A 113,056-nucleotide genomic window follows, 5' to 3' on the forward strand; every position below is an offset into this window, starting at 1 on the left:
GCCGGTGACGATGCGGCCGTCCGGCAGGACGATGCTCGCCACCGCCGGAACGGCGTTCGGCTGCACCGGCGCGACCGGCGCCGACACCGGCACGACGGGCGGGTACGGGGTGGGCTGGTGGACCTCTACGGCCCGCTGTGCGGGCACGTGCGGGGTGTGCTCGGGGTACATGCGGAATCCCTTCCGGCCGAGGGCCAGGGAGGCAGAGACACCCCCTTCGCGGTGCCTTGCGGAGGGGGTGTTCGTGGGTGTGACCTGCGGGCCTCCCTGACTCCCTGAGCGATCATTCGCGCAGGTCAGAGCCAGGGAGGAGGGGCAGGGAGGCGGTCAGGGAGTTCTCCCTGACTCCCTGCCCCGCAGGCGGTTGGCTCCCTGCCGTCAGTCGGCGGAAGCGGAACCGTCTCCGTCGCGGTTGGCGAGGGCGCGGGCGACGCGGTCGCGGGCCACGCACATGACGCCGTCGGACTTGTACGGCCCGGCGTCGGCGTCGTCGAGGACGCGCTTGAGGTCTAGGAACGACCAGCCGCCGTAGGCGTCCATGTTCCGCGCGGCGAGCCGCGCGAGCACGTCCTTGGTCCGCACCCGCGGGGCGTCGCCGATGACGGCGGCGATGTCGGCGAGGGGGTCGTGCTCCGGGCTGTGGTCGATGGCGTGCAGGGTGGTGACGCCGTCGCGCAGGGCCTTGGCCCGGTCGGTGATCGCCGTGGCGGCGTCGTCGTCGATGTAGTGCGTGCGGACCGTGATGGACGACTGTCCCGCCGGGATGCTGATGCCGTCGGAGGCGACGACCAGGGTTCCCCGGTCCAGCCCCGGACGCAGCAGGTTCGGGGCGGCGCCGCCGTCGACGGCTTTGTCCCCCAGGGCCATGCGGGCCTGGGACTCGGTGCCGAGGGCGAGGGAGGCGCGGGTGTGGGCGCCCTCGCGCACGAGCTTGGGCAGGTTCTCGTTGGTCGGGTCCTGCGTGCCCTGCCACATCAGGACGTTGACCGCGCGGCCCTGGTTGTGAATCTTGCGGACGGCCATGAAGTACCGGGAGTCGGCCTTGGCGCCGCCGTAGGGCCGCTTGTCCTTGCCCGTGCCCTTGGCCGGGCACATGAACGCGACCTGCGCTTCGTCAACCAGCACGATCAGCGGCGGGAACACCGTGCCGGGCGGCGCCTGGAGACGCCGGTTCATCTCGTCCACGGCGCCCTCGACCATCTCGGTCACCTGGATGACGTGCTCATCCGTCGGCCCCTGGATCAGCGTCGTGGCCAGGCCGTCGAACATGGCCCAGTCGCCCGCGCCCTTGAGGTCGCCCATGAGGAACTGCACGGACTTGTCCAGGGACAGCCACAGCGCGAGGGAGCGCAGGGCCACGGTCTTGCCCTGGTTCGACAGGCCCGTGATGAGGAGGTGGCGCTGGTAGAGGGAGAGGGCGGCGGCGTCGCCGCGCAGGTCCTGGCCCCAGGGGGCCTTGCCCTTGGTGTAGTCGGCGGTCATCGTGTCGTCGGTGACCAGCGGGGACGGGCCGATCGGCTCGTCCAGGGCGCCGGAGTCGGCGACCCACAGGCGCACCGTGCGGGCGGCCTGGGGGATGGTGATGAACACCTCGTGTTCGTGCCGGGTCAGGTTCTCGGCGAGCTTGCGCCGCTTGGCCTGCACCTCGTTCGTGGCCACCCCAGAGGGCAGGGTCACGTCGACCTCGACACCGCATCCGGCGATGCGGATCGGGCCGAGCATCGAGGCGCCGGCGTCGCCCATCTCCTTGATGGCACGCGCCAGGGCCGGGACTCCGAGGTCGCGCAGGGCCTTGACCACGATGGACGGAGTGATCGGCTCCCCCTCGCTGTTGCGGACGTTGGCGGGAAGCGCCCACGCGGGCGCGGCGTGCTGCTTGCGGCCGACCGACCACAGGGCGAGCAGGGCGAGGAACGGGCCGATCGACAGGGCCGGACCCCACACCACCTGGACGATGCGGATCATCAGGGCGATGAAGTCGACCGTTGCCGACAGTGGGGTGATCACGTCGCGGACGTGGCCGGTGCTGATGGCCATGACGACGCCGAGGGCGACCAGGACACCGATGCTCATCCCCGCGCCGACGGCCACGCCCTTGGCGGCGTCGACCGGGGAGTGCAGGAGGTCCATGCGGCGGTGGTGGCGGGCGGCGCGGAAGCGCTGCAACCGTTCCTCCCACTCCTCGGCCGCCTCCAGGTTCCCGGCGGCTTCCGCCGCCCGGATCATCCGCTCGTACCGCGAGCCGGTACGGCCGTCCCACGCCCGGCGGGCCACGATCCTGCCGCCGTTGAAGGTGTAGAGGCCGTGCCGGGCCGCCGCCCGGACCGTGGCCCTGGTCGACTCGTGCGTGGCGGCCGACTTTACCGCGCGGCCGGAGCGCACCCACAACGGCACCGGACGCGCGGGCGGCGTGTCGGGCACGACGGTGAGCACGGTCGGGGCGGTGGTGTCGGTCGGTGGGTCGGTGGCCTTGTGGAGGTGAACGACGTTCTCAGACATGCTGGAACTGCTCCTGACTGCCCCCAGCGGGGGCGGGAGTAAGGGAGAGCGCCGGGGTGGCCGTGTCCGTGGAAAGTCCCGGTCACCCCGGCGCGGGAAACGGGCTGGTCAGAACCAGCCGGACGACTTCTTGGCGGCCTTGTCGCGGGCGGCCTCGGTGAGGAGGCGCTGACGCTCGCCGTGCAGGGCGGTCAGTTCCGCGTTCAGCCGGATCTCGGCGCTGTTGCCGGTGGCGTCCATGCGCTGTTCCTCGCGGCCCGCGCTGCGGCCCCGGGCGACCTTGTAGCCGCCGGCGGCCAGCGAGCGGGCCATGGCCCGGCGCTCACTGCCGTTCAGCGGCCACCACTCGCCCCGGCGGACCGCTTCGAGCTTCTTCTGTGTCACCTGGATCGCGCGGTCCAGGCGGCGGATGTCGGCGTTGCGCATCGGTTGGCTACTCCTCTGGGTTCGGGACGGTCAGGCGGCCGTGCGGGAGGGGAGGGCGGCGGGGACCAGGAAGCGCAGCGCGGCCGTGGCCTGTTGCGGGACCACGCCGTTGCCCAGCGCCTTGAGCTGCGCGGAACGGGACAGGCCAGGGACGGCGGTGACATGCCCGGCGGGCAGACCCATGAGCCACTCGACGAAGGCAGGACTCAGCCGTCCCACAGCGTCAACTGGCCCGGGGGCGGAGCGCTGGAGGACCGCCTCCCACCGCGCGACCGCTTCGCCGTACTCACCCCACCCGACGGCACCGTCGGGAACGCGCTCACCGCCACCTCCGGCAGATTCGCCGTTCCGGACTGCACCCGCCGGTCCGTCGCATCCGTGCGCGAGACCGCCCCCTTCGCGCCGTCCGTGGCCCGCGGGGTCGGCAATAGCGAGCCCATCTCGGCGGCCAGGCTCTTGCCATGCGTGCCCGCTTCCTGCGAGGGGCTGCGCCGGGTCTGCCGGTTCTCGCTCGCCGACGCGCGCGGGGTCGGCAGCAGCGAGACGACGTGACGCAGGTTCATCCCGCCCTGCGCCGCGTGCCCGGCTCCGGTGTTCTCCGAGGTCGACGGGGTCGGCAAGAGCGAGCCGACGGCGGTCGGAAGCTGCCCGCGCTGGCCGCCGCCCCTCCAGTCCCGTGCTGCCGGAGTCGGCAGGCCAGGCGAGGACGAAGAGTCGTTTGCGCTGGTGAGCCGCTCCCACGTCAGATGCGCGAAGAGTGCACCACCGCGCATCGAACCCGAGGGCGGCAAGGTCACAGAGGACGGAGTCGAATCCGAGAGAAAGGTGCCCTGCGACGTTCTCAAACACCGCGAGTCGGGGTCGTAGAACCCCAAGGGCACGGGCGATGTCGGGCCAGATGTGCCGCTCATCAGCGACTCCCTTCCTCTTGCCGGCGGAACTGAACGGCTGGCACGGGTAGCCGCCCGTCACGATGTCGACCGGCTCCACCTCGGCCCAGCAGGCGGCGGTGATGTCGCCGAGGTTCGGCACGTGCGGGTGGTGGTGGGCGAGGATGCGGCAGGCTCCGGCGTCGTTGTCCGCGACCCACGCCAGCGAGCCGCCGAAGACAGCCTGGACGGCCATGTCCAGGCCGCCGTACCCCGAGCAGAGCGAACCGATCCGCAGCCCGCTCACGCCGCCGCCCCGGCGCGCTCCGCCCGCAGGGTGTCCCGCAGCGCCCGCGCGTTGACCGGCGACGTGCGCACGGCCCGCCGGATGCCCTCCGCGGTCACCTTGGCGTCCGGCCAGTCGGCCGTCGCCTCGCGTGCTTCGGCGAGCAACTGTTCCGGTGTGCGCTTCGGGCGACTCGACTTCGCCACCGCCGGGACACGGCCCGTGGCACGACGCGGGCGGGTCGACTCAGCGGCCACCGCACGCCGCTCGATCGAGGCGACCGGGGCGGGGTCGGCCTGCGGGAGTGGCTTGGCCGGGAGGGTCGACTTGAGGAAGCCGACGGCCACCGGACGGGGCAGTACGGTCGTGTTCAGGGTGATCGGCGCGGGGGTCGATACGGGCAGGTCAGCCGTAGACCGTTTCATGTCGGTCTCGGTAGATTCCTCCGCATTCGTGCTCTCGGACGGAATCGGGGCGGGCCGGTGATGCAGAACCTTGGCGACAAGGTCGGAACCGAAGTAGATCGACCCGACCGGCAGCGACGTAGCAAGCAGGACCAGGGCCCAGTTCGCCGGGTCCCAGTCCGCGAGCCGTCCCCAGTCGACCGTGCGGCCGTGCAGCTCGGGCACGAGGCCGTGCACGTAGTTGAGGACCAGTGACGCGACCGTGTACGCCCCCAGCACCCGCAGCGCGAATGTCCGGTCGCGGTCGACGAGTACCAGGGTAGCGATCAGGGCGAGCGCCATGAGGCCGTCGACCACGAACGGGTACAGCATCGCCGCCGTGTCGTCCGCGCCGACCGCGCCGGCGATGTCCCGCAGCGCGTTCCACGACACCCGAAACGCCATACCGACCACGGCGACCAGGGCGAGCACGAGGGCGGTGCGGCCCTTGCGATGAAGCTTCATGCCGCACCGCCGGGCAGGCGCGTGCTCGCCGTGCGGTTGACCAGGGCGGCGCGGGCGGCGAGCGCGCGACGGCGGGCCCGGCGGGTCCGCCGCTCGTCCAGCTCGGTCGGCGTGCGGTCGAGGGTGACGATGTAAGCGTCCAGCAGGTCGATGTCCGCGAGGATGATGGGCATCTCCTGCTCGATCGCGTCCAGCTCCGCGTCCGTCGGCTCCATGAAGTCGGCGAACGCGGTAACAGCGTCCTGAACAGTGACGATGTGGTTCATGGGTCGTGGTTCCTTTCAGGGAGGAACGGCCCGAACGCGGCTCCCGGGTGGCACCCCGGGGGCCGCTCGCCGTTGAAGTCGATTCCGACTCCCCACGCCCTCGCCCGTACGTTCAGCACGCGGTGCTCGGAACGGACGGGCGAGAGAGGCAGTCGACGCAGCAACCGTGCTGCGAGCTGTGATGGACCGAGCTGTTCAGGCGCCGCCGACCGGGTCCTTAACGGGAGGCGTTGAGGGTCTTCGTCGTCGCACTGGGAGTCCTTTCGGCGAGGGCAACAGAGGGTTGAAGCACTGCAAGGGGGACCACGTCCCCACTCTCCGGCCGTTGCTCGCGGTCGCCGGGCCACCTCGCCAGTACGGGCCGAAACCCTGTTTCACCTGGCCTTTAGCGGGATTGCAGCGTCCCCGCCCTGCACATCAGCGCAGGCGATAGCAACTCAAGGGAATTGCTCCGCTTGCTCAGCTTGTTGGTACAAGCTGATGCAGTGATGCTGCACCCACGGACAGTGAGTCGTCAAGGGATTGGAGCCCACATGTACCAACAAGTTGAGCGAGTGAGTCATGATGGGGGCATGAGCAAGCAGCCGAAGTACCGGCAGGTGGCCGATGCCCTGCGCCGAGAGATCGACAGCGGCAAGTACGCGTCGGACCCTCGGCTGCCGTCGGAGAGCGAACTGATGAAGCGCTTTGACGCTTCGAGGAACACCGTGCGGAACGGGCTAAGTCTCCTGGTCAGCCAGGGTCTAGTGTCCTCCAGCCAGGGGCTGGGCTACGAGGTTCGATCGCACGAGGTGTTCAAGCTCAACGCATCTCGGTTCGAGAACCTGGACTTCCCACAGAACGGCGACGCGTACCGCACTGACGTGACCAACGCCGGCCGCCGACCGCATCAGACGTTCCGAGTCGAGATGACTCCGGCGTCGGCGGATATCGCGGAACGGTTGAAGGTCGATGTGGGGTCCACCACGGTTCTGCGGTTCTGCCACCGGTACGTCGATGATGTGCCGTGGTCGACTCAAGCCACCTGGTACCCGGGCTGGCTCACAGAGCGGTCACCACGGCTCGCAGAGCCAGGCGACATCGAAGAGGGGACCACGCGGTATCTCGCGTCGCACGGCATCGAGCAGGTGGGCTACTTCGACGAGATCGCGGCCCGCATGCCGACCCCCGAAGAGGCGCGCCTCTTGGAGATCGGCGCCGGGGTACCCGTGCTGCTCTGGACGCGCACCGGCTACTCGAAGGATCGGCCGATCCGCTGCACGGTCACCACGTTCCGGGGCGACCTCAACCAGATGAACTACGAGATCGGCACTCTGTCCGGCCGGGAAGAGAACGAGCCTCAGTGAGAATCTGCTCAGCGCAACCGCACGACCTGGCCAAGCTGCTCGCCTTCCGGCAGGAGGCAGCAGCTTGGCTGTCTCGTCTCGGCACTGATCAATGGCAGCGTCCGTACCCGGCCGACAAGCTACTCGCCACCATTGAGGCAGGGGACGTGTTCATGGTGCGCGACGGTGATGTCACGGCGGCCACGATCACGTTGACCCCGGAAGCGGAAGAGGGGCTGTGGACCGCAGAGGAGCTAGAGGAACCCTGCCTGTTCATCAATAAGCTGACCGTGGCGCGGACACATAGTGGCCAGGACCTTGGCGGCCGGCTGCTGGATTGGGCCGGGGACCGCGGCCATCGCGCGGGCGCCAAGTGGCTTCGCCTTGACGCATGGACGACGAACGCAGGCTTGCAGGCGTACTACCTGAACCATGGCTTCCAGCACGTTCGGACCGTTCGTCAGGGTCTAGCCGTGAATGGTGGCCCTCGGGTGTCCGGGTGGCTTGCGCAACGGGCAACCGGTCCGGCCACTCACGGGTTCATAGATGAAACTGCATCGCCGAACCGTGTGAGCTGACGCCTCGCGGCGGCTAACAGGCAGGTCACGGGCAGACCTAACCGCCAAGGCGACTGGCCTGGCGTGGCCTCATGCAAGTTTCTTCAATCATCATGGGTACGTCATGGGAGTGAGGACTACCAAGACGCTACTCTGAGGCTCCCCAGACAGGGAGGAGGCAGGCAAGTGACGGAAGCTGACTTGCAAGACTTGCTTGCGAAGCTGCGCCGGTTCGGCGGGGATCACTTCACGTGTGAGGTAAAGCGTTCACAGGGTGGTCTGCCGGCAAGCATGTGGGAGACAATTAGCGCCTTCGCGAACGCTCAAGGTGGACTTATCATTCTCGGCGTCAACGAGAAGACCGACTTCTCCGTTGTTGGGGTACATGAACCTGCAAAAATCGAAGCAAATCTCGCAGTGGTGTGCAGCGAGATGGAACCACCGGTGCGCGCTGAGATGCAGGCTTTCGAGGTAGATGGAAAACATGTGCTCACGTGCTACATTCCACCCACGCCAAAGGACCAAAGGCCATGCCACAAGAAGAGCCTAGGGCCCTGGGCTGGATCAAGGGTGCGAGTAAGCGATGGCGACCGAAAGCTCACCGACTACGAAGTCTCACTTCTTCTGGCAAACAGGAATGAGCAGAAGCAGGATCTGAAGCCGATCCTCGAAGCTTCCCTAGAAGACCTCGATAGCGAACTGATCCGCGCGTTCCTCCGTCGCGTCCGCGAAACCAAATCGCCGATCTTTAGCAGAATCAGTGATGCTGAAGCGCTGCGAATGCTCAATGTCCTCGTAAACCATGACGAGAGATTGGTCCCCTCACTTGCTGGCTTGCTCGTGTTCGGGGTCTATCCGCAGCAGTTCGAACCGCAACTGGACATCACGTTCGTTGGATACCCCACGCCTGAGGCTGGTGTACTAGGACCTTCAGGTGAGCGTTTCACCGAGAACAGATCCATTGACGGGTCAATTCCCGAGATGGTGAGCGAATGCATCCGCATTCTCAAGCGCAATATGCGGCGCCGCAGCATTGTGACAGGCCTCTTCAGGACAGACGAGTGGGAGTATCCCGAAGAAGTACTGCGCGAGGCGCTAGTGAATGCGCTGGTGCATCGAGACTACTCTGAGCTCGCCAGAGGTATGCAGGTCCAGGTGGAGATGTACCCAGACCGACTGGTCATCCGTAATCCGGGAGGGCTGTACGGTCCGGTAGAGGTGGGTTCACTTGGCACTGAAACCATCTCCTCCTCACGAAATAAGGCGCTCCTGAAAATCCTTGAAGACACTCCTTATAGCGATAATCGCATGGTTTGCGAGAATCGCGGCAGCGGGATTGCACGGATGCGCATTGCCCTCGTCGATGCAGGCATGGAGCCTCCACGATTCACCGACGACATCTCGTCCTTTACTGCCGAGTTCCCCAATCACACACTGATCGATGAGGATGCCCTAAATTGGCTTAGCAGCCTTTCTTCGGATCCGCTTTCGAGGCCACAAATGACAGCGCTAGTCATGATGCGGAATGGTGAGGTCATGACCAATAGTTCCTATCGCGCTGCTACAGGGGTGCAAGACAGCCGAGCTGCCAGCAGGGATCTGAAGGACCTAGTCGATCGAGGAATTGTTGAGCAAGTAGGGACCCGCGGGTCAACCGTTTACACGCTTGCGGGGCAGGTAGACGAGCATGCCGAGGAAGCCTTGGAGGAGTTCGTCGAGGAAGCCTTCCCGCTGTTGGGCACATCAGACGGACCCGAACCCGTTAGTGATCTGCAGAATAAGGTGCTGTCTGCTCTAGGGTCTGAATCCCTCCTCAGGCATGAAATCGAGGAGCGGACGGGGCTGGATTCCGGTCAGGTGAGAGGGGCTTTGAAAGCCCTGCGTGAAAAAGGCCGCGTTGAGCTCGTTGGAAAGGCTCGCTCGAAGAACGCTCGGTGGCGAGCTACCTGAGCCGTCATGCACCCCCGAGGGCAGGCGCCCACCCGAGTTGCTTCGGGACGAAGAGGTCGTAGCCCCAGCTGATCGGATGCTGGCGGGGTTGGCCACGTTGTCTCATTGCGGCGCGGCCAACCTCTGGCCAACTTGGATTAGGCCGCACTCGCTGATGGGGAGCTCGCGCAGGTCAAGCCGCATTCGGTCGATCGGATCCAGGTGGGCTTGAGGCTCCGCTCCATAACCCCGCCTCCCTCCCTGCTCGGCACCGCTACAGTCACCCCATGCCGTCGCACCCTGTGAACCACCACTTCGTCCCACAGTTCCTGCTTAAGTACTTCGCGGAACAAGGTGGGCAACTTTACGTGCACCAATGGGTCAGCGGACGTGCCTTTCATAGGAATGTAAAAGAGATAGGCCAGCGCAAGTACGGGCATTCGATCTACCGGCCTGGACAAGAACCGGACCACTCATCGATGGAAGCCGCCATGGGTGACATCGAAGGGCAGGCCGCCACAGTGGTCAAGGAGCTCGTGCAACGCCGTGAACGGGCAGTGCCTGAGCATGCCCGGGAGGCTTTGGCGTGGCTACTCGCTCTGCAATGGCAGCGCAGCCGCTTCCTACGACACGTAGTCAGTCAGTCCGTAGGCGCCAACAACCACGGACTGACTGAGAAAGAAGTTCAGTCCAGCATGATGAGGCTCATTGCTCGGTCAGTGATCTGGCCGTGGAAGGCGCGCAACGACGAGGACGCCCACTACAAGGACCAGTGGAACCCTCTCGTGTCGGTTCTGCTGTCCAGAGACATGCACTGGGCCTGCTACCGGCCGCGTGGGGGCGGCCTGATCGTCAGCGACAACCCTCTGTGCATGTCAGGAGTCGTGGGCACCCCACCGACGGGCGTACCTGCTGGCTTCTTCGATCACGGCGTCGGCATCGGCTTCACTAATTTCCGGCGAATCACTGTGCCGCTCGGCCGCAGCCTCGCCCTCGTCATTTCCCGTGAGGCGAATGAGGTATCCCGCATGGATGTGGCCGCCATCAACCGCTTCACCGTGTTCAACAGCCGGGAGTTTGTAGCGCACTCCCGGCAGTGGAAGCAAAGCCACCCTAAGCTCGCACGAGAGCTCCCTTACCTGCTGAAGCGGCAACAACTGGTAGCGCCAGCGTTCCTTCATGGGTACAAGCCCGGAATCACCGCATAAGCCTAGTCAGCCCCGCCCATGTGCGCGGCCTGGCGCACATCAGGCGAGGCCGTGTCGTCGGCTTGCCGACGACACGGTGCGGCTCGATGCGTCAGATCATGGAGAAGCGGGTGTCGTACTCGTGGGCCATGCGCTGCACCATCGAGTCGTAATGCAGGACATCGTCCTCCGCAGGAGCCGGAGGGGCCGTAACCAGCGTGCATGGACTAACGCCGTCGTTGACCATGTCCACCACCACGATCCCCAACCCGTCAAAGCCCTGGGAGCTGTGATGGCTACGGCGAGGGAGATCAGTGACCTGTGCGACTGCTCTCCTCAGCGCGTGGGGCTGCCTGTGCTTGTTTGGTCCCGGTTTCGCAGTGTTCGTCGGGCTATGGAACTCTTCGGCCGCATTGACCATGAAGAAGCCGATCGAGAGGGCCTGACTTGAGTGGCCATGCACGATCTGATGGCTTGAGTTCAGCTCGTCGTAGAGTCGCGGGAGCGCCTTGATGTGCTCGGTCATGCACGCCTTCGCCTCAAGCGCCACAAGGACGCTGCCGACCGGCCCCTCTGTGATCACAGGCAAGTCCTGCAGCAGCCCCCACTGTCTGGGAGTGAGCTCGATGCCGTGCTTGTCCACGAGCGTGTGGAGGGTTTGGGGCCTCCTCGGGACAGGGGCGCCGGCCTTCGGACGGCACAGCACCAAGTCGAGGCGCTTCTTCTTCTCCGGTGAGAAGCTCCTCAGCGTGTGATTGATGCCGAAGACCACCTTGCCTGACTCCACGTGCCAGCGCAGCAAGTCACTCGTCAGCATCAGGTCGAAGAGGATTCCCCAGCAGATGAGCTGGCCGTGCCGGTCGCTGCGACCGTGGTACTGGAGCATCTGGCCATTGATGGGAACGGCCTTACTGAGGCTCCTTGTGAGAATGTCGACGGCTTCCAAGACCCACCCCTTTCGGGGGCACCCTATCGCTCCGCCGGCCTGCCACTGACGCCTCATCAGGGGACACACGGCTCGTCCTCCAGTGCTCATCCCACCGCTCAGACGAAGAACGGCGGGATGAGCCCTGAGCCCTCGTTTGGGCTGCTCTGCTAGGCAGGCACAGGGCTGGACATCTGCTCTGCATGCAGCTTGAGCGCATCCGAGAAGGCTTGTGGGTAGCGGAGTCGACTCCTGAGGAGTCGGCCGTGAAAGCCTGTTGTGGCACGAAGGCTCAGTGGAGCAGCCTCGTCCACGTCGATCACGTCCAAGAGGTGCTGATACCTGTGGGTCTCAGGCCACAAGCTCATGGGGACGGACCATCGCTGGCTCGCGCTGCCCCAGGCAGCCGTGGGCCAGCGCATCCCCTTCACCAGCAGTTCCTGGCTTGAGTCGTCGTACGTGCCGGGGTCGACTAGGCGGCGCCCCAGCCACTCGGAGACGCCGACGGTGACGGCGTTACCTACCAGCTTCCACCTGACGCCTGGCTTCGCTTTGCTAAGCGCAGGCTCAGTCCAGCCTCGAGGAAAGCCTTGCAACGCTTCAGCGTCCTCAATTCTCGGCGTCAGGATGGCCCGCCCCGGTTCGGCCTCGCGTACCCACATGGCCGGCGCCGACGGGATGCCGAGGCCCGACCCCCCCTTGAGGGTGGGGAGCGCGTCCTGCGCCCAACCCAGGCCGGTGTTGCCTTCGGTCCAGTAGAACCCGAAAGCGTCCTCGCGGTAGTCGCTCTCAGCGCGTTCGCCTGCGTCATCCGCGAAGAGCACCGAGCAGGGATTTTCCGTACGGGAAGCGACGAAGATCACACGCTGACGTCGCTGCGGTACGCCTGTGAAGCGGGAGTCAACGAGTCGGTACGCCCATGTGTAGCCGAGCCGCTCGAACTCGCCAACCAGGTACTCCATGGCTGTGCCGCGGTCCAGCGCCAGCATGTTTCGTACGTTCTCGATGACCACCCACTGCGGTGAGGCGTCGCCTAGGAGCTTGATGAGGTGTTTGACCATCCCAGACGCTTCCCCATGGATGCCAGCCGTCCGTCCGGCCTGTGACAGGTCCGTGCAAGGGAAACCGGCCGTCACCACATCCACATCGGGAAGCGCTGGCAGGGTCTGGATGTCGTCGTGCAGTGGGATGCCCGGAAACTGCCGCTGCAAGACGGCCTGGGCGGGCTCCCACCACTCGCAGAGCAGCTTGGTCTGCATGCCTGCCGCCTTGAGCCCGAGCTCGACTCCGCCAATGCCGGCGAAGAGCCCAGCAACGGTCAGTGTTCGAGTGGCGACATCCGGGTTTGGCATGGTGACGATGATCCCACGTCCCTTCTTGTGCGAGCACAGTTTCCCCTGTGCACCAAGTGCCGAGCCGTGGAGGTGGGTGCACGACACCGGTTCTTGTCCTCGTCTTTGTCCAGTGCGCTTACGGCCGCCCCAGTTCACCGCCGTCCGAGCACCTGCTCTGACCTGCCGCGCGGACCCCGGCGAACACCGCCGGACGGCCATGCGGACAGTTGGAAAGCGTGTTGGGGGCAACCCCTCACGAGTTCGAATCTCGTATCCTCCGCCAGTGCCTCACCGGGCACGAAGTCGAAGGGCCCCCTGGAAACAGGGGGCCCTTCGACGTTGCCGGTACGGGGACGCGGAATGCGTACCGCTACCGCTCGATCCGTATCCGCCTCGACTCGGTCACCTGGTCGATCTCCGACACCCGGACCGTCGTCCTCATCGTCCAGGTGCCGGGCAGGGGCACGGTGAGGGAGTTGGCGCTCCAGTAGCCGCCCCGGTCGACGAGTTCCGCGTGGATCGGACCGACCCCGCGGTCGGGCAGCGTGAAGGACAGACGCAGTTCGGGTACGGCGGCCAGGCTGCCGTCGGGGCCGAAGACGACGGCCTGCACGGCGTTGTCGCCGCTGCGGCCGGGGTCCAGGGTGATCTGGACGGTGCCCCGGCCGGAGGGGCCCACGTCGAAGGGGATCGTGGTGACGGACGCGGGCAGCACGCCTCCCGCCGGTACGGACCGCGCGGCCTCGTCCGCCGCCCGGCCCGGCAGGGTGGCGGTGAGCACGGTCGTGACCATCAGGACGACGCCCGCGACGACGGCCTCGGCCAACACCGACCGGCGCAGCCCCCGGGCATGGGCGGCATCCCGGGCGGGCAGCGGATCGGCCTCCGACGGCATCGACTCCCGCGGCATCGGTTTGGACGGCATCGGCTCCGAGGGCATCGGCTCCGGCGGCCCCGGCAGCCGCGACGGCGGCCCGCCCACCGGCACCGGCACCGGTTCCGGCGCCACGGTCCGTGCGGGCAGGGGCTCGCGCTCCCGTCCGCGTGCGTCCGCCTCCGCGTCTGCCACCGTCCCCCCTGTGACCAGGGCGGAGGTCCACCGCCGGGAGACCGCCGCCGCGGCCAGCAGCACGGCCACCAGGGTCAGCTTGGCGAGCAGCAGCCTGCCGTACGGCGTCCCGGTCAGCGCCGTCCAGGAACCGAGGCCGCGCCAGGACTGGTAGACGCCGGTGACGACCAGGACGGTCACGGAAGTGAGGGCGACCCGGGAGAAACGGGCGACCGTGGCGCCGTCCGGGTGGCCGCGCAGGGTCGCGAGCAGGGCCACCAGGCCGCCGAGCCACACCGCGGTCGCCAGCAGGTGCAGCACGGACGACGTCATCGCCAGCGGCACCTGGATGCCGGCGGACGCGTGCTCCGCGCCGGCCCAGGTCAGGGCGAGGCCGACGGCCGTCACGCCGCCCAGGGCGGCGGACAGCGGGGCGCGTTCCGAGCGCTCCTGCGCCCGGCCCGCGCGCAGGAGGAGCAGCGCGACCGGCACGAGCAGCACCAGCCTGACCAGGAGCAGCGCTCCGGGCCGCGACGTGAGGGTGTCGCCGAGGGCACCGGCGTCGAGGGCCGCCGAGGGCCCCAGCCCCGCCTCGTACGGCGCCCGCAGCACCAGCAGGGCGAGGGTGGCCCCCAGCAGCGTCCACCAGCCCGCCAGCAGCGGCCGGCGCAGCGGGGCGCGGTCCGGCGGGCGGCACAGGGCGACGAAGGCGGCCGTGCCGATGAGCAGGGTGGCGGCCAGGTAGGAGAGGAAGCGGGCGATCTTGTGGAGGGTGGCGGTCAGCGGGTCCTCGGTGGGTCCGGTGTCCACCGGCGCCGTCGTCGCGGAGGGCTTGCCGACCGAGAAGGTGAAGGCGCCGGAGACGGGGTGGCTGTCCGCCGACACCACACGCCAGGCCACGGTGTACGTGCCGTCGCCGAGCTCGCCGGAGAGCGTGACGCGGGCCGTGTCGGCACGGCCGTCCGCGCGTCCGGCCTCCGCCGTGCGCACCCGGTGGCCGCCGGGGTCGAGGACGCGGAAGGAGTCGTCGCGCAGGCCGACGGACTCGGTGAAGGTCAGGGTGACGTGGCGCGGCGCCCGCGGGAGGACGGTGCCGTCCTCGGGGTCGGTGGAGCGCAGGGCGGCGTGCGCGGACGCCGGTCCCGCGCCGCCGAGGACGAGCAGGACCAGTACGGTGCCCAGCAGCAGGGACGCCCGGATCCGTCGCCGGCCCGGTCGTTCCCGGGCTCCGGTGCGCACTCCGCCACCACGCCTCACGTCGCATCTCCGTCGTCGGGGACCCACTGCCTCGGCGATACGTACGGACGCGGCGGGCACCGCGCTCACCGGACGCGGCGCGGTTTCTCACCAGGACGGGCGGGCCGTCACCCCGCCGTCCACCACGAGGTCGTGTCCGGTGATCCAGGAGGCCAGCCGCGACGCGAGGAACACGCACGCGTCACCGACGTCCTCCGGGCGCCCCAGCCGCCGCGCGGGCGCCGCCTCCCGCCACCGCCGTACGCCCTCCGGCCAGCTCTCGGCGAGCCCCTCCCGGTCGACGAGGCCCGGCGAGACCGTGTTGACGCGGACACCCCACGGCCCGTACTCCAGGGCCGCCGAACGGGCGTGCATCACCACCGCGGCCTTGGAGGCGCCGTAGTGCGCGTGGGCGGGAGCGGGAGCGCGCGCCTCGATGGAGGCGATGTGGGTGACCGAGCCGCCGCCGTCCTGGGCGCGCATGATGCCGGCGGCGGCCTGGGTGCAGGCGAAGACGCTGGTGAGGTTGGTGTCCACCACCGTGCGCCACTCGTCCGCCGTCAGGGCGGCCAGATCCCGCGAGGGCTGCACGCCCGCGTTGTTGACCAGCGCCGTCAACCGTCCGCCGCCCCAGTCGGCGGCCTCCTCCAGCAGGCGCCGGCAGGCGACCTCGTCGGTGAGGTCGGCCCGCAGCACCACCGCACGGCCGCCGCGCTCCCGGATCAGCCCGGCCACCTCCCGGGCCGCCGCCACGGCCGTACGGCAGTGCACCGCGACCGCCGCGCCCTCCTCGGCGAACCGCAGCGCGATGCCCCGGCCGATGCCGCCCCCCGCGCCCGTGACGAGCGCCGTCTGACCGTCGAGCAGGTTCATGGGCGGCACAGTTCCACGATCCGCGCGGCCTCGGCGGGGTAGCGCGCCGTGAGGGCGGCCGCGTCACCGTGCACGTAGTCCCCGTAGGTGAAGCCGGGCGCCATCGTGCAGCCGAAGAGCGACCACGCGCCGCCCGCCGCCACCCGGCCGCCCATCCAGGTCCCGGCCGGGACGGTGAACTGCACGTGCTGCCCGCCGAGGACGTCCGCTCCGAGCACGGCCGTACGCGCGCCGCCGCCCGGGTCGAGGAGCAGCAGCTCCAGCGGATCGCCGAGGTAGAAGTGCCAGACCTCGTCGGCGGGCAGGCGGTGCAGGGCGGAGAAGTCGTCCGGGCGGGCGGTCAGCAGGGCGACGATGGCCGAGCCCTCGGGGCGTCCGTCCGGGCGTTCGGGCCCGGCCCAGGTGCGTCGGAACAGGCCGCCCTCGCGGGGGATGGGCTCCAGCCCGAAGTGCGCGATCAGGTCCTCGGCGGTCGGCGGGGGCGGCGTCACGCCGGGAAGGCTACCTCCCGGCGGAGGAAGGCGAGTTGCGCCTTCTTCTCCGGCAGGTACACGTCCGGCAGGTCGATCTCGGGCAGGACGACCGCCGGTCCCGCGGTGAAGCCCTGCTTGAGGAAGCGGGCGATCGCCTTGTCGTTGGCCACGTCCGGGTCGACCACGATCCGTCGCCGGTCCAGGCCCAGCAGGACGTACGCCATGAGGGCCGCCGCCAGCGCGGCCGTCCAGCCGGGCCGGGCGCCCTTGGTCCCGGCGGGGGCGAGCAGCAGGTGGACGCCGATGTCGCCGGGCTCGACGTCGTAGCACTCGCTCACCCGGTCGGCCTCGGGGTCGTAGGTCTGGAGCAGCGCGGCCGGTTCGCCGTCCTTCACCACCAGGAAGGCGTGGTGCGTGTCGAGCGTGTCCATGTGGGCGTAGACGTCGGCGACCTGGCTGCGCGTCAGGCCGTTCATGCCCCAGAACGCGGCGCGCTCCTCGCTCACCCAGCGGTGGATCACGGCGGCGTCCGCGGCGGCGTCGAGGGGGAGGAGGCGGACGGTACCGAAGCCGTCCAGGTCCTGCTCGTGGACGGCGGTGCGGGAGGCGTACGGATCAGACATCGGTTTCCTTCGTGAGCCGGTCGAAGTCGGTGATCACCGGGGCGAGTCCGCCTTCGAGCCACAGGGGCTGCTGGTCGCGGTGGTGGGGCGAGCCGGGGACGCCGCAGGCACCGTGCGGCACCACCCAGCTGCTGTCCTGCCGGTCGGCCAGGTCCCAGACGTACCGGGCGGCGGGGCCGCGTGCGGCGCGGTCGGTGAGGCCGGGCACGGCGGAGGTGCACAGCACGCAGTCGTGGTCCCCGGACAGGCCCGGCTCCTCGGCCGGGCCGGCGTCTTGGGACGGGACGGCGTCTTGGGACGGGACGGCCTCTTCGGCCGGGCCCGGTTCTCCGGACGGGCCGGACGGGCCCGGTTCCCCCGTCCGGGGGGTGGCCGGCAGCGCGCGCCAGGGGGCGAGGCGGTGGGTGTCGCCCCAGGTGCCGGCGGGCGGCCGTGCGGCCACCTCCTCCAGCGCGTCGCGGACCGCCGCGGCGCGGTCGATGCCGTACAGGTCCTCGGCGCGCAGCAGGTGTTCGAGGGCGTGTCCCACGCGCGGCAGCAGCGCGAGCCACGGCTGGAGCACCTCGGGATAGGCGGGCGGCACGGCGGCGGGGGCGAGGGACGGGTGGGCCGCCAGCCGCCGTACGACCGCTCCGCGTACGGCGGCGTAGACCGCGGCGTCGGTGCTGTCGGCGTCCATGCGCCGGTCCCAGGCGAGGAGGCGCCCGCGGAGGGCGGCGGCCTCGGGGGACAGGTCCTCCAGGGCGGCCAGGTGGTGCAGGAGGGGGCCGGCCGAGCCGAGGTGGGTGTCGGTGTGGATGGCGGACATGTCGGCGGCCGACCAGTGCTCCTTCCCGGCGAGCAGGGCGGCGATGCGGTCGGCGCGGTGCGGCGGGGCGAACTCGACGCCGAGCGGGGCGGCCGGCCCGCGCTGGTTGGCCATCACGGCGACGCCGTCGGCGAGTCCGGCGCGGGGCGGGGTGTGCCAGCCGTCCCACGCGTGGCCGGGCTCCCACGCGGGCACCGGGCGCAGGCGGTTGGACTCGGCCCGTACCGGCACGCGCCCCGCGACCCGGTGCAGCAGCCCGCCCTCGGTGTCGGCGGCCTGCACGACGTTGACCGGTTCCGCCCACGCGTCCAGGGCGCGGTCCACGTCGGCGACCCGGCGGGCCCGCAACAGCGGCAGCAGAGCGCCGAAACCGAGGTCGCCGGTGACGCGGGGCGGGTAACGCAGGCTGAGGGCGGCCGGGGTGCCGTCGTCGAGACCCTCGGGGCCGCCGGCGATCACCGGGCCGCGGTCGGTCTCGATGACCTCGACCTCGGCGGTCCCCTCCCCGGCGACGTCGATCGTCTCGGTGTGCCGGGCGGCGCGGTGCCAGGCTCCGTCGGGGCCGAGTGCCTCGACACCGGCGCCGGTGCGGCGCAGTCGCTCGCGGTAGAGGTCCTGGTAGTCGGCCATGGCGTTGGTGATGGCCCAGGCGACCGTGCCGGTGTGGCCGAAGTGGGCGATGCCGGGGACGCCGGGCACGGCGAGGCCGACGACGTCGAACTCCGGGCAGGACAGGTGGATCTGCTGGTAGACGCCGGGGTCCTCGATCCAGCGGTGCGGGTCGCCGGCGATGACCGCGTGCCCGGTGACGGTCCGCTCGCCGCTCACCAGCCACCCGTTGCTGCCGGCGGTGCCGGGGCCGTCGGTGGCGAAGAGCGCGACGGCCTCCGGACCGAGGTGCGCGGTGATGTGCTCGCGCCAGAGCTTGGCGGGGAAGCCGGCGAAGAGGACGTGCGTGGCGAGCCAGACGCCGAGCGGCGTCCAGGGCTCCCAGCGGCCGGGGGCGAGGCCGGTGCGCGCGAACTCGGGGGAGGGTTCCTTTTCGGCCAGCCCCTCGTTGACACCGTCCACGTACGACCGCACCCAGGCGGCCGTCTCCGGGTCGTTCTCCGCCAGGGCGGTGAAGCAGCGGCGGGCGGTGTCGGCGAGCCGGGCCCGCCGGGCGAACCGGTCCCACGACAGGGCCTCGGGTCCGAGGAAGGACGCGGAGGTGCCCTGGGCGCGGTGCCGCTCGACCTCCAGCTGCCAGGCCCGGTCGCGGGCGGTCACCCGGCCCTGGGCGCGGGCGAGTTCGCCCACGCTGCCCGCGCGCAGGTGCGGGATTCCCCAGGCGTCGCGGTAGGTCTCGGCGCTCACCCCTGTGCCTCTACTTTCCTTTAGGTTAGGCTCACCTAAGTCTTGAGTCGTGGCCGAATAGTACGTGAAGGGTGAAGAAAAGATGAGGCAGGGGCGGGGTTGGGAGGGCGCGGTCCTCAAGCTGATGCGGGGCAAGGACTTCGAGTTCACGGTGACGGACGTGGAGGACGTGACTCCGGACTTCCGGCGGCTGCGTCTGGCCGACGGCGGCATGCTGGCGGCGACCGGCGTCCACCCCACGATGTGGGTGCGGCTGTGGTTCGACGACGCGGGCAAGCCGCACCAGCGGGCCTACACGCTGGTCGACCCCGACCCGGCGACCGGCACCTTCGGCATGGAGTTCGCGCTGCACGAGGGGTGCGCCAGCGACTGGGCCCGGGCGGCGAAGCCGGGAGACACCGTCGAGGCGACGGTCCAGGGCACCGGCTTCGAGGTGCCGCAGCCGCTGCCCTCACGCCTCTTCGCGGTCGCGGACCCGGCGTCCCTGCCCGCCCTCAACTCGCTCCTGGACGCGCTGGGACCCGTCCCCGCGACGATCTGGTTCGAGGGCGGCGGCGCGGACGACGGCCTGCCCTTCCGCACCGACCCCGCCCGGCACGAGGTCCGCACGGTCCCGCGCCGCGACGCGGGTGCCCATCTGGTCGCCCAGGTGAAGGAGGCCCTGCCGGAGCTGCTGCGGGCCACCCCCGAGCCGTACGTCTGGATCGCCTGCGACACGGCGACGACACGGGCGCTGGCGGCGTTCGCCCGCAAGGAGCTGGGCGTGCCCAAGCAGCGGGTGAACGCGCTGGGGTACTGGCGCGCGACCTGAGCCCGCACGCGCCCTCACCCGGGGACCGGTGCGGGTCGCGCGTTCTCCCCGGGGACCCGCGCGTGACGCACGTTCACCCCGGGGCCCACGCGTGACGCACGTTCTCCCCGGGGACCGGCGAGCGCCCCGGTTCCGCACGCGCGATCATCGGGGCATGGACGTCACACTTCACCTCGCCCAGGACCCGGAGGCCGACGAGCTCCTCGGCCGCAGTCCGCTCGCCGCGCTGGTCGGCATGCTGCTCGACCAGCAAGTTCCCATGGAGTGGGCGTTCAAGGGCCCGTCGACCATCGCCCGGCGCATGGGGGCGGAGGACCTGGACGCGCACGACATCGCGGCCCACGACCCGGAGGCCTTCGCCGCCCTGCTCTCCGAGAAGCCGGCCGTGCACCGCTACCCGGGGTCCATGGCGGGCCGCGTCCAGCAGCTGTGCCGGTACCTCGTCGACACCTACGACGGTGACGCCGAGGCGGTCTGGCGGGGCGTGGACAGCGGCAAGGAGCTGCTGAAGCGGCTCCAGGAACTGCCGGGCTTCGGCAGGCAGAAGGCCCAGATCTTCCTCGCCCTGCTCGGCAAGCAGCTCGGCGTCCGCCCCGAGGGCTGGCGCGAGGCGGCGGGCGACTACGGTGACTCCGGCTCCTTCCGGTCCGTCGCCGACATCACCGGGCCGGAGTCCCTGACCAAGGTGCGCGCCCACAAGCAGGAGATGAAGGCGGCGGCCAAGGCGGCGAAGGCCGCGAAGGCCGCCGACAAGTAGCCGGACCGCCCACGACGCCCCGAACGGACCCGGCGGCAGCGGCCGACGGCACGGGCCCGCGTTCCCGCCCCGCCGCCTGGCGCGGGGGCGGGCCGCCGTCGCCGGTCCGAGGCGGTACCGGGGGGGGGGCGGCACGCTCCGCCGCAGGTGGCACCCCGCGGCGGAGGGGGCGGCACGGGCCGCATCAGTCCGGTGGACCGTCTCAGGTGGCAGGGCCCGTGGGGGCGCTCCCAGCATGGAGCATGACCGAGCCACCGAGCGGGTCCCCCGGGGGACAGCCGTACGACGATCGCGGGGTGCACGCCCGGCACGGCACGCGCACGCCGACCGCCGGGCCGCACGAGCCCGAACCGGCCCTCGAAGGGCCCCTGCACCTGCTGTCCCGCACCGCCTGGCGGACCGTGCTGCTCACCGGGGCCGCCTCGCTCGTCCTGGGCGTGCTGGTCCTGGTCTGGCCGGGTGCCTCGCTGCGCGCCGCCGGGGTGCTCTTCGGCCTCTACCTCGTGGTCAGCGGCGTCCTCCAACTGGCCGCCGCCTTCGGCACGCACCGGACGACCTCCCTGCGGGTCCTCGCCTTCATCAGCGGCGCCGTGTCGATCCTGCTCGGCCTGTTCTGCTTCCGCGGCCCGCTGCAGTCGGTGCTGCTCCTCGCCCTGTGGATCGGCATCGGCTGGCTCTTCCGGGGCGTGACCCAGATCGTGGCCGCGGTCCACGATCCCGCGATGCCCGCGCGTGGCTGGCACGTGTTCCTCGGCGTGGTCACCGTGGCCGCCGGCATCGTCCTGATCGACTCGCCGGTCGAATCGGCCGCCGTCCTCATGCTGATCGGCGGCTGGTGGCTCGTCGCCGTCGGCGTGGTCGAGATCGTCACGTCGGTGCGCCTGCGCGGGCGCGCCGACCGGGTTCCGCGCACGCTGTGAACGCCGCCCGCGCCGACCGGCCCCGCGCCGCGCGAGGGGTTCTCGTGCCGGCTCGACGGCCGGTGCGCGCCCGGAGGGGACACGACCTGCCGTGAGTCCCGCACCGCACGCCACCGTCCGCGCCGCCACCGCCACCACCGTCCGCGCCGCACGCGCCGGACGGACGGCGCGCGCGGGTCGGACGGCGCGCACCGCTCGGACGGCGCGCGCGGGAAGGCCCGTACGCTCCTCGCGCCGCCGCACGGCCTGTCTGCGGGTCCTGGTCCTGCTGCTCGCCCTGGTCGTGCCGTGCACGCACGCGACGGCCCAGGCCCCGCCGGTCGCCGCGGCGGCCGGCGTGAGCGGGGGAACCACGGGCGGCGGCGCGGCCGGCGAGTACGACCACCTCGACACCGCCCTGCGCACACCTGCCCGCGGCGGCCGCCGCGCCGTCGTCACCCGGTCGGCCCCGTCGGCCGGCCTCCGCGTCCCCGGCCCCCACACGCTCCCGCCCTCCGTCGTGGCCGGACCGCCGCCCGCCTCGCGCGGCCCGCGCTCCGTGGTCCTGCGCTGCTGACGGGGCCGGACCGGCCCGCCGCGCCGGTCCACCGGCCCTCCGCCCGCACGCGGAGCGCCCCGCCACGGAACACGGAACACGGAACGAGGAGCCCACCCATGCTCGACGACCCCTACGCCGTCCTGCGCGCCCTCCTGCGCGCCGAGGCCGCCCGCCGCACCCCCGAGTCCCGCACCGGCGGCCCGCAGGCCCCGAGCGAACCCCGGCCGCCCGCGCGAGAAGGGGGACGTGACTGACGCGGCGGCCCCGCGGCGGGGCGGGTCCGGTACCGGCTCCGCCGCCGACAGCACGCCCGGCGGCACGCCGACAGCACGCCAGCAGCACGCCAGCAGCGCGCCGACGGAACGCCCGCCGGCGCGCACGAGTACGCCGACGAGGTGGTCCCTCGCCGGCCGCCCTCCCCGTTTGCCCCGTTTACGGCGTCATTTCCGGCGCCGCACTGCGGCGCCATGGCTGCGCCCGCCGCGTCTCGGCCGGTAGGCTTTCCGTGTGATCTTCAAGCGCATCGGAAACGGCCGGCCGTACCCCGACCACGGCCGGGAGAGCACCCGGCAGTGGGCGGACGTCGCGCCGCGCCCGGTCCGCCTCGATCAGCTCGTGACGACCAAGGGCCAGCTCGACCTGGAGACACTCCTCGCCGAGGACTCCACCTTCTACGGCGACCTCTTCGCGCACGTCGTGAAGTGGCAGGGCGACCTGTACCTGGAGGACGGCCTGCACCGCGCGGTGCGCGCGGCGCTCCAGCAGCGTCAGGTGCTGCACGCGCGGGTCCTCGAACTCGACTGACCGGCGCCCTCGAAGGCCCCGTGCCCTTCCCGCTTGACCCTTTCGGGTTGCATTGCGGTGAACCTCGGAACGCCTGCTGATCATCTAATAGGCATCGCCGCCCGGGCGCACTACGCTGCGCTCATGAGCATGCTCACTCCCCCTGGCATGGGCGGCCAGTACAAGATCACGGGGGACAAGTACCCGCGGATGCGACCGGCCCGACGGCGCGGCAGGTTCGCGGTGGCCGCCGTCGCCTGCGTCACCGTGCTGGGGCTGCTCGGCTGGGGCACGCTGCAGCTCATCGACGTCTTCACCGGCGGTGACAAGGCCTCCGCGATCGGGGCCGGAGCGGACTGCCGGACGACCGTCGCGAAGGCGAGTCCCTCGCCCGCCGCCGTGGCCGTGCCGAAGCCGGCCCAGGTCACCGTCAACGTGCTCAACGCCACGACCCGCGGCGGCCTGGCCCAGAAGACGGCCGACGAGCTGAAGAAGCGCGGCTTCCGCGTCGGCGACGTGGGCAACGCGCCCAAGGAGTACGACAAGAAGGTCAAGGGCGCCGGCGTCCTGCTCGGCCCGGCCGCGTCCCTGAAGAGCGCGCTGCCCGTGCTCGGCACCCAGCTTCCCGGGGCCGAACGCCGTGGCGAGGCGGCCCGCAAGGGCACCGCCGTCGACCTGATCATCGGCGACGGCTTCAGGGAACTGGCGCGGCGGGCGGACGCCGACGCGGCGCTGGCGAGGCTGAGCGCGCCGCGCACGACGACCGCCGCGGAGAAGAAGAGCTGCTGAGGCAGCCGGAGGAGCGGGAGCGGCCTACTACTCGGCCGACCCGTACATCCGGTCCCCCGCGTCGCCGAGGCCCGGCACGATGTAGCCGTGCTCGTTGAGCCGCTCGTCGACCGAGGCCGTCACGACCGTCACCGGGGTGCCGGCCAGCTCGCGCTCCATGAGTTCGACGCCCTCGGGAGCGGCGAGCAGCACCACCGCCGTCACGTCGTCGGCGCCGCGCTTGATGAGCTCCTGGATCGAGGCGACCAGGGTGCCGCCCGTGGCCAGCATCGGGTCCAGGACGTACACCTGGCGTCCGGAGAGATCCTCCGGCATACGGGTGGCGTACGTGGAGGCCTGCAGCGTCTCCTCGTTGCGGATCATCCCGAGGAAGCCCACCTCGGCGGTCGGCAGCAGCCGGACCATGCCGTCGAGCATGCCGAGACCGGCGCGCAGGATCGGCACCACCAGGGGGCGCGGGTGGGAGAGCTTGACGCCGGTGGTCTGCGAGACCGGCGTGTGGATGTCGACCTGTTCGGTGCGCACGTCGCGCGTGGCCTCGTAGGCGAGCAGGGTGACCAGCTCGTCGGCGAGACGGCGGAAGGTCGCGGAGTCGGTGCGCTGGTCGCGCAGCGTGGTGAGCTTGTGGGCGACCAGAGGGTGGTCGACGACGTGGAGACGCATGTCCACCACAGTAACCGGGCCCCATGGGGCCGGCGTCCCCGCGCCCGCGGACGGGCCCCGCACACGGCCGCGCTCGTCCGCGGGCGTCAAACCCCCCGGCCCGGGGAAGGGGGAAGGGACGGACGCTGGGTGGTGAGACTGTGCCTGACCGGGACTTCCACAACACGCCGTCCCCCGGCGACGAGCCGGGGACGACGCGCGGGACGGAGCGGAGTACGGAGCCGGAACGGGAGGCCGAACGCCGTCGGCGACGGGCCCAGTTCCTGCGCGACCTCGCGGAGGCCCGGGAACTGCGGGACCGCGTGCAGCCGCGCCGCGCCAAGACCGCCCGGCTGCGCCACGCCATGCGCATGCGCACCTTCCGCTGGTAACCCCCGGCCCGGCCGGGGGCGGATCCCACGCCGCGCCGACGTCACGGCGGCGGCGTACGCGGGCGCGGCGGGAATCCGCGTACGATCCGCACGTGGCGGCGACGAGAGCGCTGATGGACGGCCACCCGGGTAGGTACTCCCGGGAGGTGGATCGAAACTGCCGGACACAGGGCGCCGAAGACATCCCCTGAGGGCCTTGTTTCTGCCACGATTCCGAGTGGGTGGGCTCGGAGCACCGCTCCCCCACCCGCAGCCTCCGCCGGGGGGACCCCCAACCGGCACGCCTATGACCAGTGGGAGAGTCACGGTGTACTTCGCCGCACTGCTCGCGCGCACCGAAGACGGATGGGTAGCGAGCGACACTGAGCTCGACGATGTGGAGACCCTGTCGGATCTGGCCGACCTGGCCCGGGAAGCCTCTCCCGACGAGGACACGGTGCTCGTGCTGATCGAGCAGGAGGACGCGTGGTTCGGAGTCGTCCGGGTGGACGGCGAGGAGGACCCCCGTATCTACGTTTCGGACGCTGCCGCGGCCGCCCGCAGCAGCTACGGCGAGATCCTGCTCACCGACGAGCTGCTCGGCCGGGACCCCGGTGACGACGGCGCCGACCTCGACGCCCTCGACCTCGACGGTACGGAGGACGGTGAGTCCGACGACGAGGACGAGGACGGTGCCGACGGCGGTGACGCCGCCGCCGGCACCGCGGAGGCCGTGCCGCACGGGCCGGTCGGTGACGCCGAGGTCCTCGACGACCTCGGGCTGAGCGAGAAGGAACTGCGCTCGATGTCCGGGGACGCGGTCGGTGAGATCGCCGAGGCCCTGGGTGCCTCCGAGGTCCTGGAGACCGTCCGCTGACCGCGCCGGCCGAGGAGGGCCCGGGCAGCCCGGCACCGGGGACGACACCGGAGAGGGCACGGCCCGACCACTCCGTACCGCCCGATCCCGTACGTGACCGGTGGCGGGCCGCGATGCGGCTCGCCCTGGCCGAGGCCGGACGGGCGGCGCGGGACGGGGACGTCCCCGTGGGCGCCGTGGTGCTGGCGCCGGACGGCCGGACCGTGCTGGCGGCCGGGCACAACGAACGCGAGGCCACCGGCGACCCCACCGCCCACGCCGAGGTCCTCGCCGTCCGGCGGGCCGCCGCGGCGGCGGGCGAGTGGCGGCTGTCCGGCTGCACGCTCGTCGTCACCCTGGAGCCGTGCACGATGTGCGCGGGCGCACTGGTGCAGTCCCGCGTGGACCGCGTCGTCTACGGCGCCCGCGACGACAAGGCGGGCGCGGCCGGATCCCTGTGGGACGTCGTGCGCGACCGGCGGCTCAACCACCGCCCCGAAGTGATCGAGGGCGTCCTGGCCGACGAGTGCGCCCGGCTGCTCACGGACTTCTTCCGCGACCGCTGACGCCCGCCGGATTCCGATTTCGGAGCACGCCGCACCGTGCTGTAAGGTCTCTCTCGGTAGCGTGTCCGAGCGGCCGAAGGAGCTCGCCTCGAAAGCGAGTGTGGCGCAAGTCACCGAGGGTTCAAATCCCTCCGCTACCGCTCTTGAAGGGCCCCGTCGAAAGACGGGGCCCTTCGTGCGATCATGAGCGATCGAAAGGCGTGCATCAAGGGACAGGGGAGGCCGCGGTGGCGGTGAACGCGAAGAAGATCGCCGTCTACGCACTCGTGGTCTTCGTGCTGTATGTGATCATCACGGACCCGGCGAAGGCCGCCGACTACGTCCAGATAGGTTTCCAGGGCATCTCCGACGCCGCGGGCGCCGTCGGCGACTTCATGACCTGGGCTGCCAACGGAGGAAAGTGATGATCCGCCACCTGGTGCTGTTCAAGCTCAACGACGGCGTGGAGCGCGACGACCCGCGCGTCGTGGAGGGCGTCGAGGCCTTCCGGTCGCTCGGCGGCCGGATCGAGGAGCTGCGCTTCTGGGAATGCGCCTGGAACATCAGCGACCGGCCCATCGCCTACGACTTCGCCATCAACTCCGCCGTGGACGACGCCGACGCCCTCAAGCGCTACCTCGACCATCCCGCGCACCAGGCGGGCGTCGCGCTGTGGCGGGAGTTCGCCACCTGGGTGATCGCCGACTACGAGTTCTAGGGACCTCCGGTACCGCCGTACGGAGCGGCCCCGCACCCGACAGGTGCGGGGCCGCTTCGCGTTCACGGCCGTCCGCCTCTTCCGCGCCCCTCTGCGTTCACTCAACACGACGTTATGAGGTGCTTGCACACAGTGCACATGTCTTGTGATGCTATGACCGCTTTTGACGGATGAGTGACGGAAGAGTTGACAGATCACGAGGTGGAGTTGACCGTGCCGGCCAGTACTGCGCCTCAAGCACCGCCCGCACCGCCCGCCCAGGCCCCGGAGCCCGCCGCACCGCCCGCCCGGGCCCAGGAGTTGCCCGCACCACCCGCCCAGACCTCGGAGCCTCCCACGCCCGCCCAGGCCCCCGAGCCGCCCTCGCCGGAGCCCCCGCAGGAGCCCTCGCCGCAGCGCAGCCGGGGCGCCGACACCCGGGCGCTGACCCAGGTGCTCTTCGGTCAGCTGAAGGGCCTGACGCCGGGCACTCCGGAGCACGACCGGGTACGGGCGGCGCTCATCGAGGCCAACCTCCCGCTGGTGCGCTACGCCGCCGCCCGCTTCCGCTCCCGCAACGAGCCGATGGAGGACGTCGTCCAGGTCGGCACCATCGGGCTCATCAACGCCATCGACCGCTTCGACCCGGAACGGGGCGTGCAGTTCCCCACGTTCGCGATGCCGACCGTCGTCGGCGAGATCAAGCGGTACTTCCGCGACAACGTCCGCACGGTGCACGTACCGCGCCGGCTGCACGAGCTGTGGGTGCAGGTCAACAGCGCCACCGAGGACCTCACCACCGCCTTCGGGCGCTCCCCGACGACCGCCGAGATCGCCGAGCGGCTGCGCATCAGCGAGGAGGAGGTGCTGTCCTGCATCGAGGCGGGACGGTCCTACCACGCCACCTCGCTGGAGGCCGCCCAGGAGGGCGACGGGCTGCCCGGACTGCTCGACCGGCTCGGCTACGAGGACCCCGCCCTCGACGGCGTCGAACACCGCGACCTGGTCCGGCACCTGCTCGTCCAGCTCCCCGAACGCGAACAGCGCATCCTGCTGCTGCGCTACTACAGCAACCTCACCCAGTCGCAGATCAGCGCGGAACTCGGCGTCTCCCAGATGCACGTCTCCCGGCTGCTGGCGCGCAGTTTCCAGCGGTTGAGGTCGGCGAACCGGATCGAGGCGTAGTCTCGAAAGCGCCTCGACGCACAATCGAAGGCGCGAGCGACGGGTCACCGTGACGAGCGAATCGCTCACCAGGGACGTTGTGGGCGGAATCGAGCCGAAAGGCCGTCAGACCCCCTGTTTCCAGGGGGTTTTCGCGTCTTGGATGTCGACATGTCACTACAGCGCGTTGCCGACATGTGACATTCTGCCGGAGACGCGTTTGCCGGAGCTCCGGCTCCGGTATTCAGGTGAAGGCTGCGTTCCCGGCGTGGGAGCGTGTGCCGCGACCGTCCCGCGACCCAAAGGGGGTGGCATGTCCGCAGACCAGGGCAGCTCGAAGGTGCTCGCGCTCGCGGAGAGCGAGACCGCGCCCGACACGATCGAGGCACTCGGCCCCGTCGGCCCCATCGACTCCGTCGATGACGTGCAGGCCGTCGAAGCCGTACCGACCCTCGACGCCGTGCCGGCCCAGGCCCTTCCGGCCCCGGGGGCCATCGACACCCGCACCCTGTCCCGCTCCCTGTTCCTGCGGCTCGCCGCCCTCGACGAGAACAGCCCCGAACGTGCCTACGTCCGGGACACCCTGATCGAGCTCAACCTCCCGCTGGTGCGTTACGCCGCCGCGCGCTTCCGCTCCCGCAACGAGCCGATGGAGGACATCGTCCAGGTCGGCACCATCGGCCTGATCAAGGCGATCGACCGCTTCGACTGCGAACGGGGTGTGGAGTTCCCGACGTTCGCGATGCCGACGGTGGTCGGCGAGATCAAGCGGTTCTTCCGCGACACCTCGTGGTCGGTGCGCGTGCCGCGCCGCCTCCAGGAGCTGCGCCTGGCCCTGACGAAGGCCAGCGACGACCTCTCCCAGAAGCTGGACCGCTCCCCGACCGTCGGCGAGCTGGCCACCGTGCTGGGCGTGTCCGAGGAGGACGTCGTCGACGGCCTCGCGGTGGGCAACGCCTACACCGCCTCCTCATTGGACTCACCGGCCCCGGAGGACGACGGCGGCGAGGGCTCGCTGGCGGACCGCCTCGGCTACGAGGACACGGCCCTGGAGGGCGTGGAGTACCGCGAGTCCCTCAAGCCGCTGCTGGCCAAGCTGCCGCCCCGGGAGCGGCGGATCATCATGCTGCGCTTCTTCGCCAACATGACCCAGTCGCAGATCGGCGAGGAGGTCGGCATCTCGCAGATGCACGTCTCCCGGCTGCTGACCCGCACCCTGGCGCAGCTGCGCGAGGGCCTGATCTCGGACTGAGTCCGGCTCGGACAGGACGGCGACCGCCGCGGCACCTCGGGGGTGCCGCGGCGGTCGCCGTCGTCCGTGGGTACCTCTCCGCGCCGGCCCTACGACAGCGCCAGCCAGGCCACGGCCGCGACGATCACCACGGCGGCCACGATGCCGGCGATCAGGCCGATGCGGGGTCCGGAGGAGGCTGCCGGGGCCGCCTGCCGGGTCTGGGGGGCGTCGTCGACGAACGCGCGGAACATCTGGGTGCTGCCTGCGGGGTCGTAATTGCCCTGGGGGCCCTGGTTGTTAGCCATGGGCCGAGACACTAGCGAATCCGCGGATGCGGCCCAAGTGCGGGGCTCCCGCGCCACCTCCCCGCCGTTCACCGTTCGCCACCTGCACGTTTACGTTCGCAATACTTGCCTTTGCCAACTTTTTATGCCGAGGCGCCCGTTTTTATTTGCCTGTAGCAACCAACCGCTCCTATGGTTGCCCTAAGCAACAAAGCGGGAGGTGCGCATGGCCGAGAGGGCGCAGTACGAGGAGCTGATCCGCCAGTTCAGCGCCTTCGGCGCCGTGAAACGGGAGATGAGCCGGATCCTGCCGGCCGAGTGCCCCGGCGGTTCCGCCGCCGTGCTGACACTGCTCGGCCGCCATGGCGACATGCGCATGAGCAAGCTCGCGGAGCTGCTCGCCGTGGACATGTCGGTGACCAGCCGCCACGTCGCGCACATCGCCGACCGGGGCTGGATCGAACGCTCCCCCGACCCGGCGGACAAACGCTCGCGCATCCTGCGCCTGACGCCCGAGGGCCAGGCCCAGCTGGACGAGCTGTCCGAGCGGACGACGCAGCTGCTGGCCCACCGCCTCAGCGACTGGACCGACGAGGAGGTCGGCCAGCTCACCCGGCTCATGACCAGGCTGAGGGCGAGCTTCGACGACTGCCGGTCGCCCCAGACACGGGCAGCCGCACCGACCGAGGTCGAGAAGACCACCCGTACACCCGCGATCACCACGTAAGCAAAGGAAGTCCATGGCAACGACCACACCAGCCGGTGTGCGGGCTCATGCCAAGCACGGGGGAGGCTCCACCGGAGACGCTCCGATGACGCACCGGCAGATCATGGAAGCGCTGTCCGGGCTGCTGCTCGGCATGTTCTGCGCCATCCTGTCCTCGACCATCGTCACCAACGCACTGCCCGAGATCATCGGTGACCTCGGTGGCGGCCAGAGCGCCTACACCTGGGTCGTCACCGCCTCGCTGCTGACGATGACCGCCTCCACCCCGCTGTGGGGCAAGCTCGCGGACCTGGTCAGCAAGAAGGCCCTGGTCCAGATAGCCCTGATCGTCTACGTCATCGGCTCCGTCGTGGCCGGTCTGTCGCAGAACCCCGCGATGCTGATCACCGCGCGGGCCATCCAGGGCCTGGGCGCCGGCGGTCTGTCCGCCCTGGCGCAGATCATCATGGCCGCGATGATCTCCCCGCGCGAGCGCGGGCGCTACTCCGGCTACCTGGGCGCCACCTTCGCGGTCGCGACCGTCGGCGGTCCGCTGCTCGGCGGCGTCATCACCGACACCAGCTGGCTCGGCTGGCGCTGGTGCCTCTACGTCGGCGTGCCCTTCGCGATCCTCGCGCTGATCGTCCTGCAGAAGACGCTGCACCTGCCCGTGGTCAAGCGGAAGGTCAAGGTCGACTGGGCCGGCGCCTTCTTCGTCACCGCGGCCGTCTGCCTGCTGCTCGTCTGGGTGACCTTCGCGGACGACAAGTACGACTGGATGTCCTGGCAGACCGGCGCCATGGTCGGCGGCGCGATCGTCCTGACGCTGCTCTTCCTGCTCGTCGAGTCGAAGGCCAGCGAGCCGATCATCCCGCTGCGCCTGTTCCGCAACCGCACCATCACGCTGGCCTCGCTGGCCTCGCTGTTCGTCGGTATCGCGATGTTCGCGGGCACCGTCTACTTCAGCCAGTACTTCCAGCTGGCCCGGGACAAGTCCCCGACCATGTCGGGCGTCATGACCATCCCGATGATCGGCGGCCTGTTCGTCTCGTCCACGGTCTCCGGTCAGATCATCACCAAGACCGGCAAGTGGAAGGGCTGGCTGCTGGCCGGCGGTGTGCTGCTGACGGCGGGCCTCGGCCTGCTCGGCACCATGCGCTACGACACCCCCTACTGGCACATCGGGATCTACATGGCGCTGATGGGCCTCGGCGTCGGCATGATGATGCAGAACCTGGTCCTGTGCACGCAGAACCAGGTGGCCCCGAGCGACCTGGGTGCGGCCTCCTCGGTCGTGACCTTCTTCCGGTCCCTCGGCGGCGCGGTGGGCGTCTCGGTGCTCGGCTCCGTGATGTCGACCCGGATCAGCCACTACGCCTCGGACACCATCGGCTCGCTCAGCCCGCAGGAGCAGGCGGCGGCCGCCAAGGCCTCCGGCGGCGGCTCGATCCCCGACATGGACCTGCTGCCCCACGGCATCCGCGAGTGGCTGGAGAGCGCCTACGGCCACGGCATCGCCGACATCTTCCTGATCGTCGCCCCGATCGCCCTGCTGGCGTTCCTCGTCACCCTCTTCATCAAGGAGGTCCCGTTGCGCACCTCCGGCGCGCTCGCCCAGGCCGCCGAGGCCACCACCGGCACCGCCTCCCCGGCGGCTCCCGCCCCGGCCGAGGCCACCCGGGTCGCCGACGAGCCGGTTCCGGCCGGTGTGACGGCCGCCGTGTCGTCCACCGACCCGGGCACCCGGCCCGAGGCCACGCAGCGACTCGCCGCCGTCGCCACGGCGACCGGCTCCGGTGAGCCGCAGGCGCCCGTCTCCGGCGGCATCGCGGTCCGCGGCTTCGTCCGCGGCGCCGAGTCCGCCCCGGTCCCGCAGGCCGCCGTCACGCTGATCTCGCTGGCGGGCCGGCAGCTGGGGCGCTCGGTCGCCCAGGCCGACGGCTCCTACGGGATCGACGCGCCGAGCGCGGGTTCGTACGTCCTGATCGCCTCCGCCGACGGCTTCCAGCCGCAGGCCTCGACGATCGTCGTGAACGACGAGCCGGTCGCCTACGACATCCTGCTCAGCGGCACCAGCGGCCTGAACGGCCTGGTCCGGGCCGTGGAGAACGGGCTGCCGGTCAAGGACGCCATGGTGATCGTGACCGACGTGCGCGGGGACCTGCTGGCCACCGCCGCCACCGGTGAGCAGGGCGAGTTCTCCTTCGCCGAGCTGGTGCCCGGCACGGTGACCGTCGCGGTCAACGCCGCCGGCTACCGGCCGCGCGCGCTGCCCGTCGAGGTGGGCGGCACCGGCGTCACCCGGGTCGAGGTCGACCTCCAGGCCGGGGCGCAGGTCCAGGGTGTCGTGCGGGCGCCGCACGGTCCGCTGGCCGACGCCCGCGTCACCCTGGTCGACGCCGCGGGCAACGTGGTCGGCACGGCCACCACCGGTGCGGACGGGGCGTACGCCTTCACCGACCTGGACGCCGGTGAGTACACCGTCATCGCGACCGGCTACCCGCCGGTGGCGACGGCCCTGACGGTCGCCGGCCCGGGTGCCGACGGCCACGACATCGAGCTCGCCCACCCCGGCGAGTAGCGAGTCCCCGGCCCGTGGTGGCGTGCGCGCTCTGAGCGGAGGTGCGCCCGCCCACCACGGGCCGGTTTCTTCACGACCACTTTCTGAGCTTTTGCAGGGAGAAAACGGGATGGGACTGACCGCGAGGATCCGAACGCGGGACGGATGGGCCGTGTCGCACGCGGTCGTCACGGTGACCGACATGACCGGCGCACAGGTGCTGCGCGCCGAGGCGGACACCGAGGGCGCCGTGCGGGACACCACCCCGCTGACGCCGGGGGCGTACACCGTCATCGTCACGGCCGTCGGCTACGCGCCCGCCGCGTCCAGCGCGATCGTCACCGCGAGCGGCCGGGCCGAGGTCGGCACCGTGACGCTGGCCCGCCAGGGCGGCACCGAACTGCCGCCGCCCGGGCCGTGGACCGTCGACCCGGCGCACTCCAGCGTGGCCGCGGTCGCCCAGCACCTGGGCATCTCCAGCGTGCACGGCCGGTTCACGGACTTCTCGGGCGTGGTCGAGATCGCGCCGGACGACGTCACCAAGTCCCGGGTGGAGGCGGTGATCCGGGCGGCCTCCATCGACACCGGCAACGGCATGCGCGACACCCACCTGCGCTCCGGCGACTTCCTGGACGTGGAGCGGTTCCCGGACATCACCTACCGCTCCACGGGAGTGACGCAGGCCGGCCAGGACCGCTGGACCGTCCACGGCGAGCTGGGCCTGCACGGCGTGGTCCGCCCGGTCGACCTGGACCTGTCGTACCTCGGCACCGGCGCCGACCCGTGGGGCGGCACCCGGGCGGCGTTCCGCGCGACCACGGAACTGCGGCGCGAGGACTTCGCCATGAACTACAACCAGGTCCTCCAGGCCGGCATCGCCGCCATCGGCACGACCCTCAGGGTCGAGCTGGACATCCAGGCGGTCCAGGGGGAGTCACTGCCGACGGCGTGAGGCGCCGCCGGACGCCCGGGCGACCAGTTCGTCGCACAGGTCCCGGAGCTTGACGTTGGTGTGCTGCGAGGCCCGCCGCAGTCGCTCCATGGCGTCGTGCGCGTCGATCCGCTCCCGGGCCATGAGGATGCCGACCGCCTGGTCGATGACGCTGCGGGAGAGCAGGGCGGTGCGCACGTCGGCCGCCGACGCCTGCTGCCGCTCCAGGCGCAGGGCCTCGTTCACCGCGTCCGCGGCCCGCACCGCGAAGGTGCGGGCCGCTTCGCGTCCCTCGGCCAGCGAACCCGGCTCCAGGCCGTAGAGGTTGAGCGCGGCTCCCGTCTCGCCCCGGACGGGCAGCGGCAGCGCCAGTACGCAGCGCACGCCGGTGGCCAGCGCGTACTCCGTGTACGTGGGCCAGCGGGTCTCCGTGGCCAGGTCGGGGGCGTACTGCGGGCACCCCGTCTCGGCGGCGTCCACGCAGGGGCCCGAGCCGTTCTCGTACTGCCGTAGATCCAGCCCGGCGGGCAGGCCCGAGCTGCCCGCCAGGGTCATCAGCCGGTCGGCGCGGCGCACCGTCACCGAGCACGCGTCCGCGCCGGGTACGTGCGCGACCGCGCGGTCGGTCAGGTCACGCAGCAGGGGGTCGAGACCCTGGCTGCGCGCTATGGCCTGGTCCAGCGTGTCGGGGATCTCCGAGGTCATGACCGTACGGATATCCCCTCATCGCTCGTTGACGCCTCGCCCACCCGAACCCGTGTTCGCGTCGACGATGCGCCGGGCGAGGTCGCGCAGCTTCACGTTCTCCCGCTGCGAGGCCTTGACCAGGGAGTCGAAGGCGCCGGCCGCGTCGATGCCCAGGCGCTCCATGAGGATGCCGGTGGCCTGGCCGATCAGGTCCCGGGTGCGCATGGCCTCGGTGAGCTGCTCGCGCACGGTCGCCGCGTCCAGGGCGAGACTGACGTGCGCGGTGAACAGGCGGCCGACGCGGGTGGCGTCCTCGTCGAAGGCGTGGGGCTTGCGGGCGTACGCCGTCAGCACGGTCAGGCGGCGCCGGTCGGCGCGCAGCCGCAGCGAGAGCGCCGAGCGCAGGCCCGCACGGGAGAGGGCGGTGCCGCCGCCGTCCGCCTCGCTGTCGTCCGTGCGCACCACCGGCGTGGTCCACAGGCGGTCCCAGTCCGGGTGCGGCTCGCGGGGGCCGTGCCGGGACTCGGCGGCGAACCGTACGACCTCGTCGGTCCAGGCCAGGGTGCGGAAGCGGCCGCCACGCTGGATCTCCGAGATGCCCGCGTGCTCCGCGCCGGGCAGCAGGCGCACCGTCAGCTCGACCGCGGTGCTCAGGGTGTTGTCGGGGGTGCCCGTCGCGTGCAGTTGCCGAGCCGCCGCCGTCAACGCTTCGGCCAGCTCGAAGCCCACCGGAAAACGCGGCAAATCAGTAAATTCGGACGCAGCCACCACGAACCTCTTCGGCGTGCACGGCCTGGCGGCCGTGCGCAGGAGAGCTCCGCAGCACATTCCTGACTGCGAGCACAGGACGGACAGCACTCTAGCTGCTTGGTTGCGCTCAGGTGACGCCCGGTCGACGGCGCCTTACGCGTCCCGTCGGCGGCGTGGTGGAATGGGGGGACGGGTCAGGAAGAGGCCTAGCCGGAAGCAAGACGGACGTCTGCCAGGTGAGTGCCTTGCCCTTCCTCCCCCGTCCCTGCGAGCCGTGCGATCCGCCCGGTTACGCCGTACTGGCCCTGCCCCCGGAGATCGACTTCTGCAACGCCATGGGGCTGCTGCCCATGATCATGACCGCGGTGGACCACCACTGCGGCCCACTGCGCACCCTCGTACTGGACCTGTCCGCGACCCGCTTCATGGACTCCCAGGGCATCCGCCTCCTCTCCGAGGTGCGTCACCGCCTGCCCGGCCGCACCGAACTGCGGGTGGTGGCCGCCCCGCAGGGCGTGCCGAGCCGCGTCCTGGAGCTGTCCGGCCTGCGCCGGGACGTGCCGGTGCACGACAGCCTCGCGGAGGCACTGCGTCCGCCCAGCGGTACGGCGAGGGGGTCCGGCGGCCGGGCGGGCGGCGGGGCAGCGCCCTAGGCTGACCGCATGGCACCGAACATCGCGACGAACACCCGTGTGTCCCTGGACGAGTTGCTGGACTTCGTGCGCCCCCGGCACCGGGCCGTCCTGCTGACCCGGCGGGCCGACGGCGGCCCTCAGGGATCCCCGCTGACCTGCGGGGTCGACGACTTGGGCCGGATCGTGGTCTCGACGTACCCGGAGCGAGCCAAGACGCGCAACGCGCAGCGGGACCCCCGGGTCAGCCTCATCGTGCTCAGCGACGAGTGGAACGGCCCCTGGGTCCAGATCGACGGCACGGCCGAGGTCATCGACGCCCCGGACTCCGTGGAGCCGCTCGTGGAGTACTACCGCACCATCGCCGGCGAGCATCCCGACTGGGACGAGTACCGGCGGGCCATGGTGGAGCAGGGCAAGTCGATCATCCGGGTGACACCGGAGAAGTGGGGCCCGGTGGCGACGGGCGGCTTCCCGGCGCGGCTGTCGTCCGACGGCTGACGCCCCGGCCGGCGACGGGGCGCCCCACGGGCCGGGCGCCGGTCACCCGCGTTCGACCATCGCCTCGATGCCCGCCACGAGCAGGTCCAGCGCGAACTCGAAGTCCCGGTCCAGCATCTCCTCGACGGTGTCGCCGCCGCGGGCCGACATGATGGCCCGGGACTCCTCGATGACGTCCGCCCTGTGCGGCAGGTCGGCCGCCGCCTCCATGGAGACCCGGAAGTAGTCGTCCGGGCTCCTCCCCGTGGCCGCCGCGCGGGCGAGGAGGTGGCCCTCGATCGTGCCGTAGCCGTAGACGAACTGGAAGACGGCGGAGATCGCGCCGGTCAGACGGTGCGGGGGGAGGCCGCTCAGGCGCATCACCTCCTGCACCGCTTGGGAGAAGGCCATCGAGTGCGGCCCGATGTTCAGGTAGGTGCCGGTCAGCTGGGACAGCCAGGGGTGGCGCACCAGCAGCCGGCGGTTCTCCCGGGCCAGCGCGCGCAGCCGGGCGCGCCAGTCCGCGCCGGTCTCCGGGTCGGGGTCGCGCAGCTCGCCGAAGACGGCGTCCAGGGCGAGTTCGAGCAGCTCGTCCTTGGTGTCGACGTACCAGTAGACGGACATCGCGGTGACGTTCAGCTCGGCGGCCAGGCGGCGCATGGAGAACTTGGCCAGGCCCTCGGCGTCCAGCAGCCGGACCGTGACCGCGGTGATCCGCTCCCGGTCCAGTCCGGACGGCTGCCCACCGCGCCGCCCGTCCCGGCGGTCCTCGCCCGCCAGCCAGACACTGGCCCGCGGTCCCTGCCGCCCTGCCTTCGCCATCTGTGCTCTTCTCCTCGACTCCATCGCCCGCCGGACACGCCAGGTGCCCCGTCAGGGGCGCGGGGAACGGCGCGACCAGCCACGACGAGCCCGCCGCCGCACCACTACCCCGCCACCCTGGCTCTTAGGCACCGTCCTTCGCCGCCCGCCGCAACAGCACGGACGCCACCACCCCGCCGAGCAGCACGGCCACCGCGCCCACCAGCTGGCTGCTCTCCAGACCGGAGGAGAACGCGTCGATCACCCGCTCCCGCTCCGCCTCCCCCTCCGCCGAGGCCAGCGCCGCGGGCAACGACGCCGCCGTCACCGGCACCAGCGCCGCGAACCGCGAGTTCAGCACCGCTCCCAGCACGGCCACGCCCAGCCCGTTGCCGAACTCGGCCAACGTACCGTTGACGCCCGCGCCGACCCCCGCCTTGGCCGGCGGGATCGCGCTCATGATGGCGTGGGCCATGGCCGGGTTGCCGAGCGCGCACCCCACGCCGATCAGCAGCAGGCCCAGCAGCGTGCCGGCGTACCCCTCGCCGGTGAGCGTGGCGATGGCCACCAGGCCCGCCGACATCAGCACCATGCTCAGCAGGACCGCCGTCGGCGTGCCCAGCCTGGCCAGCCACTTCGCCGCCACCCCGGAGAAGTTCAGCAGCACCACCGTCAGGGCCAGCGGGGCGGTCCGCAGCCCCGCCTCCAGCGGGCCGTACCCGAGCACGAACTGCAGGTGCTGGGTGAGCAGGAACAGCGCACCGCCCATGCCGAAGGTGATCAGCACCAGTCCGGCCACCGCGCCCGTGAACTGCCGGTTGCGGAAGAAGGCCAGGTCGAGCATCGGATACGGGATGCGGCTCTCCCAGTACGCGAAGAGCGCCAGCACTCCCACCGCGACGGCCGCCGTGGCCAGGACCCGGCCGGACGTCCAGCCGTGCTCGGGGCCCGAGATGATCGCGTAGACCAGCGCGGCCATGCCGATCGTGGAGAGGACGGCGCCCAGGAGGTCGGGGCGGTCGCCCTGCCGGTTCCGCGACTCGGGGACCAGGGTCACGACCGCGACCAGCCCCAGCGCCACGACCGGCAGATTGATCAGGAAGATCGCGCCCCACCAGAAGTGGTCCAGCATGAAGCCGCCGATCAGGGGCCCGCAGGCGAAACCGAGCGCGCTGACGGCGCTCCAGATGCCGATCGCCTTGGCGTGCTCCTCGGGCGCGAAGATCTGCATGACCACGGCGAGCGTGGTGGTCAGCAGCAGCGCGCCGCCGACGCCCATGCCCGCCCGCGCGGCGATCAGCTGGCCGGTGGTGTCCGCGAGACCCGCGGCCAGCGAGCCCAGGCCGAACAGGGCGAGACCCGCCGCCAGCATCTTCTTGCGCCCGTAGCGGTCGGCCGCGCTGCCCGCGGTGAGCAGCAGGCCCGACTGCACCAGCGAGTAGGCGTTGATCATCCACTGGATGTCGGAGTTGGCCGCGCCGAGTTCGTCGGTGAGGGAGGGGATGGCCACGTTCAGCACCGTGTTGTCCAGCACCACGGTCAGCTGGGCGAGGCTGATGACTCCGAGGATCAGCCAGCGCTGCGGGTGGCCCTGGACGGGGGGCGCGGCCTGGGCCCGCCCTGCTTCCTGTTCCGGGGAGGACGTCGTCATGCTGTACAGCGTATAGGGGTCCCCATACGCTGTACAGCAGAGCGAGGTGCGATCCGGGTCCGGTCAGGTCTTCGGCTGCGTGAGGTCGTAGAAGGTGGCCGAACCGGCGGTGACCTCCTTGAAGTTGGCCTCGACCCAGGACGTGATCTGCGACGAGGTGCCGGAGTCGCCGCCCATGCCGCCGCCTCCGCCGCCTCCCACGAGGTAGTGGATCTCTCCGTCGGCCACGTACTCCTTGAACCGGGCGAGCGTCGGGGACGGGTCCGTGCCGTTGAAGCCGCCGATCGCCATCACCGGCTCGCCGGTGCTGAGCTGGTAGCTCGCGGCGTTCTGGGCACCGATCGCGGCGGCGACCCAGGTGTACCGGCCGGCGTCGGCCTCCAGCAGCTTCCTGGCCTCGGAGTCGACCTGGGCGCCGTCGAGCAGGCCGCCCATGCCGCCGCCCCCGCCCGCCGGGCCGCCCTCACCGGACCGGCCGCCCGGAGCCGCCTGGCCGCCGGGAGCCGTTCCGCCGGTGCCGCCGGTGCCGGGGGCGCCGTTGTTCGGCTGGTTCCGGCCGGGGGCACCGCCGGGGAAGCCGCCGTTCCCGGGACCGCCCTGGGCCCGGCCCTGCCCCTGCCCGGGCGGGTTCGCGCCCCCGGGAAAGCCGCCGCCCCGGCCGCCGCCGCCCGGGCCGCCCCCCGTGCTCGCGCCGGCCGGACCGGCCGTCACGATGGAGCCGCTGTGCCCCTCCCGCACGGTGCTCAGCGTGTACGCGGTGGGTGCGGCCAGGGACGCCACCACGCCGAGGCCCGCCACCGTGAGCGCGGTCCGCCGCCCCAGCCGTCCGGCGAAGACCAGCCCGAGCGCCGCGGCCAGGCCGCCCACGAGGACCGCCCACCTCAGCCAGGGCAGGTAGTCGGGCGTGCGGTCGAGGAGGACATACCCCCAGGCCGCGGTCGCCGTGACGGCCGCCGCCAGGGCGAGGGACGCCCACACCCGCTCGCGACGCTCCCACAGCACCGCGGCGCCCATGCCGACCACGGCCGCCAGGTACGGCGCGAGGGCCACCGTGTAGTACTGGTGGAAGATGCCCGCCATGTAGCTGAAGACGGCCGCGGTCGTCAGCAGCGAGCCGCCCCAGACCAGGAAGGACGCACGGGCGGGGTCGGTACGGCCGCCGCGTCGGGTGGCGACGAGCCCCGCGGCGAGCAGGATCAGGGCGGCCGGCAGCAGCCAGGAGATCTGGCCCCCGATCTCGGAGTCGAACATCCGGTCCCAGCCGGTCTCGCCCCACTGACCGCCGCCGCCCGTGCCGCCACCACCGCCGACGCTGCCGGTCTCCTCGCCGTTGAGCCGGCCGAGGCCGTTGTAGCCGAAGGTCAGCTCCAGGAAGCTGTTGTTCTGCGAGCCGCCGATGTACGGCCGCGACGACGCGGGCCACAGCTCCACGACCGCGACCCACCAGCCGCCGCAGACGACGACCGCGAGGGCCGCCAGGGCGAGCTGGGCCAGCCGCTTCCTCAGCCGCACCGGCGCGCAGACGCCGTACACGAGGGCGAGGGCGGGCAGGATCAGGAAGGCCTGGAGGGTCTTCGCCAGGAAGGCGAAGCCGATCGCCGCGCCCGCCCACACCAGCCACCTGGTCCGGCCGTCCTCCAGCGCGCGGACGACGAGCCAGCAGGCGACGGACATCAGCAGTGCCAGCAGCGCGTCCGGGTTGTTGAACCGGAACATCAGCGCCGCGACGGGCGTCAGCGCCAGCACGGCGCCGGCGATCAGCCCGGCCGCGGGACGGAACCGGCGGCGCACCGCCGCGTACACGACGGCGACCGTCGCGACGCCCATCAGCACCTCGGGGACCAGGACCGACCACGAGCTCAGCCCGAAGACCCGCACGGCCAGCGCCATCGGCCAGAGCGCGGCCGGGGGTTTGTCCACGGTGATGGCGTTCGCGGCGTCGAGCGAACCGAAGAAGAACGCCTTCCAGGACTGGCTGCCCGCCTGCACGGCCGCCGAGTAGAAGGAGTTAGCGTAACCGGAGGCGCTCAGGTTGTACAGGTACAGCAGGGCGGTGGCGAGCAGCAGCCCGAGGAAGGCCGGGCGCACCCAGCGGGGGTCCTCGGGGCGGCCCCGCCAGAGCCTCCGCAGCCGCCCGGGTGCCCCGGGGGTGGCCGGCGGGCCCCACCCCTCCTCGTCCGGAGGGCGCGTGGCCCCCGCGTCCGCCGTCCGGTCGTGGTGCGTCGTCATCGTCGGCCCCTCGGGTGGGTGTCGGCGGGGTGCGCCGGCCGGCGGCGCGCGGTGGCGTCGCCCCACGGGCGGCCCGCGTCCGGATGCCGGGCCGCGGGCGCGTCCGGCACCGGGGGCGCGGGCACGGTGGGGGGCGCGTCCGGGGACACGGCGGGCGCGGTGGGGGGCGCGTCCAGGGACACGGCGGGCACGGTGGGGGGCGCGTCCGGGAACACCCAGGCGCGGAAGAGCAGGAAGCGCAGCACGGTGGCCGCGAGGTTGGCGGTGATCAGCACCGCCAGCTCGGTGGAGTGGTCCGGGTCGGCGGTCGCCGCGTTCAGGGCGGCGAGCGATCCGGCGGTCAGGACGAGACCGATACCGAAGACGACCAGCCCCTGTGCCTGGTGCCGCGCGGCGCCGGCCCGGCCCCGCACCCCGAAGGTCAGCCTCCGGTTGGCGGCGGTGTTGGCGACCGCCGAGACCAGCAGGGCCAGCGCGTTGGCGGTCTGGGAGCCGCAGAAGGGCCGGAAGCCGCTGTAGAGCAGCAGGTAGAAGAGGGTGGACAGGACGCCGACGACGCAGAAGCCGACGAGTTGCCGGGCCAGGCCCTGCGGTACGTCCGTCAGCTCCCGGTCCCTCGGGTCGTCACCGAACGGCCGGGCCAGCCGGTCCAGCGGCAGCGAACCGGTGGCCAGGGCCTTGCCGACCCGCCACACGCCCTTGAGGTCCTCGGTCGCGGTCCGCACGATGTGCACGGTCGAGTCCGGATCGTCGACCCAGTCGACCGGCACCTCGTGGATACGGCAGCCCGCGCGCTCGGCGAGCACCAGCATCTCGGTGTCGAAGAACCAGCCGGTGTCCTCCACCAGCGGCAGCAGCACCTGGGCCACGTCCCGGCGGATCGCCTTGAAGCCGCACTGGGCGTCGGAGAAGCGGGCCTGTAGGGAGCCGCGCAGGATGAGGTTGTAGGACCGGGAGATGAACTCCCGCTTGGCGCCGCGCACCACCCGCGAGCTGCGGGCGAGCCGCGAGCCGATGGCGAGGTCGGAGTGCCCGGATATCAGCGGGGCCACCAGCGGCAGCAGCGCGTTCAGGTCGGTGGACAGGTCGACGTCCATGTAGGCGAGGACGGGCGCGTCCGAGGCCGACCAGACGGTGCGCAGCGCCCGGCCGCGCCCCTTCTGCTCCAGCCGTACGGACGTGACCTCCGCCAGTTCGGCCGCGAGCCGCGCGGCGACGTGCGGGGTGGCGTCCGTGGAGGCGTTGTCCGCGACCGTGACGCGGAAGCCGTAGGGGAACGTCCGGGTGAGGTGATCGTGCAGGCGCAGGACGCACGGCCTGAGGTCCTTCTCCTCGTTGTAGACGGGGATCACCACGTCCAGGACAGGCGTACCGGCTCCTGCGGCCGGGAGATGCTCCCGCGCCGGCAGGGAGCCGGGAGAAGAGTCGGTTCGCATGGGACCGACTCTTCTCAAGTCCCCTGTCACACCCGTGTGGTGAGGCTGTGCTGTGCCTGTGAGCGGCCCCGGCCGACGCCGTCACCGGCCGGCGCGTCCGGTGCGGGCACGGGCAGGTGCAGGGTGAAGACCGTCCGTCCGGGCACGCTGTCGACCGTCACGGCGCCGCCGTGCGCCGCCGCCACCGCCTGCACGATGGCGAGCCCGAGGCCCGTCGAACCGGTCGCCCGGGACCGTGCCGAGTCACCGCGCGCGAACCGTTCGAAGACGCGCGGCAGCAACGCGGCCGGGATGCCCGGCCCGTCGTCCTCCACGTCCACGCAGAGCCACGCACCGCTGCGCCGCACGCGCGCGGTGACGGTCGTACCGGTCGGGGTGTGGTTGCGGGCGTTGCCCAGCAGGTTGACCAGCACCTGCTGGAGCCGGGCGGCGTCGGCCGAGACCAGTGCGGGTTCCTCGGGCAGGTCGAGCCGCCAGTCGTGGTCGAGCCCGGCCGCGCGGGCGTCGCTCACGGTGTCCACGACCAGCGGTACGAGGTCGGTCCGCTCGAACCGCAACGGCCGCCCGGCGTCCAGGCGGGCCAGCAGCAGCAGGTCCTCGACCAGCAGGGTCATCCGCCCGGCCTCGGACTCGATCCGGCCCAGCGCGTGCCGGGTGTCGGGGCCGACCCGTTCCCGGCCCCTGCGGGTGAGTTCGGCGTACCCGCGGATGGAGGCGAGGGGGGTGCGCAGCTCATGGCTGGCGTCGGCGACGAACTGCCGTACCCGCGTCTCGCTCTCCTGGCGTGCGTGCAGCGCTCCGTGCACGTGGTTCAGCATCCGGTTGAGCGCGGCGCCCACCCGGCCGACCTCGGTGTGCGGGTCGCACTCGGAGTCCGGGACGCGTTCGTCCAGGTTCACCTCGCCCGCGTGCAGCGGCAGTTCGGATACCCGCGTGGCGGTGGCGGCGACCCTGCGCAGGGGCCGGGTGGCGACGCCGACGATGACGGTCCCGGCGAGGGAGGCGGCGACGAGGCCGGCGGCGGTGACGCTGGCCTCCACGAGGACGAGGGTGCGGAGGGTGCTGGTGACCTCGGAGGTGGGTACGGCGGCGTAGTAGCCGGCCCGGTACTCCACGCGGTAGTCGCCGAGGCCGTCGATCTCGACGGTGTGCGTGTCCCCGTCCCGGGGGACGGAGGCCAGCGCGGCGCGTTCCGCCTCGGTCAGGGCGACCGGCGACGTGCCGCTGAAGTTGGTGCTGTCGTCGTCCTTGCGGCCGTACTCGGCGTCCACGACGGCACCGTCCCGCACCTCGGCGACGACCGTGCCGCGCGGCTGGGGTCCACGGGTGACGAACTCGTCGAGGTCGATCCGCTGCGGGCCGTCGCCGCCGGGCCCGGGGTCGCCGGGCGGCTTGAACCCGGACACCCGCATCGCGACCTCGCGCACCTGCCCGTCCAGCTGCTCGTACAGGTGCGACCGCAGCGCCACCGTCGTCACCGTGCCGATCACCGCGCACACCACCGCGATCAGCGCCACGGACGCGACGACGAGCCGCGTCCGCAGGGTCCGCGGCCGCGGTCGTCGCCGTCGGCTCACGCGGCGGCGGGCTTGATCAGGTAGCCGGCGCCCCGCCGGGTGTGGATCATCGGCTCGCGCCCGGCGTCGATCTTCCGGCGCAGGTAGGAGATGTACAGCTCGACCACGTTGGCCTGGCCGCCGAAGTCGTAGGACCACACCCGGTCCAGGATCTGCGCCTTGCTCAGCACCCGCCGCGGGTTGCGCATCAGGAAGCGCAGCAGCTCGAACTCGGTGGCGGTGAGGTGGATGCCGTCGCCGCCCCGGGTGACCTCGTGGCTGTCCTCGTCGAGGGTGAGGTCGCCGACGACGAGGACGGAGTCGGAGCGCCGGTCGGCGGCGCCGGAGCGCCGGATCAGTCCGCGCAGCCGGGCGACGACCTCCTCCAGGCTGAACGGCTTGGTGACGTAGTCGTCCCCGCCGGCCGTCAGCCCGGCGATCCGGTCCTCGACCGCGTCCTTGGCGGTCAGGAACAGCACCGGTACGTCCGGCAGGTCGCGGCGCAGCCGTCCCAGCACGCTCAGGCCGTCCATGTCGGGCAGCATCATGTCCAGCACGACGGCGTCGGGCCGGAAGTCGCGCGCGGCCTGGACGGCGCCGTGCCCGTCCCCGGCGCTGCGGATCTGCCAGCCCTCGTAGCGCAGGGCCATGGACAGCAGCTCGGTGATGGACAGCTCGTCGTCCACCACAAGCACCCGGACGGGGCTCCCGTCCGGCCTCAGCAGTTCGGTGCGCCCCTGGGGCGAGGTAGTGGTCATACCGGACACGGTGTCGGGGCGCTCTGAGAACACCCTTTCCCCGAGCTGTGATTTCCCTGAGAAACCCACAGAGGGCTCTCAGGCACCACCGGGCCGTCCAGGGGAGCCCAGCCCGAAGAGCCGTGCCGCGTTGTCGTGGCACACGCCCCGCAGCCAGTCGTCCCCCAGCTCCAGCCGTTCCAGCGCGTGCAGCTGGTGCAGGTAGGGATAGGGGATGTTGGGGAAGTCCGACCCGAGCAGGACGCGGTCGCCGAGGTCCGCCAGCCGGGGCAGCGCCCGGCGGGGGAAGGGGGCCAGCCGCTCGCTGAAGTCGGTGAACGCCATGGTCGTGTCCAGCCGCACCTCGCCGTAGCGCTCGGCGAGGTCCAGGAAGTCCTCGTACTCGGGCATCCCCAGGTGCGCGACGACCAGACGCAGCCGGGGGTGCCGGGCCAGCACCCGCGCGATCGGCTCGGGCCCGGTGTGCTTGCCGGGGGCGGGTCCGGACCCGCAGTGCACGACGACCGGGACACCCGCCTCGGCGAGCACGCCCCACGCGGCGTCGAGCAGCTCGTCGGCCGGGTCGTACGCCCCCACCTGCACGTGGGCCTTGAAGACCCGCGCCCCCGCCTCGACGGCCTCCCGGACGTACGTCCCGGCGCCCGGCTCGGGGAACAGCGTGGAGGTGTGCAGGCAGTCGGGCGTCCGGCGGGCGAAGTCCACCGCCCAGCCGTTCAGCCACCGGGCCATGCCCGCCTTGTGCGGGTAGAGCATGGCCGTGAAGGCCCGCACCCCGAACCGACGGAGCAGCGCCGTGCGTTCGTCCTCCTCCTGCCGGTAGGTGATCGGCCACTCGACGCCGCCGGTCAGCGGGCCGAGGGCGTCGAAGTAGCCCCAGACCTTGCGCAGCACGCGTTCGGGCATGAAGTGCGTGTGCACGTCGATCAGTCCGGGCAGCCCGAGCCCCTCCCAGAACCGGCGGACCCGCCCGGCCTCGTGATCACTCATGCGGCCACGATCGCGCCCGCCGCCCCCGGGGGGCAAGGGGCGGGGCGAGGGGCGGGGGGCGAGGGGCAGGGGGCGAGGGGAGTCAGGTCAGAACAGCCCGTCCTGGACGCCCGCCGCCCCCTTGAGATCCCGCACCGGCACGGCGCACGGCGCGCCGTCGGCCGGCACCAGCTCCCACCCGGTCATCAGCCGCGTGTCCAGCACCACGACCCCGCGCTCCGTCGCCAGATGCAGATCCGGGCCCGCGGCCGCCACCAGCTCGCCTCCGACCGCCCCGCCCGCCACCAGCTCGGCCACCTCCGCCACCGCGGCCGGCCCGGGACCCGCCCCCGCGATCCCGAACACGCCCGCGTGGTCCACGCCCCGAAACGGCTCCGGCGTCAGCGACTCCGGCCAGCCACCGAGCCCCACCGCCCGCGCGTGCAGCTCCGCGATCTCGGCCAGCCGCTCCGCCCCGGTCTCGGGCAACCCCGCCCGCACCGCTCGCTTGCGGGCGTACGGGATCCGGTCGGGCACCCGCAGCGCGGCCCGCAACAGCTCCTCGGTGCGCCGCGCGGCCATCAGCGGTCCGCGGCCCAGCCAGCTGAAGCACACGGCCCCCTGCTCCAGGAGCCGGGCGTCCCCCCGCGCGTACGCGGTGATCCCCACCTTGACCAGGCCCGGCCCGAACCACGCCAGGTACACGCGGTACGGCCGCGGATCGTCCGCGATCGTGTCGGCGGCCACGGAGTGCGCCCGGTCCAGCCGCGCGCACTCCTCGCACCGCGCCCCCGTGCTCCGCCCCGGCACGGCGGCCCCGGCCGGACACGCGTGCCCCCGCGCCCCCACGCAGGTCCGCACACCCCCTTCGGCGACCGCGAAGGCCACCCGCTTCCCCCGGGTCAGCGCACTGCCCCGCCCGCCGACCCACCGCAGCACGGGACCGTCCACCGCCCATCGCAGTCCCGCGCACTTCCACGCCTGTGCCATCGCCGTCGAGACTACGGGCCCCCACTGACAACGCCCCCGGCGGACCGGGGGGCGTCGTACGGGACAGCTGGTGCGTCAGAGCCAGGCGGTCCCCAGGGTCAGCTTCTCGACCCCGGTGACGTTCTGCACGTCGCTGTCGTAGGTGAACTCCTTGTAGGCGGCGCCCCCGAAGTGCGGGCAGGCCATGGTCGAGCCCTCGAGTTCGGTTCCCGTGGTGGTCCGGAAGGTGACCCACCAGATGACGCAGCCGCCGTCCGGGCTTCCCCAGCCGCCGCCCGGCAGCAGGTCCTCGAGCCAACCGCTCACCCGCGCCTGCCCGTTCTCCACGCAGACCTCGATCTCGCCCCTGCCGTACTTGTGGGTCTGGCTGTCGGTGACGCACTCGGGCGCCGCCTCCGCCGGCCCCGAGGCGGCCGAGGCCGTCGGCACCGCGAGCAGAGCCGCCGTTCCCAGCACTCCGGCGATGGCTGTCGCACGCACGAATCCACGCATGTCGTGTCCTCCCCCTGATCGACAGCGATCACCGTACAAGGCGGCCGCATCCGAACAGTAGATCGAAAAGAGTCGTCCCGGCTGGCCAGGAAACACACTTTCCTGCCGAAAGTACCTACCCCTGCGTAGGGTACGAACATGGCCGACAGCAGGACGACCCTCGTGAACCGCGCACGCGCCGCCGACGGCGCGACGACGTGCCCCGAGCGCCTGGTCATGGAGCACGTCACCAGCCGCTGGGGCACCCTCGTCCTGATCGCGCTGCTGGACCGCTCCTACCGCTTCAGCGAACTGCGCCGGGAGATCGGCGGGGTGAGCGAGAAGATGCTGGCGCAGACCCTGCGGACGCTGGAGCGCGACGGCCTGGTCCACCGGGACGCCAGGCCCGTCATCCCGCCGCGCGTGGACTACTCCCTCACGGACCTCGGCCGGGAGGCCGCCGAGCAGGTACGCGACCTCGCGCTCTGGACGGAGCGGCGGATGGCGGCCGTCGAGCGGGCCCGCGCCGCGTACGACGCGGCGAAGGCGTGACCCACCCGGCGCACCGCCGTCCGCGACCGCGTCACTGCTGAAGGACCGCCTTCATGACGCTCTTGGCGATGGGCGCGCCGAGACCGCCGCCGGAGATGTCCTCACGGGAGATGTCCATGTCGGTGGGGTCGATGAAGACGGCCACGGCGACGGAGGACCCGTCGTCCTTCTTGCCGTAGGAGACGAACCAGCCGTAGGGCACCTCGTCGTTGACGTCGACACCGCGCTGCGCGGTACCGGTCTTGCCGCCGACCGTGATGCCGTCGATCTGGGCGCGGCGGGCGCTGCCCTCCTTGGCGGTGAACTCCATCATCTGCTGGACCTTCTGCGCGGTCTCGGCGGAGACCGCCTCGCTCATCACCGCGGGCTCGGTCTTCTCCAGCGTGCCGAGGTCGGGGCCCTTGACCTCGTCGACGATGTAGGGCTGCATCACCTTTCCGTCGTTGGCCAGTCCGGCGGTGACCATGGCCATCTGCATCGGTGTGCTGGTGAGGCTGCCCTGGCCCATGCCGGTGAGCGCGGTGCCCGGCGCGTCGAGACCCTCGGGGTAGAGGCTCTTCGTGGCGAGCAGGTCCCCGAAGTCGTCGGAGTAGACGTTCTCGTTGAAGCCGAACTTCTGGGCCGTCTCCCGCAGCTTGTCCTGCCCCAGTTCGGCGGCGGCGTCGAGGAAGACGTTGTTGCACGAGTACTGCATGGCGGTCTTCATCGAGGCCTTGTTGCAGACCCCGTCGCCGGCCTCGCTGCCGATCTTGTTGCTGGACTGCGGCAGGGGATAGGGCGACACCGCGTCCGTGCGGGCGTCGATGTCGGTGACGACCCCGTGCTCCAGCGCGGCGGCCGCGGTGAGGATCTTGAAGGTGGAACCCGGCGGGTAGGTCTCGCGCAGCGCGCGGTTGGCCAGCGGCTTGCGCTTGTCCTTGTCGAGCGCCACGAAGCGGTCGGACTCCTTGAAGGTGCTGCCCGCGAAGACCGACGGGTCGGCGGAGGGGGCGGAGACCAGGGCCAGCACCTTCCCCGTCGCCGGGTCGAGGGCGACCACGGCGCCCCGCGCGCCCTTCAGATCGGTCAGCCCGTCCCAGGCCGCCTTCTGCGCCTTGGGGTCGATGGTGGTGACCACCGAACCGGCGCGCCGGCCCTCACCGCTGACGACGTCGGCGAACCGCTGGAAGGCCAGCCGGTCGTCCTTGCCGGTGAGGATGCCGTCGTAGGTCTTCTCCAGCAGCGTCATGCCCTGGGCCTGCGACGCGTACCCCGTCACCGGGGCGTACATCGGCCCGTCGGCGTAGGTGCGCTTGAACTTGAGGTCGGTGCCCTTGACCTCGGTGGAGCCGGTGATGGCCCGGCCGCCGACGACGATGTCCCCGCGCGGGGTGGCGAACTGCTCGATCTGCACCCGCCGGTTCTTGGTGTCGGAGGCGAGCTCCGGTGCCCGGACGTACTGCAGCCAGTTCGCGCGGATCAGCAGACCGAGCACCAGCAGTCCGCAGAAGATCGCCACAGCCCTCAGCGGCTTGTTCACCGGTTTCCCCCGTCAAGGATCGGCCGGACGGATATGAAGACGCGTCCTCGCAACATGGGCACACCCTAGACACAGTCGCGGAGGCCGTTCATCCGGGTGGCGAAAAGCCAGAGGCCCCGTCGACTGCTCGACGGGGCCTCTGGCACATGTGCACTCGGCAGGATTCGAACCTGCAACCTTCTGATCCGTAGTCAGATGCTCTATCCGTTAAGCTACGAGTGCTTGTCTTGTTCAGTTTTACCGCCGCTCCCGTTCCTTCCGGCCCGTTCGCGGCGACAGGAAGAACATTACATGACTGCCGCCGTCATGTGAAATCCGTTAGCCCCACCCCTTGTGACCTGCGGAAACGCCGTTCAGGGCGTCCAGTGGGGACCCCGGACAACACCGAAGCCCCGGCCGTGTGGGCCGGGGCTTCGGTGATCGTGCGGAGGCGGAGGGATTTGAACCCTCGATGGGCTTTAAGACCCAAACCGCATTAGCAGTGCGGCGCCATAGACCGGACTAGGCGACGCCTCCAGACAACATCACCTCTCGCGTGCGAGCGCGAGTGGCGCGTGCCGATGATGACACAGTTGAGCGCGCTGTCACCAATCGACCCCCACGGTACTAGGCGGGCGGGCCGCAGGGCAAAGCCGTTGCGGGGCGGTCCGCGTCCGGCCGCGCAACGTCCGGCGGGCCGGCGCGTTAGTCAGGGCATGCTCCAGGTCACCCGCACCCCCGCCGCCCGCCTCCTCGGCGCCGCCGCGCTGTCCGTCGTCTCCCTCGCCTCCCTGTCGGCCGCACACCCGGCCGCGGCCCACGGCTTCGGCGCACCGGACGGCGATCACCTGACCGTCACCGTCCGGGACGCCGGGCCGGGCGCGGACGGGACGTACGAGCTGCACTGCGACCCCGCCGGCGGCAGCCATCCCGACCCGGCCGGCGCCTGCGGCGTCGTCGAGCGGGACACACGGTGGGGGCAGGACGCCTTCGCACCGGTGCCCGCGGGCAGCGTCTGCACCATGCAGTACGGCGGACCGGCCACCGCGCACGTCACGGGCACGTGGGCGGGCCGCCCCGTCGACGTGACGTACGACCGGCGGGACGGCTGCGAGATCTCCCGCTGGGACCGCATGGTGCCGCTGCTGCCCGAGGTGGGAGCGCCGGGACGGCCCTAGCCGGGCGCCTCTCCGGGGCGCCGAAAGGGCGGCGCCCGGACGCCCGGTCACACGTTCTACGTCACTTCCGCGTGCGACCTCCGTCCCGTCCCACCCCGCCCGGCGGGCCCCAACCCTTAGACTCCCTCGCGTGACACGCTGCGGGCCCATTGGCAAGATGGCCCAGGCGGTCGGCAAGTGCGGTAACAGGAGGGAAGCGTCTCGTGAGCAGCAGGCCATCCCGAGGCGCTGCTCGCCTCGCAGCCATACTGGACGCGCTGCCGGACGCGTTGGTCCTGGTCAACGCCAACGGCACCGTGGTCAACGCCAACACCATCGCGCTGGAGGCCTTCGAGACTCCGGGCACCGCGCTGGTGGGGCGCGGGCTGCTGGATCTGCTGCCGCAGTTCGACTCGCGGCTCATCCCCGGGTCCATGCGGCGGCCGGACCACATCGACCCGCGGGCGCGCACCAAGCCCACGCGGATGGTCGCCCGGCGCACCGACGGCTCCGAGTTCCCGGTCGAGGTCACCAGCGCCAACCTGGAGACCGGCCAGCAGGCCTACGACACCTACGGCTACACCGGCGACGAACTGCTGATGCTGGTCGTCCGCGACCTCTCCGGCACCGTCGACACCGAGGCCGAGCTGGCGCGTTCGCAGCGGCAGACCGAGATGATCCTGCGGGCCGCGTCCGAGGGCGTCGTCGGCACCGACACCGACGGGCGGATCGTCCTCGTCAACCCGGCCGCCGCCCAGATACTGGGCTACCGGGCCAGCGACCTCGGCGGCCGTGAACTCCACACCCTCGTCGCGCACTCGCGGGCCGACGGCTCCCCCTTCCCGTACGACGAGTCCCCGCTCGCCGACACCCTGCGCTCCGGGCGCAAGCACCGGGTGCGCGGGCAGGTGCTGTTCGCCAAGAGCGGCGACCAGGTGCCGGTCGACCTGACGACCGCGCCCGTGCGCGACGGCGACCAGCTCGTCGGCGCCGTGATGACCTTCACCGACCGTCGCCCGTACGACGCGGTGATCAAGGAGCACGAGGACGCCGAGCGGCGGCACGCCGAGGAGCTGGAGCGGCTCGCCGAGGAGCACGCCGCCGAGCTGACCGCCCTGCGCCAGGAGCACGTGAACGAGCTGGCGGAGCTGCGGGAGAAGCACGCGGAGGAGATCGCCGCGGACGCCGACCGCTACGCCGCGCTCGGCGAGCGGGAGAAGGACCGGTACGAGGCGCTCGCCGCCCGGCACGAACAGCTGCTGACCCTCCTCGGGGGTTCGCTGCGCGGCCCCCTGGACGAGCTGCGCCAGGAACTGGCCGCGCTGGCCGCGGACGACGCCGGGCAGTTGTGGCCCGAGGCCAACCAGGTGCTGCACCATCTGTCGGCCGGCTACTCGCGCATCACCACCCTCATCGACAACGTCCTCGGCTACCAGCGCCTCGACGTCGGCAACGAGAGCGTCGCCCGTACGAAGGTGATGCTGGACGCCGTCGTCGCCGCCGGTGTCGACGGGGCCGTCGAGCTGATCGGGCCGGGACGCGTGCAGTTCGCCGTGCACGCGCCGCCCATCGAGGCCGAGGTCGATCCGCGGCTGCTGGCCGTCGCGCTGGCGCATCTCGTCGCGGACGTCGCGGGCGTCGACGCCACCGGCAACTCGCCCGTGTCGGCGACCGGCGGCTACCTGGACAACACCGTCGTGGTCGCGGCGGCGCAGCGCGGCGAGGGCGTCCGCATCGAGGTGCGCGGGCCGTACGCCGGCGGGGACCCGGTGCACGAGCCCATCGTGCGCGGGATCGTGCGGGCGCACGGCGGCGTGCTGCAGACGCACCGGGTGCCGGGCATGAGCGGCAGCGCGTACGTGCTGGAGGTGCCGATCGGTGGTGGGGCGGGGGCCGTCGCCGCGGCCCCGGCACCGGACGCGGCGGCGCAGGCCCACGCGGAGGCGCCGGCCGACGGTGCCGCGGGGGCGGGCAGCGCCCTGGCCCTCCAGGAGCCGGCGCCCGGTGCCGGGCGGCGGCGCGCTCGGCGGGCGTCGGTCGACGCGTTCCTGGAGAGCGGAACCGACGGTGCGGCGGGCGAGGGTGCCGAGGCCGCCTCCGCCGGCCCCGAGGAGGGTGCCGTACCGACCGGGCGGCGCAGGCGGCGTGCCGTGCAGGGCCAGGAGCAGGCCGCCGGGGAGCAGATCCCGCCGTCGGCCCCGCTGCCGGTCCCCGCGCAGGCGGCGCCGGGCGAGGGGTCCGGCGGGACCGGGCGCCGGCGCGGGCGTCCCGCGGAGAACGCGGACGCCGTCGGCGAAGGCCCGCACCCCGCGGCGCTCGCCGGGGTGTCCGAGGGCGCCGTGGTCATGGCCGGCGAGCACGGCGGTGGGGCCGCGGCCTCCAACACCGGACTCGGCGGGACCGTACCGCCGCAGGGCGTTCCCGGGCCCGGTGGCCGACGGGCCCGGCGGGACGGCGGTGAGCAGCACGCGCTGCCGCCGGCCCTGCCCGCGCAGGCCGGGGCGGCCGACCCCGCCGACGCGGCCCACCCGGCCGACGCGGACCGGCCGACCGGACGCCGGCGCCGGGCCCTGGCATCCGCCAACGAGCGTGCCGCCGCGCAGGAGGCGGCGCCGCGTCAGGTCTTCGCCCTGCCGCCCGCCGACGCGGACCGGCCCTCCGACGGGACGGTTGCGTCGCACGGGGCCCCCGGGGCGGCGGCAGTGGCCGAGGCGCACGGGGCGAGGGAGACGGCGGAGCCGCACGGAGCCGCAACTGCGGGGCCGCAGGGGCCGGCCGGGACGGCGGCGCCCGCGACGGTGCCTCCGGGCCAGGTCCACGTGCCCGGCCCGGCCGTTCCCGCCGACGTCCCGCTCGACGAGGGCCGGCACGACGCCGTACCGCACCACCAGACCGACGACCACACCCCGCCGCAGCCGCACCCGACCGAGGCGCCCACGGGACGCCGTCGCCGGGCCGGGGCCACCGCCCAGCAGGAGGCGGAGTCCGTACCGTCGCCGGCGCGGGGTGGTCCGGCGCAGGGCGCGCCCGTGCACGGGGCGCCGGTGCCGGCGCGGAACACCGCCGCCGGTCAGGGCGTACCGGCGCAGGGCGTACCCGAGCAGTCCGCACCCGGACCGGTTCCCACGCCCGGACCGGTTCCCACGCCCGGACCCGTTCCCGCACCCGGACCGGTTCCCGCGCCCGGGCCCGTCCCCGCGCAGGCCGCCGCACCCGGCGAGGCGCCGCGGCCGGCCGAGGCCGCCGCCGGCGCCGGCGCCGCTCACCACCCCGCCGGCGCCCCCACCGACGCGCAGCCGTGGCCCGGTGCCGCGGACGTCTCCGGAGCCGGGGCGCCCGTACCGCCCCACGGCGCACCCCTCCCGCCCACCGGCGTGCCCGCACCGCCCACCGGCGTTCCCGGCCCCGCGCCCGCGGTCGCCCCCGGCTCGGCCGGAGCGGCCCCCGCCGCGCCGCAGGGCCCGACGCCTCCGGCGCCTCCGGTGCCCCCGCAGGGCGCCCCCGTCTCCACGCCGAGCCGGGGCACCCCGCTGCCGCCCGAGAACGCTCCCGCTCCTCGCGCGGCGCAGCCCCTGCCCGCGGAGGCGTCCGCGCCCGTCGACCCCAACTCGACCCAGGGACGGGCGATCAGCGTGCGGACGCTGGGCCAGGGCGTGCCGTTCAACCGGCAGGCGGTCCAGGTGCAGCAGCCGTCGGCCACCCCCGCCCCGCAGCAGCCGAACGGGTCGGGCCGGCGCCGCAAGCTGGGTACGCCGCCCGACCCGGGCACGGCACGCCCGGAGCCGTCGGCCGAACAGCCGCCCACCGCCGCGCAGCCCGCGGCCCAGCAGCCCCAGCCCCAGCCGCCGGGGCAGGAACAGCCGCCCCTGGCCGGGGGACAGCCCCGACGCGCACCGGGCACGGAGGGCGTCGGACGGTCGTACGCCATAGGGGCGCCGGACAAGAACGCCGCCGAGGGGCCCGAGCCGCTGGACGGGCCCGGCGGAGCCGTGGAGGTGGCCGACCCGCCGCGTCCGCAGCCGATGGACGACGAGCTGCCCCCGGAGCCGCTGGACAACCCGCGTCGGCTGCTCGTGTGGCCCGCGCCGGACGTCTCCACGCAGCAGGCGCTCAGCGACCGCGGCTACCGGCCGGTCATCGTGCACTCGCGCGAGGAGGTCGACGCGCAGATCGCCGCGTTCCCCGCCGCGCTGTTCGTGGACCCGCTGACCGGGCCGATCACCCGCACCGCGCTCCAGTCGCTGCGGCAGGCGGCGGTGGCCGCCGAGGTGCCGGTGCTGGTCACGGCCGGCCTCGGGCAGGCCTCACGCGACGCCGCCTACGGTGCCGATCCCGCCGTGCTCCTGAAGGCGCTCGCGCCGCGGGACAGCGAGCAGCACCCGCCGCGCGTCCTGCTGATCGAGGAGCACGCGGAGATCGCGCTGGCGCTCACCGCGACCCTGGAACGGCGCGGGATGCAGGTGGCGCGGGCGGCGAGCGACGCCGACGCGGTGACGCTGGCGGGGCAGTTCCGGCCGAACCTGGTCGTGATGGACCTGATGCAGGTCGAGCGGCACCAGGGCGGACACGCCGGGATCATCGACTGGCTGCGCGCCAACGGGCAGCTCAACCGCACCCCGCTCGTCGTCTACACGGCCGCCGTCGACCAGGCCGACCTGCCACGGCTGGCCTCGGGCGAGACCGTGCTGTTCCTGGCGGAGCGTTCCACCAGCGGCGAGGTGCAGTCCCGGATCGTCGAGCTGCTCTCGCGGATCGGCACCAACTGACGTGCACCGGCGGGCGCGCACCGACTGACGTGCGTCGACTGACGTGCGTTGACCGACGTGCGTCGACTGACGTGCACCGATTGGCGCGCACCGGATGACGTGCACCAGCTGACGTACGCCGAACGAAGCACCGGAGTCGGGGGGAGTCGCCCCGGCTCTCGCTGCCCCTCGGCGTCCCGCTGTGCTCCCTCTGCGGCTCCCCGCTATCCCGCGATGATCCTGCGGGCCGCCTTCTTGATCGAGGCGCGCAGGCGGTCGGCGTCCGTGTCCTCGGCACCGACCAGGACCCGTTTCATCTGGGGCACGACCGACGCCCAGTTGGCCATCGCGACCAGCAGGAAGAGCAGGTCGGAGGCCGGGATCGCGTCGGTGACCACGCCGCGCGCCTGGCCGTCCCGCACGGCGGCGACCTTGCGGGCGTAGTGCTCCTGCCGTTCGGCCTCGTGGGGCAGCTCGGCGGTGCCGTACTCCATGCCCTCCCAGAAGAGGAGGCGGAGCAGCTCGGGGTGGGCGGCGTGGTAGTCCATGAGGCGGTCGACCCACCCCTCGACGTCGTCCGGGTCGACGGGGACGGAGATCGCGAGGTCGAGCATCTTCTTCTCGAGGACGGACGCGAACAGCTCGTTCTTGTTGCCGTAGTAGGCGTAGATGAGCTGCTTGTTGGCCTTGGCCTCGGCAGCGATGCGGTCGATGCGGGCGCCGGCGATGCCGTGGCGGGCGAACTCGGCGACCGCGGCCTCGAAGATCCGGGCCTTGGTGGCCTCGGGGTCTCTTGCTGCCATGGAGCCAGGGTAGCGGGGCGGTCGAGGTGACCAACCGTTTGGTTGACACGGCTCGGGAATGAGGACGAGACTCGCGTGGTTACTTCCAACCAACCAGTTAGTTGCTAGTGTGCGCTCGAAGGAGTCGCTCCGCCCATGCCGTCACCGTCAGCAGCCACCCGGACCACGCCGGAGACCGACGCCCCCGGCGCCCTCCCGGCAGGGACCTCCGCCTCCTCCCGCCTCCTCCTCCCCCTGATCGCCCTGTGCACCGCCGTCACGGCGGCCAACATCTACCTCGCGGCGCCGCTGCTCCCGCTCATCGCCCAGGACTTCCGCTCGACTCCCTCGGCGGTGGCCTGGCTCGCGTCGGTCGCGCAGTTCGGGTACGCGGCCGGGCTGCTCTTCTTCGCCCCGCTCGGGGACAGCGTGAACCGGCGGCGACTGGTCGCCGTCCTCTCGCTGGTCGCCGCGGCCGCGCTGGTCGCCGGCGCCGCGTCGGGCGGGACCGGCATGCTCGCCGGTGCCGTCCTGGTCGCCTCCGCCGCGACCGTCGTCCCGCAGCTCCTGGTCCCGCTGGTCGCCGAGCGCGCCCCCGCCGACCGCCGGGCCCGTCACGTCGCCGCCGTCATCGCGGGCCTGTTCACCGGCGTCGTGGCCGCCCGGGTGCTGGGCGGGCTGGTCGGGCAGGCCTTCGGCTGGCGCGTGGTGTTCGTGGGCGCGGCCGCGCTCACCGTGGTGCTGGGCCTCGCGACCGCATACGTCCTGCCCGTGGAGCGGCGGCGGCTCCAGGGCCCGCTGTTCGCGGGGCTCGCCGCGCTGCCGGGGGTGCTGCGCCACTCGCCGGACCTGTGGCGGGCCTGCGTGCGCCAGGCCGGCATGTACGGCGCCTGGAGCGCCCTGTGGACCTCGCTCGCGCTGCTCCTGGCCGGTGACGACGGGTACGGCATGACCACCGCCGCGGCCGGGCTGTTCGGCCTGTTCGGGCTCGCGGCCAGTGTCGTCGCGCCGCTCGCGGGCGGCTTCGTCGACCGGTTCGGTGCCGCCAGGGTCGTACGGTCCGCGTATCTGCTCGCCGCCGTGTCGGTGCCGCTCTTCTGGCTGGGCGGGCAGGTGATGGCGGCCCTGTGCGCGGCGGCGGTCCTGGTGCACGCCGCCCTGGTCGCCTCCCACGTCGCCAACCAGACCCTCGCCCTGACCACCACCTCCGCCCCGGCCACCGCGAACACGGCGTACGTCGTCGCCGGCTTCGCGGGCGGTGCCCTGGCCTCGGCCCTCGCGGGACCCGCCTTCGGCCACTGGGGCTGGCCGGGTGTCTGCGCGGTGGCGGCGGCCTGGCTGGTGCTGGGGTGGGCGGCGACCGCCGTACGGAAGCGGTGAGCGCGGCCGTGCCGGGCGGGTCACCCCACCGGACGGTCCGGGCGGGTCACCCCAACGGATGTGCCGGGCGGGTCACCCTCACCCCACCGGACGTGCCGGGCGGGCCCCGCCCGACCCGGCACGCGCCGGAACCGGTCAGAGCCGGGTGATGTCCAGGCCGCCGTCGGCGTACTGCCTGCGCAGCACCTTCTTGTCGAACTTGCCGACGCTCGTCTTCGGCACCGCCTCGATGACCGTCCAGCGCTCGGGCAGCTGCCACTTGGCGATCTTGCCGTCCTCGGCGAGGAAGGTGCGCAGCTCCTCGAAGCCGGTGCTCGCGCCCTCCTTGAGGACGACCGTGGCCAGCGGGCGCTCGCCCCACTTGTCGTCGGGGACGGCGACCACGGCGGCCTCGGCGACGTCCGGGTGGGACATCAGGGCGTTCTCCAGCTCCACCGAGGAGATCCACTCGCCGCCGGACTTGATGACGTCCTTGGCGCGGTCGGTGAGGGTGAGGTAGCCGTCGGGGGAGATGGTGCCGACGTCGCCCGTCTTCAGCCAGCCGTCCTCGCTGAACTTGTCGGCGGGGCGCAGCGGCTCGGCGCCGGGGCCGTTGTAGTAGGCGCCCGCGATCCAGTTGCCGCGGACCTCCAGCTCGCCGGCGGACTCGCCGTCCCAGGGCAGGCGCTCGCCGCCGGGGCCGGTGAGCCGTGCCTCGACACCGGCCGGGAAGCGGCCCTGGGTGAGGCGGTAGGCGAACTCCTCCGGCGTGCCGACCGCGTGGGCCGGCGGCCGCGCGACCGTGCCCAGCGGCGAGGTCTCCGTCATGCCCCAGGCGTGGCAGACCCGCATGCCCAGCGCGTCGAAGGCCTCCATGAGCGACGGCGGACAGGCGGACCCGCCGATGGTGACCTGCGTGAGGGAGGAGACGTCCCGGGGCTTCGCGGTCAGCTCGGCCAGCAGGCCCTGCCAGATGGTGGGCACCGCGGCGGCGTGCGTCGGCTTCTCGCTCTCGATCATCTCGGCGAGCGGCGCGGGCTGCAGGAAGCGGTCCGGCATCAGCATGTTCACGCCGGTCATGAAGGTGGCGTGCGGCAGCCCCCAGGCGTTGACGTGGAACTGCGGGACGACGACCAGCGAGGTGTCCTCGTCGGTCAGGCCCATCGACTGCGCCATGTTGACCTGCATCGAGTGCAGGTAGATGGAGCGGTGGCTGTAGACGACGCCCTTGGGGTCACCGGTGGTGCCGGAGGTGTAGCACATCGCGGCTGCGGCACGCTCGTCCAGCTCGGGCCAGTCGTACGCGGCCGGCTTCCCGGCGAGCAGGTCCTCGTACTCGTGCACCCGGACGGACGTCCCGTCCAGCAGGGAGCGGTCACCGGGACCGGTGACGACGACGTGCTCGACCGTCTTCAGGTGCGGCAGCAGCGGGGCGAGCAGCGGCAGCAGCGAACCGTTGGCGATCACGACCCGGTCGGCGGCGTGGTTCACGATCCAGGCCAGCTGCTCGGGCGGGAGGCGGAGGTTGAGGGTGTGGAGGACGGCGCCCATGGAGGGGATCGCGAAGTACGCCTCGACGTGCTCCGCGTTGTTCCAGGCGAGCGTTGCCACCCGTTCGTCGTCCTGGACCGCCAGGTCCTCGCGCAGCGCGTGCGCCAGCTGGGCGGCGCGGGCTCCGATCTCGGCGAAGGAGCGGCGGTGCGGTTCCCCCTCGCCGGTCCAGGTGGTCACCTGTGAGCCGCCGTGGATCGTCGACCCGTGGGTGAGGATTCTCGATATCAGCAGCGGTACGTCCTGCATCGTGCTCAGCACGGTGTCCTCCCGGGGCGACATTGCCTACGCGGCGGCAAGAGTTGCGCTGATTCTGCGCACATACCGCGCGGTATGTCACTACTCCCGGGTGATCGATCAGTGGGCGTTCTCCGGCGGAGCGGTCCGGCACAGGCCCACAAACCCGCCTAGGAGCGGACAATTCCCAGCTCAGGGTCGTCGCGGAGCTTGCCGAGCGCCCGGGACACCGCCGACTTCACCGTGCCCACGGAAACCCCGAGCACTTCGGCCGTCTGGACCTCGCTGAGGTCCTCGTAGTACCGGAGGACGACCATCGCCCGCTGCCGGGCGGGCAGCTTCATGATCGCCCGCCACATCGCGTCGCGCAGGGCCTGCCGCTCCGCCGGGTCGTCGCCACCGGGGACGGGCTCCGGCTCGGGCAGCTCGTCGCAGGCGAACTCGTCGACCTTGCGCTTGCGCCACTGCGAGGTCCGCGTGTTCAGCAGCGCCCTGCGCACGTAACCGTCCAGGGCGCGGTGGTCCTCGATGCGGTCCCAGGCCACGTAGGTCTTGGTGAGCGCGGTCTGCAGCAGGTCCTCCGCATCGCTCGGGTTCGCGGTCAGCGACCGGGCGGTACGCAGCAGCACCGGCTGGCGGGCCTTCACGTACGAGGAGAACGACGGGTACGGGAAGGTCTGCGTCCTCGCTGCCGCCAGGGCTGTGGCCCTGGCCGAGCCCCTGGCCGGGGCCTTGGCCGGGGCCTGGGCCGGGGCCTGGGCCGTGGCGGCGTCCGAAGCGCTGGTGCAGACGAGTGTGGTCATGACTCAACGCTATGAGCGAGAGGGTGCCCGGCGGATCGGCCGCAGGTCCCGAAGCAGAGTCCGCCTCAGGTTGTAGGGGTGGTGCCGGCTGCACCTCCTGTAGGTGGACGGGAGGAGGAGACGTACTGCGGGTTCACCCCTGGGGGCTCGCCGGAGCACGGTCCCGCCGGGGCTCCCGGGCGCGGGGCCAGGGGGTCCGCGCACCAGGGGCCGGGCGCGGGGGCGGACCGCTCACGCACGACGAAAACGCCTGAGCGGCGGTACCGGAGTACCACCGCCCAGACGTCTTGCGACCCCTTGAAGCACACCCGCACGGAGATCGAGGGGCCGGCGCGGGAACGCACCCGCGCCGGGCCCTCAGCTCACCACCACAGCGGGGTGAAGCTGACGGCCACGTTCTCGTTGCCCTGGTTGATCGCGGTGAACGCGGAACCGTCGACCTGCGCGGTGTTGCTCTGGTTCGACGCCCCCGAGCCGACCGCCTGCTGCTGCGTGGTGGACGAGTTGCCGTTGTTGTCCCCGCCGACACCGCTGCCGAGGATGCCCGCGAAGGCCTCCGCAGCGGTGGCGTTCGATCCGTCGTCCGCGAGGGCGCCGTTGTCCGCCGTCGCCACCCCGCTGAAGAGAGCGGCGGCGAGCGGGAGGGCGGCGACGGCGGCGACGACGCGGGCGGTACGGATGCTTGCCATGTGTGTTCCTCCAGAAACAAGCGCGCTTCGGCTCCAGCCGAGCACGCGAGAAGTACGTGAAGCTGCCTGGACCTGCGTGAAGTTGCGTGAAGCGGATTCCAACAAGAGCTTCTGCCGAGGCAGTTGGCCGACCGCCTCGACGCTGTGCACGACGTCGCGTGATCAGAGTTGCCCACCGAATCCCCGGCGAACCACCCCGGAAGCCCCGATTCGCCCTCAAGCGTGAGGACAAGTCGATAAACCCCTTTGCCCCCCCTTCCGCGCCACCTCGGGGCAGCACGGACAGGAACACCCCAAGCGCCACAAGAGGTGAAGCGTTCCGCCACTTTCTCCGCCCCTCACACCTCCCCGGCGCGTCGCGCGCGGCCGCCCTTCCCTTTTTCGAACGTACGTACGAACATAGACGCATGGCCACCACCGACCGGCAGGCCACGACCCTGGCCCTCGCCCATGCCCTGTCAGCCGCCGAACGCGGGCTGGCCGTCATCCCCCTGTCCCGGACGAAGCTCCCGGCCCTGCGCTCCCCCCACCGCGACGATCCGGCCCCGGCCCCCTGCCACGGCGAGTGCGGCCGCCTCGGCCACGGGGTCCACGACGCCGCCACCGACCCGGCCCGCATCCGCGAACTCTTCGCCGCCGCCCCCTGGGCCACGGGCTACGGCATCGCCTGCGGCCTGCCCCCGCACCACCTCATCGGCGTCGACCTGGACACCAAGTCGGAGACGGACTCCTCGGCCGCCCTGCGCGAACTCGCCCTGCGCCACCTGTTCACGATCCCGCCGACGGTCGTCGTCCTGACCCCCAGCGGGGGCCGCCACCTGTGGCTGAGCGGCCCGCCCGACGCCGTCGTGCCCAACTCGGCCGGCCGCCTGGCCCCCGGCATCGACATCCGCGGCGCCGGCGGCTACCTGGTCGGCCCCGGCTCCCGCACCCGGCACGGCACGTACACCGCCGCGCCCGGCACGGCCCACCTCGCGCCCGCGGCCTGCCCTCCCGCGCTGCTGCGCCTCCTGCTCCCCCCGCCCCGCACCCCCCGGCCGTCCCCGGCCGGGACCGGGGAACACGGTCAGGGGCTCGTCCAGTTCGTCCTCGCCGCCCACGAGGGCCAGCGCAACACCCGCCTCTTCTGGGCCGCCTGCCGTGCCTACGAGGACGGCATCGGTCCGGCGCTCGTCGCTCCGCTGGTGGACGCGGCCCTCGACACCGGCCTGACCGAACGCGAGGCCCGCGCGACGATCGCGTCCGCGGCCCGTATGACGGGCCACCGCCCCTGACCCGACGGCCCGGAGCTCCCGCCCCCACCTACTGCGTCCGCCCTCGTCCCAGCCCGTTCACCACCGACCGCGTCCGCCCTCACCTCCACCGACCGCGTCCGCCCTCACCCCCGCCGACCGCTCCGCCTCACCTCCGCCGACCGCGTCCGCCCTCCCACTCGCCGCCCCCGTCCGCGCTCACACCCGGCTCACGCCCTCCACCCCCGCTCACGCCCTCACCCCCGCTTACGCCCCCACACCCCCGCCCCCCTCGGCACGAACCCCGAAAGCCCTTCATGCACGACCGCCCCCGAGTGCCGGCCCTGTCCCTGACCCGGGTCGTCCTGTCCTCCGGCCGCAGCGTCGACCTGGCCGAACTGCACCTCACGTCGACGTACGGAGGCCTGTCGGAGGGCTACCCGTGCGGCCCCGTCAACGACCTGCGCATCAGGGAGCTCGTCCACACCGCCGAGCGGATGTCCCCTGCCACGCCGGTGCATCTGGTGCCGCCCGCGCGCGAGTACCCGGACCAGTACGCGGGCGCCTTCGGCCCGGTGGAGGTGCTGCCGCGCGTGGCCTGCGTGGGACGCTTCTCCTCCGCGGCCCTCGATCCGGCCAACGACCCGTTCCTGCACCGCTCCGGACTGACCGTCGTCTGGTTCCAGCCCACCTCACGCGTCCCTTCGGCGCGGGACACGGAGCCCGCCCTGCGGGACGTGGACTGGACCGGCCTGGCCCGGGACTACGAGCTCTGAGGCCGGTCCGGCACGCCGCCGGCCTCTTCCTTCCGCCAGGGACCGACGCCGAGTTCGCCCGTGGTGCCGAGATCGAGATGGGGCGCGACCACGACGGGATCGGAACCGGACGCGGCCCGCACCCTGACGTACGGCACGGTCACCGCCTCCCCGAACTGGGTGGTGTTGCGCCACGCCATGCTCGCCCCGGCGGACTCGCCCGGCCGCAAGGTCACCCGCCGGACCGGTTCTCCCCCGCCCGCCATGGGGATGCCCTCGGTGCCGCGCAGGATCTCGATCCCCTCGACCGGTGCCAGCTCCTCGTCGAGCAGCTGAAGCACCGGATATCCCTCGACGGAGTACGGACGGGCGCCGCAGTTCTCCAGATGCAGCCCCACCACACGCAGCCCCATGGCGGCGTCGCCCTCGTCCGCCGTGAGCCGCAGCCCGGACGGCGGGCAGGAACCGGCGGCGGCCGGAGCCTCGTCGGCGGGCACCCGCTTCACGTCCAGGATGCGCACGTGTGCCGCATCGAGGCGCTGATCACTCAGGTGTCCGACCTCATCGAGCGTGCGCCGCACGGTCCGCCCCGCGGCCACGGAAGCAACCGTCTCCGTGACGTCGGACATCGCCCTGCCCTGGTCGTCCGTCAGGGAGAAGGTGATGGTGTAGGTGAAGGGCTCGGCCCCCCGGTTGGTCACCGCGTACGCGACCACACACGCGGACCCGCCCTCCGCGCCGGAGGACGCGCTCGCCCCCGGCAGCCCCGGAAGGCTGTCCGCCGTCACGGACACCCCGGGGCGCCGGGTCGCTCCGCCGTCGGACGACGGACCCGCACTCGGGCCGTCGCTCCGCTCGGCCGTGCCGACGATCCGCACCCCGTCGTGCTCCGGCCCGGCTGCGCCGGAAGCCTGCGTCCCGCACCGGCTCCCCGGCCCGCTCTCCTCTCCCGCTCCGCCCCCTCCGGACGCGGCGTTCTGGGTACCGCAGGCACCGATCAGGAGACTGGCGAGGAGAGCACCGGAGACCGCGAGCGGCACTCGGAGCCGGAGAATACGCATCGCCCCAGCCCACCAGCCCCGCCCCTCGACGGCCGTGGCGGAAGCCACACTTCCGGCCACAGGCCTGTCACAGTCCCGCCTCCTCGCCCCACGAAGACGCCCACGGCGACAAGCCCGCCGGTCACCACGCACCCGCCCACCAGGACCGCCCCCACGGCCCGGCGCCGCGGACCGGCGCCGTCGAGGAAGGTGACCGAGGACGGGCCGCGTCACCCTCACGGACACACCGACGGCCCCCGACCGATTCACCTGGTCAGGGGCCGTCAACTCACTGCGGTGGGTGTGGGATTTGAACCCACGGTGACATCGCTGCCACGACGGTTTTCAAGACCTTTCGGCGTCCTGGGACACTTGGACGTCCCCCGCAGGTCAGACTGCTACTTGCGCTCCACCGGGGCCGTGGTCGCCATCGTTGTGCCCGCTGCGTGCCCCTCGGACAAGGTCGTGCCTCATGTGCCAGTCGGTCACTGACCGTCTGCCGGTCCATTCTCATGCCAGGCGTAAACACGGACTGGGTCGAGGTGGAGTTCATTCGGGCCCATGCAGTCGGCCGCCCAGGTGGCCAGGCGGGAGCCGCAGCAGCACGCCAGGTTGGGCCCATGCGCACCAGTGGGCCCGCAGCACCCGAGCCAGTTGTTCCCCAGCTCGAAAGCTTCGAGGCGCGGCACGACATCGTCCGGGTGCACGACGAAGCTGTCACGCCACCCGGCAGACACCGTGACGCCGGTGCTGGCAACCCGCAGCAGTTCGCGCCCACCACTGCCGACGAGGTGATGGGACTCATCAGCGATAACGAACGGGGCACCCCACGGCTCGGGATCGATGGCGTAATGCCCGTTGGGGACAGTGGATCGAGCCCGACCGGTCTTCCCGTCCCTGCCATCGTCTGGGTCATCCACCCGTGGAACGGCCGGGAGCGCCACCAGGTCCCCGGTGAGGGCTGTTCCGCACTTGGCGCAATAGAAGACGGTCACACCCTGGGTTCTACCGTGGGCCGGGCCGGAACGTCCAAGGACATTCAGGCATGAAGGCGGCCCCCGACCAGGTGCATGGTCAGGGGCCGGCCAACTGAGTCGCGCGGCGATCAATCCGAAACGGCGCCCGCGGAGCCGTCGCCGGTGTCCGCCCCGTGGAGCCAGGTGTCCGCCGCTTCCGCCACCTGATCATCGCGACCGGCGACCGGCCGGGCGTAGTGGCGGGTGGTAACGCTGGCGTTCGAGTGGCCGAGTCGGTGGGCAGCGGTCATCACGCCGTACCGGTCGGCGACCCAGGTGCCGTGCGAGGCACGCAGATCATGCGGGGTGACATCGGTCAGGCCAGCAGCCGAGACAGCAGGATCGAAGTACGCCTTGCGCCACTGGTTGTAGCGCAGGGGCTTGCCGCCAGGGGTCGTGAAGAGGAGCGCGTCATCCCCGCCGGGCAGAGTCTCCAAGTGCCGGCCCAGCCGCTTGGCAAGGGACGGGCCCACGCGGAGCAGTCGCTTCTGATGCGACTTGGGAGTGTCGAAGACCAGCGAGCCGTTCGCCTCGGCCAGGTTCTCGTCGACCAGGACGAAGCCGCCGGACACGTCGATGTCCACGCGCCGCAGGGCGAACGGCTGATCTCGCAAGGCGTGCTGGAGGGCCGAGCCGGTTCGGGTACCTACGTCGCTGAGCCCCGGCAGCGCGTGCGCGTGGTGCGGTCGTCGGCGCGCGAGCAGCCCGAAGGGTCGCCGTTCCGAGCGGACATGAAGGCCGTCGGCAGGCAAGGCGATTGGGAAAGCAGGACCGACGCCAAGGTGCCGGCCCCGGCCGAAATCGCCGCCCGGCTCGGTATTGCCGAGGGCGAGCTGTGCGTCCGGACCGCGTATGAGTTCCTGGCCGACGGCAGGCCCGTGCAGCTCTCGACCAGTTGGGAGCCGTACGACCTCACCGCCGGCAGTCTCGTCGTCCTCCCCGAGGGAGGGCCGCACGCCGGTGCAGGCGTCGTGAATCGGATGGCCGCCATCGGCATCACGGTGAGCCATGCAGTGGAGCAGCCCGAGCCCAGGCAAGCGACCGCCGAGGAGGCGTCACTCCTCGGCATCCAGAAGGCCGCCCTCGTCACGCACATCCGGCGGACGTACTACAGCGACCAGGGACGGCCGATCGAGACGGCGGACATCGTGGTGCCAGCCGCGCATTGCGAGATCGTGTACGAGATTCCGATCAGCCGGGCGTAAGTCACTCGCTCTCAAGTGCGGCTCGTACGGCCTTGGCGTCCGTACGGTCAGCCAACGTGCGGCGCTCAGCATCCGTGCCCTCGGCGTCGCTGTCGTCGACGGCGATGAGGTGGGCTGCCTGATCGACGAGCCACGTGCCGTTGGCCCCAGGAACCAGCCGCAGCGCGGTGTGATAGCTGAAGGGGTCTGGCTGACCTCGCTCTATGGTCGCCCGCAGTCCGATTCCGGCAGGGTGGCGGCCGAACGATGGAACCTCAAGTGCCTCACCGATACTCACCCTGCTGTACGAGTAAGTACGACGCGGGGGCACATCGTAGATCTCGATGCACTCGGCTACGGTGTCTGCCCCCAGGCTGTGCAACAGGCGCTTGGTCCCGGCTTCGCAGGCGGCCTCAAAATCTCGATCCACGTAGGCTTGTTCGAACGATCGGGCAGCCTCAATCGCAGCTGCCCGATCCCTAGTGTCTATGCCGTCCGTGTCATCGCAACCAGACAGCGGCAGGATCGCCGCCAGCAGACACATCCCGGCAGCACGCCGGATCCGAGCAGCCATGCCCCGTCCCCCGTATCCCATCCGCCCAACTCATTGTCGTTCGGAGGATTACAGCACAGGGTCAGAGTCCGATGATCCAAACGCGAATGACCTTGGCGACTAGGCGGCAAGGGCCCTCAGGGCATGCCCCAGCCGTGCCCCTTCCGTGCCCGATCGGCCGGGAAATCGCGGGGGACAGCGGTGTTCGACGGACAGCGCATACGACGACGGCCCCCGACCGTAAAGCCTGGTCAGGGGCCCTATCGCTGCGGTGGGTGTGGGATTTGAACCCACGGTGACATCGCTGCCACGACGGTTTTCAAGACCGTTCCCTTAGGCCGCTCGGGCAACCCACCCGCGCACCGTCCACCTGGGGCGGAGCGGCTACAGCCTACCGGGCCCGGGCCCTGTGCGGGGCCCGGGCGCCGGGGTCGGTGGCGTGGTGGTGGGGGCGACGGTCAGTCGTCACCGAGCTTGGAGCCGAGGGTGAGTTCGGTCGTGCGCTCCTTGCCGCCGCGCTCGTAGGTGACCGTGACCTTGTCACCGGGCTTGTGGGTCCAGATCTCGCCGATCAGGGTCGGTCCGCTGTCGATCACGCGGTCGTCGAGCTTCGTGATGACGTCACCGGGCTTGAGGCCCGCGTCGGCGGCGGGACCGCCCGACTCGACGGGATCGGAACCGTTGACGCCCTGCTCGGTGAGCTTGGCCCCGTTCGCCGTCTCCTCCAGGGAGACGGAGGCGCCGATCTTCGCGTACACCGGCTTGCCGCTCTTGATCAGCTGCTTGGCGACGAACTCGGCCTGGTTGACGGGGATCGCGAAGCCCAGACCGATCGAACCGGACTGGCCGGTGCCGAAGCCGCCGTTGCTCGTGGACTGGATCGCGGAGTTGATCCCGATGACGTTGCCCTGGGCGTCCAGCAGCGGGCCGCCGGAGTTGCCCGGGTTGATCGACGCGTCGGTCTGCAGCGCGCTCATGTAGGACGCCTTGCTGCTGCCGCTGCCGTCGCTGGAGGCCACAGGCCGGTTCTTGGCGCTGATGATGCCCGTGGTCACCGTGTCCGACAGGCCGAAGGGGGCGCCGATGGCGATCGTGGAGTCGCCGACCGCCACCTTGTCGGAGTCGCCGAGGGGGAGCGGGTTCAGGTCCGAGGGGGCGTTCTCGAGTTTGATGACCGCCACGTCGTAGCCCTGGGCGTGGCCGACCACCTCGGCGGCGTACTTCTTGCCGTCGGGGAAGGTCGCGCTGAGCTTCCCCCCGTCGACCGCCTCCGCCACCACGTGGTTGTTGGTGACGATGTGGCCCTGCTTGTCGAAGACGAAGCCGGTGCCGGTGCCGCCCTCGCCGTTGCTGCCCTCGGCCTGGATGGTGACCGTGCTGGGCAGCGCCTTGGCGGCCACGCCGGCGACCGTGCCCGCGTCGCGCTTGAGGGAGCCGCCGGTGTCGGACGCGGAGACCGTCGTCGAACCGGTCTCGTCGTTGTTCTTGGCCAGGGTGTAGCCGAGGCCGCCGCCCAGACCGCCCGCGACCAGCGCGGCGATCAGGAGCCCGGCGACCAGGCCGCCGCGACCGCGGCCCGGCTTCGGCCCGGGCGGCTGGTACGAGGCACCCCAGCCGCCCTGGCCGCCACCGGCACCGCCACCGCCGTACGCCGGAGTGCCCGGCGGCGGGGGCGGGGGCCAGGAGGCGTCGGGCGCCGTGTGCCCGTGAGGCGCGCCCGTGCCCGTGCCTTCGGGCGCGGGCTGCTGCGGTGCGTGGGCGGCGGGCGCGGCGAACGCTCCGTAACCGTCGTACGGCGCGGCCGCGGGCGCCTGCGTCGGTGGCTGCTCCGGGTGCGGCGCGGCCGGCTGGGGGGAGGCAGCGGGAGTGTCCACCGGCGCGGGGGGCGCGGACGGGGCCGGGGGTACCGCGGTGCCCTCGTTCTCGGTGCTCACAGCTTCTCTCCTCGTTCCACGGCTTCCACGGCTGTTTCTCGGTCACGGCGGTCGCGCTCGGCCCCACTCACGCGTCGCTCCCTGGGCCGGCGCGATACAGACGCGCGGTGTTTTTGTATGCCATCAGCTTTTCCCACGGGCCGTCAGAGCACCATAAGCGGTTGCTGTGGGTTCACGGTCGACCTTTACATCGGTCATCCAAGACTAAACGGACGGACGGTCGATGACTCCGGTGGCACGTCTACCCGCACGCGGTGGCACCATGACGCGGTGACCCACGCACGACAGCACCGGACTCAGGTCGTCGCCCACCGGGGAGCCTCCGAGGAGGCGCCCGAGCACACCCTGGCCGCGTACCGGAAAGCGATCGAGGACGGCGCGGACGCTCTCGAGTGCGACGTCCGCCTGACCGCCGACGGCCACCTGGTCTGCGTCCACGACTGGCGGGTCAACCGTACGTCCAACGGCCGGGGCGCGGTCTCGGCGCTGGAGCTCGCCGACCTGGCCGCGCTGGACTTCGGCGCCCGCAGGACGCGGGAGTTCTGGCGCACGCGTGACGAGCAGCCCGACTGGGAGCACCGGCCCGAGGACCGGGAGGAGACCTCCGTACTGACCCTGGAGCGCCTGCTCCAGCTGGTGTCCGACGCGGGACGGCGGGTGGAGCTGGCCATCGAGACCAAGCACCCCACGCGCTGGGCCGGGCAGGTGGAGGAGCGGCTGCTGCTGCTCCTGAAGCGGTTCGGGCTCGACGCCCCGGCCTCGGCGGCGGAGTCCCCGGTACGCGTGATGAGTTTCTCGGCGCGCTCGCTGCACCGGGTCCGGGCGGCGTCGCCGACCCTGCCGACGGTCTACCTGATGCAGTTCGTCTCACCCCGGCTGCGCGACGGACGGCTGCCCGCCGGTGTCCGGATCGCGGGTCCCTCGATCCGTATCGTGCGCAACCATCCCACCTACATCGAGCGCCTGAAGCAGGCCGGCCACCAGGTGCACGTATGGACGGTGAACGACCCCGCGGACGTGGATCTCTGCGTCGACCTGGGCGTGGACGCCATCATCACCAACCGGCCACGGGCCGTACGCGACCAGCTCGGCCACTGATTCGGCCGCAGCCCTTGACCCGGCGGGCCGACTGCCGCATTCTCCGGTCTCGGCCACACCGATGAAATCCAGCCATGCGATTACGGGGAGTACTCCGGCGCGTTCGGTACGTGTTCGACCGTGTCGAATGCGTCACTGCACGGAGAGCGGCCGGTTTCCGGTCCAGGCCGGAAGGGCATCCACACCGTGGCGTGGGGCGAAGGAGGTCTCGGGGGTGGCGTTGGTGGTGGCACAGGAAGTGCCCACGTCGTCGAGCATGGCCGTTCCCCATGGCCCTGCGGGCGTGGGGGAAGCGAGGCACCGCATGCGGGCGCAGTTGCGCAGCGGCGGTGTGGCGGAATCGGTCATCGACGATGCCGTACTGGTTCTTTCGGAGCTCTTGAGCAACGCGTGCAAGCACGGCAGGCCACTGGGCGGCGCCCTGGCCGGGGACGGCGACGTCCGTGCCGCGTGGCAGGTGGACGCGGGCGGCCGGCTCGTCGTGGAGGTCACGGACGGCGGCGGTCCGACCCGCCCGGCACCGGCGACCCCTTCGATCACGGCACGCGGCGGCCGCGGGCTGAACATCATCACCGCGCTCGCCGACGACTGGGGCGTGCGGGACGACGCCCGCGGAGAGGTCACCGTCTGGGTCGTCGTCCACGACGACGTGCACGACCCGGACGCCGCGCACCGCCGCGACGACTTCGCCACCCGGATCACGGCGCCCGCGGTCTCCGAGATGCCCGGCCTGGACTTCGCCGACGCCTTCGACGACCTCGGCTGACCCTCCCGTCCCGGCGCGAGCCGGCGAGTCGGCTCGCGCGGGGAGTCCGCGGGGAACACCCGGAGCGGGAGAAGGTACAGCGCGGGGGAGCGGACAGGGGCCCTCGGTACGGGTGACCCGGAGGGGCCCCGAAGGCGGACCGCCGCGCACGGGCACGCGGAGGCGGGTCGCCGCAGCCGAGCACCGGCACGCGGGCGCGCGGGCACGCGACGCGGGTCGCCCGACTCGGACACCCGGGGACGGTCGCCTGGAAGCGGGCGCCCGCAGGCGGGCCGCTGTGCACGGCCGCCGGCACGCGGGCCCCCCGTCCACGGCTCCCGGAGCCGCCCCCGGTCACGGGCCCCGGAGCCGTCCCGGACGGGGGTCGCCCGCAGGCGGCCCGTTGTCCACAGGGTCCCGTCGGTCACGGCGTGAACGGCTAGGCTCGCGCCCGTACGGATTGAGCCGCAACCGGGAGACACCCACGATGGCCAAGAAGCGACCCCAGACGAAGGCCAAGCGGCCGCAGCTCACCGACGGAGAGATCCCGGTCGTCGGCGCCCGCGAGCCCTGCCCCTGCGGCAGCGGCCGCCGCTACAAGGCCTGCCACGGCCGGGCCGCCGCGCACGCCACGACCGAGTTGGTGCAGCGCCCGTTCGAAGGGCTGCCCGGCGAGTGCGACTGGGTGGCCCTGCGTGAGCTGGTTCCGGCGGCCACGGTCGAGCTGACCCTGAAGGACGGCCTGCCCGAGGGCGTCCCCTCCGTCACCCTGGCCACGGTGCTGCCGATGGCCTGGCCGGCCCTGCGCCGCGACGACGGCACCGTCCTGCTCGGCCTGCAGAACGACACGGCGTCGGGTGACATCAGCCGCGACCTCGCCGACACCCTCCAGCGGGCGCTGACCGCCGAGCCGGGCAACCCGGTACAGGGCCGCCGGGCGCCCGCCGACGGCCCGCGGCTGCAGGACCTGCTCGCCCCCGAGGGGTCGTTCGAGCCGACGGTGCACTCGGGCTTCGAGTTCTGGGTCCCGGACGCGGAGAACGCCACACCGGAGGTGACCGCCTCCCTGGAGCGGGCCAACGCCGCGGCCATCCCGACCGTCCGGCTGCAGAGCGTGGACGCCGCCTACTGGTGCGAGACGCCGGAGAAGAACCACCTGCGCTGGGTCATGCCCCACGAGGAGGAGCGGCTTCTGGACGCTCTTGCCCGGCTGCACGCGGCCGGCCGGTCCTCCCTCGGCGAAGGCACCCGCCTCGTCGGCTCCTTCCGTGCGCACGGGCTCACGGTCCCGGTGTGGGACCTGCCCAGCGGTGTCACCGCGCAGGACGTCGAGAAGCCGGCGGCGGAGTTCGCCGAGCGCCTTGCCGAGGCCCTGGGCACGGACGCCCCGCTCACGCCCGACGAGCGCCGGGCACGGGGCGGCCTGACCAACCGGCAGGTCACCCTCAGCTGACACAGCGTCACGGGCGCCGCTCCGGCTGACCGACCGGTCAGCCGGGACTCCGGTCGAGGAACGCGTGACTCCGGTCACAACTCCCGGTGGAGTCAAGCCAGTACGTGACCGGAAAACAGGAGATCGAATTTGCTAACCGCCGATCTCTTGTTACCGTTCGAGTAGCCCGGTTGCTGGTGCATCCCCCGTCGCCAGCAACCGGGTCTTTTCATGCGCCCGGTCGCGCACGCACCGCAGTCGCCTCTCAACTCCCCGTTCGCACAAGGGAGTCGGCCGCCCGGCCTCCTCGGTCCCCGGCGCCGCAACCCTCCGGCCACCCGCGCCGCCACCGCCCCTCCGGTCGCCCGTGTCGCCGCCGCCGCTCAGTCGCCCCCGTCGCCGCCGTCACGCCCGCCGCCCCAGGCGCCCTCGGCCCGGTGTCCGCCGTCGGCCCGGTGACTCCCGTTGCTCCCGGTACGCAGCAGCAGCGGCCCGTACCCGGCCCGGCCCGCGAACTCGGCGACGGCCGTGTACTGGGCCGGCCCGCCCCGAAGCGGCTCCCGGGGTGTCTCACAGGTGCCCGGCTCGTCCTCGGCACCCACCGCGCAGCGCATCCGCACACTGCGCCCCTCGGGCCCCATGAGGCTCAGCACGGACTCCAGCGGGCCGCCGGTCGCGTTGCGGTAGTAGGTCCGCGCCCAGGTCTCCGCCCCCTGCGTGAGGACACAGGTCTGCGCCTCGACACCCTCGGGGGAGGTGAGCGCGGGACCGCAGCGCAGCGCGGTGGCCGGACCGGGCGGCAGCGCGGAGCGGACGGGGCCGGCCTGCGAGGGGACGCGGTCCGCTCCCCCGGGCACCTTGCCGTCACCGCCCCGCGGGAGGAGACGGACGGTCGGCGGGTCGCCCGGGCCCTCCGCCGTGCCTCCCGGGGGCCCCGCGGACGCCACGGCGAACGGCAGCACGACCGCGCCCGCCACGAAGGCGACGAGCCCGTACACACGGACCCGCCCGCGGTCCGGCCTGCCGCGGTCCGGCCCGCGACGGCGCGGCCCGGCGGCGCGGTGCTTCCCAGCATGAAGCGGCATGGGCGGACGATAACGACCGCGGACGGGCGCGGACTTCCCCGCGCGCCGGACACCCCTACAACTCGGGCGCGCTCACACCCGTACGAGTGAGGGCGTCGACCACCGCGTCCACCACGGCCTCGACGTCGGGCACCCAGGGCGAGGCGGAGCCGGGCAGCGGAGCCCGCTCCCAGCGGACGGCACCCCGGCCCGACTCGGACGGCGGCAGCGCGAGATAGCCGCCCTCGCCGTGGAACCGCAGGGAACCGGGGACGAAGTCCTTGGCGTAGAGCAGTTCGCCCAGCTGCTCCATGGAGTACGGCTTGACCAGCAGCGACCAGCGGGTGGGCGAGGCGACGACCGGGCCGAGCCTGAGGCCGGCGCGGTCGAGCGCGGCCAGCGCGTGGGCGGCCGGCAGCGCGGGCAGGGAGACCGCGCACGGAGCGGCGCCCCCGGTGGCCAGGACGATCGGCGCGGTGGGCCGGTTGCTCCACCACCAGCGCACCATGCGCGCGTCGGTGGTGGCCGCGAGGAGGCCCGGGTCGAAGGGATGCGCGCCGGGCACCGTGCACTCCGGGTCAGGGCAGCCGCAGCGCGACCGCGCCTGCGGGTCCGCCGCCACGCCCGGGAGTACGGGCCACTGCCATTGCGTCGCGTAGGTCAGGGCCGCGCCGATCAGCTCAGGCCGTCCGTCGTCGTGCCGGGACAGGAGCCTGCGTCGCCTTCCGAGGATCTCGCGCATGAGCGCTCGTTCCTTTCCGTTGCACGCCTGGCAACACCGTGGTCACATCACCATGTGTCGATCTCTTCGCTGTGCGTAGCTGGTGGCGCATCACACCCCCGCCGACGGCAAGGGGAACCCCTCTGGGCCGAGCACTGACTGCGTCTGCGGCGGTTCCGTCCACACTGCGTCCATCAAAAGCATGGGCGTGGCGCGGGGGTGGCGAAGTCTGGCGTTTTGCCGTCCCGAGTATTTCTCTCCGCCTCCACCACGGGAGGATGGGGCACGGTCGTCGGTGGATAGGACGCCCGGGTCCACCGCCAGGTTCCGGGTGGTCCCCGACCACCCCTGGCCTTCTCCGAGTACGTACCCATCACGACCGCTGTGACGCTCCGTAAAGCACCCCCAGTCGACCGCAACAAGCCGTCCTCCGGGGCAGTTTCAAGCCAATTTCGCATTTACGCAAGAGGCCGGGAAGAAAGCCGTCCACACCTCACGGACACCAGGAATCCCAGCAGGACAATGCTGGACATCTCCTTACGAGTGCGTGTACATGTGGAGACACTGCTGGCGGCGCAGAATGACATGGGGGTTTGCGATGCTTTTGAGCAGTAAGCGCCGGTCGGGAGGCCGGACGCCATGAACGCCCCGCACCCCGCGAAAGTGGCCGGAATCGATTCAACGGTTCCGTCCCCCGCACACACTGTCGCGTCCGCCTCCCCGGCCACCGCTCCGGACCCCACAGACACCGCGGACGCCCCGGCGGCCACGGACACCCACGCCGCGCCCTGCGCCCCCGGCACCCTGCTGCAGGACCGGCTGGCCGGCTGGGTCTCGGACCTCACGACGCTGCACGAGCTGACCGAGCGACTGGTCCGTACGGGCTCCCTCACGGAAGGCCTCCAGGAGATGCTGCGCGCCGGTGCCGCCCTGGTGGGCGCCCGGCGAGGTCTCGTCGTCCTGGAACCGGCGGACGGTCTCGGCCCGGACACCACCATCGGCCTCGGGCTGGCCCGCGCCGACCTCGGGCACATCGAGACCGTGCCCCGCGGCTCCGTGTCGTACGGGCGGATCCTCGACGGACTGCCGGTCGGCGAGGGCGGGATCGCCGAGCCCGACCTGTTCGCCGAGAAGGGCCTCGACCCGCGCCACCGCGAGGTCGCCGCCCGTCTCGGCTACGCCGCCAGCTACACGCTGCCGCTGGCCGCCGAAGGCGCCGGGCGTCTGGGAGCCGCCGTATGGCTCTACGACGAACCCGCCGAACCGGGTGAGCGGCCACGCCACCTCGCCGGCCTCTACGTCCGGTACGCGACCCAGCACCTGGCCCGCCTCCTGGAGGTCGAGCGCACGCGCGCGTCCATGGCGACGATGGCCGAGGAGCTGCTCCCCTCCCGCCTGCCGCGGGTGCCCGGCGTCCAGCTCGCCGCCCGGCACCACACCGGTCCGCGGGGCGGCGGCGACTGGTACGACGCGCTGCCCCTGCCCGACGCCGCGCTCGGTCTCGCCGTCGGGTCCGTCACCGGGTCCGGCCCCAGCGCGGTCGCCGCGATGGGACGGCTGCGCGCCTCCCTGCGGGCGTACGCCGTGATGGAGGGCGAGGACCCGGTCGCCGTCCTGTCCGACCTGGAGCTGCTGCTGCGGCTCACCGAACCCGCCCGCTCCGCCACCGCCCTGTTCGGGTACTGCGAGCCCGCGCTGCGCCGGATCACCCTGGCCGGCGCCGGGCACAGCCCGCCCCTGCTGATCGGGGAGCGGCGCACGGAGTTCGTCGAGACGTCCGTCTCCGCGCCGCTCGGCATGCTCGCCTGCTGGGAGGCGCCGAGCGTGGAACTCCAGGTCGCACCGGGAGAGACGGTTCTGCTGTACACCGACGGGCTGCTGCACCGCACCGGTGACCCGGCCGACCGCGCCTTCGCCCGGCTGCACGCGGCGGCGGCCGGCGTCCCCCGCGCGGAGCGCCGAGACCCGGCCGCGGTCGCCGCACACGTGCTGCGCACGATGCTGCCGGACGGGAAGGGCGAGGAGGACTCCGAGGAGGACGTGGTCCTGCTGGCGGTCAGGTTCGAGTGATCCGGCCGACGGCCCGGTTCGGACAACGGACACCGGCGCCGGTCTCGTCGCCCACAGCGGACGGCCGTGCCTCCGTGTAACGGGCCCTTCGGCCCTGGGCCCCCTTCCGTACGACCGTACGATGGGGGGTGGTCCAGTGCCGTATCAAGGAGGATGACCGTGGCGGAGGAGCTCAACCCGGAGATCTCGGAGAACCCGCAGACCCCGGAAGCCGCGCTCGAGGACGCCGCTGACGCGGCCGGTGACGAGCCGGTCAAGCAGCGCAAGAACGGCCTGTACCCGGGCGTGTCCGACGAGCTGGCCGAGAACATGAAGTCCGGCTGGGCCGACACGGAGCTGCGCGACCTGGAGCCGATCCCCCAGGCCGCCGAGACCGCCGCCCGCCGCGCCGCCCTGTCCGCCCGCTTCCCCGGTGAGCGCCTGGTGATCCCCGCCGGCAACCTGAAGACCCGCTCGAACGACACGGAGTACTCCTTCCGCGCCTCGGTCGAGTACGCCTACCTCACCGGCAACCAGACCGAGGACGGCGTCCTGGTCCTGGAGCCCGAGGGCGACGGCCACACCGCGACGGTCTACCTCCTGCCGCGCTCCGACCGTGAGAACGGCGAGTTCTGGCTGGACGGCCAGGGCGAGCTGTGGGTCGGCCGCCGCCACTCCCTCACCGAGGCCGAGAAGCGCTACGGCATCCCCGCCTCCGACGTCCGCGAGCTGACCGGATCGCTCCGCGAGGCCACCGGGCCGGTGCGGGTCGTGCGCGGGTACGACGCCGGTGTCGAGGCGGCGCTGACCGACAAGGTCACCGCCGAGCGCGACGAGGAACTGCGCGTCTTCCTCTCCGAGGCCCGCCTGGTCAAGGACGAGTTCGAGATCGGCGAGCTGCAGAAGGCCGTCGACTCCACCGTGCGCGGCTTCGAGGACGTCGTGAAGGTCCTCGACAAGGCCGAGGCGACCAGCGAGCGCTACATCGAGGGCACCTTCTTCCTCCGCGCGCGCGTGGAGGGCAACGACGTCGGCTACGGCTCGATCTGCGCCGCCGGCCCGCACGCCTGCACCCTGCACTGGGTACGCAACGACGGCCCGGTCCGCTCCGGCGACCTGCTGCTGCTCGACGCGGGCGTGGAGACGCACACGTACTACACCGCCGACATCACCCGCACGCTGCCGATCAACGGCCGCTACAGCGAGCTCCAGAAGAAGATCTACGACGCCGTGTACGACGCCCAGGAGGCCGGCATCGCGGCCGTGAAGCCGGGCGCCAAGTACCGCGACTTCCACGACGCGTCCCAGCGCGTGCTGGCCGAGCGGCTCGTCGAGTGGGGCCTGGTCGAGGGCCCCGTCGAGCGGGTGCTGGAGCTGGGCCTGCAGCGCCGCTGGACGCTGCACGGCACCGGGCACATGCTCGGCATGGACGTCCACGACTGCGCCGCCGCCCGCGTGGAGTCCTACGTCGACGGCACGCTGGAGCCCGGCATGGTGCTCACCGTCGAGCCGGGCCTGTACTTCCAGGCCGACGACCTGACCGTGCCCGAGGAGTACCGGGGCATCGGCGTGCGCATCGAGGACGACATCCTCGTCACCGCTGACGGCAACCGGAACCTGTCCGCCGGGCTGCCCCGCCGGTCGGACGAGGTCGAGGAGTGGATGGCGGCCCTGAAGGGCTGACCCGCGCTCCGACGGCCGGGCACCGCACCAGGTGCCCGGCCGTCGTCATGTCCCAGGGCGTGGAGGGCGCGGCCCTCGACGAGCTCAGCGGGGCGAGGCCGTGGTCACACCGCCACCAGCGGAGCGTCCGCGCGCCACTTGAGCACCTTGTCGAAGCTCACCACGGCGCCCGCCCGGCCGGGCGTGCTGCCGATGTGGACGTGGTCGGCGAGTTCCCGGATGAGACACAGGCCGCGGCCGTGCTCCGCGTCGGCGGACACCGGGCGCGCCGCTCCCTGCGCCCGGCCCGGGGCGGCCGCGGGAAATCCCGGGCCCGTGTCGGCGACCTCGATGCGGCAGCGTTCGCCGTCGAGGTAGGCCGTGACGCGGTACGCCTCCGAGGGGCCGCCGCCGGGTCCGGCGTCCCCGCCGTGCTCCACGGCGTTGGCGCAGGCCTCGCTCAGCGCTACAGAGAGGTCGAAGGAGATGTCGGGGTCGACGCCCGCGGTCTCCATGGTGCCGATCAGCAGGCGGCGGGCCAGGGGCACGCTCGCAGCCTCGCGCCGCAAATGGAGTGACCACCAGATGCTCATGCTCCAGCCTCCCGGCCGCGGCTCGACATACCGTTACGTATTGCCCCCCGTGCCTCTGCGTAAGCGCGCAGACCGCATGAGACCGCTCATATGGCGGATGTGGCCCTGCCGCCGATCGGTGTATGTGGGACGGCTCGCACCAGAGAGTGATCTTCCGGTCGTACGGCATCTTGTGGACCTGCCGTACGGCGCGAGGGGTGCCAGTGCGATGATGAGCCCGCCATGACTGCCCCCCACCCGCCAACGGCGCGCTCCGGGAACGAGACCCGGGTCCTGCGGGCCGCGGTGTTCGCCGCGGTCTGCGTCGTGCTGGCCGCGGCGGGGCACACGCTCGCCTCCTGTGCCACGGTTCCGCCGTGGTCCCTGGGCGCGGGATTCCTCGGGGCGGTCGTGGTCGCCGCACCCCTCGCCGGGCGCCGGCGCTCACTGCCCTGCATCGCGGCGTTGCTGACCGTCGGCCAGACGGCCCTGCACATCCTGTTCGGACTGGGCCAGCACGGCGGCACGGCGAACACGGCGTCCGGCACGGCCGCCGCCTCCGCCGGCGCACCGGGCGCACTGGCCACCGGCGGACCGGGCGCCGTGGCCGACGCCTCGCTCGTCGAGCAGGCCGCGCGGCTGGTCTGCGGAACGACCGCGGCGGCGATCAGCCCGGCCCAGGCCCAGCGGATCCTCAGCGACGCGCGGATCGCCCCGGGCACCGGCGCCCACGCCGAGGCCGCGCACCACCCCGCCGACCTCCTGTCGACCGCGGGTTCGACGAGCTCGCTGGTGCCCTCGCTGCCCATGCTGCTGGGCCACGTCCTCGCGGCCCTGGCCGCCGGCTGGCTGCTGCGGCGCGGGGACCTGGCCCTGGCCCGGCTCGTGGAACTCTCCACGCACTCGGCCCACTCGGTGGCCGAGGCGGCGCTCGTCCGCGGCCTGCGCGCGGCCCTCTCCCTGGTGCGCGCCCTGCACGCCGGGCTCGCCGGCAGCCCCGGCACGGGGCCCCGGCTGCCGCTCACCGCGCTGCCGGTGCCGCCCCGGCCGCGCACCACCGCACTCCATCACACGGTGACCAGGCGCGGCCCGCCGCGCGAGGCGTTCTCCCTCGCCGCCTGACACGACGCGACCACCGCTCCGCTCCGGCCCGTCGGCCTTCGCCCACCGGCACCGCCCCTGGCTCTGCCCGTCGGCGACCGGCCTCGGCCGGCCCGTCGGCCCTGTCCTTCGGCCTGCCCATCGGTCCACGACCGCCGGTTCCCACCGCCGGTTCCCGACCGACGGCCGCGCCCTCGGACCTGACCGCCGGTACGGCACCCGCCCGGAGCACGGAGGGCCCGCCGTCGTGCGGCACGCGCGCGTGCGCGCACCCCTCCCGTCATCCGTCACCGGCGCAGCGCCGGTGACCCACTCGAAGCGGAGTGTTCCGTCCATGAAGGCTTCTCGCATCGCCGCCGCCGGCGCCGTCTCCGGCATCGCCGTCCTCGCCCTGTCCGCCCCGGCCTTCGCGCACGTCAGCGTGCAGCCGGAGGGCACGGCCGCCAAGGGCGGCTACGCGACCGTGAACTTCAAGGTCCCCAACGAGCGCGACAACGCCTCCACCACCAAGCTGGAGATCAACTTCCCCGCCGACCACCCGCTGGCGTCCGTGATGCCGCAGCCGGTGCCCGGCTGGAAGGCGGAGGTCACCAAGTCCAAGCTGGACAAGCCGCTGGATGCGCACGGCAAGCAGCTCACCGAGGTCGTCAGCAAGGTCACCTGGACCGCCGAGGGCAAGGGCGTCGAGCCCGGCTACTTCCAGAAGTTCCCGGTCTCCGTCGGCGCGCTGCCCGAGGACGCCGACGAGCTGGTGTTCAAGGCGATCCAGACGTACTCCAACAAGGAGGTCGTGCGCTGGATCGAGGTTCCGCAGGAGGGTCAGGAGGAGCCCGAGACCCCGGCGCCCGTGCTCAAGCTGTCCGCCGCCGAGGACGACGCCCACGGCGCGTCGGGCGCCAAGGCCTCCGACGACACCGAGGCCGCCGCCCAGAACACCGCCGCCGACACCGCGTCCGACTCCGGCTCCGGCTCCGGTGACAGCAGCGACACCACCGCACGTGTCCTCGGCGTCGTCGGCATCGTCGTCGGCGCCGCGGGCGTCGCCTACGGCGTGCTGGCCGGACGTCGGCGCAACACCGGTGCCTCGGCGTAACGACGCCCGCGCCGGTGCGCCGGCCTGAAACGCCGGCGCATCCTCTCGTCCGGTGCGCGCCGGGTCCCTCCGCCGGTCAGGCGGAGCCCCGGCGCGCACCGGAGCACCTCACATCTGGGACATTCCTCTATGCGCAAGAAGACGTTCGCCGCGGCCGCCCTGCTCGCCGCCGCCACCCTCACCCTGTCCGCCTGCGGCAGCGGCTCCGACAGCGACAAGCCCGTCACCACGGTCTCCGAGGAGGCCGGCACGCAGGCGGCCACCGTCCTCGACAAGCCCTTCGAGAAGCCGGACCTGGTCCTCACCGACACCCAGGGCAAGAAGTACGACCTCCGCGAGCGGACCGCCGGCGCGCCCACCCTCGTCTACTTCGGCTACACGCACTGCCCCGACGTCTGCCCCCTGACGATGAACAACATCGCCGTGGCCAAGAAGCAGCTCTCCCAGGCCGACCAGGACAAGCTCCGCATCGTGTTCGTCACCACCGACCCGGAACGCGACACCCCGGCCGCACTCGGCGAGTGGCTCAAGGGCATCGACCCGCAGATCGTCGGCCTCACCGGCGACTTCGCCACCATCCAGGCCGGCGCCCGCACCCTCGGCATCTCCATCGACCCGCCGACCAAGGACAAGGACGGCAAGGTCGTCTCGACGCACGGCACCCAGGTCGTCGCGTTCTCCCCGAAGTCCGACGCGGGTTACGTCCTCTACGGCGAGGACGCCGGCGTCGAGGACTACACCGAGGACCTCCCCGAGCTCGTCAAGGGGGAGAACCCGTGAGGGGCCGCCCCGCTCTCGCCGCCGTGACGATGATCGGCGCCCTGGTCCTCGCGGGCTGCGGCGACTCGGACTCCGGTTCGGACTCCTCGGCGTCCGGGGCCGAACTCTCCGTCGGCGCCGCCTACATACCGCAGCCGGTCTCCGCCTCGATGGCGGCGGGCTTCCTCACCGTCACCAACGAGGGCGACTCCGGTGACGAACTGACCTCCGTCACCAGCGACGTCGGTGACGTCACCGTGCACGAGACCGTCGACGGGACGATGCGGGAGGTCGACCGCCTCCCGGTTCCGGCCCACGGCCGGCTGGTGCTCGAGAGCGGCGGCAACCATCTGATGTTCGAGAACCTGAAGCGGCGGCCCCAGGAGGGACAGACGGTCTCCGTCGAACTGCGCTTCGCCCACTCGGACCCCGTCACGGTCGAGCTGCCCGTGAAGGCGGCCACGTACCGGCCCGACGCCGATCACTCCGGACACTGAGGGAGGGACCACCTTGACGCAGACCATCGCCCCACGCGTCCGGACCCTGGTGCTGCTGCTCCTGGCCGCGGCCTGCGCGCTGCTCGCCGGCGCCGGTCCGGCCTCCGCACACGCCGCGCTGACCGGCAGCGACCCCCGGCAGGGGGCGGTGGTCGACAAGGCGCCGGACCACGTGTCGCTCACGTTCTCCGAGTCGGTCTCCATGGACGACGACTCGCTGCGCGTCTTCGACCCCCAGGGCAGGCGCGTCGACGACGGCAGCCCGTCCGGCACGGGCGGCACGGCCTACACGGTGAAACTGCACGCCGGGCTGCCCGACGGCACGTACACCGTGACCTACCAGGTCGTCTCCGCCGACAGCCATCCCGTCGCCGGCGCCTACACCTTCTCCATCGGCGCCCCGTCCGAGACCTCCGTCTCCGTCTCCACCACGGACGCCGGCGGCGGCGTCGTCGGCTGGCTGTACGGCATCGGGCGGTACGTGTCCTACGCCGGGTTCACCGTGCTGGTGGGCGGCGCCGCCTTCGTCCTCGGCTGCTGGTCGCGGGGCTCGGGGGTACGGGCGGTGCAGCGGCTGGTCGTCTCCGGATGGCTCGCGTTGACCTCCGCCACCCTGCTGCTGCTCCTGCTGCGGGGCTCGTACACCGGCTCCGGGAAGATCGGCGACGTCTTCGACCTGAGCCTGCTCGGCGAGGTGCTGCAGACCAAGACCGGCGCCTCACTGGTCTCCCGGCTGCTGCTGCTCGCGGCGGCCGCGCTGTTCGTCGCCGTGCTCTTCGGCGCCTACGACAAGCGTGAGGACGAGGAGAAGCGGGACCTCACCTTCGGGCTCGCAGTGGGCGGGACGGTCGTCGCGGCGGGCCTCGCGGCCACCTGGGCGATGTCCGAGCACGCCTCCGTGGGCCTTCAGGCCGGGCTCGCCATGCCCGTCGACGTCGTCCACCTGCTCGCCGTCGCCGCCTGGCTCGGCGGGCTCACCACGCTGCTCGTCGCCCTGTACCGGGCGCCCGCGGACTCCCCGGTCCCCGCCTCGGCCGTACGCCGGTTCTCGCGCGTCGCCTTCGGCAGCGTGGTCGCGCTGGTGGCGACGGGCACCTATCAGGCCTGGCGTCAGCTGGGCTCCTGGACGGCGTTCACCGACACGCGGTACGGGCAGCTGCTCCTCCTCAAGATCGGGCTCGTGGCGGTGCTGGTGGGCATCGCCTACCTCTCGCGTCGGTGGACGGCGCGGCTGGCGGAGACGGCGCCCGCGGTGGTCCGTCAGCGGGACGAGGAGCGGGTCAAGGCGTCCGCCGGCCGCCCGCCCGCCAAGGCACGGGCCACCGAGGCGGCGACCGGGGCTTCGAAGGCCACCGGGACGGCGACCGAGGCGTCGAAGGGCACCGGGACGACGACCGGGGCTTCGAAGGCCACCGAGGCGGCGACCGGGGCTTCGAAGGCCACCGAGGCGGCGACCGGGGCTTCGAAGGCCACCGGGACGACATCCGGGACGAAGAAGGGCTCCAAGAAGACGTCCGGGACGTCGGAGGGCCCCGGTGCCTCCCAGCGTGCCGCCCAGCTGGCCCGGCAGCGTGCGGCCGTGGACGCCGCCCGGCAGAAGCGGCAACGCGATGCCGACCCCCACCGCTTCGGACTGCGTCGCTCCGTGCTGGCCGAGGCGAGCGTCGCCGTCGTCCTGCTCGTCGTGACCACCATCCTCACCCAGACCGAGCCGGGCAGGACCGAGCAGGAGGCCGAGGCCGGTACCCCGTCCGCCACCTCCGCACCGGCCCCCTCCACCGGAGCGGTGACCCTGGACATGCCCTTCGACACCGGCAGCCAGAACGGCAAGGGCGTCGTGCGCGTCGAGCTCGACCCCGCGCGCGTGGGCGCCAACGACCTGCACCTCTACGTCGAGCGCCCGAACGGCAGCGCCTACGACGTCCCGGAGGTGAAGGTCGCCTTCACCCTCAAGGCCAAGGGCGTCGGGCCCCTGCCCGTCGCCCCCGACCACATCACCACCGGACACTGGTCGGCGAGCGGAGTGCAGGTTCCGATGGCCGGCGACTGGGAGGTCGCCGTCACCGTACGGACCTCCGACATCGACCAGGTGACCGTCTCCAAGAACGCGCAGATCGGCTGAACCGCACCATGGCTGACCAGTCCATCCCGGAGACCCGAGCCCCCGGCGCGCCCCGCGAGGCGCCCGGCGGGCCCGAGCCTCTCGGCCCTGAGAACACCGCCTCCGGCGACGGCATCTCCCGGCGGCGGCTCCTCGGCACCGCCGGTGCCACCGGGCTCGTGCTCGGCACGGCCGGCGCCGCCGCGGGATATGCCGCCGCGCCCTCCTCCGCGGCCACGCCGCTCACCTCACTGGGCAGTGAGGAGGTGATGTTTCACGGGAAACATCAGCCCGGCATCACCACACCGACGCAGGCCTGCGGCCACCTCGTCGCCTTCGACCTGAGGGCGGGGGCCGGCCGCAAGGAGGCCGCCGCGCTGTTGCGCCGCTGGTCCGACACCGCCCGGCGCCTGATGGCCGGCGAACCGGCCGGAACCCGCGACACGGACGTGGCCCGTGACGCGGGGCCCTCCTCGCTGAGCGTCACCTTCGGATTCGGTCACAGCTTCTTCGGCCGGACCGGCCTGGAGCAGCGGCGCCCGGTCGCGCTCGACCCGCTGCCCGACTTCTCCTCCGACCACCTCGACAAGAACCGCAGTAACGGCGACCTCTGGGTGCAGATCGGCGCCGACGACGCCCTGGTGGCCTTCCACGCCCTGCGCGCGATCCAGCGGGACGCCGGCTCGGCCGCCCGGGTCCGCTGGCAGATGAACGGCTTCAACCGCTCACCCGGCGCCACCGCCCACCCCATGACGACCCGCAACCTCATGGGCCAGGTCGACGGCACCCGCAACCCGAAACCGGCCGAGCCCGACTTCGACGAGCGGATCTTCGTCCCCGCGCAGCCCGGAAAGACCGAGCAGGCGTGGATGGCGAACGGCTCCTACGCCGTCGTGCGCCGCATCCGCATGCTCCTCGACGACTGGGAGCGGCTCTCGGTCAAGGCCCAGGAGGACGTCATCGGGCGCCGCAAGTCCGACGGGGCGCCCCTGTCCGGGGGCGCCGAGACGACCGAGATGGACCTGGAGAAGACGGACGCGAACGGGAGCCTGGTCGTTCCGATCAACGCCCATGCCCGCATCACGCGCCCCGACCAGAACGGCGGCGCGGCCATGGTCCGCCGCCCCTTCTCGTACCACGACGGATTCGACGCGGACGGCGTCCCGGACGCGGGCCTGCTCTTCGTCTGCTGGCAGGCGGACCCGCTGCGCGGTTTCGTGCCGGTGCAGCGCAAGCTGGACCGGGGGGACGCGCTGTCGCCGTTCATCCGGCACGAGGCGAGCGGTCTCTTCGCCGTCCCGGGCGGCGCGGCGGAGGGAGAGTACGTGGGACAGCGGCTTCTGGAGGGGTGAAACCGGCCCGGAATCACCCCGGGGAAGGGCATGTGCGAGACGCGTGAGCCCGCTCTCCCCGGGCCCATTAGGGTGAGGTCATGCCAGCCAGTTACGCGTATCTCGGTCCTGAAGGCACCTTCACCGAAGTCGCCCTGCGCACCCTCCCGGAGACGGCGACCCGGGAATTGGTCCCGTACGTGTCCGTCCAGTCCGCGCTCGACGCGGTGCGCACCGGCGAGGCCGAGGCCGCGTTCGTGCCGATCGAGAACTCCGTCGAGGGCGGCATCACCACCACCCTCGACGAGCTGGTCGCCGGCCAGCCGTTGATGATCTACCGCGAGGTGCTGCTGTCCATCACCTTCGCGCTGCTGGTCCGCCCCGGCACCAAGCTGTCGGACATCAAGACGGTCACCGCCCACCCGGCCGCCCAGCCCCAGGTCCGCAACTGGCTCAAGGCGCACCTCCCGGACGTCGCCTGGGAGTCGGCGGCCTCCAACGCGGACGGCGCGCGCCTGGTGCAGGAGGGCCGGTACGACGCGGCCTTCGCCGGCGAGTTCGCCGCGGAGCGCTACGGCCTGGAGGTCCTCGAAGCCGACATCCACGACGCGGAGAACGCCCAGACCCGTTTCGTGTTGGTGGGCCGGCCCGCCAGGCCCGCCGCACCGACCGGTGCGGACAAGACGTCCGTCGTCCTCTGGCAGCGCGACGACCACCCCGGTGGCCTGCGCGACCTGCTGGGCGAGTTCGCCACCCGGGGCATCAACCTGATGTTGCTGCAGTCCCGGCCCACCGGTGCCGGTATCGGCCACTACTGCTTCTGCATCGACGCCGAGGGACACATCTCCGACCGCCGGGTCGCCGATGCCCTGATGGGTCTGAAGCGGACGTGCCTCCAGGTGCGCTACCTCGGGTCGTACCCGCGGGCGGAGGTCGAGTCGGCGGATGTGGACGCGCTGCGGCCGGGCACCTCGGACGAGGACTTCGTGGCGGCGGCGGACTGGGTGGCGCGCTGCCAGGACGGCCGGTTCTGACGACCGCCACCGGCGGTGATACCTGCTGATTTTCGTTGTCCACAGAAGTTATCCACAGGTCCGCTTCTCGACCTGGGGACAAGTCGACATCACAAGAGGATTCAGTCGACAAATCCGTCTACAGCCCCTTTCTCCCTCCACAGACGCCCAGGTCACCCTTCGTCCACCTGTTTCTCGCCCTCCATCCTCCGGAGTGACACCGAGTGCCCCGTTTCCACCCGAAAGGGAGGACAGGGAGGGTTTGGAGTGCCCGCCTCCGCGATGAGCAACGGCCACTTTCGCGAGTCCACAGATCTTTCGCACAGCCTGTGGATAACTTTTCCCGATCGCGAGCCCCTGTGGACAGCAGCGACCTCAAGTCCCGTTCCGCGCAAGGAAATCGGGTCAACCGGGCCCTCGTCGACTGCCTCGTTCAAGGGATCGGGGCCACTTTCCTTGACAAGGGGAAGCACAAGGAGCACAACGCACAATCGCCTCATAACGGAACGCGAGAGACGCGATCGGCGATAGTGAGTCGAGAGCCGTCACCGCACACCGGTAGCCTTGACCGCGTGATTGACCTTCGCCTGCTCCGTGAGGACCCCGACCGTGTGCGCGCGTCGCAGCGCGCCCGTGGAGAGGACGTCGCGCTCGTCGACTCCCTCCTGTCTGCCGACGAGCGGCGCAGGTCGTCCGGCGTCCGCTTCGACGAGCTGCGCGCCGAGCAGAAGGGCCTCGGCAAGCTCATCGGCAAGGCCACCGGAGACGAGAAGGCCGAGCTGCTGAAGCGGGCGAGCCAGCTCGCCGCCGACGTCAAGGCGGCCGACGCCGAACGCGACGCGGCCGACGCCGAGACCCAGGAGCTGCTCCAGCGGCTGGGCAACCTCGTCCACCCCGACGTTCCCGTCGGCGGCGAGGAGGACTTCGTCACCCTGGAGACGCACGGCACCCACCGCGACTTCGCGGCCGAGGGCTTCGAGCCCCGGGACCACCTCGAGCTGGGCCAGCTGCTCGGCGCCATCGACGTGGAGCGCGGCGCCAAGGTCTCCGGTTCGCGCTTCTACTTCCTGACCGGCGTCGGCGCGCTGCTGGAGCTCGCCCTGGTCAACGCGGCGATCGCCCAGGCCACGGCGGCCGGCTTCACGCCGATGCTGACGCCGGCGCTGGTGCGCCCGCAGTCGATGGCCGGTACCGGCTTCCTGGGCCAGGCCGCCCAGGACGTCTACCACCTCGACAAGGACGACCTGTACCTGGTCGGCACGTCCGAGGTGCCGCTCGCCGCGTACCACATGGACGAGATCCTGGACGCCGACCGCCTGCCGCTGCGCTACGCCGGCTTCTCCCCCTGCTTCCGCCGCGAGGCGGGCTCGCACGGCAAGGACACCCGGGGCATCTTCCGCGTGCACCAGTTCGACAAGGTCGAGATGTTCTCCTACGTCCTCCCCGAGGACTCGCAGGCGGAGCACCAGCGCCTGCTGGAGTGGGAGAAGCAGTGGCTGACGTCGCTGGAGCTGCCGTTCCGGGTCATCGACGTCGCCTCGGCCGACCTGGGCTCCTCGGCCGCCCGCAAGTACGACTGCGAGGCCTGGATCCCGACCCAGGGCAAGTACCGCGAGCTGACCTCGACCTCGGACTGCACGGAGTTCCAGTCGCGCCGGCTGTCCATCCGCGTCCGTGAGGACAAGAAGGTGCGCCCGCTGGCCACGCTCAACGGCACGCTGTGCGCCGTACCGCGCACGATCGTGGCGATCCTGGAGAACCACCAGCAGGCCGACGGTTCGGTGCGCGTGCCCGAGGTGCTGCGCCCGTACCTGGGTGGCCGAGAGGTCCTGGAACCGGTGGCGAAGTGAGCGACACCGGCTCCGCCACGGGGTCCGGCACCGGTTCCCCCGCGGGCTTCCCGTACCGCCTGGTCGCGACCGACCTCGACGGCACCCTGCTGCGCAGCGACGACACGATCTCGCGGCGCACCCGGGACGCGCTCGCCGCGGCCACCGCGGCCGGCGCCGCCCACATCGTGGTCACCGGCCGCGCGGTCCCGTGGACCCGGCACATCCTCGACGACCTCGGTTACAACGGCCTGGCCGTCTGCGGACAGGGCGCCCAGGTCTACCACGCCGGAGAGCACCGCCTGCTGACCTCGGTCACGTTGGACCGCCAGCTGGCCGGGGTGGCACTGGCCAAGATCGAGGCGGAGACCGGTCCGCTGTACCTGGCGGCGAGCCGTGACGGGCTGGACGGCGACGTCCTGGTCGGCCCGGGCTACGCGGTCGGGGGTGACCTGCCGGCGGTGCCCTTCACCGACGCCTCGGACCTGTGGTCGGCGCCGCTGAACAAGATCTACATCCAGCATCCGACGCTGTCCGACGACGAACTGGCCGAGGCCGCCCGGCGCACCGCGGGCGGCTTCGTCACGGTCGTCATGGCCGGCGCGGGCATCGTCGAGCTGCTCCCCCTCGGCCTGTCCAAGGCCACCGGCCTGTCGCTCGCGGCGCGCCGACTCGGGCTGAAGGCCGCGGACACGATCGCGTTCGGCGACATGCCCAACGACGTGCCGATGTTCGGCTGGGCCGCCCGGGGCGTGGCGATGGCCAACGCCCATGCGGAGCTGAAGGCGGTGGCGGACGAGGTGACGTCCTCGAACGACGAGGACGGCATCGCGGTGGTGCTGGAGCGCTTGGCTGCCTGACCCCGTTGCCCCACCCGTCTTGAGCGGCGGCCGTACGGTCGCGGCCCTCGTGTCACGGTCCGGGCGGCGCCGGCGTCCCCGTCGGTCGGCCCACGCGAGGCGTCTCGCGTGCTCGAAGCGGCCGCCCGATGCGCCGGCGCCGTCCGGCCTCGTGCAGGCACCACAGTGCCGGTACGGAAAGCCGGGCGCCACCGATTAAAACCGGACGTACACCGTCTTACCGCCTGCGGCGCCTGCGGCTCCTGCGACGCCGTGGGGTCCGGCACGATGTCCGCGTGGCGTGTCCCGCGTGGCGTGTCCCGCGGGCGTCCCCGGCCCAGTGCGCCCGGGCCGGGGCGAAGGCCCCGTCGGAACCGGGGTGGTCACTCCTCCCCGGCGAGCGTCAGCGTCCGCAGCTTCTGGCCGGCGTACCAGGTGGCGAGCACCGTGACCCCGGCCAGCAGTACCGTCGCGGTCAGCAGGCCGACGTCGGAGGTCACCAGGTTCCCGTCGGCGACCTTCTGGGCCACTGCCAGCGACCACTGCTGGACGCTCAGGGTGCGGGCACCGGGTACCAGGGAGCCGAACAGTGCCTCCCAGACGAGCGCGTAGACGAGCCCGAAGACCACCGCGTGCCGGGACACCGTGCCCAGGAGCAGGAAGAGCGCGGCGTAGGCGATGGAGGCGACCAGCGCGGCGATCGTGTAGGCGACGGCGATCTGCTGGCCGTTGCCGTTCAGGATCAGGCCGGCCAGCAGGGTCGGCACGGCGGAGAAGACCATCGTGACGGCTATGGCGACGATCAGCTTGGTGAAGACGATCGTCGGCCGCTTGATCGGCTTGGACAGCAGGTAGACCACCGAGCCGTCGTCGATCTCGGGGCCGATGGCGCCGGTGCCGGCGATGACACCGATGATCGGAACCATGGTGGCGAGGGCGAACCCGCCCAGCACGTCCGCCGCCGTCTGGTCGTCGGCTCCGGCGAGGGCGCGCACCGCCACGGCGATGACGAGCAGCAGCAGGGGCAGCGCGCCCAGGATGAGGGCCCGGCGGCGGCCGAGCAGGGCTCGGTAGGTGAGCCTGGCGACTGTGGGGTCGTACATTCTTCGGCCTCCTACGCCGCGACGAGATACGAGAAGACGGACTCGAGGGACTCGTCGGACGGCGAGACCGTGAGCAACCGGATGCCGTGGTCGCGGGCGACCTTCGGCAGCAGGGCCGTGAACCGTCCGAAGTCGACGGCCTGGATGCGCAGGGCGCCCTCGGCGAGGTCGACCTCGATGCCGGACGTCGACGGGTCCGCGATCAAGGCCGCCGCGAGGGCCCGGTCGTCGCTGGAACGCACCAGGTAGCGGTGCGGCCGGTCGGTCATCAGGCGGCGGATCTTGCGGAAGTCGCCACTGGCCGCGTGCCGTCCGGCGACGATGACCTCGATGTGCCAGGCGAGTTGTTCGACCTCTTCGAGGATGTGCGAGGAGAACAGCACCGTGCGGCCCTCGTCGCCCATCCGTCGCAGCAGGTCCATGAGCTGCATGCGCTGGCGCGGGTCCATGCCGTTGAACGGCTCGTCGAGCAGGAGCAGCGACGGGTTGTGCACGAGGGCGCTCGCCATCTTCACGCGCTGCCGCATGCCCTTGGAGTACGTGGCGATCTTCCGGTCCTGCGCGTACTCCATCTGCACGGTGGCGAGGGCCTCCTGGGCCTCCTTGGCACCCAGGCCGTGCAGCTTGGCGTTGGCGAGGACGAACTCGCGGCCGGTGAGGAAGTCGTACATCGACTCGCGCTCGGGCACGACACCGATGTGGCGGTAGATGGCCTCGTTGCGCCAGACCGGTTGGCCGTCGAGGGTGACGTCGCCGGTGGAGGGGGCGAGAAAGCCGCCCATCATGTTGATGAGGGTGGACTTGCCCGCGCCGTTGGGGCCGAGGAGGCCGGTGACGCCGGGGCCGATCGTCATCGTGATGTCGTTGACGGCGACCACGTTGCCGAACCAGCGGGAGACATGGTCGATCTTCAGCGTGGTCACAGTCCCACCTTCGAGTAGCGGCGCACCAGCAGACCGTAGGCACCGGCGATCAGGCCCAGGGTGACGAGGACGTAGACCGCGCCCTCACCGTTGCTCGGACCCACTCCGCCGGGGAACGACGAGGTGGCGCCGAGGAAGGCGGACTGCACGCCGTCGATGAGGGTGATCGGCGAGAACAGGCCGATCCACGCGACGGCTCCGGAGCTGCCCTGGACGTCCGCGATGGCCTGGAGTGTGGAGACCGCGCCGTAGGTGATGGTCAGGACGGCGATGACGGCCGCGATACCGAAGCCGCGGCGCGGGGTGACCGACGCGACGACCAGTCCGAGGCCGGCGAAGAGGAGCGAGAGCAGTGCCACGGAGACGAGTCCTTGTGCGAAACCCTTGGTCTGGTCCGCGAAGTCGAGTTTGGCGAGCAGCGCGCCCACGTAGAGCACCAGCAGGGGTGCGGCGGTGAGGATGAACAGGGCCGAGGCGAGCGACGCGTACTTGGCGCGGACGTAGTCGGAGGTCTCGATCGGCCGCGAGAAGTACAGCGGCACGGTCTTGAAGCGCAGGTCGCGGGAGACGGACTGGGGGGCCTGCGAGGCGACGTAGAGGCTGATGACCGCCTGGAGGACGACCGCGTAGCGCGTGTAGTCGAGGGGCAGGTCGTTCGCCTTGGTGACGACGGAGACGGCGACCAGGATGCCCGCGACCAGGCACATCACCGCGAGCAGCAGCATCGGCAGCACCTTGGACTTGGCCGAGCGGCCCAGTCCGTAGGCGCCGCGCAGGGACTGCGAGTACAGCGAGCGGCGGGCGTAGGCGCGGCCGAGGCGGGGGCCGTCGTAGCTGCGGTAGCCGATGTTGTGGATGCGGGTCTGGTCAACCGGCACCGTGACCGGTGCCTGCAGGGGCTGTTCAGTTGCCATGGCCGACCGCCTCCTTCCGTTCTGCGTCGCTGTCCGTGAAGACCTCCGAGATGTGGTGCCGGCGCTGCTCCATGCGCACCAGGCCGACGCCCAGGTCGGCGATGACGTCCCGGACCAGGTCGTAGGTCTCCTCGCCCGCCGCGGTGAGCAGCAGGACATGGCCGGCGCCGGGCAGGCCGCTCCCGTCCTGGACCGCCGCCCCGCGCGCGTGGAGCGCGTCGCGCACCGCGCGGGTGCCGTCGGGGTGCGCGTCGGTGTCGGTGACCTCGATCGCGAGGGTCGTCGTGGTCTGGGTGAAGTCCGTGGTGGAACTGGAGCGCAGCAGCTTGCCGCCGTCCACGACGACGACGTGGTCGCAGGTGCGCTCCAGCTCGCCCAGGAGGTGCGAGGTGACCAGGACGGAGATGCCGAAGTCGGTGTGGATGCGGCGGATGAGGCCGAGCATCTCGTCGCGGCCGACCGGGTCGAGGCCGTTGGTCGGCTCGTCGAGGAAGACCAGCCGCGGATCGTGGACCAGGGCCTGCGCGAGCTTCACGCGCTGCTTCATGCCGGTCGAGTAGCCCCCGATGGGCCGGTAGCGCTCCTCGTACAGACCGACGTGGCGCAGGGTGTCGGCCGTCCGTTCGCGGGCGGCGGTGGGCGGCAGGCCGGACATGCGCGCCATGTGGACGACGAACTCGGTGGCCGAGACGTCGGGCGGCAGGCAGTCGTGTTCCGGCATGTAGCCGACTCGCTCGCGGATGTCGGCGCCCTGGGTGGCGACATCGAGTCCGAGCACTTCGGCCCGGCCCTCGGTGGCGGGAGACAGACCCAGCAGGATCTTGATCAGGGTGGACTTGCCGGCGCCGTTGGCGCCCACGAGTCCGGTCACACCGGGTCCGACGTCCACGGAGAGCCGGTCGAGCGCGGTCACCCGGGGGTACCGCTTGCTCAGGCTTTCGGTCGCGATCACAGTCACATCGATGACAGTAGTGACGCCCGCCACTCAGGTCGTCAGACCGGAGAGCCGTCTTGACGTCAGACTCGAGTAGTACGGACCCGTAGGGGGAGCCGTACCTGAGAGCCACACATCGAGGTCCGGGCCACACGCACCGCCCTATTGACGCCGGGTCTAACAACTGGGAGATTCGGCGACGTCACGTGACGAGCGAGTGGCACGGACGGCGCGGACCGCGCCGGACGGGCCCGGGGGCGGACGGATCGGGGTGACATGACGACGGCAGTGGCAGCCGGGCACCGCACTGAGCTGCGGGGACACGGGCAGGTGCGACGCCTCGCCCTGGCCCACCGTGCGGACCGGGCGCGGGGACGACGCCGGCCGCCACGCTTGTCCGGCGTCGGCACGCAGGCGCTCAAGGACCTCGCGAGCGACGCGCCGCACGGTCGCCGCGAGGGCCGGCCCCCGCGGTGGTCGCCGTACCGCTTCTCCGGCCACCCGCCCCGGCCGGGGTCGTGGGTGGTCGGATCCCGCTTCGGTTTCCGGGGCACGGGCGCGCGGTCCGAGGAGATCCGGGTCGTCGCCGACTCCGCGGATCCCGAGGCGAGCGCCTTCCGGCTGGACGACGATCTGCCGCACGTGCGGCGCTGGGCGGAGGAGGAATGACCGTGCTGGAGGGTGCGCGAGAGCGCTGGGTGCACACGGGCGGGGTCGAGCTGTGCGTGGCCGAACTGGGCGACCCGCGGCGGCCCACGGTCGTCCTCGTGCACGGCTACCCGGACAGCAAGGAGGTCTGGTCCGAGGTGGCCGTCCGCCTCGCCGACCGCTTCCACGTGGTCCTCTACGACGTGCGGGGCCACGGCCGGTCCACCGCGCCCAGCCCACTGCGCGGCGGGTTCACGCTGGAGAAGCTCACGGACGACTTCCTGGCGGTGGCGGATGCCGTCAGCCCCGGCCGGCCCGTGCACCTGGTGGGCCACGACTGGGGCTCGGTGCAGTCCTGGGAGTTCGTCACGGTCAAGCGCACCGAGGGCCGCATCGCCTCCTTCACCTCGCTGTCCGGGCCGTCCCTCGACCACTTCGGGCACTGGATCGGCAAGCGCCTCAGGCGCCCCACCCCGCGCCGGGTCGGCCAGTTGCTCGGCCAGGGCGCCAAGTCCTGGTACGTCTACCTGCTGCACACGCCCGTGCTGCCGGAACTCGCCTGGCGCGGGCCCCTGGGCAAGCGCTGGCCGGGCATCCTCCGGCGCGTGGAGAAGGTGCCCGGCGGCGACTACCCGACCCCCTCCCTGCCGACGGACGCGGCGCACGGGGCCTGGCTGTACCGCGACAACGTACGGCCCCGGCTGCGTCGGCCGCGCGACGACGCCTACGCGCACGCGCCCGTGCAGCTCATCACGCCCCTCGACGACGCGTTCCTGTCGGAGCGGCTCTACGACGGGCTGGAGCTGTGGGCCCCACGGCTGACCCGCCGCACCCTGCCCGCCAAGCACTGGGTGCCTCGCACCCGGCCGGACCGGCTGGCGGACTGGATCACGGAGTTCGTCGACGCCGTCGACGACGGACGGCCCGCCACGACGGCGGACGGCAAGCACGCCGATCGCTTCGCCGGCCACTTGGTGCTGGTCACGGGAGCGGGCAACGGCATCGGCCGAGCCACGGCGCTCGCGTTCGCCGAGGCCGGCGCGCGCGTGGTGGCCGTCGACCGGGACGCCGAATCGGCCGCCCGCACCGCCGAGCTGTCCCGGCTGATCGGCGCGCCGGCCGCCTGGGCGGAGACCGCCGACGTCTCCGACGGACAGGCCATGGAGAAACTCGCGGACAAGGTCGCCGCCGAGTACGGCGTGCTGGATGTCCTGGTGAACAACGCCGGGATCGGCCTGTCGGGCTCCTTCTTCGACACCACTCCGGAGGACTGGAAGAAGGTACTCGACGTCAACCTGTGGGGCGTGATCCACGGCTGCCGCCTGTTCGGCAGGCAGATGACCGAGCGCGGACAGGGCGGCCACATCATCAACATCGCGTCGGCCGCGGCCTTCCAGCCGTCCAGGGCGCTGCCCGCCTACAGCACCTCCAAGGCGGCCGTGCTGATGCTGAGCGAGTGCCTGCGCGCCGAGCTGGCCGGGCAGGGGATCGGCGTCACGGCGATCTGCCCCGGCCTCGTCAACACCGCCATCACCTCGACGGCACGTTTCGCCGGAGTCGACGCCGACGAGGAGAGGCGGCGGCAGCGGCGCGCGGCTCGGTTGTACGGGCTGCGCAACTATCCACCGGAGAAGGTGGCCGACGCCGTCCTGGAGGCGGTCGTGCACAACCGTGCCGTGGTCCCGGTGACGCCGGAGGCGCGGGGCGCCCACCTCGTGTCCCGCTTCCTTCCGGGGGCGCTGAGGCGCCTCGCTCGGGTGCGGCCGCCGCTGTAGTTTCCACAGGATGCGCCAACCAGCCTGTGGATAACCGCACTTGGCTGTGGATCAAACCTCGGCGGCAAAATCGATCGCGTGATGTGTGTCGCTGTCGGCAGGCTGGTCCCATGCCTCGGGAACACATGGACGACAGACGCACCGTGAAGGTCTCCAAGTATCTGTCCAAGCACCTGCGCCACCAGCCGGAAAGGATCGGGCTCGTCCTCGACGAGGGCGGATGGGTCGAGATCGACGCGCTGATCGCCGCGGCGGCCGCGCACGGCTTCCGCTTCACCCGCGAAGAGCTCGACCACGTGGTCGCCACCAACGACAAACGGCGCTTCGCGACCGATGGCACCCGCATCCGCGCCAGTCAGGGCCACAGCGTCGACGTGGACCTCGGACTGGCCGCGGCGACCCCGCCGCCGTACCTCTACCACGGGACCGTCGCCCGGTATCTGGACGCGATCCGCGCCGAGGGGCTGCGCGCGATGAACCGGCACGACGTGCACCTTTCGGCGGACCGCGAGACCGCGACCCGGGTCGGTGCCCGACGCGGCCGTCCGATCGTGCTGTCGGTGGACGCCGCCGCCATGCACCGTGACGGTCATGTCTTCCACCTCAGCGCGAACGGTGTCTGGCTCACGAACCACGTGCCGCCTCGGTATCTGCGCCTTCCCGCTCAGCACTGATTCCGTGCGACCGGCGCCGACCCGGCCTCTCACCGCCGCGCCGGAGCGGACCCCGCACACGGGTGACTCTCTTCCGCATCCGAGCCGTCGCCCACGGTGACGCCCGTCGACGTTTCACGTGAAACGCGGCCGGCCCGCATAGGCTCGGAGACATGAGTCTGCGTCTGAGCACCGTGATCCTTCCGTACCGTCGCTGGCACGAAGGCGGCCGTTCGACCTGGACGCGCGCCGAGCAGCTCGGTTTCCACACCGCGTACACCTACGACCACCTTTCCTGGCGCAGCTTCCGGGACGGCCCGTGGTTCGGTGCCGTGCCGACACTCACCGCCGCCGCGTCGGTCACCGAGCGCCTTCGCCTGGGGACGCTGGTGACCTCCCCGAACTTCCGGCACCCGGTGACGCTCGCCAAGGAGTTGATCTCCCTGGACGACATCTCCGGCGGCCGGGTCACGCTCGGCATAGGAGCGGGTGGCACCGGGTTCGACGCCACCGCACTGGGCCAGGAGCCGTGGACTCCGCGCGAGCGGGCCGACCGGCTCGCCGAGTTCATCCCGCTGCTCGACCGGCTGCTGACCGAGGACGCCGTCTCGTACGAGGGCGACTTCTACTCGGCGCACGAGGCGCGCAACATCCCGGGATGCGTGCAGCGTCCCCGGCTGCCGTTCGCGGTGGCCGCGACCGGGCCACGCGGGCTGCGCCTCGCCGCGCGACACGGCCAGGCATGGGTGACCACCGGCGACCCGAAGCTGTACGAGGACGGCACCCCCGAGCAGTCCGACCGGGCGCTGCGAGGGCAGGCCGACAAGCTGGCCGACGCCTGCGCCGCGATCGGCCGCGAGGTGAGCGAGCTCGACCGGGTCCTGCTCACCGGCTTCACACCGGACCGCAGCCGCCCGCTGGAGTCCGTGGACGCTTTCGTCGACTTCGCCGGTCGCCACCGGGACCTGGGCTTCACGGAGCTGGTCGTCCACTGGCCGATCCCGGACTCCGACTTCACGGCCGACGAGAAGGTCTTCGAGCGGATCGCCATGGAGGCACCGGCCCAGCTGAAGGGATGAGAGCCATAGCTCACAGATGTGCGGACTCACGCACGGACGTGCGGGCATATGCGTGACAATGACCGGGTGACCTCAGCGACCCGACAGCCCGAGCCCTCAGCCGCCGCGACCCGCCCGCGACTCATCGCCACCGATCTCGACGGCACCCTGCTGCGCGACGACAAGTCGGTCTCCCCGCGCACGGTCGCCGCGCTGGCCGCGGCCGAGGAGTCGGGCATCGAGGTCTTCTTCGTCACCGGCCGCCCTGCTCGCTGGATGGATGTCGTCAGCGCCCACGTTCACGGGCACGGCCTCGCCATCTGCGGCAACGGCGCCGCCGTGGTCGACCTGCACGGGGGCCCCGGCACCCACCGGTTCGTGAAGGTGCGGGAGCTGGCCCGGGAGAACGCGCTGGACGTCGTACGGCTGCTGCGCGAGGCGGCGCCCGGCACGGTGTACGCGGTCGAGCAGACCTACGGCTTCCACCAGGAGCCGGCGTATCCGAAGCTGCACATGGAGGTCCCCGACGACCTCCTGCCCGCCGAGGAGATCCTCGCGCCGGACGGTCGTGCCGCCTCCGAGCCGATCCTCAAGATCCTGGCGTTCCATCCCGAGCTGGACCCCGACGGGTTCCTCACCCTGGCCCGCCTCGCGATCGGCGACCGCGCCAACGTCACCCGCTCCAGCCCCAGCGCCCTGCTGGAGATCAGCGGACCCGAGGTGTCCAAGGCCAGCACGCTCGCCCTGTGCTGTGCCGAGCGCGGCATCTCGCACGAGGAGGTCGTCGCCTTCGGTGACATGCCGAACGACGTGGAGATGCTCACCTGGGCGGGGCGGTCGTACGCGATGGGCAACGCCCATCCCGACGTGATCGCCGCCGCCTCGGGACGGACGGTGGCCAACAACGAGGACGGGGTGGCGGTCGTGATCGAGCGGATCCTGGCGGACCTTCCCCGGTAACCGTCCCCCAGCTCGTCCCGTCCCGTCAGAGCGTCACCCCGCGCCGTGCCAACCACGGCACCGGGTCGAGCGCCGAACCGGCCTCCGGCGTGACCCGTACCTCGAAATGCAGGTGCGGGCCGGTGGAGTTCCCGGTGCTGCCCGACTGCCCGAGCCACTGCCCGGGGCGGACCCGTTCGCCCTGGTCGACGGCGACTGCGGCCAGATGGGCGTACTGCGTGCAGTACCCGCCCGCGTGCTCGACCACGACCTGCATGCCGAAGGCGCCGCCGCACGTCACCGCCACCACCCGGCCCGTGCCGACCGACCGCACCGGCGTCCCGACCGGCACGGCGAAGTCCTGGCCGGTGTGCCGGTTCGCCCACCTCGCCCCGCCGCTGCCGAAGGACGCCGACAACTCGTACGTCTCCACCGGTGCGACCCAGGACCGGCCGAAGCGCACGTCGGGCTGGTCGAGACGGACCGCGCCGGGACAGGAACCGGCCGCCACCGAGGCATTCGCCTGACCCTCCAGCCGCTGACGGGCCGCCTCCAGCTTGCCCTCGATCTTCTTTCTCAGCTCCGCCAGCCCCGCGTTGCGTTCCTCCAGAGCCCGCCAGGCCGCCTCGGCCTCCGCCTCGTCCGCGGCGAGGCGGGCCTCGGCCCGCAGGCTCTTGCCGATGGCCCTGTCGACGGCCAGATCGGCGCGGGTCAAGGCACGCCGACCCCGCATCAGCTGGTCCGGATCGTCCGCCAGGAGCATCCGCGCCGTGTACGGGAGCCCGCCGCCCTCGCGGTACTGGGCGCGGGCGATCCGGCCCAGGTCCTCATGCATGGCGTCGATCTTCCGGCGCTGCCGGTCGAGCCGCTTCTCGTACGCCAGGGCCCTCGTCCGCTGCGCCTCCGCCTCGCGCCGCCCGTCCTCGTACTGCTGGGTGGCCCTGGCCGCGTCCTGGTGAAGCCGCGCCACCTGAGCGCCGAGACCGGTTCCGGAGCCGCCGTCCTCGTCCATGGCGCCGGTGGGGCCGGCCCCGAGCACGGCGAGCGCGCACAGCAACACCGGAACGAGGAGCGGACGTCGGCGAGGTGAGCGCATGTCAGCGATCGTGGACCGGATCTCGGCGCGCGGCCTGCTGCGACGCGTACGACCGGGGGACCGGTTGCTGCACACGGAGCAGTGCGACTGCTGCACTTGGGGCAACGACGGCGACGGTGCTCAGTACGGAGCCTCCCACAGCACCGTCGTGCCTCCTCCGTCCGGTCCGATGCCCGGGCCGAGCCGACTGGCGCCTCCGACGGCCTCGGCACGGCGCTCGAGATTGTGCAGGCCGCTGCGTCGGCCGCCCTCCGGCACGCCGACTCCGTCGTCGGCCACCGTCAGCCGCACACCCGGCCGGCCGTCCGGCAGGATCGCCGTGGCGTCGAGGGCCACCTCGATCCGGGTGGCGTGGGCGTGCCGGAACGCGTTGGACAGGGCCTCACGCAGCGCCGCGATGAGGTTCTTGCCGGTCACCTCGCCGACGGCGGTGTCGACCGGGCCGACGAAACGGTGCGAGGGCGTGAATCCCAGCGGCACGGCGGCCATGGTGACCTCCCGCAGGACTCGGCTGCGCAGCCCGGCGGGTGCCTCGGCCGGCTGCCGCAGCGCGAAGATCGCGGAACGGATCTCCTGGATGGTGACGTCGAGTTCGTCGACGGCCCCGGCCACTCCGTCCCGCACCTCGGGCACGGCGGACCCGCGCCGAGCGCTCTCCAGCATCATCCCCGTGGCGAACAGTCGCTGGATGACGAGGTCGTGCAGGTCCCGGGCGATACGGTCGCGGTCCTCGTACACCGCGAGCCGTTCCCGGTCACGCTGGGCGTCGGCCATCATCAGCGCCAGCGCGGCCTGCGAGGCGAACCGTTCGCCGAGCGCGCGCTCCGTTCGGGTGAAGGGGCGCTCGCCCCGGGCGCGGGGCATGACGAGGCCTCCGAGCACCCGCGCGTCCCTGCGCAGGGGCAGCAGCATGATCGGTCCGTAGGCGCGTACCGGCCCGGCCTCCAGGCGCCGGTCGGTGGCGGCGTCGTCCACGAACACGGGACGCCCGGCGAGGAGTTCACCGACGATGCCGTTGTCCGCCGGGATGACGGTGCCCAGGACGTCCGCGGGGCGCGCCGCCGACACGGCCACGATCTCCAGTCCGCCCCCGTCGGCCGGCAGCAGCACGATCCCGGCCGCCGCTCCGGACAGCCGGCGTGCCTGTTCGGCGACGGTCTGGAGGGCCTCGTCGGCGTCACCGCCGGACAGCAGGGCGGTGGTGACGGCGACCGACCCGTCGATCCAGCGCTCCCGCTGCTGAGCGGCCTCGTACAGCCGTGCGTTGCCGATGGCGATGCCGGCCTCCGTGGCCAGGACCCGGACCATGGCGAGGTCGTAGTCGTCGAACGGCGCCCCGGCCCGCTTGTCGGTCAGGTACAGGTTGCCGAAGATCTCGCCCTGGACGCGGATGGGAACGCCGAGGAAGCCGCGCATCGGCGGATGACGGTCGGGGAAACCGCACGAACGCGGATCGTCGGTCAGGTCCGTGAGCCGGACCGGCGCCGGGTCGCGGATGAGCGCGCCCAGCAGACCTTTGCGGCCGTCGGGCAGGTGACCGATCCGTCGGGCGGTCGCCTCGTCGACGCCGTGGTGCACGAATGCCGCGAGGCCGTCACCGTCCTCGCCCACGACACCGAGGGCCGCGTACCGGGCGTCCGCCAGGTCCGCCGCCGTCTCGCAGATCCGGTGCAGGGTGGAGTGCAGCTCCAGCCCGCTGCCGACCGACCGCATCGCGTCCAGCAGTTTCGGCACCCGTGCCAGGAACTCGGCCGAGGCCCCGGGACGGGGCGGCGGGGAGCCGGGAGACGGTGCTGGGGGCATGAGCCGAGCCTAATGAGACCTCTTTGTTCCGGAAAGTCGGATTCTCCGGTGGCGTCGCGGGAGTCGGCACGACGCCTTCCCTCAACGCGCTCCGACCAGCAGTTCCGACGCCTCCTCCCGCTCGGCCATCGCCCGCAGCGGTCCCGGCACCGCGGCCAGCTCCGCGTACGTTCCCCGCTGCACCACCCGGCCCTCGTCCAGCACGATCACCTCGTCCACCGCCCCCAGACCCGCCAGCCGGTGCGTGATCAGCAAGGTCGTACGGCCCTCGGTGGCGGCCAGCAGATCGGCGGTGAGCGCGTCGGCGGTCGGCAGGTCCAGGTGCTCGGCGGGCTCGTCCAGCACGAGGACCGGGAAGTCGGCGAGCAGCGCACGGGCCAGCGCCAGCCGCTGCCGCTGCCCGCCGGACAGCCGGGCGCCGTGCTCCCCGACCAGCGTGTCCAGACCCTCGGGCAGGCTGTCGGCCCACTCCAGCAGCCGGGCTCGCGCCAGGGCGACGCGCAGCTCCTCCTCGGTGGCGTCCTTCCTGGCCAGCAGCAGGTTCTCGCGCACGGAGCTGTCGAAGAGGTGCGCGTCCTGGGCGCACAGGCCGACGAGCCGCCGGACGTCGTCACCGGCCAGGACGTAGGCGTCGACACCGGCCAGCGTGTAGGAACCCGCCTCCGCGTCGAGGAACCGCAGCAGCACCTGGGCCAGCGTCGTCTTGCCGGACCCCGACGGCCCGACGACGGCGACACGGCGCCCCTCGGCCAGCGTCACGTCGAGCTCCGCCACGGCGTCCCGGTCCTGCCCGGAGTGGCGCGCGGTCAGCCCCTTGAGGACGACCGGGAACGGCGACGCGGGCACCTGCCGAGGCGTCTCCGGCTCCCGTACGGGCTCGGGGGCGTCGAGCACCTCGTACACGCGCTCGGCGCTCTTGTGCACGCGCCGGCGGTACTGCACGGCCGACGGGAGCCCCAGCACGGCCTCGAAGGCCGCCAAGGGGGTCAGCACGACGACGGCCATGGCCACGCCGGCGAGCCGCCCGTCGGCGACCGCCTGGACCCCGACGAGGGCGGCGCCCGCGACGGTCAGCCCGGACACCAGAGCCGTGAGCCCGTCACCCACCGCGGTGGCGGTGGCGGCACGCGAGGCGATCCGGGTGAGCGCGCCGTCCGCCCGGCGCGCCTCCGCGGACCGCGCGGGCAGTGCGCCCGCGACGGTCAGCTCGGCGGTGCCGCTGAGCAGATCGGCCACCCGGGTCGCGAGCAGGCCCCGGGCGGGTGCCAGCCGGCCCTCGGCCCTCCGTGAGACGGCGCCGGTGACCATCGGGACACCGACTCCGGCCGCCAGCAGTCCGACCGCGAGCACCGCACCGGCCTCCGGCAGCAGCCAGGCCGTGAAGCCGACCGAAGCGGCCGAGACCACCACCGCGGACGCGGCGGGCAGAAGCCAGCGCAGCCAGTAGTCCTGCAGCGCGTCGACGTCGGCGACGAGCCGGGACAGCAGGTCACCCCGCCGGCTGCGGCGCAGCCCCGCGGGCGCGAGCCGCTCCAGCCGCCGGTACACGGCGACCCGGGTGTCGGCGAGCATCCTCAGCACGGCGTCGTGCGACACGAGGCGCTCGGCGTAGCGGAACACGGCCCGTCCGATACCGAAGGCACGCGTGGCCGTGACCGCCACCATCAGGTACAGCACCGGCGGCTGCTCGGAGGCCCGCGAGATCAGGTACCCGGAGGTGGCCATCAGGCCGACGGCACTGCCGAGGGCCAGACTGCCGAGCAGCAGGGCCAGGCCGAGCCGCCCGCGCCGCGCGGCGGACATCGCGCGCACCCTGGCGAGGACGCCGCCTCCAGGTTCCGGCGAAGGGGCCTGGGCACCGGCGGACACCGGAGCAGGGCCGGCGGTGGCCTCGTCGAGAGCGCGGGCGGGCGGTGCCCCGTGTGCACCGTCGGCCGCGACGGCGGGGGCCGGCTCCTCCAGCCGCACCACCCGGTCGACCACCTCCAGCAGGGCAGGGCGGTGCACCACCAGCAGCACCGTGCGCCCCTCCGCCAGCCTTCGCACGGCGGCCACGACGTCGGCCTCGGTGGCCCCGTCCAGCGCGGCCGTCGGCTCGTCGAGGAGCAGGACGGGCCGGTCCGCGAGGAACGCCCGTGCCAGCGCCAGCCGCTGCCGCTGCCCGGCGGACAACCCGGCCCCCTCCTCCCCGAGCACCGTCCCCGTCCCCTCGGGCAACGCGTCCACGAACTTCAGTGCGCCCGCGTCCCGCAGCGCCCGCCGCACGGCGTCGTCGTCGGCGTCCGGACGGGCCAGCCGGACGTTCTCGGCGATGGTGCCGGCATGCAGGTGCGGGTGCTGCGGCACCCAGGCGACGCGGGCGTGCCACTGCGCCAGGTCGAGTTCCGCAAGGTCGGCTCCCCCGATCCGGACCCGCCCCCCGGCCGGACGCACGAAGCCGAGAAGGGCGTTGAGCAGCGTCGACTTCCCCGCCCCGCTCGGACCGACGAGGGCGACCGTCTCCCCGGGCCGGACGGTGAAGCGCACGTCCGTCACGGCGTCCGCGACACGTCCCGGATAGCGGATCGTCACGTCCTCGAAGGACAGGGTTCCGTCCGCCGGCAGTTCGCCGGTCCCGCGTGCCGGTACGGGTCGCTCCAGTACTTCGAAGATCTCCTCGGCGGCGGCGAGCCCCTCGGCCGCCGCGTGGTACTGCGCCCCCACCTGCCGCAGCGGCAGATAGGCCTCGGGCGCGAGGACGAGGACCACGAGACCGTCGTACAGGGCCATGTCCCCGTGGACCAGCCGCATGCCGATGGTGACGGCGACGAGCGCCACGGAGAGTGTCGCGAGCAGTTCCAGCGCGAAGGACGACAGGAAGGCGATCCGCAGCGTCCGCATGGTCGCCTGCCGGTACTCACCGGTGATGCGCTTGATCGACTCGGCCTGTGCCTTGGCCCGTCCGAAGACCTTCAGCGTCGGCAGCCCGGCGACCACGTCCAGGAAGTGCCCGGACAGCCGGGACAGCAGGCGCCATTGCCGGTCCATACGGGACTGTGTGGCCCAGCCGATCAGCACCATGAAGAGCGGGATGAGCGGCAGGGTGCCGACGATGATGGCCGCCGAGACCCAGTCCTCGGTGACGATGCGGGCCAACACCGCCACGGGCACGACGACCGCGAGCCCCAGTTGCGGCAGATAGCGCGAGAAGTAGTCGTCGAGGGCGTCGACTCCGCGGGTGGCCAGCGCGATCAGCGATCCGGTCCGCTGCCCGCTCAGCCAGCCGGGACCGAGCGCGGTCGCCCGCTCCAGCAGCCGGCCCCGCAGCTCCGACTTCACCGCCGCGCTCGCTCGGTGTGCGGCCAGCTCGGTCAGCCAGCCGACCAGCGCACGCCCACAGGCGACGGCCACCAGGAACAGCACAGGCGTGCGGAGTTCGGCCACCGTGAGGCCGTGCTGGAAGGCGCCCACCACCACCTCGGCGATGAGCATCGCCTGCGCGACGAGGAGCCCGGCGCCGACCGCGCCCAGGGCGACGACCGCCATCAGGAAGAACCGGGTCGCGCGGGCGTACCGCAGAAGACGTGGGTCGATGGGTTTCACGTGAAACATGCCCTCCCGTCCGAAGGGTGTGTTTCACGTGGAACACGACGTCGTGCCACGTGATCCACACCCGTCCGGACTCAGTGCGCGGCTTCGGCTATGTGCTGCGTGCCGATCCGCTTGCGGAACACCCAGTACGTCCAGCCTTGGTAGAGAAGGACGACTGGTGTGGCGACCACGGCCAGCCAGGTCATGATCTTGAGGGTGTAGGGACTGGATGAGGCGTTGGTGACGGTGAGGCTCCAGTCCGCGTCGAGCGTGGACGGCATGACGTTCGGAAAGAGCGTCAGGAAGAGCATCGCCACGGCGGCCACGATGGTGAGGCCGGACAGCGCGAACGACCAGCCCTCGCGCCCGGCCTGATTGGCCAGCAGGGCGACGACGAGCGCCGCGACGGCCACCACGAGCGCGACCAGGCTCTTGCCGTCACCGTTGTCGAACTGCGTCCAGAGCAGGAAGACCAGGGCCAGCACGGCCGTCACGAGGCCGACGCGCAGGGCCAGCGCCCGCGCCCGTTCGCGGATCTCACCGACGGTCTTGAGCGCGGTGAACACCGTTCCGTGGAAGGTGAACAGCGTCAGCGTGACCAGGCCGCCCAGGAGGGCGTACGGGTTGAGCAGCTCCCAGACGGAGCCGACGTACTCCAGGTCCCGGTCGATCTTCACGCCCCCGACGATGTTGCCGAAGGCCACGCCCCACAGGAACGCCGGTATCAGCGAGGTCCAGAAGATCGCTGTCTCCCAGTTGCGCTGCCAGCGTTCCTCGGGCCGCTTCACCCGGTACTCGAAGGCGACACCCCGGACGATCAGGCAGACCAGGATGACGAGCAGCGGAAGGTAGAAGCCGGAGAAGAGAGTCGCGTACCACTCGGGAAACGCGGCGAAGGTCGCGCCACCGGCCGTGAGCAGCCACACCTCGTTGCCGTCCCACACCGGGCCGATGGTGTTGATCAGCACGCGCTTCTCGGCCCGGTTCCGGGCGAGCAGCTTGGTGAGCACGCCGACCCCGAAGTCGAAGCCCTCCAGGAAGAAGTAGCCGGTCCACAGGACGGCGATGAGAACGAACCAGACGTCGTGCAGTTCCATGACGGTGCGGCTCCCTCGGCCTAGTAGGAGAAGGCCATCGGCTTGTCGGCGTCACGGAGGTCGCCGCCGATCTTCGTGGGCGGGTTGAGGTCGGCCTCGGTGAGCTCGGGCGGGCCCGCCTTGACGTACTTGGCGAGCAGCCTGACCTCGATGACGGCGAGGATGGCGTAGAGCGTGGTGAAGACCACCATCGAGGTGATGACCTCCGCCTGGGACACACCGGGGGAGACCGCGTCGCGCGTCTGCATCACGCCGTAGACGACCCAGGGCTGCCGGCCCATCTCGGTGAAGATCCAGCCCCAGGAGTTGGCGATCAGCGGGAACGCCATCGTCCAGAGGGCCAGGAGCCAGTACAGACGGGTCAGTCTCGCGCCGAGCGGCTTGCGGAGCAGCACCAGGTGCGGCACCTCGTCCTCACCGGTGCGCAGAGCGGGCGGCAGCAGGAACCTCTTCCGCGTCAGCCACAGTCCCAGCAGGCCGAGGGAGAACGACGCCATGCCGAAGCCGATCATCCAGCGGAAACCCCAGTAGGCGACGGGGACGATGGGCTTGTAGTCACCCGGGCCGAACTTCTCCTGCAGGGCCTTGTTGGTGTCGTTGATGCCGGGCACGTACGAGTCGAAGTCACTGTGGGCGAGGAAGGACAGCAACCCGGGGATCTCCAGGGCGACCTTGTTGTGGCCCTTGTCGACGTCCCCGTAGGCGAAGACCGAGAAGGGCGCCGGTTCCTCGCCGTCCCACAGCGCCTCGGCCGCCGCCATCTTCATCGGCTGCTGCTCGTACATGACCTTGCCGAGGGTGTCGCCGCTGATCGCGGTGAGCATGCCGCCGACCGCCAGGGTGACCAGACCGAGCCGGAGCGAGGTCCGCATCACCGGGATGTGCTTCTTGCGCATCAGGTGGAAGGCGGCGATGCCGACCATGAAGGCGCCGCCCGTCAGGAAGGCCGCCGAGAAGCTGTGGAAGACCTGGTTGAGGGTGGTGTTCTGGGTCAGGACCGCCCAGAAGTCGGTGAGCTCGGCGCGCCCCTTCTCCTCGTTGATCCGGTAGCCGACGGGATGCTGCATCCAGGAGTTGGCCGCGAGGATGAAGTAGGCCGACAGCAGGGTGCCGAGCGAGACCATCCAGATGCAGGCCAGGTGGATCTTCTTGGGCAGCTTGTCCCAGCCGAAGATCCACAGGCCGATGAAGGTGGACTCGAAGAAGAAGGCGATCAGCGCCTCGAAGGCGAGCGGAGCTCCGAAGACGTCACCGACGAAGCGGGAGTAGTCCGACCAGTTCATACCGAACTGGAACTCCTGCACGATGCCGGTGACCACACCCATGGCGATGTTGATCAGGAAGAGCTTGCCCCAGAACTTGGTCGCCCTGAGGTACTTCTCCTTCTCGGTACGGACCCAGGCGGTCTGCAGACCGGCCGTGAGGGCGGCCAGCGAGATCGTCAGTGGGACGAACAGGAAGTGGTAGACGGTCGTGATGCCGAACTGCCATCGCGCCAGCGTCTCCGGCGCCAGAGCCAAGTCCACGTCGTCACTCTCCTTGCGGTTGCCACTCGCCGTGTCAGCGGCAGTTTGAGCGTGTATGTAACACCTATCTCGGGCGCAACCGGGACACGCTTGTGAACGCGTTCACATTCACAAGCAATTATGACGTACTGCTTTTCGACACCGGAAGGGGGGTCCCCTGTGACGTCAACCCCTTGGCAAGGTCTTCAACATCTTGTTGAATCCGCCGCATGAAGATACGGATCTCATGGCCCGCGGGTCACCTCACCGCGACACTCGGCGACACCCCGACCACACAGGCTCTCCTGAAGGTCCTGCCGCTCACCGCCTCCGCCCACACCTGGGGCGAAGAGGTGTACTTCGACACAGGCGTGTCAGTTTCACGTGAAACGGACGCCCGGCAGGTCGTCGAACCGGGCACGGTCGCCTTCTGGACCGACGGCGACGCCCTGGCGCTCCCGTACGGGCCCACGCCGATCTCGCTGGGCGACGAGTGCCGCCTAGCGAGTCCCTGCAATGTCCTCGGGCGTCTCGACGGCGACCCGCGCCTGCTGGCCACGGTGCGCGACGGCGACCCGGTGCGCGTCGAACTCGTCGACGCCTAGGGCTGTACGGCCCGCTGGTCACCGCACAGCTGGTCACCGCACAGCTGATCACCGCGCAGCTGGTGACCGCACAGCACTTCCGGCCGTACGACGGCCTACATCTCCTTGCGGAACTCCTCCGACACCTTCAGGAAGATGTCGTTCGCCTCGCTCTCGCCGACCGTCACCCGCACACCCTCGCCCGGGAACGGTCGGACGACCACGCCGGCCCGCTCGCACGCGCCCGCGAAGGCGACCGTCCGCTCCCCCAGCCGCAGCCACACGAAGTTGGCCTGGGTCTCCGGCACCGTCCAGCCCTGCGCGCGCAGCGCGTCGACCACGCGCGTGCGCTCGCACACCAGCGAGCCGACCCGGCCGATCAGCTCGTCCTCGGCACGCAGCGAGGCGATCGCCGCCTCCTGCGCGATCTGGCTGACCCCGAACGGCACCGCCGTCTTGCGCAGCGCCGCCGCCACCGGCTCATGGGCGATCGCGAAGCCGACCCGGAGGCCGGCGAGGCCGTACGCCTTGGAGAAGGTCCGCAGGACGCAGACGTTGGGCCGCCGACGGTAGATCTCGACGCCGTCCGGCACCTCGGAGTCGCGGATGAACTCGCGGTACGCCTCGTCGAGGACCACCAGGACGTCGCTCGGCACCCGGTCGAGGAACCGCTCCAGCTCGGCCCGCCGCACCACCGTGCCCGTCGGGTTGTTGGGGTTGCAGACGAAGATCAGCCGGGTCCGGTCGGTGATCGCGTCCGCCATCGCGTCCAGGTCGTGCACGTCGCCCGGCGTCAGCGGCACCTTCAGGGAGGTCGCGCCGCTGATCTGCGTGATGATCGGGTACGCCTCGAAGGAACGCCAGGCGTAGATCACCTCGTCGCCCGGTCCTGAGGTCGCCTGGATCAGCTGCTGGGCCACACCGACCGAACCGGTACCGGTGGCCAGGTGGGAGAGGGGCACGCCGAACCGGTCCGACAGCTCGCTCATCAGGGACGTACAGGCCATGTCCGGGTACCGGTTGAACGACGAGGCCGCGGCCGTCACCGTCTCCATCACACCCGGCAGGGGCGGGTACGGGTTCTCGTTGGAGGACAGCTTGTAGGCGACCGGGCCGTCGGCCGCGGCGGGCTTGCCCGGCTTGTAGGTGGGAATTCCCTCCAGCTCGGCGCGCAGCTTGGGGCTCGTCTCGCTCACCGCAGTCCTCCTCGTGACCATCACCGTCGAATACTCCTCACCTTAAGAGGATTCGGCGCCCCTGCGTATAGGGGAGGCCAGACCTCCTCCGTCACACTGGCATCAGGGGCATCAGTGCACGAAGGCGCATGATTCGGGGGGCGCGCCGCACATATATCTACGCGCCGGTGGCTCGCGCCGTGGCGCGCATCCCCCGTGCAGGTGAGTTGAGACCTCTTCGCAACATCCGCCACGGGGCAGGCCCTTGGTGGTCGGCACGTCAGATACTGGGTTGTGACGCGCCAACTTGCCTGTTTTCCAAGGCGGTTCATGCTTGATGATCATGCAGAAACGTGACTGTCAACGCGTGCATATGCGTCCGCCCTACCCCACCCCATGAGCCCTACTATCGGCTCGCCATGACAGCAGCAGGGAAGCACCAGGTGAGCCGCGCGGAAACCTCCCGTCGAGGCAGCCGGCCGGGCCGGGCGGGCATCAGGGACGTGGCCGCCGCCGCCGGAGTGTCCATCACGACCGTCTCCGACGCCCTCAACGGCAAGGGCCGACTCCCGGATGCCACCCGGCGCCATGTGCGCGAGGTCGCCGACCGACTGGGCTACCGGCCCTCGGCCGCCGCCCGCACGCTCCGCACCGGCAAGTCGGGACTGATCGGCCTGACCGTGACGACGTACGGGGATGAACCTTTCACCTTCACCGAGTTCGCGTACTTCGCCGAGATGGCGCGCGCCGCCACGTCCGCCGCGCTCGCCCGCGGCTACGCCCTCGTGATCCTTCCGGCGACCTCCCGTCACGACGTGTGGTCCAACGTCGCCCTCGACGGCACGGTCGTCATCGATCCCTCCGACCACGACCCGGTCGTCAGCGAACTGGTGCGGCAGGGCTTACCCGTCGTGTCCGACGGCCGCCCGGCCGGCACGCTCCCCGTGACCGCCTGGGTCGACAACGACCACGAGGCCGCCGTGCTCGGCATCCTCGACCACCTGGCCGATGCCGGGGCCCGCAGGATCGGCCTGCTCACCGGGACCACGACCGACACGTACACCCACCTGTCGACCACCGCCTACCTCCGCTGGTGCGAGCGCGTCGGGCAGGACCCCGTCTACGAGGCCTATCCGGCGCACGATCCGTGCGCCGGCGCCGTCGCCGCCGACCGGCTGCTGGCCCGCCCCGACCGACCGGACGCCGTCTACGGTCTCTTCGACCCGAACGGCACCGACCTGCTCGCCGCCGCCCGCCGCTACGGCCTGCGCGTCCCGGAGGACCTGCTGCTCGTCTGCTGCAGCGAGTCCACCGTCTACGCCAGTACCGAGCCGCCGATCACCACGTTGTCGCTCAAGCCCCGTCGCATCGGCACAGCGGTGATCCAGGTCCTCATCGACGCCATCGAGGGGCTCGACTCCGAGCAGCCGGTCGAGCAGGTGATACCGACCGAGCTGATCGTCCGTACGTCCTCGCAGCGCCGTCCGCCCCGCACGACGGTCAGTCCTCCGCGGTCACCGGAGCACGAGTAGGAACGCCGGGCCGGCACGTCCGGAGCGTGAGCGTGTCACCTCCGTGGGCGGCCAAGCCCGGCCCAATCGGGGCGAAAGCCACGGTGAACCGGAGTCCTGTTCCGATTCACCACCCCTGGGTCATCACACAGCGCGATCCGCATTCCTATGATGGGCCCACACACCGCGGGCCGCTGCGACCAGGCAGTCCGAAGCGGTGCAGATGCGGCGCGATGGTGGAGGGGTCGATGACTCAGGGGGCCGGTCAGGGACCCGAGGTGGAGCGGACGGCGACGGTACGCGACTTCCGGGTGCCCGCGTACGTCCACGAGACCGCTCCGTACGCCGCCCCCGGCGCGCACGTGAGTGAGGTCGCGCCACCTTCCGAGGAGAGGGACGAGGAGACCTATCCGGAGGGGTACACCCCCACTCAGCGGGATCTGCCCGTCATCCGTCGGGGTGACACGGTCCAGGTGACCGTCGATCCCGAACCGGTCGTGGTGCAGCAGGCCGCCACGGGGCAGGGGCCGCTGTTCGTCGTCGGTGACGTGCACGGATACCTCGACGAGCTCCTCGCCGCCCTGCGGGAGAAGGGCCTCGTCGACGCCGCGGGCCAGTGGTGCGCGGGGACCTCACGCCTGTGGTTCCTCGGCGACTTCACGGACCGCGGTCCGGACGGCATCGGCGTCATCGACCTGGTGATGCGGCTGTCCGCCGAGGCCGCCGCGGCCGGCGGCTACTGCAAGGCGCTGATGGGCAACCACGAGCTGCTGCTGCTCGGCGCCAAGCGGTTCGGCGACACCCCCGTCAACTCCGGTGCGGGCACCGCCACCTTCCAGGCGGCCTGGCTGCTGAACGGCGGGCAGAAGACCGACATGGACCGCCTTCAGGACCACCACCTGCAGTGGATGGCCCGCCTCGACGCCATGGAGGAGGTCGACGGTCACCTCCTGGTGCACTCGGACGCCACCACCTACCTGGACTACGGCCGCTCCATCGAGGAGGTCAACGACACCGTCCGCGAGACGCTCACGCGCAACGACGCGGAAGAGGTGTGGGACCTGTTCCGCAAGCTCACCAAGCGCTTCTCCTTCCGCGACGAGGGCGGCGCCGACGCCGTGCGCTCACTGCTGGACACGTACGGCGGCACCCGGATCGTTCACGGCCACAGCCCCATCCCCTACCTGCTGGGCGAAGTCGGCTCCGAGGACGGCGAGGACGACACGCGTACCGCTGTCGAAGGACCTCACGTCTACGCGGACGGACTGGCCATCGCGATGGACGGCGGGGTGACCATGGCCGGAAAGCTGCTGGTCCAGCAACTGCCGCTCGACATCTGACCGTTCGCCGGGCGGCCCGGGCGACGGCGGCGTCCGTACAGGCCGGCACCCAATTTCTGGAAACCCCCTGTCACCCGCCACCGTCACCGCTCTACCATCGGCTTATCCGTAGCAGGCTCCCCTCCGTTTCTGCCCGACGGCTCGTTGGCATGCGAGCCCCAAGCCCTACGGAGCATCGGGGGATGCACATGAACAGCGTTCCGCAGCACCTGCCGAACGAGGACCGCCAGGAGTACGAGCGGATCCTCGACGAGGCGCTGCGCTCCGCACCACGCCGCCCGGAGCTGGCCGCTCTCGGACAGCGGCTCAACTCCGAACAACTGCGCACCATGGCACTCAACGCGACCGCCCTCATCACCGCGGCGGCCACGACCGAGTACCAGCACTACGTGAAGGTCCGCGAGGATCTGCGCCAGCCGGCGTCCTCCGCACGGACGCCCGCCACGCGCGAGTCCGGCTCCGACGAGCCGGGCGCGGGCGCGGGGGGACTCGCCGCCACCGTGGGCGAGGTCGCCGAGGCGACCGGCGCGGGTGCCGTCGCCGTCGTCGCCGTCCTGGCGCCCGTCCTGGCCGGCACCGCCGCGGCGATCTTCCTCCTGGTCGGATACATCCTGAAGATGCTCGATCCGGGGCAGGCCTTCGCGCGGACCATGCTCACCACCGGCTGGGTGTTCGGCGCCATGACCGCGGTGGCGATCCTCGTCGCCGCGGTGGGTCTGCTGCTCACCGCGTTGCGCAACCGCCCCTCGGCCGAGTCCGGTTTCCACGGCGAACTCGACGAGGAGGTGGTCCGGGCCCGGGACGCCTGGCGCGACGCCCTGCTGGAACGGGGCATCCTGCCGTTCCTGCGGGAGGCCCTGGCAGCCCCGGGCACCACGGCGCTGCACCGCACGGGGCCCGCGGCGCCGACGAGCCGCATGCCGCACCTCGGCTACGGCCGCCCGGGGTTCACGAGCCCCGGTGAGGGCCCGGCGGCGGGTCAGCGTCCGAGCTACTCGAGCCCGGACTACAGCAGCCCGGACTTCGGCGGCCCGGACCATCGGCCCGAGTAGCCACCGGCCTGGGCGGGCAACGGATCAGAGGATGCCCGCCCGGCCGGCGGCAGTGATCCACGACGGGAACTCCGACAGCAGGCGGTCGTACAACTCCGGATCCGGGACGGTGCTGATGTCGTCCACGGCGAAGAATCCGACGTTGTCGACGCGTCGGCCCGGCAGGGTGTCGAAACGCTCGAGGACCCCGTAGTCGGACCGCCCGAGCCCGACGAACTGCCAGAAGACGGGTTCCTCCACCGCCTCCCGCAGCTCCCGTTCGATCTCGGCGTTGCGGTAGACGCCGCCGTCGGAGAAGAAGAGCACCAGGGTGGGAGCCGTCGCCGGGTTGTCCCGGACGAAGGCCCGCACCTCGGCGATGACCTTCTGCTCCTCGTTCTGGATACCGACCGCGCGCATGTCGACCTGCTCGGGGTGAAGGCCCTTCTTCCTCCCACGGCGGAAGAGGCTGATCTCCCCCACGCGTACGTGCAGCCGCAGCCACTCGGGCAGCTCACCGAGGCGGAGGTCGGGCAGCCGCGCCGGGTTCGACGCGAAGGTCCAGGCCTGCATCTCGCCGTCGTCGTCCAGCTGGGCAGCGACTGCGGCCATCCGCTCCACGACGTCGGCGACCACGCCCTTGGAGTAGAGGAAGGACATGGACCCGGAAGCGTCGAGGACGAGGATGACGCGCGCGGTGACACCGGACGCCCCATGCTTGCTCAGGCTGACCGCGACCTGCTCCTTGCGCAGGGACAGCCGTTTGCGCATGTCGACGGGCAGGCGTTCTTCTCCCTTCGTCAGGCGGGGTCCCGCGCTGCTGGGTGCCGGTGCCGAGGGGGGAGCCGGCGATGCCGGAGCCGGTGGCACCGGTACCACGTGCGGCGCCGGCGGCGTGGGGGCCGGGGGAGGCTGAGGAGCCGGGGGAGTGTCCGCCGTCGGCCGGACGGCGGCGGGAGCGGAGACGGGCGGCGCGTCGTCGACGGTGATGCCGAAGTCGGTGGCCACCCCGGCGAGCCCGGAGGCGTACCCCTGGCCGACCGCGCGGAACTTCCACTTCCCCTGGCGCCGGTACAGCTCACCGCCGACCAGGGCGGTCTCCGTCCCGGCCGTCATGTCGAACCGGGCCAGCTCGGCACGGGTGCCCGCGTCCAGCAACCGCAGTGACAGCCCCGGGACCTCGCCGAAGGTCCCGCCGTCCGCCGAGGCGCACAGGACGATGCGGTCGACGGCCGGTTCGACCGAGCGCAGGTCCACTTCGACGGCGTCGGTGGTGACGCCCGCTCCCCCGCCCGCGTCGCCCTGCTTGCCCAGGTGCCGCACCGCGTCGGACGTGTGGCGGGGTTGGTTGTAGAAGACGAAGTCGCCGTCGTCCCGGACCCGTCCGGCCGGCGTGAGCAGCAGCGCTGAGGCGTCGACCTCGGGTACACCCGGCCCGGCGGACCAGACGAGTTCGACGCGCACCGCGGGGGAGTCGACGG

General features: G+C 72.0%; 102 protein-coding genes, 5 tRNA genes and 3 pseudogenes (2 of these 110 only partly in view). 55 read left to right on the forward strand and 55 right to left on the reverse strand.

What is annotated here, in order from left to right; translation table 11 throughout:
- The 7 genes and pseudogenes from SAM23877_RS17155 to SAM23877_RS17180 all read right to left on the reverse strand — a co-directional run.
- Window positions 1-171, reverse strand: partial view of a hypothetical protein gene (locus SAM23877_RS17155; RefSeq protein WP_053133573.1) — the start only. Its footprint begins 297 nt before the window's first position; only the first 171 of its 468 coding nucleotides appear in the window; the start codon lies at window positions 169-171; the stop codon falls past the left edge of the window.
- Window positions 172-378: 207 nt separating this feature from the next.
- Complete coding sequence (locus tag SAM23877_RS17160; protein ID WP_053133576.1) at window positions 379-2,499, reverse strand: P-loop NTPase family protein; 2,121 nt, start codon at window positions 2,497-2,499, stop codon at window positions 379-381.
- A gap of 108 nt (window positions 2,500-2,607) precedes the next feature.
- Window positions 2,608-2,925 (reverse strand): hypothetical protein, encoded by a 318-nt coding sequence (locus tag SAM23877_RS17165; RefSeq protein ID WP_053133579.1) that lies wholly within the window; start codon window positions 2,923-2,925, stop codon window positions 2,608-2,610.
- A 30-nt stretch (window positions 2,926-2,955) separates the two neighbouring features.
- Window positions 2,956-3,144 carry a hypothetical protein gene (locus SAM23877_RS41285; protein WP_244903097.1) on the reverse strand — a complete coding sequence of 63 codons (189 nt, stop codon included), beginning with the start codon at window positions 3,142-3,144 and terminating at the stop codon, window positions 2,956-2,958.
- Window positions 3,145-3,672: 528 nt separating this feature from the next.
- Window positions 3,673-4,050 (reverse strand): annotated as a pseudogene (locus tag SAM23877_RS41290) (DNA cytosine methyltransferase); the annotation flags it as partial.
- Window positions 4,051-4,097: 47 nt separating this feature from the next.
- The gene (locus SAM23877_RS17175) at window positions 4,098-4,988 is read right to left on the reverse strand and encodes a DUF2637 domain-containing protein (protein WP_053133584.1); all 891 of its coding nucleotides are present in this window, start codon (window positions 4,986-4,988) and stop codon (window positions 4,098-4,100) included.
- Window positions 4,985-5,254: a DUF6284 family protein gene (locus SAM23877_RS17180; protein ID WP_053133586.1), complete on the reverse strand. Its 270-nt coding sequence runs from the start codon at window positions 5,252-5,254 to the stop codon at window positions 4,985-4,987. The genes SAM23877_RS17175 and SAM23877_RS17180 overlap by 4 nt, the downstream gene beginning before the upstream one ends.
- Before the next feature lie 572 nt (window positions 5,255-5,826).
- On the opposite strand from SAM23877_RS17180, the gene SAM23877_RS17185 reads away from it, so the two are divergent.
- The 4 genes from SAM23877_RS17185 to SAM23877_RS17195 all read left to right on the forward strand — a co-directional run bounded on the left by SAM23877_RS17185 (window position 5,827) and on the right by SAM23877_RS17195 (window position 10,273).
- Window positions 5,827-6,600: a GntR family transcriptional regulator gene (locus SAM23877_RS17185; protein ID WP_053133589.1), complete on the forward strand. Its 774-nt coding sequence runs from the start codon at window positions 5,827-5,829 to the stop codon at window positions 6,598-6,600.
- The gene (locus SAM23877_RS17190; RefSeq protein WP_053133591.1) at window positions 6,597-7,157 is read left to right on the forward strand and encodes a GNAT family N-acetyltransferase; all 561 of its coding nucleotides are present in this window, start codon (window positions 6,597-6,599) and stop codon (window positions 7,155-7,157) included. Before SAM23877_RS17185 ends, SAM23877_RS17190 begins: the two co-directional genes overlap by 4 nt.
- A gap of 165 nt (window positions 7,158-7,322) precedes the next feature.
- Window positions 7,323-9,086, forward strand: a complete 1,764-nt coding sequence (locus SAM23877_RS37490; RefSeq protein WP_079030259.1) for an ATP-binding protein — start codon at window positions 7,323-7,325, stop codon at window positions 9,084-9,086.
- A 266-nt stretch (window positions 9,087-9,352) separates the two neighbouring features.
- Window positions 9,353-10,273, forward strand: a complete 921-nt coding sequence (locus SAM23877_RS17195) for a DUF4238 domain-containing protein (RefSeq protein WP_079030260.1) — start codon at window positions 9,353-9,355, stop codon at window positions 10,271-10,273.
- Window positions 10,274-10,364: 91 nt separating this feature from the next.
- On the opposite strand, the gene SAM23877_RS17200 is transcribed toward SAM23877_RS17195, so the two are convergent.
- The 7 genes from SAM23877_RS17200 to SAM23877_RS17230 all read right to left on the reverse strand — a co-directional run bounded on the left by SAM23877_RS17200 (window position 10,365) and on the right by SAM23877_RS17230 (window position 18,928).
- Entirely contained in the window at window positions 10,365-11,198 is an 834-nt protein-coding gene (locus SAM23877_RS17200) for a hypothetical protein (protein WP_159041983.1), read from the reverse strand.
- 149 nt (window positions 11,199-11,347) lie between these two features.
- Window positions 11,348-12,529: a DNA cytosine methyltransferase gene (locus tag SAM23877_RS17205; RefSeq protein ID WP_053133601.1), complete on the reverse strand. Its 1,182-nt coding sequence runs from the start codon at window positions 12,527-12,529 to the stop codon at window positions 11,348-11,350.
- Between the two features lie 352 nt (window positions 12,530-12,881).
- A complete protein-coding gene (locus SAM23877_RS17210) occupies window positions 12,882-14,747 on the reverse strand; it encodes a copper resistance CopC/CopD family protein (protein ID WP_053142571.1) in 1,866 nt (621 codons plus the stop codon).
- 156 nt (window positions 14,748-14,903) lie between these two features.
- Window positions 14,904-15,668: an SDR family NAD(P)-dependent oxidoreductase gene (locus SAM23877_RS17215; RefSeq protein ID WP_053133604.1), complete on the reverse strand. Its 765-nt coding sequence runs from the start codon at window positions 15,666-15,668 to the stop codon at window positions 14,904-14,906.
- On the reverse strand, window positions 15,665-16,159 hold the full coding sequence (locus tag SAM23877_RS17220; RefSeq protein ID WP_053133608.1) for a cupin domain-containing protein: 495 nt from the start codon (window positions 16,157-16,159) through the stop codon (window positions 15,665-15,667). Before SAM23877_RS17220 ends, SAM23877_RS17215 begins: the two co-directional genes overlap by 4 nt.
- On the reverse strand, window positions 16,156-16,764 hold the full coding sequence (locus tag SAM23877_RS17225; protein ID WP_053133611.1) for a GNAT family N-acetyltransferase: 609 nt from the start codon (window positions 16,762-16,764) through the stop codon (window positions 16,156-16,158). Before SAM23877_RS17225 ends, SAM23877_RS17220 begins: the two co-directional genes overlap by 4 nt.
- A complete protein-coding gene (locus SAM23877_RS17230) occupies window positions 16,757-18,928 on the reverse strand; it encodes a penicillin acylase family protein (RefSeq protein ID WP_053133615.1) in 2,172 nt (723 codons plus the stop codon). The genes SAM23877_RS17225 and SAM23877_RS17230 overlap by 8 nt, the downstream gene beginning before the upstream one ends.
- An 82-nt stretch (window positions 18,929-19,010) precedes the next feature.
- On the opposite strand from SAM23877_RS17230, the gene SAM23877_RS17235 reads away from it, so the two are divergent.
- The 7 genes from SAM23877_RS17235 to SAM23877_RS17260 all read left to right on the forward strand — a co-directional run bounded on the left by SAM23877_RS17235 (window position 19,011) and on the right by SAM23877_RS17260 (window position 23,526).
- On the forward strand, window positions 19,011-19,739 hold the full coding sequence (locus SAM23877_RS17235; protein ID WP_053133618.1) for a siderophore-interacting protein: 729 nt from the start codon (window positions 19,011-19,013) through the stop codon (window positions 19,737-19,739).
- A 154-nt stretch (window positions 19,740-19,893) separates the two neighbouring features.
- Window positions 19,894-20,496 carry an HhH-GPD-type base excision DNA repair protein gene (locus SAM23877_RS17240; protein WP_053133621.1) on the forward strand — a complete coding sequence of 201 codons (603 nt, stop codon included), beginning with the start codon at window positions 19,894-19,896 and terminating at the stop codon, window positions 20,494-20,496.
- A gap of 242 nt (window positions 20,497-20,738) precedes the next feature.
- Entirely contained in the window at window positions 20,739-21,416 is a 678-nt protein-coding gene (locus SAM23877_RS17245; RefSeq protein ID WP_053133624.1) for an HdeD family acid-resistance protein, read from the forward strand.
- Window positions 21,417-21,507: 91 nt separating this feature from the next.
- Window positions 21,508-21,972: a hypothetical protein gene (locus SAM23877_RS17250; RefSeq protein WP_244902956.1), complete on the forward strand. Its 465-nt coding sequence runs from the start codon at window positions 21,508-21,510 to the stop codon at window positions 21,970-21,972.
- 98 nt (window positions 21,973-22,070) lie between these two features.
- On the forward strand, window positions 22,071-22,208 hold the full coding sequence (locus SAM23877_RS40260) for a hypothetical protein (RefSeq protein ID WP_167355234.1): 138 nt from the start codon (window positions 22,071-22,073) through the stop codon (window positions 22,206-22,208).
- A gap of 253 nt (window positions 22,209-22,461) precedes the next feature.
- Complete coding sequence (locus SAM23877_RS17255) at window positions 22,462-22,758, forward strand: type II toxin-antitoxin system VapB family antitoxin (RefSeq protein WP_003999914.1); 297 nt, start codon at window positions 22,462-22,464, stop codon at window positions 22,756-22,758.
- A 147-nt stretch (window positions 22,759-22,905) separates the two neighbouring features.
- A complete protein-coding gene (locus SAM23877_RS17260; protein WP_053133628.1) occupies window positions 22,906-23,526 on the forward strand; it encodes a LytR C-terminal domain-containing protein in 621 nt (206 codons plus the stop codon).
- 27 nt (window positions 23,527-23,553) lie between these two features.
- Here the strand turns inward: SAM23877_RS17260 and upp are convergent, their stop codons facing one another.
- On the reverse strand, window positions 23,554-24,189 hold the full coding sequence (gene upp, locus SAM23877_RS17265) for a uracil phosphoribosyltransferase (protein WP_053142575.1): 636 nt from the start codon (window positions 24,187-24,189) through the stop codon (window positions 23,554-23,556).
- A gap of 140 nt (window positions 24,190-24,329) precedes the next feature.
- Between upp and SAM23877_RS17270 the strand changes: the two genes are divergently transcribed.
- The 8 genes from SAM23877_RS17270 (at window position 24,330) to SAM23877_RS17300 (ending at window position 29,053) form a co-directional block, all read left to right on the forward strand.
- Entirely contained in the window at window positions 24,330-24,560 is a 231-nt protein-coding gene (locus SAM23877_RS17270) for a hypothetical protein (protein ID WP_053133630.1), read from the forward strand.
- A 307-nt stretch (window positions 24,561-24,867) separates the two neighbouring features.
- Window positions 24,868-25,416 carry a tRNA adenosine deaminase-associated protein gene (locus SAM23877_RS17275; protein WP_053133632.1) on the forward strand — a complete coding sequence of 183 codons (549 nt, stop codon included), beginning with the start codon at window positions 24,868-24,870 and terminating at the stop codon, window positions 25,414-25,416.
- A gap of 113 nt (window positions 25,417-25,529) precedes the next feature.
- A complete protein-coding gene (tadA, locus tag SAM23877_RS17280) occupies window positions 25,530-25,961 on the forward strand; it encodes a tRNA adenosine(34) deaminase TadA (RefSeq protein ID WP_053133634.1) in 432 nt (143 codons plus the stop codon).
- Between the two features lie 55 nt (window positions 25,962-26,016).
- A tRNA-Ser gene (locus SAM23877_RS17285) sits at window positions 26,017-26,101 on the forward strand.
- Window positions 26,102-26,188: 87 nt separating this feature from the next.
- Window positions 26,189-26,365: a hypothetical protein gene (locus tag SAM23877_RS40265; protein ID WP_030979209.1), complete on the forward strand. Its 177-nt coding sequence runs from the start codon at window positions 26,189-26,191 to the stop codon at window positions 26,363-26,365.
- The gene (locus SAM23877_RS17290; protein WP_053133637.1) at window positions 26,365-26,658 is read left to right on the forward strand and encodes a Dabb family protein; all 294 of its coding nucleotides are present in this window, start codon (window positions 26,365-26,367) and stop codon (window positions 26,656-26,658) included. Before SAM23877_RS40265 ends, SAM23877_RS17290 begins: the two co-directional genes overlap by 1 nt.
- Window positions 26,659-26,871: 213 nt before the next feature.
- Complete coding sequence (locus SAM23877_RS17295; protein WP_053142577.1) at window positions 26,872-27,822, forward strand: RNA polymerase sigma factor SigF; 951 nt, start codon at window positions 26,872-26,874, stop codon at window positions 27,820-27,822.
- 292 nt (window positions 27,823-28,114) lie between these two features.
- Window positions 28,115-29,053, forward strand: coding sequence for an RNA polymerase sigma factor SigF (locus tag SAM23877_RS17300; protein ID WP_053133640.1), 939 nt, complete (start codon window positions 28,115-28,117; stop codon window positions 29,051-29,053).
- An 89-nt stretch (window positions 29,054-29,142) separates the two neighbouring features.
- On the opposite strand, the gene SAM23877_RS17305 is transcribed toward SAM23877_RS17300, so the two are convergent.
- Window positions 29,143-29,340 carry a hypothetical protein gene (locus tag SAM23877_RS17305; RefSeq protein WP_053133643.1) on the reverse strand — a complete coding sequence of 66 codons (198 nt, stop codon included), beginning with the start codon at window positions 29,338-29,340 and terminating at the stop codon, window positions 29,143-29,145.
- A gap of 205 nt (window positions 29,341-29,545) precedes the next feature.
- Between SAM23877_RS17305 and SAM23877_RS17310 the strand changes: the two genes are divergently transcribed.
- The 3 genes from SAM23877_RS17310 (at window position 29,546) to SAM23877_RS17320 (ending at window position 33,537) form a co-directional block, all read left to right on the forward strand.
- A complete protein-coding gene (locus SAM23877_RS17310; protein ID WP_053133646.1) occupies window positions 29,546-30,046 on the forward strand; it encodes a MarR family winged helix-turn-helix transcriptional regulator in 501 nt (166 codons plus the stop codon).
- An 85-nt stretch (window positions 30,047-30,131) separates the two neighbouring features.
- A complete protein-coding gene (locus SAM23877_RS17315; protein ID WP_053133649.1) occupies window positions 30,132-32,606 on the forward strand; it encodes an MFS transporter in 2,475 nt (824 codons plus the stop codon).
- Window positions 32,607-32,715: 109 nt separating this feature from the next.
- Complete coding sequence (locus SAM23877_RS17320) at window positions 32,716-33,537, forward strand: YceI family protein (protein WP_053133651.1); 822 nt, start codon at window positions 32,716-32,718, stop codon at window positions 33,535-33,537.
- Here SAM23877_RS17320 and SAM23877_RS17325 read toward each other — a convergent pair.
- Entirely contained in the window at window positions 33,520-34,221 is a 702-nt protein-coding gene (locus SAM23877_RS17325; protein WP_053133654.1) for a GAF and ANTAR domain-containing protein, read from the reverse strand. The genes SAM23877_RS17320 and SAM23877_RS17325 overlap by 18 nt on opposite strands.
- 18 nt (window positions 34,222-34,239) lie before the next feature.
- Window positions 34,240-34,947, reverse strand: coding sequence for an ANTAR domain-containing protein (locus SAM23877_RS17330; RefSeq protein WP_053133657.1), 708 nt, complete (start codon window positions 34,945-34,947; stop codon window positions 34,240-34,242).
- A gap of 242 nt (window positions 34,948-35,189) precedes the next feature.
- On the opposite strand from SAM23877_RS17330, the gene SAM23877_RS17335 reads away from it, so the two are divergent.
- Entirely contained in the window at window positions 35,190-35,606 is a 417-nt protein-coding gene (locus SAM23877_RS17335) for an STAS domain-containing protein (protein WP_107291876.1), read from the forward strand.
- Window positions 35,607-35,615: 9 nt separating this feature from the next.
- Window positions 35,616-36,086, forward strand: a complete 471-nt coding sequence (locus tag SAM23877_RS17340) for a PPOX class F420-dependent oxidoreductase (protein WP_053133663.1) — start codon at window positions 35,616-35,618, stop codon at window positions 36,084-36,086.
- 42 nt (window positions 36,087-36,128) lie between these two features.
- Here SAM23877_RS17340 and SAM23877_RS17345 read toward each other — a convergent pair whose 3' ends face one another.
- From SAM23877_RS17345 to SAM23877_RS17385, 9 genes are all read right to left on the reverse strand, one after another.
- Window positions 36,129-36,887 (reverse strand): TetR/AcrR family transcriptional regulator, encoded by a 759-nt coding sequence (locus SAM23877_RS17345; protein ID WP_053133666.1) that lies wholly within the window; start codon window positions 36,885-36,887, stop codon window positions 36,129-36,131.
- A gap of 124 nt (window positions 36,888-37,011) precedes the next feature.
- On the reverse strand, window positions 37,012-38,517 hold the full coding sequence (locus SAM23877_RS17350; RefSeq protein ID WP_053133669.1) for an MFS transporter: 1,506 nt from the start codon (window positions 38,515-38,517) through the stop codon (window positions 37,012-37,014).
- Window positions 38,518-38,580: 63 nt separating this feature from the next.
- Window positions 38,581-40,746, reverse strand: a complete 2,166-nt coding sequence (locus tag SAM23877_RS17355; protein ID WP_053142579.1) for an ArnT family glycosyltransferase — start codon at window positions 40,744-40,746, stop codon at window positions 38,581-38,583.
- Window positions 40,743-42,182 carry a bifunctional glycosyltransferase family 2/GtrA family protein gene (locus SAM23877_RS17360; RefSeq protein WP_053133671.1) on the reverse strand — a complete coding sequence of 480 codons (1,440 nt, stop codon included), beginning with the start codon at window positions 42,180-42,182 and terminating at the stop codon, window positions 40,743-40,745. The genes SAM23877_RS17355 and SAM23877_RS17360 overlap by 4 nt, the downstream gene beginning before the upstream one ends.
- Window positions 42,183-42,208: 26 nt before the next feature.
- Complete coding sequence (locus tag SAM23877_RS17365; RefSeq protein ID WP_053133674.1) at window positions 42,209-43,759, reverse strand: sensor histidine kinase; 1,551 nt, start codon at window positions 43,757-43,759, stop codon at window positions 42,209-42,211.
- Complete coding sequence (locus SAM23877_RS17370) at window positions 43,756-44,496, reverse strand: response regulator transcription factor (RefSeq protein ID WP_053142581.1); 741 nt, start codon at window positions 44,494-44,496, stop codon at window positions 43,756-43,758. The genes SAM23877_RS17365 and SAM23877_RS17370 overlap by 4 nt, the downstream gene beginning before the upstream one ends.
- A gap of 78 nt (window positions 44,497-44,574) precedes the next feature.
- A complete protein-coding gene (locus SAM23877_RS17375; RefSeq protein WP_053133677.1) occupies window positions 44,575-45,483 on the reverse strand; it encodes an amidohydrolase family protein in 909 nt (302 codons plus the stop codon).
- An 87-nt stretch (window positions 45,484-45,570) separates the two neighbouring features.
- Window positions 45,571-46,452 (reverse strand): DUF2797 domain-containing protein, encoded by an 882-nt coding sequence (locus tag SAM23877_RS17380; protein ID WP_053133680.1) that lies wholly within the window; start codon window positions 46,450-46,452, stop codon window positions 45,571-45,573.
- Window positions 46,453-46,527: 75 nt separating this feature from the next.
- Window positions 46,528-46,944 carry a hypothetical protein gene (locus SAM23877_RS17385; RefSeq protein ID WP_053133683.1) on the reverse strand — a complete coding sequence of 139 codons (417 nt, stop codon included), beginning with the start codon at window positions 46,942-46,944 and terminating at the stop codon, window positions 46,528-46,530.
- 138 nt (window positions 46,945-47,082) lie between these two features.
- Between SAM23877_RS17385 and SAM23877_RS17390 the strand changes: the two genes are divergently transcribed.
- On the forward strand, window positions 47,083-47,475 hold the full coding sequence (locus SAM23877_RS17390) for a winged helix-turn-helix transcriptional regulator (protein ID WP_053133686.1): 393 nt from the start codon (window positions 47,083-47,085) through the stop codon (window positions 47,473-47,475).
- Between the two features lie 31 nt (window positions 47,476-47,506).
- Here SAM23877_RS17390 and SAM23877_RS17395 read toward each other — a convergent pair whose 3' ends face one another.
- From SAM23877_RS17395 to SAM23877_RS17405, 3 genes are all read right to left on the reverse strand, one after another.
- Window positions 47,507-48,994, reverse strand: a complete 1,488-nt coding sequence (locus SAM23877_RS17395) for a peptidoglycan D,D-transpeptidase FtsI family protein (protein ID WP_079030265.1) — start codon at window positions 48,992-48,994, stop codon at window positions 47,507-47,509.
- Between the two features lie 149 nt (window positions 48,995-49,143).
- A tRNA-Arg gene (locus SAM23877_RS17400) sits at window positions 49,144-49,216 on the reverse strand.
- 203 nt (window positions 49,217-49,419) lie between these two features.
- Window positions 49,420-49,510, reverse strand: a tRNA-Ser gene (locus SAM23877_RS17405).
- A 179-nt stretch (window positions 49,511-49,689) separates the two neighbouring features.
- On the opposite strand from SAM23877_RS17405, the gene SAM23877_RS17410 reads away from it, so the two are divergent.
- The gene (locus tag SAM23877_RS17410; RefSeq protein WP_053133689.1) at window positions 49,690-50,151 is read left to right on the forward strand and encodes an SSI family serine proteinase inhibitor; all 462 of its coding nucleotides are present in this window, start codon (window positions 49,690-49,692) and stop codon (window positions 50,149-50,151) included.
- A gap of 203 nt (window positions 50,152-50,354) precedes the next feature.
- Window positions 50,355-54,896 (forward strand): hybrid sensor histidine kinase/response regulator, encoded by a 4,542-nt coding sequence (locus SAM23877_RS17415; protein WP_079030266.1) that lies wholly within the window; start codon window positions 50,355-50,357, stop codon window positions 54,894-54,896.
- A 203-nt stretch (window positions 54,897-55,099) separates the two neighbouring features.
- Here SAM23877_RS17415 and SAM23877_RS17420 read toward each other — a convergent pair whose 3' ends face one another.
- Window positions 55,100-55,678: a TetR/AcrR family transcriptional regulator gene (locus SAM23877_RS17420; protein ID WP_053133695.1), complete on the reverse strand. Its 579-nt coding sequence runs from the start codon at window positions 55,676-55,678 to the stop codon at window positions 55,100-55,102.
- Window positions 55,679-55,813: 135 nt separating this feature from the next.
- Here SAM23877_RS17420 and SAM23877_RS17425 point away from each other — a divergent pair, with 135 nt between their 5' ends.
- Complete coding sequence (locus SAM23877_RS17425; RefSeq protein WP_053133698.1) at window positions 55,814-57,037, forward strand: MFS transporter; 1,224 nt, start codon at window positions 55,814-55,816, stop codon at window positions 57,035-57,037.
- 135 nt (window positions 57,038-57,172) lie between these two features.
- Here SAM23877_RS17425 and SAM23877_RS17430 read toward each other — a convergent pair whose 3' ends face one another.
- From SAM23877_RS17430 to SAM23877_RS17440, 3 genes are all read right to left on the reverse strand, one after another.
- Window positions 57,173-58,849, reverse strand: a complete 1,677-nt coding sequence (locus SAM23877_RS17430) for a long-chain fatty acid--CoA ligase (RefSeq protein WP_053133700.1) — start codon at window positions 58,847-58,849, stop codon at window positions 57,173-57,175.
- A gap of 125 nt (window positions 58,850-58,974) precedes the next feature.
- Window positions 58,975-59,607, reverse strand: a complete 633-nt coding sequence (locus SAM23877_RS17435; RefSeq protein WP_162492108.1) for a SigE family RNA polymerase sigma factor — start codon at window positions 59,605-59,607, stop codon at window positions 58,975-58,977.
- A 362-nt stretch (window positions 59,608-59,969) separates the two neighbouring features.
- Complete coding sequence (locus SAM23877_RS17440) at window positions 59,970-60,296, reverse strand: hypothetical protein (RefSeq protein ID WP_053133704.1); 327 nt, start codon at window positions 60,294-60,296, stop codon at window positions 59,970-59,972.
- Between the two features lie 407 nt (window positions 60,297-60,703).
- Between SAM23877_RS17440 and SAM23877_RS17445 the strand changes: the two genes are divergently transcribed.
- A complete protein-coding gene (locus tag SAM23877_RS17445; protein ID WP_053133707.1) occupies window positions 60,704-61,570 on the forward strand; it encodes a bifunctional DNA primase/polymerase in 867 nt (288 codons plus the stop codon).
- Between the two features lie 275 nt (window positions 61,571-61,845).
- Entirely contained in the window at window positions 61,846-62,304 is a 459-nt protein-coding gene (locus SAM23877_RS17450; RefSeq protein WP_053133710.1) for a hypothetical protein, read from the forward strand.
- On the opposite strand, the gene SAM23877_RS17455 is transcribed toward SAM23877_RS17450, so the two are convergent.
- Both SAM23877_RS17455 and SAM23877_RS39655 read right to left on the reverse strand, forming a co-directional pair.
- Window positions 62,292-63,071 (reverse strand): DUF4232 domain-containing protein, encoded by a 780-nt coding sequence (locus SAM23877_RS17455; protein ID WP_244902957.1) that lies wholly within the window; start codon window positions 63,069-63,071, stop codon window positions 62,292-62,294. The genes SAM23877_RS17450 and SAM23877_RS17455 overlap by 13 nt on opposite strands.
- 545 nt (window positions 63,072-63,616) lie before the next feature.
- A tRNA-Ser gene (locus SAM23877_RS39655) sits at window positions 63,617-63,710 on the reverse strand.
- Between the two features lie 233 nt (window positions 63,711-63,943).
- Here SAM23877_RS39655 and SAM23877_RS39660 point away from each other — a divergent pair.
- Window positions 63,944-64,372, forward strand: coding sequence for a hypothetical protein (locus SAM23877_RS39660; RefSeq protein ID WP_159041984.1), 429 nt, complete (start codon window positions 63,944-63,946; stop codon window positions 64,370-64,372).
- Window positions 64,373-64,428: 56 nt separating this feature from the next.
- Here the strand turns inward: SAM23877_RS39660 and SAM23877_RS17460 are convergent.
- A pseudogene (locus tag SAM23877_RS17460) lies at window positions 64,429-65,070 on the reverse strand (tyrosine-type recombinase/integrase); the annotation flags it as partial.
- Between SAM23877_RS17460 and SAM23877_RS17465 the strand changes: the two are divergent.
- Window positions 64,957-65,544 (forward strand): GntR family transcriptional regulator, encoded by a 588-nt coding sequence (locus SAM23877_RS17465; RefSeq protein WP_079030269.1) that lies wholly within the window; start codon window positions 64,957-64,959, stop codon window positions 65,542-65,544. The pseudogene SAM23877_RS17460 and the gene SAM23877_RS17465 sit on opposite strands and share 114 nt — an antisense overlap.
- A gap of 1 nt (window position 65,545) precedes the next feature.
- On the opposite strand, the gene SAM23877_RS17470 is transcribed toward SAM23877_RS17465, so the two are convergent.
- From SAM23877_RS17470 to SAM23877_RS17480, 3 genes are all read right to left on the reverse strand, one after another.
- Window positions 65,546-66,097: a hypothetical protein gene (locus tag SAM23877_RS17470; protein WP_159041985.1), complete on the reverse strand. Its 552-nt coding sequence runs from the start codon at window positions 66,095-66,097 to the stop codon at window positions 65,546-65,548.
- A gap of 248 nt (window positions 66,098-66,345) precedes the next feature.
- Window positions 66,346-66,432 (reverse strand) — tRNA-Ser (locus SAM23877_RS17475).
- Window positions 66,433-66,534: 102 nt separating this feature from the next.
- Window positions 66,535-68,010, reverse strand: a complete 1,476-nt coding sequence (locus SAM23877_RS17480) for a S1C family serine protease (RefSeq protein WP_053133720.1) — start codon at window positions 68,008-68,010, stop codon at window positions 66,535-66,537.
- A 270-nt stretch (window positions 68,011-68,280) separates the two neighbouring features.
- Here SAM23877_RS17480 and SAM23877_RS17485 point away from each other — a divergent pair, with 270 nt between their 5' ends.
- A complete protein-coding gene (locus SAM23877_RS17485; protein WP_053133723.1) occupies window positions 68,281-69,108 on the forward strand; it encodes a glycerophosphodiester phosphodiesterase in 828 nt (275 codons plus the stop codon).
- A 132-nt stretch (window positions 69,109-69,240) separates the two neighbouring features.
- Here the strand turns inward: SAM23877_RS17485 and SAM23877_RS41785 are convergent, their stop codons facing one another.
- On the reverse strand, window positions 69,241-69,366 hold the full coding sequence (locus SAM23877_RS41785; protein ID WP_256359412.1) for a hypothetical protein: 126 nt from the start codon (window positions 69,364-69,366) through the stop codon (window positions 69,241-69,243).
- Here SAM23877_RS41785 and SAM23877_RS17490 point away from each other — a divergent pair.
- Both SAM23877_RS17490 and SAM23877_RS17495 read left to right on the forward strand, forming a co-directional pair.
- On the forward strand, window positions 69,323-69,874 hold the full coding sequence (locus tag SAM23877_RS17490; RefSeq protein ID WP_162492109.1) for an ATP-binding protein: 552 nt from the start codon (window positions 69,323-69,325) through the stop codon (window positions 69,872-69,874). The genes SAM23877_RS41785 and SAM23877_RS17490 overlap by 44 nt on opposite strands.
- Window positions 69,875-70,340: 466 nt before the next feature.
- Window positions 70,341-71,306 carry a DUF5926 family protein gene (locus SAM23877_RS17495; RefSeq protein ID WP_053133728.1) on the forward strand — a complete coding sequence of 322 codons (966 nt, stop codon included), beginning with the start codon at window positions 70,341-70,343 and terminating at the stop codon, window positions 71,304-71,306.
- 362 nt (window positions 71,307-71,668) lie between these two features.
- Here the strand turns inward: SAM23877_RS17495 and SAM23877_RS17500 are convergent, their stop codons facing one another.
- Both SAM23877_RS17500 and SAM23877_RS17505 read right to left on the reverse strand, forming a co-directional pair.
- Complete coding sequence (locus tag SAM23877_RS17500) at window positions 71,669-72,370, reverse strand: hypothetical protein (RefSeq protein WP_079030270.1); 702 nt, start codon at window positions 72,368-72,370, stop codon at window positions 71,669-71,671.
- A gap of 55 nt (window positions 72,371-72,425) precedes the next feature.
- Entirely contained in the window at window positions 72,426-73,091 is a 666-nt protein-coding gene (locus SAM23877_RS17505; protein ID WP_053133732.1) for a bifunctional DNA primase/polymerase, read from the reverse strand.
- Window positions 73,092-73,709: 618 nt separating this feature from the next.
- Between SAM23877_RS17505 and SAM23877_RS17510 the strand changes: the two genes are divergently transcribed.
- Together SAM23877_RS17510 and SAM23877_RS17515 are read left to right on the forward strand one after the other, a co-directional pair.
- Window positions 73,710-75,140: a PP2C family protein-serine/threonine phosphatase gene (locus tag SAM23877_RS17510; protein WP_053133735.1), complete on the forward strand. Its 1,431-nt coding sequence runs from the start codon at window positions 73,710-73,712 to the stop codon at window positions 75,138-75,140.
- A 159-nt stretch (window positions 75,141-75,299) separates the two neighbouring features.
- Window positions 75,300-76,802: an aminopeptidase P family protein gene (locus tag SAM23877_RS17515; RefSeq protein WP_079030739.1), complete on the forward strand. Its 1,503-nt coding sequence runs from the start codon at window positions 75,300-75,302 to the stop codon at window positions 76,800-76,802.
- 104 nt (window positions 76,803-76,906) lie between these two features.
- Here the strand turns inward: SAM23877_RS17515 and SAM23877_RS17520 are convergent, their stop codons facing one another.
- On the reverse strand, window positions 76,907-77,374 hold the full coding sequence (locus SAM23877_RS17520; protein WP_053133741.1) for an ATP-binding protein: 468 nt from the start codon (window positions 77,372-77,374) through the stop codon (window positions 76,907-76,909).
- A 222-nt stretch (window positions 77,375-77,596) separates the two neighbouring features.
- Between SAM23877_RS17520 and SAM23877_RS17525 the strand changes: the two genes are divergently transcribed.
- From SAM23877_RS17525 to SAM23877_RS17565, 9 genes are all read left to right on the forward strand, one after another.
- Complete coding sequence (locus SAM23877_RS17525) at window positions 77,597-78,475, forward strand: hypothetical protein (RefSeq protein ID WP_053133744.1); 879 nt, start codon at window positions 77,597-77,599, stop codon at window positions 78,473-78,475.
- 313 nt (window positions 78,476-78,788) lie between these two features.
- The gene (locus tag SAM23877_RS17530; RefSeq protein WP_053133748.1) at window positions 78,789-79,547 is read left to right on the forward strand and encodes a YcnI family copper-binding membrane protein; all 759 of its coding nucleotides are present in this window, start codon (window positions 78,789-78,791) and stop codon (window positions 79,545-79,547) included.
- A 129-nt stretch (window positions 79,548-79,676) separates the two neighbouring features.
- Window positions 79,677-80,327: an SCO family protein gene (locus tag SAM23877_RS17535; RefSeq protein ID WP_053133751.1), complete on the forward strand. Its 651-nt coding sequence runs from the start codon at window positions 79,677-79,679 to the stop codon at window positions 80,325-80,327.
- Complete coding sequence (locus SAM23877_RS17540; RefSeq protein WP_053133754.1) at window positions 80,324-80,803, forward strand: copper chaperone PCu(A)C; 480 nt, start codon at window positions 80,324-80,326, stop codon at window positions 80,801-80,803. The genes SAM23877_RS17535 and SAM23877_RS17540 overlap by 4 nt, the downstream gene beginning before the upstream one ends.
- Before the next feature lie 13 nt (window positions 80,804-80,816).
- Window positions 80,817-82,925 (forward strand): copper resistance protein CopC, encoded by a 2,109-nt coding sequence (locus tag SAM23877_RS17545; protein ID WP_053133758.1) that lies wholly within the window; start codon window positions 80,817-80,819, stop codon window positions 82,923-82,925.
- A gap of 8 nt (window positions 82,926-82,933) precedes the next feature.
- Entirely contained in the window at window positions 82,934-84,256 is a 1,323-nt protein-coding gene (gene efeB, locus SAM23877_RS17550; RefSeq protein WP_053133761.1) for an iron uptake transporter deferrochelatase/peroxidase subunit, read from the forward strand.
- 80 nt (window positions 84,257-84,336) lie between these two features.
- Window positions 84,337-85,269: a prephenate dehydratase gene (gene pheA, locus SAM23877_RS17555; RefSeq protein WP_053133764.1), complete on the forward strand. Its 933-nt coding sequence runs from the start codon at window positions 84,337-84,339 to the stop codon at window positions 85,267-85,269.
- Window positions 85,270-85,820: 551 nt separating this feature from the next.
- On the forward strand, window positions 85,821-87,098 hold the full coding sequence (serS, locus tag SAM23877_RS17560; protein WP_053133767.1) for a serine--tRNA ligase: 1,278 nt from the start codon (window positions 85,821-85,823) through the stop codon (window positions 87,096-87,098).
- Complete coding sequence (locus SAM23877_RS17565) at window positions 87,095-87,937, forward strand: HAD family hydrolase (RefSeq protein ID WP_053133770.1); 843 nt, start codon at window positions 87,095-87,097, stop codon at window positions 87,935-87,937. Before serS ends, SAM23877_RS17565 begins: the two co-directional genes overlap by 4 nt.
- Before the next feature lie 362 nt (window positions 87,938-88,299).
- Here SAM23877_RS17565 and SAM23877_RS17570 read toward each other — a convergent pair whose 3' ends face one another.
- From SAM23877_RS17570 to SAM23877_RS17585, 4 genes are read right to left on the reverse strand one after another with little or no spacing between them, the layout of a single operon-like run.
- Window positions 88,300-89,019 carry an ABC transporter permease subunit gene (locus SAM23877_RS17570; protein ID WP_053133773.1) on the reverse strand — a complete coding sequence of 240 codons (720 nt, stop codon included), beginning with the start codon at window positions 89,017-89,019 and terminating at the stop codon, window positions 88,300-88,302.
- Between the two features lie 11 nt (window positions 89,020-89,030).
- Entirely contained in the window at window positions 89,031-89,942 is a 912-nt protein-coding gene (locus tag SAM23877_RS17575; protein ID WP_053133776.1) for an ABC transporter ATP-binding protein, read from the reverse strand.
- On the reverse strand, window positions 89,939-90,856 hold the full coding sequence (locus SAM23877_RS17580) for an ABC transporter permease (RefSeq protein WP_053133779.1): 918 nt from the start codon (window positions 90,854-90,856) through the stop codon (window positions 89,939-89,941). Before SAM23877_RS17580 ends, SAM23877_RS17575 begins: the two co-directional genes overlap by 4 nt.
- Window positions 90,846-91,808: an ABC transporter ATP-binding protein gene (locus SAM23877_RS17585; protein ID WP_053133781.1), complete on the reverse strand. Its 963-nt coding sequence runs from the start codon at window positions 91,806-91,808 to the stop codon at window positions 90,846-90,848. Before SAM23877_RS17585 ends, SAM23877_RS17580 begins: the two co-directional genes overlap by 11 nt.
- A gap of 327 nt (window positions 91,809-92,135) precedes the next feature.
- On the opposite strand from SAM23877_RS17585, the pseudogene SAM23877_RS40040 reads away from it, so the two are divergent.
- The 5 genes and pseudogenes from SAM23877_RS40040 to SAM23877_RS17610 all read left to right on the forward strand — a co-directional run.
- Window positions 92,136-92,459: pseudogene (locus SAM23877_RS40040) on the forward strand (M24 family metallopeptidase); the annotation flags it as partial.
- A complete protein-coding gene (locus tag SAM23877_RS17595) occupies window positions 92,456-94,213 on the forward strand; it encodes an SDR family oxidoreductase (protein WP_053133783.1) in 1,758 nt (585 codons plus the stop codon). The pseudogene SAM23877_RS40040 and the gene SAM23877_RS17595, both read left to right, overlap by 4 nt.
- Before the next feature lie 125 nt (window positions 94,214-94,338).
- Window positions 94,339-94,887 (forward strand): RNA 2'-phosphotransferase, encoded by a 549-nt coding sequence (locus tag SAM23877_RS17600; RefSeq protein WP_053133786.1) that lies wholly within the window; start codon window positions 94,339-94,341, stop codon window positions 94,885-94,887.
- 152 nt (window positions 94,888-95,039) lie between these two features.
- Window positions 95,040-95,945 carry an LLM class flavin-dependent oxidoreductase gene (locus SAM23877_RS17605; RefSeq protein WP_053133789.1) on the forward strand — a complete coding sequence of 302 codons (906 nt, stop codon included), beginning with the start codon at window positions 95,040-95,042 and terminating at the stop codon, window positions 95,943-95,945.
- Window positions 95,946-95,993: 48 nt separating this feature from the next.
- Window positions 95,994-96,884, forward strand: coding sequence for a Cof-type HAD-IIB family hydrolase (locus tag SAM23877_RS17610; RefSeq protein ID WP_053133792.1), 891 nt, complete (start codon window positions 95,994-95,996; stop codon window positions 96,882-96,884).
- Window positions 96,885-96,909: 25 nt separating this feature from the next.
- Here the strand turns inward: SAM23877_RS17610 and SAM23877_RS17615 are convergent, their stop codons facing one another.
- The 5 genes from SAM23877_RS17615 to SAM23877_RS17635 all read right to left on the reverse strand — a co-directional run bounded on the left by SAM23877_RS17615 (window position 96,910) and on the right by SAM23877_RS17635 (window position 105,955).
- Window positions 96,910-97,959, reverse strand: coding sequence for a M23 family metallopeptidase (locus tag SAM23877_RS17615; RefSeq protein ID WP_053133795.1), 1,050 nt, complete (start codon window positions 97,957-97,959; stop codon window positions 96,910-96,912).
- Between the two features lie 120 nt (window positions 97,960-98,079).
- The gene (locus tag SAM23877_RS17620) at window positions 98,080-99,762 is read right to left on the reverse strand and encodes a sensor histidine kinase (RefSeq protein ID WP_053133797.1); all 1,683 of its coding nucleotides are present in this window, start codon (window positions 99,760-99,762) and stop codon (window positions 98,080-98,082) included.
- Between the two features lie 81 nt (window positions 99,763-99,843).
- Complete coding sequence (gene cydD, locus SAM23877_RS17625; protein ID WP_053133800.1) at window positions 99,844-103,344, reverse strand: thiol reductant ABC exporter subunit CydD; 3,501 nt, start codon at window positions 103,342-103,344, stop codon at window positions 99,844-99,846.
- 80 nt (window positions 103,345-103,424) lie between these two features.
- Window positions 103,425-104,429: a cytochrome d ubiquinol oxidase subunit II gene (gene cydB / locus SAM23877_RS17630; RefSeq protein WP_053133803.1), complete on the reverse strand. Its 1,005-nt coding sequence runs from the start codon at window positions 104,427-104,429 to the stop codon at window positions 103,425-103,427.
- A gap of 20 nt (window positions 104,430-104,449) precedes the next feature.
- A complete protein-coding gene (locus SAM23877_RS17635; protein ID WP_053133806.1) occupies window positions 104,450-105,955 on the reverse strand; it encodes a cytochrome ubiquinol oxidase subunit I in 1,506 nt (501 codons plus the stop codon).
- A gap of 209 nt (window positions 105,956-106,164) precedes the next feature.
- Between SAM23877_RS17635 and SAM23877_RS17640 the strand changes: the two genes are divergently transcribed.
- On the forward strand, window positions 106,165-106,539 hold the full coding sequence (locus SAM23877_RS17640; protein WP_053133810.1) for a cyclophilin-like fold protein: 375 nt from the start codon (window positions 106,165-106,167) through the stop codon (window positions 106,537-106,539).
- 95 nt (window positions 106,540-106,634) lie between these two features.
- Here SAM23877_RS17640 and hisC read toward each other — a convergent pair whose 3' ends face one another.
- Entirely contained in the window at window positions 106,635-107,714 is a 1,080-nt protein-coding gene (gene hisC, locus SAM23877_RS17645; RefSeq protein ID WP_053133813.1) for a histidinol-phosphate transaminase, read from the reverse strand.
- A gap of 398 nt (window positions 107,715-108,112) precedes the next feature.
- Here hisC and SAM23877_RS17650 point away from each other — a divergent pair, with 398 nt between their 5' ends.
- From SAM23877_RS17650 to SAM23877_RS17660, 3 genes are all read left to right on the forward strand, one after another.
- Window positions 108,113-109,225, forward strand: a complete 1,113-nt coding sequence (locus SAM23877_RS17650; RefSeq protein ID WP_079030272.1) for a LacI family DNA-binding transcriptional regulator — start codon at window positions 108,113-108,115, stop codon at window positions 109,223-109,225.
- A 212-nt stretch (window positions 109,226-109,437) separates the two neighbouring features.
- Window positions 109,438-110,544, forward strand: coding sequence for a Ser/Thr/Tyr protein phosphatase SppA (gene sppA / locus SAM23877_RS17655; RefSeq protein ID WP_079030273.1), 1,107 nt, complete (start codon window positions 109,438-109,440; stop codon window positions 110,542-110,544).
- A gap of 182 nt (window positions 110,545-110,726) precedes the next feature.
- A complete protein-coding gene (locus SAM23877_RS17660; RefSeq protein ID WP_053133822.1) occupies window positions 110,727-111,596 on the forward strand; it encodes a hypothetical protein in 870 nt (289 codons plus the stop codon).
- 24 nt (window positions 111,597-111,620) lie between these two features.
- On the opposite strand, the gene SAM23877_RS17665 is transcribed toward SAM23877_RS17660, so the two are convergent.
- A protein-coding gene (locus SAM23877_RS17665) for a VWA domain-containing protein (RefSeq protein WP_053133825.1) crosses the window boundary here: on the reverse strand, window positions 111,621-113,056 show its 3' portion. Its footprint extends 37 nt past the window's final position; only the last 1,436 of its 1,473 coding nucleotides appear in the window; the start codon falls outside the window, past its right edge; its stop codon occupies window positions 111,621-111,623.

The organism is Streptomyces ambofaciens ATCC 23877, assembly GCF_001267885.1.
GTDB classification, from domain to species: domain Bacteria; phylum Actinomycetota; class Actinomycetes; order Streptomycetales; family Streptomycetaceae; genus Streptomyces; species Streptomyces ambofaciens.

What these genes read in the sequence shown, in the direction of transcription:
- SAM23877_RS17640 (WP_053133810.1), top strand. Translation starts at nt 106,165, where the DNA reads ATGAAGATACGGATCTCATGGCCCGCGGGTCACCTCACCGCGACACTC.
- SAM23877_RS17175 (WP_053133584.1), bottom strand. Translation starts at nt 4,988, where the DNA reads ATGAAGCTTCATCGCAAGGGCCGCACCGCCCTCGTGCTCGCCCTGGTC.
- SAM23877_RS17240 (WP_053133621.1), top strand. Translation starts at nt 19,894, where the DNA reads ATGGACGTCACACTTCACCTCGCCCAGGACCCGGAGGCCGACGAGCTC.
- SAM23877_RS17650 (WP_079030272.1), top strand. Translation starts at nt 108,113, where the DNA reads ATGACAGCAGCAGGGAAGCACCAGGTGAGCCGCGCGGAAACCTCCCGT.
- SAM23877_RS17580 (WP_053133779.1), bottom strand. Translation starts at nt 90,856, where the DNA reads ATGGCAACTGAACAGCCCCTGCAGGCACCGGTCACGGTGCCGGTTGAC.
- SAM23877_RS17620 (WP_053133797.1), bottom strand. Translation starts at nt 99,762, where the DNA reads ATGCCCCCAGCACCGTCTCCCGGCTCCCCGCCGCCCCGTCCCGGGGCC.
- SAM23877_RS17605 (WP_053133789.1), top strand. Translation starts at nt 95,040, where the DNA reads ATGAGTCTGCGTCTGAGCACCGTGATCCTTCCGTACCGTCGCTGGCAC.
- upp (WP_053142575.1), bottom strand. Translation starts at nt 24,189, where the DNA reads ATGCGTCTCCACGTCGTCGACCACCCTCTGGTCGCCCACAAGCTCACC.
- SAM23877_RS17160 (WP_053133576.1), bottom strand. Translation starts at nt 2,499, where the DNA reads ATGTCTGAGAACGTCGTTCACCTCCACAAGGCCACCGACCCACCGACC.
- SAM23877_RS17235 (WP_053133618.1), top strand. Translation starts at nt 19,011, where the DNA reads ATGAGGCAGGGGCGGGGTTGGGAGGGCGCGGTCCTCAAGCTGATGCGG.
- SAM23877_RS17215 (WP_053133604.1), bottom strand. Translation starts at nt 15,668, where the DNA reads ATGAACCTGCTCGACGGTCAGACGGCGCTCGTCACGGGCGCGGGGGGC.
- SAM23877_RS17440 (WP_053133704.1), bottom strand. Translation starts at nt 60,296, where the DNA reads ATGGCAAGCATCCGTACCGCCCGCGTCGTCGCCGCCGTCGCCGCCCTC.
- SAM23877_RS17320 (WP_053133651.1), top strand. Translation starts at nt 32,716, where the DNA reads ATGGGACTGACCGCGAGGATCCGAACGCGGGACGGATGGGCCGTGTCG.
- SAM23877_RS17260 (WP_053133628.1), top strand. Translation starts at nt 22,906, where the DNA reads ATGGGCGGCCAGTACAAGATCACGGGGGACAAGTACCCGCGGATGCGA.
- SAM23877_RS17345 (WP_053133666.1), bottom strand. Translation starts at nt 36,887, where the DNA reads ATGGCGAAGGCAGGGCGGCAGGGACCGCGGGCCAGTGTCTGGCTGGCG.
- SAM23877_RS17500 (WP_079030270.1), bottom strand. Translation starts at nt 72,370, where the DNA reads ATGCCGCTTCATGCTGGGAAGCACCGCGCCGCCGGGCCGCGCCGTCGC.
- SAM23877_RS17610 (WP_053133792.1), top strand. Translation starts at nt 95,994, where the DNA reads ATGCGTGACAATGACCGGGTGACCTCAGCGACCCGACAGCCCGAGCCC.
- tadA (WP_053133634.1), top strand. Translation starts at nt 25,530, where the DNA reads ATGCGGCTCGCCCTGGCCGAGGCCGGACGGGCGGCGCGGGACGGGGAC.
- SAM23877_RS17510 (WP_053133735.1), top strand. Translation starts at nt 73,710, where the DNA reads ATGAACGCCCCGCACCCCGCGAAAGTGGCCGGAATCGATTCAACGGTT.
- SAM23877_RS17390 (WP_053133686.1), top strand. Translation starts at nt 47,083, where the DNA reads ATGGCCGACAGCAGGACGACCCTCGTGAACCGCGCACGCGCCGCCGAC.
- SAM23877_RS39660 (WP_159041984.1), top strand. Translation starts at nt 63,944, where the DNA reads ATGCGCACCAGTGGGCCCGCAGCACCCGAGCCAGTTGTTCCCCAGCTC.
- SAM23877_RS17310 (WP_053133646.1), top strand. Translation starts at nt 29,546, where the DNA reads ATGGCCGAGAGGGCGCAGTACGAGGAGCTGATCCGCCAGTTCAGCGCC.
- SAM23877_RS17600 (WP_053133786.1), top strand. Translation starts at nt 94,339, where the DNA reads ATGGACGACAGACGCACCGTGAAGGTCTCCAAGTATCTGTCCAAGCAC.
- SAM23877_RS17375 (WP_053133677.1), bottom strand. Translation starts at nt 45,483, where the DNA reads ATGAGTGATCACGAGGCCGGGCGGGTCCGCCGGTTCTGGGAGGGGCTC.
- SAM23877_RS17245 (WP_053133624.1), top strand. Translation starts at nt 20,739, where the DNA reads ATGACCGAGCCACCGAGCGGGTCCCCCGGGGGACAGCCGTACGACGAT.
- SAM23877_RS17535 (WP_053133751.1), top strand. Translation starts at nt 79,677, where the DNA reads ATGCGCAAGAAGACGTTCGCCGCGGCCGCCCTGCTCGCCGCCGCCACC.
- SAM23877_RS17380 (WP_053133680.1), bottom strand. Translation starts at nt 46,452, where the DNA reads ATGGCACAGGCGTGGAAGTGCGCGGGACTGCGATGGGCGGTGGACGGT.
- SAM23877_RS17340 (WP_053133663.1), top strand. Translation starts at nt 35,616, where the DNA reads ATGGCACCGAACATCGCGACGAACACCCGTGTGTCCCTGGACGAGTTG.
- SAM23877_RS17445 (WP_053133707.1), top strand. Translation starts at nt 60,704, where the DNA reads ATGGCCACCACCGACCGGCAGGCCACGACCCTGGCCCTCGCCCATGCC.
- SAM23877_RS17425 (WP_053133698.1), top strand. Translation starts at nt 55,814, where the DNA reads ATGCCGTCACCGTCAGCAGCCACCCGGACCACGCCGGAGACCGACGCC.
- pheA (WP_053133764.1), top strand. Translation starts at nt 84,337, where the DNA reads ATGCCAGCCAGTTACGCGTATCTCGGTCCTGAAGGCACCTTCACCGAA.
- SAM23877_RS41785 (WP_256359412.1), bottom strand. Translation starts at nt 69,366, where the DNA reads ATGCTCGACGACGTGGGCACTTCCTGTGCCACCACCAACGCCACCCCC.
- SAM23877_RS17315 (WP_053133649.1), top strand. Translation starts at nt 30,132, where the DNA reads ATGACGCACCGGCAGATCATGGAAGCGCTGTCCGGGCTGCTGCTCGGC.
- SAM23877_RS17525 (WP_053133744.1), top strand. Translation starts at nt 77,597, where the DNA reads ATGACTGCCCCCCACCCGCCAACGGCGCGCTCCGGGAACGAGACCCGG.
- SAM23877_RS17495 (WP_053133728.1), top strand. Translation starts at nt 70,341, where the DNA reads ATGGCCAAGAAGCGACCCCAGACGAAGGCCAAGCGGCCGCAGCTCACC.
- SAM23877_RS17615 (WP_053133795.1), bottom strand. Translation starts at nt 97,959, where the DNA reads ATGCGCTCACCTCGCCGACGTCCGCTCCTCGTTCCGGTGTTGCTGTGC.
- SAM23877_RS17520 (WP_053133741.1), bottom strand. Translation starts at nt 77,374, where the DNA reads ATGAGCATCTGGTGGTCACTCCATTTGCGGCGCGAGGCTGCGAGCGTG.
- SAM23877_RS17195 (WP_079030260.1), top strand. Translation starts at nt 9,353, where the DNA reads ATGCCGTCGCACCCTGTGAACCACCACTTCGTCCCACAGTTCCTGCTT.
- SAM23877_RS17430 (WP_053133700.1), bottom strand. Translation starts at nt 58,849, where the DNA reads ATGTCGCCCCGGGAGGACACCGTGCTGAGCACGATGCAGGACGTACCG.
- SAM23877_RS17370 (WP_053142581.1), bottom strand. Translation starts at nt 44,496, where the DNA reads ATGACCACTACCTCGCCCCAGGGGCGCACCGAACTGCTGAGGCCGGAC.
- SAM23877_RS17180 (WP_053133586.1), bottom strand. Translation starts at nt 5,254, where the DNA reads ATGAACCACATCGTCACTGTTCAGGACGCTGTTACCGCGTTCGCCGAC.
- sppA (WP_079030273.1), top strand. Translation starts at nt 109,438, where the DNA reads ATGGTGGAGGGGTCGATGACTCAGGGGGCCGGTCAGGGACCCGAGGTG.
- cydB (WP_053133803.1), bottom strand. Translation starts at nt 104,429, where the DNA reads ATGGAACTGCACGACGTCTGGTTCGTTCTCATCGCCGTCCTGTGGACC.
- SAM23877_RS17185 (WP_053133589.1), top strand. Translation starts at nt 5,827, where the DNA reads ATGAGCAAGCAGCCGAAGTACCGGCAGGTGGCCGATGCCCTGCGCCGA.
- SAM23877_RS17505 (WP_053133732.1), bottom strand. Translation starts at nt 73,091, where the DNA reads ATGCGCGAGATCCTCGGAAGGCGACGCAGGCTCCTGTCCCGGCACGAC.
- SAM23877_RS17360 (WP_053133671.1), bottom strand. Translation starts at nt 42,182, where the DNA reads ATGCGAACCGACTCTTCTCCCGGCTCCCTGCCGGCGCGGGAGCATCTC.
- SAM23877_RS17225 (WP_053133611.1), bottom strand. Translation starts at nt 16,764, where the DNA reads ATGTCTGATCCGTACGCCTCCCGCACCGCCGTCCACGAGCAGGACCTG.
- SAM23877_RS17660 (WP_053133822.1), top strand. Translation starts at nt 110,727, where the DNA reads ATGCACATGAACAGCGTTCCGCAGCACCTGCCGAACGAGGACCGCCAG.
- SAM23877_RS17595 (WP_053133783.1), top strand. Translation starts at nt 92,456, where the DNA reads ATGACCGTGCTGGAGGGTGCGCGAGAGCGCTGGGTGCACACGGGCGGG.
- SAM23877_RS17385 (WP_053133683.1), bottom strand. Translation starts at nt 46,944, where the DNA reads ATGCGTGGATTCGTGCGTGCGACAGCCATCGCCGGAGTGCTGGGAACG.
- SAM23877_RS17435 (WP_162492108.1), bottom strand. Translation starts at nt 59,607, where the DNA reads ATGACCACACTCGTCTGCACCAGCGCTTCGGACGCCGCCACGGCCCAG.
- SAM23877_RS17410 (WP_053133689.1), top strand. Translation starts at nt 49,690, where the DNA reads ATGCTCCAGGTCACCCGCACCCCCGCCGCCCGCCTCCTCGGCGCCGCC.
- SAM23877_RS17300 (WP_053133640.1), top strand. Translation starts at nt 28,115, where the DNA reads ATGTCCGCAGACCAGGGCAGCTCGAAGGTGCTCGCGCTCGCGGAGAGC.
- efeB (WP_053133761.1), top strand. Translation starts at nt 82,934, where the DNA reads ATGGCTGACCAGTCCATCCCGGAGACCCGAGCCCCCGGCGCGCCCCGC.
- SAM23877_RS17325 (WP_053133654.1), bottom strand. Translation starts at nt 34,221, where the DNA reads ATGACCTCGGAGATCCCCGACACGCTGGACCAGGCCATAGCGCGCAGC.
- SAM23877_RS17290 (WP_053133637.1), top strand. Translation starts at nt 26,365, where the DNA reads ATGATCCGCCACCTGGTGCTGTTCAAGCTCAACGACGGCGTGGAGCGC.
- SAM23877_RS17420 (WP_053133695.1), bottom strand. Translation starts at nt 55,678, where the DNA reads ATGGCAGCAAGAGACCCCGAGGCCACCAAGGCCCGGATCTTCGAGGCC.
- SAM23877_RS17350 (WP_053133669.1), bottom strand. Translation starts at nt 38,517, where the DNA reads ATGACGACGTCCTCCCCGGAACAGGAAGCAGGGCGGGCCCAGGCCGCG.
- SAM23877_RS17530 (WP_053133748.1), top strand. Translation starts at nt 78,789, where the DNA reads ATGAAGGCTTCTCGCATCGCCGCCGCCGGCGCCGTCTCCGGCATCGCC.
- SAM23877_RS17470 (WP_159041985.1), bottom strand. Translation starts at nt 66,097, where the DNA reads ATGGCTGCTCGGATCCGGCGTGCTGCCGGGATGTGTCTGCTGGCGGCG.
- SAM23877_RS17305 (WP_053133643.1), bottom strand. Translation starts at nt 29,340, where the DNA reads ATGGCTAACAACCAGGGCCCCCAGGGCAATTACGACCCCGCAGGCAGC.
- SAM23877_RS40260 (WP_167355234.1), top strand. Translation starts at nt 22,071, where the DNA reads ATGCTCGACGACCCCTACGCCGTCCTGCGCGCCCTCCTGCGCGCCGAG.
- SAM23877_RS17205 (WP_053133601.1), bottom strand. Translation starts at nt 12,529, where the DNA reads ATGCCAAACCCGGATGTCGCCACTCGAACACTGACCGTTGCTGGGCTC.
- SAM23877_RS17450 (WP_053133710.1), top strand. Translation starts at nt 61,846, where the DNA reads ATGCACGACCGCCCCCGAGTGCCGGCCCTGTCCCTGACCCGGGTCGTC.
- SAM23877_RS17570 (WP_053133773.1), bottom strand. Translation starts at nt 89,019, where the DNA reads ATGTACGACCCCACAGTCGCCAGGCTCACCTACCGAGCCCTGCTCGGC.
- SAM23877_RS17165 (WP_053133579.1), bottom strand. Translation starts at nt 2,925, where the DNA reads ATGCGCAACGCCGACATCCGCCGCCTGGACCGCGCGATCCAGGTGACA.
- SAM23877_RS17355 (WP_053142579.1), bottom strand. Translation starts at nt 40,746, where the DNA reads ATGACGACGCACCACGACCGGACGGCGGACGCGGGGGCCACGCGCCCT.